The organism is Aquimarina sp. 433 (assembly GCF_054054605.1).
The window spans coordinates 230,687-346,029 of sequence record NZ_JBSWZK010000006.1 but is presented as its reverse complement, the minus strand read 5'-3'; the positions used below and the strand labels follow the sequence as shown (position 1 = coordinate 346,029).

At 33.0% G+C, this 115,343-nt stretch carries 105 protein-coding genes and 1 tRNA gene (2 of these 106 running past the window's edge); 41 read left to right on the top strand and 65 right to left on the bottom strand.

The window, feature by feature from the left end; all coding sequences use genetic code 11:
- A protein-coding gene (locus tag ACWNT5_RS14725) for a M56 family metallopeptidase (protein WP_456517768.1) crosses the window boundary here: on the top strand, positions 1–1,028 show its final stretch. The gene continues 1,387 nt to the left of window position 1, outside the view; only the last 1,028 of its 2,415 coding nucleotides appear in the window; its start codon lies off the left edge, out of view; its stop codon occupies positions 1,026–1,028.
- Positions 1,029–1,154: 126 nt separating this feature from the next.
- On the top strand, positions 1,155–2,255 hold the full coding sequence (locus ACWNT5_RS14720; protein WP_456517767.1) for a DUF4407 domain-containing protein: 1,101 nt from the start codon (positions 1,155–1,157) through the stop codon (positions 2,253–2,255).
- A gap of 89 nt (positions 2,256–2,344) precedes the next feature.
- Here the strand turns inward: ACWNT5_RS14720 and ACWNT5_RS14715 are convergent, their stop codons facing one another.
- From ACWNT5_RS14715 to ACWNT5_RS14670, 10 genes are all read right to left on the bottom strand, one after another.
- Positions 2,345–2,746 (bottom strand): hypothetical protein, encoded by a 402-nt coding sequence (locus tag ACWNT5_RS14715; protein WP_456517766.1) that lies wholly within the window; start codon positions 2,744–2,746, stop codon positions 2,345–2,347.
- Positions 2,747–2,826: 80 nt separating this feature from the next.
- Positions 2,827–3,393, bottom strand: a complete 567-nt coding sequence (locus ACWNT5_RS14710) for a leucine-rich repeat domain-containing protein (protein WP_456517765.1) — start codon at positions 3,391–3,393, stop codon at positions 2,827–2,829.
- A 90-nt stretch (positions 3,394–3,483) separates the two neighbouring features.
- A complete protein-coding gene (locus ACWNT5_RS14705; RefSeq protein WP_456517764.1) occupies positions 3,484–4,023 on the bottom strand; it encodes a YegJ family protein in 540 nt (179 codons plus the stop codon).
- A gap of 80 nt (positions 4,024–4,103) precedes the next feature.
- Positions 4,104–4,583, bottom strand: a complete 480-nt coding sequence (locus ACWNT5_RS14700; protein ID WP_456517763.1) for a hypothetical protein — start codon at positions 4,581–4,583, stop codon at positions 4,104–4,106.
- Between the two features lie 39 nt (positions 4,584–4,622).
- The gene (locus ACWNT5_RS14695) at positions 4,623–5,798 is read right to left on the bottom strand and encodes an extracellular catalytic domain type 1 short-chain-length polyhydroxyalkanoate depolymerase (protein ID WP_456517762.1); all 1,176 of its coding nucleotides are present in this window, start codon (positions 5,796–5,798) and stop codon (positions 4,623–4,625) included.
- A 36-nt stretch (positions 5,799–5,834) separates the two neighbouring features.
- Entirely contained in the window at positions 5,835–7,079 is a 1,245-nt protein-coding gene (locus ACWNT5_RS14690) for an NAD(P)/FAD-dependent oxidoreductase (protein ID WP_456517761.1), read from the bottom strand.
- A 49-nt stretch (positions 7,080–7,128) separates the two neighbouring features.
- Positions 7,129–7,491 (bottom strand): four helix bundle protein, encoded by a 363-nt coding sequence (locus tag ACWNT5_RS14685; RefSeq protein WP_299605472.1) that lies wholly within the window; start codon positions 7,489–7,491, stop codon positions 7,129–7,131.
- Between the two features lie 88 nt (positions 7,492–7,579).
- Entirely contained in the window at positions 7,580–8,590 is a 1,011-nt protein-coding gene (locus tag ACWNT5_RS14680; protein ID WP_456517760.1) for a 4-hydroxyproline epimerase, read from the bottom strand.
- A 2-nt stretch (positions 8,591–8,592) separates the two neighbouring features.
- Positions 8,593–10,176, bottom strand: coding sequence for an aldehyde dehydrogenase (NADP(+)) (locus tag ACWNT5_RS14675; protein WP_456517759.1), 1,584 nt, complete (start codon positions 10,174–10,176; stop codon positions 8,593–8,595).
- 50 nt (positions 10,177–10,226) lie between these two features.
- A complete protein-coding gene (locus tag ACWNT5_RS14670) occupies positions 10,227–11,156 on the bottom strand; it encodes a dihydrodipicolinate synthase family protein (RefSeq protein WP_456517758.1) in 930 nt (309 codons plus the stop codon).
- A 136-nt stretch (positions 11,157–11,292) separates the two neighbouring features.
- Here ACWNT5_RS14670 and ACWNT5_RS14665 point away from each other — a divergent pair, with 136 nt between their 5' ends.
- Positions 11,293–12,156 (top strand): AraC family transcriptional regulator, encoded by an 864-nt coding sequence (locus ACWNT5_RS14665; protein ID WP_456517757.1) that lies wholly within the window; start codon positions 11,293–11,295, stop codon positions 12,154–12,156.
- Here the strand turns inward: ACWNT5_RS14665 and ACWNT5_RS14660 are convergent.
- The 15 genes from ACWNT5_RS14660 to ACWNT5_RS14590 all read right to left on the bottom strand — a co-directional run bounded on the left by ACWNT5_RS14660 (position 12,130) and on the right by ACWNT5_RS14590 (position 25,964).
- Complete coding sequence (locus tag ACWNT5_RS14660; RefSeq protein ID WP_456517756.1) at positions 12,130–13,899, bottom strand: MutS-related protein; 1,770 nt, start codon at positions 13,897–13,899, stop codon at positions 12,130–12,132. The two genes, ACWNT5_RS14665 and ACWNT5_RS14660, sit on opposite strands and share 27 nt — an antisense overlap.
- 64 nt (positions 13,900–13,963) lie before the next feature.
- Positions 13,964–14,320, bottom strand: coding sequence for an MmcQ/YjbR family DNA-binding protein (locus ACWNT5_RS14655; protein WP_299898121.1), 357 nt, complete (start codon positions 14,318–14,320; stop codon positions 13,964–13,966).
- On the bottom strand, positions 14,311–14,712 hold the full coding sequence (locus ACWNT5_RS14650; RefSeq protein WP_299898122.1) for a GNAT family N-acetyltransferase: 402 nt from the start codon (positions 14,710–14,712) through the stop codon (positions 14,311–14,313). The genes ACWNT5_RS14655 and ACWNT5_RS14650 overlap by 10 nt, the downstream gene beginning before the upstream one ends.
- 6 nt (positions 14,713–14,718) lie before the next feature.
- The gene (locus ACWNT5_RS14645; RefSeq protein ID WP_456517755.1) at positions 14,719–15,333 is read right to left on the bottom strand and encodes a DUF4230 domain-containing protein; all 615 of its coding nucleotides are present in this window, start codon (positions 15,331–15,333) and stop codon (positions 14,719–14,721) included.
- A gap of 1 nt (position 15,334) precedes the next feature.
- Positions 15,335–15,691 (bottom strand): DUF4260 domain-containing protein, encoded by a 357-nt coding sequence (locus tag ACWNT5_RS14640; RefSeq protein ID WP_456517771.1) that lies wholly within the window; start codon positions 15,689–15,691, stop codon positions 15,335–15,337.
- A complete protein-coding gene (locus ACWNT5_RS14635) occupies positions 15,691–16,440 on the bottom strand; it encodes a cyclase family protein (RefSeq protein WP_456517754.1) in 750 nt (249 codons plus the stop codon). Before ACWNT5_RS14635 ends, ACWNT5_RS14640 begins: the two co-directional genes overlap by 1 nt.
- Positions 16,441–16,466: 26 nt before the next feature.
- The gene (gene hemW, locus ACWNT5_RS14630; protein WP_456517753.1) at positions 16,467–17,603 is read right to left on the bottom strand and encodes a radical SAM family heme chaperone HemW; all 1,137 of its coding nucleotides are present in this window, start codon (positions 17,601–17,603) and stop codon (positions 16,467–16,469) included.
- Between the two features lie 5 nt (positions 17,604–17,608).
- Entirely contained in the window at positions 17,609–18,496 is an 888-nt protein-coding gene (locus tag ACWNT5_RS14625; protein ID WP_456517752.1) for a hypothetical protein, read from the bottom strand.
- 80 nt (positions 18,497–18,576) lie between these two features.
- Positions 18,577–19,134 (bottom strand): crossover junction endodeoxyribonuclease RuvC, encoded by a 558-nt coding sequence (gene ruvC / locus ACWNT5_RS14620; RefSeq protein ID WP_299605495.1) that lies wholly within the window; start codon positions 19,132–19,134, stop codon positions 18,577–18,579.
- Between the two features lie 36 nt (positions 19,135–19,170).
- Positions 19,171–19,647, bottom strand: a complete 477-nt coding sequence (locus tag ACWNT5_RS14615; protein ID WP_456517751.1) for a hypothetical protein — start codon at positions 19,645–19,647, stop codon at positions 19,171–19,173.
- A 127-nt stretch (positions 19,648–19,774) separates the two neighbouring features.
- Entirely contained in the window at positions 19,775–20,959 is a 1,185-nt protein-coding gene (locus tag ACWNT5_RS14610) for a tetratricopeptide repeat protein (RefSeq protein ID WP_456517750.1), read from the bottom strand.
- Positions 20,946–21,317: a BlaI/MecI/CopY family transcriptional regulator gene (locus ACWNT5_RS14605; RefSeq protein ID WP_299605503.1), complete on the bottom strand. Its 372-nt coding sequence runs from the start codon at positions 21,315–21,317 to the stop codon at positions 20,946–20,948. The genes ACWNT5_RS14610 and ACWNT5_RS14605 overlap by 14 nt, the downstream gene beginning before the upstream one ends.
- 36 nt (positions 21,318–21,353) lie before the next feature.
- A complete protein-coding gene (locus ACWNT5_RS14600) occupies positions 21,354–23,480 on the bottom strand; it encodes a peptidylprolyl isomerase (protein ID WP_456517749.1) in 2,127 nt (708 codons plus the stop codon).
- Between the two features lie 39 nt (positions 23,481–23,519).
- Entirely contained in the window at positions 23,520–25,400 is a 1,881-nt protein-coding gene (locus tag ACWNT5_RS14595) for a M56 family metallopeptidase (RefSeq protein ID WP_456517748.1), read from the bottom strand.
- 288 nt (positions 25,401–25,688) lie between these two features.
- Entirely contained in the window at positions 25,689–25,964 is a 276-nt protein-coding gene (locus ACWNT5_RS14590; RefSeq protein WP_299605511.1) for a hypothetical protein, read from the bottom strand.
- A 297-nt stretch (positions 25,965–26,261) separates the two neighbouring features.
- Between ACWNT5_RS14590 and ACWNT5_RS14585 the strand changes: the two genes are divergently transcribed.
- Entirely contained in the window at positions 26,262–26,762 is a 501-nt protein-coding gene (locus ACWNT5_RS14585) for a DUF456 domain-containing protein (protein ID WP_299605513.1), read from the top strand.
- A gap of 526 nt (positions 26,763–27,288) precedes the next feature.
- On the opposite strand, the gene ACWNT5_RS14580 is transcribed toward ACWNT5_RS14585, so the two are convergent.
- The 4 genes from ACWNT5_RS14580 to ACWNT5_RS14565 form a co-directional block, all read right to left on the bottom strand.
- Positions 27,289–27,362: transfer RNA gene (locus tag ACWNT5_RS14580), tRNA-Asp, on the bottom strand.
- Positions 27,363–27,448: 86 nt separating this feature from the next.
- Positions 27,449–28,378, bottom strand: a complete 930-nt coding sequence (locus tag ACWNT5_RS14575; RefSeq protein WP_299605515.1) for a DUF58 domain-containing protein — start codon at positions 28,376–28,378, stop codon at positions 27,449–27,451.
- Positions 28,379–28,500: 122 nt separating this feature from the next.
- A complete protein-coding gene (gene trxA, locus ACWNT5_RS14570; protein ID WP_299605517.1) occupies positions 28,501–28,818 on the bottom strand; it encodes a thioredoxin in 318 nt (105 codons plus the stop codon).
- 283 nt (positions 28,819–29,101) lie between these two features.
- Positions 29,102–30,997, bottom strand: coding sequence for a tetratricopeptide repeat protein (locus ACWNT5_RS14565; RefSeq protein WP_456517747.1), 1,896 nt, complete (start codon positions 30,995–30,997; stop codon positions 29,102–29,104).
- Between the two features lie 309 nt (positions 30,998–31,306).
- Here ACWNT5_RS14565 and ACWNT5_RS14560 point away from each other — a divergent pair, with 309 nt between their 5' ends.
- Positions 31,307–32,854, top strand: coding sequence for a thiol-activated cytolysin family protein (locus ACWNT5_RS14560; RefSeq protein WP_456517746.1), 1,548 nt, complete (start codon positions 31,307–31,309; stop codon positions 32,852–32,854).
- Positions 32,855–32,999: 145 nt separating this feature from the next.
- Here ACWNT5_RS14560 and ACWNT5_RS14555 read toward each other — a convergent pair whose 3' ends face one another.
- From ACWNT5_RS14555 to ACWNT5_RS14545, 3 genes are all read right to left on the bottom strand, one after another.
- Positions 33,000–34,382, bottom strand: a complete 1,383-nt coding sequence (locus ACWNT5_RS14555; protein WP_299605524.1) for a hypothetical protein — start codon at positions 34,380–34,382, stop codon at positions 33,000–33,002.
- Between the two features lie 416 nt (positions 34,383–34,798).
- Positions 34,799–39,184, bottom strand: a complete 4,386-nt coding sequence (gene dnaE / locus ACWNT5_RS14550) for a DNA polymerase III subunit alpha (RefSeq protein ID WP_456517745.1) — start codon at positions 39,182–39,184, stop codon at positions 34,799–34,801.
- 239 nt (positions 39,185–39,423) lie between these two features.
- Positions 39,424–40,305 (bottom strand): DUF6252 family protein, encoded by an 882-nt coding sequence (locus ACWNT5_RS14545; protein WP_299605528.1) that lies wholly within the window; start codon positions 40,303–40,305, stop codon positions 39,424–39,426.
- A gap of 367 nt (positions 40,306–40,672) precedes the next feature.
- Here ACWNT5_RS14545 and ACWNT5_RS14540 point away from each other — a divergent pair, with 367 nt between their 5' ends.
- The 3 genes from ACWNT5_RS14540 to ACWNT5_RS14530 are packed head-to-tail and all read left to right on the top strand — an operon-like array spanning position 40,673 to position 42,463.
- The gene (locus ACWNT5_RS14540; RefSeq protein WP_299605531.1) at positions 40,673–41,206 is read left to right on the top strand and encodes a 30S ribosomal protein S16; all 534 of its coding nucleotides are present in this window, start codon (positions 40,673–40,675) and stop codon (positions 41,204–41,206) included.
- 14 nt (positions 41,207–41,220) lie between these two features.
- Positions 41,221–41,745, top strand: a complete 525-nt coding sequence (rimM, locus tag ACWNT5_RS14535; protein ID WP_299605534.1) for a ribosome maturation factor RimM — start codon at positions 41,221–41,223, stop codon at positions 41,743–41,745.
- Between the two features lie 4 nt (positions 41,746–41,749).
- Positions 41,750–42,463 carry a tRNA1(Val) (adenine(37)-N6)-methyltransferase gene (locus ACWNT5_RS14530; RefSeq protein ID WP_299605537.1) on the top strand — a complete coding sequence of 238 codons (714 nt, stop codon included), beginning with the start codon at positions 41,750–41,752 and terminating at the stop codon, positions 42,461–42,463.
- Between the two features lie 104 nt (positions 42,464–42,567).
- Here the strand turns inward: ACWNT5_RS14530 and ACWNT5_RS14525 are convergent, their stop codons facing one another.
- On the bottom strand, positions 42,568–42,879 hold the full coding sequence (locus ACWNT5_RS14525; RefSeq protein ID WP_299605540.1) for a hypothetical protein: 312 nt from the start codon (positions 42,877–42,879) through the stop codon (positions 42,568–42,570).
- Positions 42,880–43,318: 439 nt separating this feature from the next.
- Between ACWNT5_RS14525 and ACWNT5_RS14520 the strand changes: the two genes are divergently transcribed.
- Entirely contained in the window at positions 43,319–44,497 is a 1,179-nt protein-coding gene (locus tag ACWNT5_RS14520; RefSeq protein WP_299605543.1) for an acyl-CoA dehydrogenase family protein, read from the top strand.
- A gap of 126 nt (positions 44,498–44,623) precedes the next feature.
- Here ACWNT5_RS14520 and ACWNT5_RS14515 read toward each other — a convergent pair whose 3' ends face one another.
- The gene (locus ACWNT5_RS14515) at positions 44,624–46,012 is read right to left on the bottom strand and encodes a pyridoxal phosphate-dependent decarboxylase family protein (RefSeq protein WP_299605546.1); all 1,389 of its coding nucleotides are present in this window, start codon (positions 46,010–46,012) and stop codon (positions 44,624–44,626) included.
- 16 nt (positions 46,013–46,028) lie between these two features.
- Positions 46,029–46,664, bottom strand: coding sequence for a LysE family translocator (locus ACWNT5_RS14510; RefSeq protein WP_299605550.1), 636 nt, complete (start codon positions 46,662–46,664; stop codon positions 46,029–46,031).
- Positions 46,665–46,821: 157 nt separating this feature from the next.
- Here ACWNT5_RS14510 and ACWNT5_RS14505 point away from each other — a divergent pair, with 157 nt between their 5' ends.
- The 5 genes from ACWNT5_RS14505 (at position 46,822) to ACWNT5_RS14485 (ending at position 50,616) form a co-directional block, all read left to right on the top strand.
- Complete coding sequence (locus tag ACWNT5_RS14505; protein WP_299605552.1) at positions 46,822–47,241, top strand: Lrp/AsnC family transcriptional regulator; 420 nt, start codon at positions 46,822–46,824, stop codon at positions 47,239–47,241.
- Between the two features lie 60 nt (positions 47,242–47,301).
- Positions 47,302–47,979, top strand: coding sequence for a glycerophosphodiester phosphodiesterase (locus ACWNT5_RS14500; RefSeq protein WP_456517744.1), 678 nt, complete (start codon positions 47,302–47,304; stop codon positions 47,977–47,979).
- The gene (locus ACWNT5_RS14495) at positions 47,979–49,193 is read left to right on the top strand and encodes an NAD(P)/FAD-dependent oxidoreductase (RefSeq protein ID WP_456517743.1); all 1,215 of its coding nucleotides are present in this window, start codon (positions 47,979–47,981) and stop codon (positions 49,191–49,193) included. Before ACWNT5_RS14500 ends, ACWNT5_RS14495 begins: the two co-directional genes overlap by 1 nt.
- An 11-nt stretch (positions 49,194–49,204) precedes the next feature.
- Positions 49,205–49,762, top strand: a complete 558-nt coding sequence (locus ACWNT5_RS14490; RefSeq protein ID WP_456517742.1) for a DUF1697 domain-containing protein — start codon at positions 49,205–49,207, stop codon at positions 49,760–49,762.
- A gap of 74 nt (positions 49,763–49,836) precedes the next feature.
- A complete protein-coding gene (locus tag ACWNT5_RS14485) occupies positions 49,837–50,616 on the top strand; it encodes a hypothetical protein (protein ID WP_299605564.1) in 780 nt (259 codons plus the stop codon).
- A gap of 80 nt (positions 50,617–50,696) precedes the next feature.
- Here the strand turns inward: ACWNT5_RS14485 and ACWNT5_RS14480 are convergent, their stop codons facing one another.
- Together ACWNT5_RS14480 and ACWNT5_RS14475 are read right to left on the bottom strand one after the other, a co-directional pair.
- On the bottom strand, positions 50,697–51,254 hold the full coding sequence (locus tag ACWNT5_RS14480; RefSeq protein WP_456517741.1) for a TetR/AcrR family transcriptional regulator: 558 nt from the start codon (positions 51,252–51,254) through the stop codon (positions 50,697–50,699).
- Between the two features lie 26 nt (positions 51,255–51,280).
- Positions 51,281–51,754, bottom strand: coding sequence for a TspO/MBR family protein (locus ACWNT5_RS14475; protein WP_299605570.1), 474 nt, complete (start codon positions 51,752–51,754; stop codon positions 51,281–51,283).
- Positions 51,755–51,855: 101 nt separating this feature from the next.
- Here ACWNT5_RS14475 and ACWNT5_RS14470 point away from each other — a divergent pair, with 101 nt between their 5' ends.
- Genes ACWNT5_RS14470 through ACWNT5_RS14460 form a run of 3 tightly spaced genes read left to right on the top strand, consistent with a single transcriptional unit; the run spans position 51,856 to position 54,848 of the window.
- A complete protein-coding gene (locus ACWNT5_RS14470; protein WP_456517740.1) occupies positions 51,856–52,941 on the top strand; it encodes a diphosphomevalonate/mevalonate 3,5-bisphosphate decarboxylase family protein in 1,086 nt (361 codons plus the stop codon).
- Between the two features lie 47 nt (positions 52,942–52,988).
- Positions 52,989–53,924, top strand: a complete 936-nt coding sequence (locus tag ACWNT5_RS14465; protein WP_456517739.1) for a mevalonate kinase family protein — start codon at positions 52,989–52,991, stop codon at positions 53,922–53,924.
- Positions 53,925–53,939: 15 nt separating this feature from the next.
- Positions 53,940–54,848: a geranylgeranylglycerol-phosphate geranylgeranyltransferase gene (locus ACWNT5_RS14460; RefSeq protein WP_456517738.1), complete on the top strand. Its 909-nt coding sequence runs from the start codon at positions 53,940–53,942 to the stop codon at positions 54,846–54,848.
- Positions 54,849–54,931: 83 nt separating this feature from the next.
- On the opposite strand, the gene ACWNT5_RS14455 is transcribed toward ACWNT5_RS14460, so the two are convergent.
- On the bottom strand, positions 54,932–55,276 hold the full coding sequence (locus ACWNT5_RS14455) for a hypothetical protein (RefSeq protein WP_299605580.1): 345 nt from the start codon (positions 55,274–55,276) through the stop codon (positions 54,932–54,934).
- Positions 55,277–55,728: 452 nt separating this feature from the next.
- Here ACWNT5_RS14455 and ACWNT5_RS14450 point away from each other — a divergent pair, with 452 nt between their 5' ends.
- From ACWNT5_RS14450 to ACWNT5_RS14440, 3 genes are read left to right on the top strand one after another with little or no spacing between them, the layout of a single operon-like run.
- On the top strand, positions 55,729–56,685 hold the full coding sequence (locus ACWNT5_RS14450; protein ID WP_456517737.1) for a carbon-nitrogen hydrolase family protein: 957 nt from the start codon (positions 55,729–55,731) through the stop codon (positions 56,683–56,685).
- A gap of 51 nt (positions 56,686–56,736) precedes the next feature.
- Positions 56,737–57,576 carry a pseudouridine synthase gene (locus ACWNT5_RS14445; protein WP_299605586.1) on the top strand — a complete coding sequence of 280 codons (840 nt, stop codon included), beginning with the start codon at positions 56,737–56,739 and terminating at the stop codon, positions 57,574–57,576.
- Positions 57,577–57,606: 30 nt separating this feature from the next.
- A complete protein-coding gene (locus tag ACWNT5_RS14440) occupies positions 57,607–58,344 on the top strand; it encodes a protein phosphatase 2C domain-containing protein (RefSeq protein WP_456517736.1) in 738 nt (245 codons plus the stop codon).
- 4 nt (positions 58,345–58,348) lie between these two features.
- Here ACWNT5_RS14440 and ACWNT5_RS14435 read toward each other — a convergent pair whose 3' ends face one another.
- Genes ACWNT5_RS14435 through ACWNT5_RS14410 form a run of 6 tightly spaced genes read right to left on the bottom strand, consistent with a single transcriptional unit; the run spans position 58,349 to position 63,640 of the window.
- Positions 58,349–59,173, bottom strand: coding sequence for an alpha/beta hydrolase (locus tag ACWNT5_RS14435; RefSeq protein ID WP_299605592.1), 825 nt, complete (start codon positions 59,171–59,173; stop codon positions 58,349–58,351).
- 9 nt (positions 59,174–59,182) lie between these two features.
- Positions 59,183–59,554, bottom strand: a complete 372-nt coding sequence (locus ACWNT5_RS14430; protein ID WP_456517735.1) for a hypothetical protein — start codon at positions 59,552–59,554, stop codon at positions 59,183–59,185.
- A gap of 41 nt (positions 59,555–59,595) precedes the next feature.
- Positions 59,596–60,978 (bottom strand): mannosyltransferase, encoded by a 1,383-nt coding sequence (locus ACWNT5_RS14425; protein WP_456517734.1) that lies wholly within the window; start codon positions 60,976–60,978, stop codon positions 59,596–59,598.
- The gene (locus ACWNT5_RS14420) at positions 60,978–62,450 is read right to left on the bottom strand and encodes a cellulose synthase family protein (protein WP_456517733.1); all 1,473 of its coding nucleotides are present in this window, start codon (positions 62,448–62,450) and stop codon (positions 60,978–60,980) included. Before ACWNT5_RS14420 ends, ACWNT5_RS14425 begins: the two co-directional genes overlap by 1 nt.
- Positions 62,450–63,142, bottom strand: coding sequence for a glycosyltransferase family 2 protein (locus ACWNT5_RS14415; RefSeq protein WP_456517732.1), 693 nt, complete (start codon positions 63,140–63,142; stop codon positions 62,450–62,452). Before ACWNT5_RS14415 ends, ACWNT5_RS14420 begins: the two co-directional genes overlap by 1 nt.
- The gene (locus ACWNT5_RS14410; protein WP_299605604.1) at positions 63,143–63,640 is read right to left on the bottom strand and encodes a toxin-antitoxin system YwqK family antitoxin; all 498 of its coding nucleotides are present in this window, start codon (positions 63,638–63,640) and stop codon (positions 63,143–63,145) included. It abuts the gene before it with no gap.
- A gap of 214 nt (positions 63,641–63,854) precedes the next feature.
- On the opposite strand from ACWNT5_RS14410, the gene ACWNT5_RS14405 reads away from it, so the two are divergent.
- A complete protein-coding gene (locus ACWNT5_RS14405) occupies positions 63,855–65,129 on the top strand; it encodes a sensor histidine kinase (protein WP_456517731.1) in 1,275 nt (424 codons plus the stop codon).
- A 439-nt stretch (positions 65,130–65,568) separates the two neighbouring features.
- Entirely contained in the window at positions 65,569–66,846 is a 1,278-nt protein-coding gene (locus ACWNT5_RS14400) for a sensor histidine kinase (RefSeq protein WP_456517730.1), read from the top strand.
- 79 nt (positions 66,847–66,925) lie between these two features.
- Here the strand turns inward: ACWNT5_RS14400 and ACWNT5_RS14395 are convergent, their stop codons facing one another.
- The gene (locus tag ACWNT5_RS14395; protein ID WP_299605613.1) at positions 66,926–68,563 is read right to left on the bottom strand and encodes a 4Fe-4S binding protein; all 1,638 of its coding nucleotides are present in this window, start codon (positions 68,561–68,563) and stop codon (positions 66,926–66,928) included.
- 3 nt (positions 68,564–68,566) lie between these two features.
- Positions 68,567–69,868, bottom strand: coding sequence for an NAD(P)/FAD-dependent oxidoreductase (locus ACWNT5_RS14390; RefSeq protein ID WP_299605615.1), 1,302 nt, complete (start codon positions 69,866–69,868; stop codon positions 68,567–68,569).
- Between the two features lie 310 nt (positions 69,869–70,178).
- On the opposite strand from ACWNT5_RS14390, the gene ACWNT5_RS14385 reads away from it, so the two are divergent.
- From ACWNT5_RS14385 to ACWNT5_RS14345, 9 genes are all read left to right on the top strand, one after another.
- A complete protein-coding gene (locus ACWNT5_RS14385) occupies positions 70,179–70,889 on the top strand; it encodes a DUF547 domain-containing protein (RefSeq protein ID WP_456517729.1) in 711 nt (236 codons plus the stop codon).
- Positions 70,890–70,955: 66 nt separating this feature from the next.
- Positions 70,956–71,843, top strand: a complete 888-nt coding sequence (locus ACWNT5_RS14380) for a hypothetical protein (RefSeq protein ID WP_299605620.1) — start codon at positions 70,956–70,958, stop codon at positions 71,841–71,843.
- Between the two features lie 36 nt (positions 71,844–71,879).
- A complete protein-coding gene (locus tag ACWNT5_RS14375) occupies positions 71,880–72,878 on the top strand; it encodes a glycoside hydrolase family 113 (protein WP_456517728.1) in 999 nt (332 codons plus the stop codon).
- Positions 72,871–73,608, top strand: coding sequence for a hypothetical protein (locus ACWNT5_RS14370; protein WP_456517727.1), 738 nt, complete (start codon positions 72,871–72,873; stop codon positions 73,606–73,608). Before ACWNT5_RS14375 ends, ACWNT5_RS14370 begins: the two co-directional genes overlap by 8 nt.
- A 62-nt stretch (positions 73,609–73,670) precedes the next feature.
- Positions 73,671–74,933 (top strand): POTRA domain-containing protein, encoded by a 1,263-nt coding sequence (locus ACWNT5_RS14365; protein WP_456517726.1) that lies wholly within the window; start codon positions 73,671–73,673, stop codon positions 74,931–74,933.
- 58 nt (positions 74,934–74,991) lie between these two features.
- Complete coding sequence (locus ACWNT5_RS14360; protein ID WP_456517725.1) at positions 74,992–76,254, top strand: POTRA domain-containing protein; 1,263 nt, start codon at positions 74,992–74,994, stop codon at positions 76,252–76,254.
- An 86-nt stretch (positions 76,255–76,340) separates the two neighbouring features.
- Entirely contained in the window at positions 76,341–76,901 is a 561-nt protein-coding gene (locus tag ACWNT5_RS14355; RefSeq protein WP_456517724.1) for a TetR/AcrR family transcriptional regulator, read from the top strand.
- 54 nt (positions 76,902–76,955) lie between these two features.
- A complete protein-coding gene (locus ACWNT5_RS14350) occupies positions 76,956–77,366 on the top strand; it encodes a DUF1348 family protein (protein WP_456517723.1) in 411 nt (136 codons plus the stop codon).
- Between the two features lie 23 nt (positions 77,367–77,389).
- Positions 77,390–78,361: an alpha/beta fold hydrolase gene (locus ACWNT5_RS14345; protein WP_456517722.1), complete on the top strand. Its 972-nt coding sequence runs from the start codon at positions 77,390–77,392 to the stop codon at positions 78,359–78,361.
- Between the two features lie 60 nt (positions 78,362–78,421).
- Here ACWNT5_RS14345 and ACWNT5_RS14340 read toward each other — a convergent pair whose 3' ends face one another.
- The 10 genes from ACWNT5_RS14340 to ACWNT5_RS14295 form a co-directional block, all read right to left on the bottom strand.
- Positions 78,422–78,625, bottom strand: coding sequence for a hypothetical protein (locus tag ACWNT5_RS14340; protein ID WP_299605641.1), 204 nt, complete (start codon positions 78,623–78,625; stop codon positions 78,422–78,424).
- Positions 78,626–78,725: 100 nt separating this feature from the next.
- Positions 78,726–79,331: an FMN-dependent NADH-azoreductase gene (locus tag ACWNT5_RS14335; RefSeq protein WP_456517721.1), complete on the bottom strand. Its 606-nt coding sequence runs from the start codon at positions 79,329–79,331 to the stop codon at positions 78,726–78,728.
- Positions 79,332–79,335: 4 nt separating this feature from the next.
- On the bottom strand, positions 79,336–80,205 hold the full coding sequence (locus ACWNT5_RS14330; protein WP_456517720.1) for an NAD(P)-dependent oxidoreductase: 870 nt from the start codon (positions 80,203–80,205) through the stop codon (positions 79,336–79,338).
- An 89-nt stretch (positions 80,206–80,294) separates the two neighbouring features.
- Entirely contained in the window at positions 80,295–81,161 is an 867-nt protein-coding gene (locus ACWNT5_RS14325) for a helix-turn-helix transcriptional regulator (protein WP_299898204.1), read from the bottom strand.
- A 74-nt stretch (positions 81,162–81,235) separates the two neighbouring features.
- Positions 81,236–81,811 carry a YceI family protein gene (locus tag ACWNT5_RS14320; protein ID WP_456517719.1) on the bottom strand — a complete coding sequence of 192 codons (576 nt, stop codon included), beginning with the start codon at positions 81,809–81,811 and terminating at the stop codon, positions 81,236–81,238.
- A gap of 7 nt (positions 81,812–81,818) precedes the next feature.
- Positions 81,819–82,307 carry a hypothetical protein gene (locus ACWNT5_RS14315; RefSeq protein WP_456517718.1) on the bottom strand — a complete coding sequence of 163 codons (489 nt, stop codon included), beginning with the start codon at positions 82,305–82,307 and terminating at the stop codon, positions 81,819–81,821.
- A gap of 2 nt (positions 82,308–82,309) precedes the next feature.
- Entirely contained in the window at positions 82,310–82,699 is a 390-nt protein-coding gene (locus ACWNT5_RS14310; RefSeq protein WP_299605654.1) for a hypothetical protein, read from the bottom strand.
- Positions 82,700–82,823: 124 nt separating this feature from the next.
- A complete protein-coding gene (locus ACWNT5_RS14305) occupies positions 82,824–83,939 on the bottom strand; it encodes a helix-turn-helix domain-containing protein (protein ID WP_456517717.1) in 1,116 nt (371 codons plus the stop codon).
- 24 nt (positions 83,940–83,963) lie between these two features.
- Positions 83,964–84,674 carry a TIGR04283 family arsenosugar biosynthesis glycosyltransferase gene (locus ACWNT5_RS14300; protein WP_456517716.1) on the bottom strand — a complete coding sequence of 237 codons (711 nt, stop codon included), beginning with the start codon at positions 84,672–84,674 and terminating at the stop codon, positions 83,964–83,966.
- Between the two features lie 28 nt (positions 84,675–84,702).
- Complete coding sequence (locus tag ACWNT5_RS14295; protein ID WP_456517715.1) at positions 84,703–85,416, bottom strand: DUF547 domain-containing protein; 714 nt, start codon at positions 85,414–85,416, stop codon at positions 84,703–84,705.
- Positions 85,417–85,627: 211 nt separating this feature from the next.
- On the opposite strand from ACWNT5_RS14295, the gene ACWNT5_RS14290 reads away from it, so the two are divergent.
- Positions 85,628–86,845 carry an NADH:flavin oxidoreductase/NADH oxidase family protein gene (locus ACWNT5_RS14290; RefSeq protein ID WP_456517714.1) on the top strand — a complete coding sequence of 406 codons (1,218 nt, stop codon included), beginning with the start codon at positions 85,628–85,630 and terminating at the stop codon, positions 86,843–86,845.
- Between the two features lie 62 nt (positions 86,846–86,907).
- Here ACWNT5_RS14290 and arsM read toward each other — a convergent pair whose 3' ends face one another.
- From arsM to ACWNT5_RS14255, 7 genes are all read right to left on the bottom strand, one after another.
- Positions 86,908–87,876 carry an arsenosugar biosynthesis arsenite methyltransferase ArsM gene (arsM, locus tag ACWNT5_RS14285; RefSeq protein WP_456517713.1) on the bottom strand — a complete coding sequence of 323 codons (969 nt, stop codon included), beginning with the start codon at positions 87,874–87,876 and terminating at the stop codon, positions 86,908–86,910.
- Positions 87,877–87,921: 45 nt separating this feature from the next.
- Positions 87,922–88,734 carry a purine-nucleoside phosphorylase gene (locus ACWNT5_RS14280; protein ID WP_456517712.1) on the bottom strand — a complete coding sequence of 271 codons (813 nt, stop codon included), beginning with the start codon at positions 88,732–88,734 and terminating at the stop codon, positions 87,922–87,924.
- Entirely contained in the window at positions 88,727–89,344 is a 618-nt protein-coding gene (locus tag ACWNT5_RS14275) for a TIGR04282 family arsenosugar biosynthesis glycosyltransferase (RefSeq protein ID WP_299605670.1), read from the bottom strand. Before ACWNT5_RS14275 ends, ACWNT5_RS14280 begins: the two co-directional genes overlap by 8 nt.
- The gene (locus tag ACWNT5_RS14270; RefSeq protein WP_456517711.1) at positions 89,341–89,841 is read right to left on the bottom strand and encodes a rhodanese-like domain-containing protein; all 501 of its coding nucleotides are present in this window, start codon (positions 89,839–89,841) and stop codon (positions 89,341–89,343) included. The genes ACWNT5_RS14275 and ACWNT5_RS14270 overlap by 4 nt, the downstream gene beginning before the upstream one ends.
- A gap of 145 nt (positions 89,842–89,986) precedes the next feature.
- Positions 89,987–90,664 carry a TIGR04282 family arsenosugar biosynthesis glycosyltransferase gene (locus tag ACWNT5_RS14265; protein ID WP_456517710.1) on the bottom strand — a complete coding sequence of 226 codons (678 nt, stop codon included), beginning with the start codon at positions 90,662–90,664 and terminating at the stop codon, positions 89,987–89,989.
- Between the two features lie 2 nt (positions 90,665–90,666).
- Positions 90,667–91,722 (bottom strand): arsenosugar biosynthesis radical SAM (seleno)protein ArsS, encoded by a 1,056-nt coding sequence (arsS, locus tag ACWNT5_RS14260; RefSeq protein WP_456517709.1) that lies wholly within the window; start codon positions 91,720–91,722, stop codon positions 90,667–90,669.
- Positions 91,723–91,767: 45 nt separating this feature from the next.
- Positions 91,768–92,103, bottom strand: coding sequence for an arsenosugar biosynthesis-associated peroxidase-like protein (locus ACWNT5_RS14255; protein ID WP_299605680.1), 336 nt, complete (start codon positions 92,101–92,103; stop codon positions 91,768–91,770).
- Between the two features lie 643 nt (positions 92,104–92,746).
- On the opposite strand from ACWNT5_RS14255, the gene bglX reads away from it, so the two are divergent.
- The 4 genes from bglX (at position 92,747) to ACWNT5_RS14235 (ending at position 101,325) form a co-directional block, all read left to right on the top strand.
- On the top strand, positions 92,747–95,038 hold the full coding sequence (bglX, locus tag ACWNT5_RS14250) for a beta-glucosidase BglX (protein ID WP_456517708.1): 2,292 nt from the start codon (positions 92,747–92,749) through the stop codon (positions 95,036–95,038).
- 7 nt (positions 95,039–95,045) lie between these two features.
- The gene (locus ACWNT5_RS14245) at positions 95,046–97,367 is read left to right on the top strand and encodes a glycoside hydrolase family 3 N-terminal domain-containing protein (RefSeq protein ID WP_456517707.1); all 2,322 of its coding nucleotides are present in this window, start codon (positions 95,046–95,048) and stop codon (positions 97,365–97,367) included.
- 136 nt (positions 97,368–97,503) lie between these two features.
- Positions 97,504–100,290 carry a LuxR C-terminal-related transcriptional regulator gene (locus tag ACWNT5_RS14240; RefSeq protein WP_456517706.1) on the top strand — a complete coding sequence of 929 codons (2,787 nt, stop codon included), beginning with the start codon at positions 97,504–97,506 and terminating at the stop codon, positions 100,288–100,290.
- Between the two features lie 21 nt (positions 100,291–100,311).
- Entirely contained in the window at positions 100,312–101,325 is a 1,014-nt protein-coding gene (locus ACWNT5_RS14235) for a LacI family DNA-binding transcriptional regulator (RefSeq protein WP_299605691.1), read from the top strand.
- A gap of 2 nt (positions 101,326–101,327) precedes the next feature.
- Here the strand turns inward: ACWNT5_RS14235 and ACWNT5_RS14230 are convergent, their stop codons facing one another.
- Complete coding sequence (locus tag ACWNT5_RS14230) at positions 101,328–103,376, bottom strand: glycosyl hydrolase family 95 catalytic domain-containing protein (protein WP_456517705.1); 2,049 nt, start codon at positions 103,374–103,376, stop codon at positions 101,328–101,330.
- A 185-nt stretch (positions 103,377–103,561) separates the two neighbouring features.
- Positions 103,562–104,593 carry a LacI family DNA-binding transcriptional regulator gene (locus tag ACWNT5_RS14225; protein ID WP_456517704.1) on the bottom strand — a complete coding sequence of 344 codons (1,032 nt, stop codon included), beginning with the start codon at positions 104,591–104,593 and terminating at the stop codon, positions 103,562–103,564.
- Between the two features lie 692 nt (positions 104,594–105,285).
- Between ACWNT5_RS14225 and ACWNT5_RS14220 the strand changes: the two genes are divergently transcribed.
- The 5 genes from ACWNT5_RS14220 to ACWNT5_RS14200 all read left to right on the top strand — a co-directional run.
- Positions 105,286–106,956: an alpha-glucosidase gene (locus tag ACWNT5_RS14220; RefSeq protein WP_456517703.1), complete on the top strand. Its 1,671-nt coding sequence runs from the start codon at positions 105,286–105,288 to the stop codon at positions 106,954–106,956.
- 281 nt (positions 106,957–107,237) lie between these two features.
- Complete coding sequence (locus ACWNT5_RS14215) at positions 107,238–110,330, top strand: SusC/RagA family TonB-linked outer membrane protein (protein WP_456517702.1); 3,093 nt, start codon at positions 107,238–107,240, stop codon at positions 110,328–110,330.
- 12 nt (positions 110,331–110,342) lie between these two features.
- Positions 110,343–111,881: a RagB/SusD family nutrient uptake outer membrane protein gene (locus tag ACWNT5_RS14210; RefSeq protein ID WP_456517701.1), complete on the top strand. Its 1,539-nt coding sequence runs from the start codon at positions 110,343–110,345 to the stop codon at positions 111,879–111,881.
- A gap of 131 nt (positions 111,882–112,012) precedes the next feature.
- On the top strand, positions 112,013–115,285 hold the full coding sequence (locus ACWNT5_RS14205; RefSeq protein WP_456517700.1) for a VCBS repeat-containing protein: 3,273 nt from the start codon (positions 112,013–112,015) through the stop codon (positions 115,283–115,285).
- Between the two features lies 1 nt (position 115,286).
- Positions 115,287–115,343: the beginning of a VCBS repeat-containing protein gene (locus tag ACWNT5_RS14200; protein ID WP_456517699.1), read on the top strand. 3,252 nt of this gene lie beyond the right edge of the window; only the first 57 of its 3,309 coding nucleotides appear in the window; the start codon lies at positions 115,287–115,289; its stop codon lies off the right edge, out of view.

Here is a 115,343-nt window from a genome sequence, read left to right as displayed (position 1 = left end):
ATCAACGCAAAAGGTCGGAGCAGTTTCCTGATATACCGCCTCCACCACCAGCACCAGAAGCTCCGAAAGTAAAGAAAGGTGAGAAAAGTGATATTCCTCCACCTCCTCCGCCACCAGCTCCAGAAGCTCCTTCAAAAGTGAATGGAAATTATGTGGAGGTAATGTTTGCAGAAGATTCTGACTTGACTCAAGAAGAAAAAGAAGCTTATGTCAAAAGAGTGGAAGCTCAGATTGCGAAACAAAAAGCGGAACAAGAAAGAGCATTAGAGGAGATAAAAGCAGAAGAAATGGAAGTGTTAGCTGAATCTCAGCGATTAATTGCAGAAGCAGAAAGAGTAGAGCAGGAAAATAGAAGAGATGCAATTGCTGGAATTGAAGAAGCTGAAGTAAAACGAGCTATCGCAATGGAGCAAATGCAGAAGTTAATAGGAGCTGCAGAACGAGCCAGAGCTGAAGCAGCTGAACAAGCAGAGAAACAAAGAGCAGAGGTATTAGAACAACGACAAAGATTGAGAGAATTGTCGGCAAAAGATATGAGAAAAGCTAAAATAGAAGCTCGAAAGGCTGAGAAGGCAATGCGAAAAGAAGAAACGAAAGCCAGAAATTTAGCTCTAGAGGCTGAAAGAAAAGCCCAAAAAGAGCAAGTAAAAGCTGAATTTGAAGCCTATAAAGCAGAACTGGATGCGAAAAAAGCAATACGTGAAGCGGAAATGCAAGCTCGAAAAGCAGAACAACAAGCAAGACAAGAAATGCGCAAGGCAGAAATGAATGCTAGAGCACAAATGTTGGCAAGTGAAAGTGCTATGCGCGCTGCAGAAATGAATGCTAGAAAAGCAGAACAACGAGCTAAACGCCAGACTCCTGCTAAATTAATAGAAAACATGGCAAAAAACGACGCGGAATTCTATTATAACGGAAAGAAAATCTCCGCTAAAAAAGCACTCAAATTAGTAGAGGATTCGGGTAATCCGTTATCCATTGATGCTTCTACTAATAACGGTAAATCTAAAGTGATTATCAAAGATTAATTATTTAGATATCATTCATCAATACATAAAAACGCATTAAAACCTCACTTTGGTGGGGTTTTTGTGCAACATTTGATTAGTAATCAGCGTTATAAGTCTATTGTCAATCAAAATTACCCTTAGATTATGTTAAAACGATTTTTTATTCTGTGCTCTGGCACAGATGCCGATATTTTGGCTAATTGCTCCAACGGAGAACAAAATAAGTATGCAGGTATTGGAGCAACCGTATTTTTTACAGCATTAATGGCTTTTTTAGCCGCTAGTTATGCGTTATACACAGTTTTTGATAATTATTTTACAGCAGTGTTTTTCGGAATTGTCTGGGGGCTATTAATTTTTAATCTGGATAGATTTATCGTTTCTACTATTAAGAAAAAGGATAGTTTTTTGGATGAACTGTTACAGGCTTCTCCTCGAATTATCTTGGCAGTCATCATAGCAGTAGTGATATCTAAACCTCTAGAATTAAAGATTTTTGAAAAGGAAATAGATCAAGTGCTTTTAGAGCAAAAAAATGATCTTACCTTGGCAAATCAGGAACAGATAGCTACGCAATATACACCTGTTGTAGAAGGGATTGACACTGAAATTGAAGCGCTAAAAAAAGAAGTGACTACCAAAGAAGCGGAAGTCAATGAATTGTATGAAACATATATTGCCGAAGCAGAAGGGCGAAAGGGAACAGAGCTCGTGGGTAAAGGTCCTGTTTACAAAGAAAAAAGAGAAAAGCATGATGCGCAATTGGCAGATTTAGTGGAGTTAAAGAAAACGAATGCTGAAAAAATTGCAAATCTAGAAACACAAAAAGGTGAACTTGCACAAGCATATGAAAAACAGGTAGAAGACTCCCAACCAATTATTGATAATTTTGATGGATTAATGGCAAGGGTAAATGCATTGGGCAAATTACCTTGGTTACCATCTTTCTTTATCTTTTTGTTGTTTTTAGCGATCGAAACCTCTCCAATTTTTGCTAAATTATTATCTCCCAAAGGGGAATATGATTTTAAAATTGAAGATCTAGAAGGTGAGGTCAAAACATGGACGGCTCAGAAAGCAGATCAGCGTAAAGCATTACTAGAAACTGATCATACGGTAAATGATAGAGTTTACAATGATATCGCTGAAGAAGATGAGTTGTACCAATACAAAAAGAAAATCGCTAGAGAATTAATGCAAAAACAACAAGATGCCTTTTATAAAAGACAAACAGACATTCTGTAAAGGTGTGTTTTGTGTTTAATGTATAGTTGCTGTCTGTAAATATTCGTAAACTTTAGTAACCTAAAGTGAACCAATGGTTATATACTGCATTAGGTATTTTCTTTTTCAGGAAGATTTGTAGTAAGATCAATATCATATTTTTCTCTTATTTTGAAATTAAGAACCGCATCCTTTTGGAAGGAATCTAATCTTTTTAATTTTTCAATTGGAGAATCTTCTGTCATTCTCATTATTTGATGTCCATGCTTTTCTATGCGCTCATTATAAAATACTAAACAATTATAGAGCGTTTCAGGTTTTGAATTCTTGAAAAGAAGGAACTTCCGTTTCGGATCTTTTCTAGATAAATTTACTGTTAAATCATACATAAATCGTTCTATAAAACTAATTTCTAAAACAAGAGTACCTTCCACACAGTCTCTTTCGGCTTTTAAATAATAGGAGCCGTCGGCGTATTCTCTTTGTATTTCTTTTATTATCCTCCAATTCATGATATTATTAACGTTGCGTGTATGAATAGTTGTAACAAAGTCACTGTGATTTATGGACCTTATTATATGCTTTTTTTTTACTAATAAATCTCCAATTTCGGTCTACTATCACTGACCATCTCTTTTTGTTTTGATGACAAATTTGAAGGTGAAACTATTAATTTCTTCAAGTTTTTGGGAAGATTATAACTATTTATGGTTTCTAGATTGAAGTTATCTGCAAGGGATAAATGAATTAGTTTATTCATATTAAACATTGATTCGGGTAGCTTCTTTATACGGCAGTTCTCAAGTCGAAAATATTTTAATTTTTTCAATTCATAAATTGACTCTGGTAAATTTTCAATGTCATTGCCCCTAAAAGTCAAATACTCTAATTTAGAAAGTTTTAAGATCCATTCGGGAAATTCTTTATAATTAAAATTTAGAATTTCCAATTTTTTCACTGTTTTAAGTTCTCCAACATCATTCGGTATTAAACTCACATTGTTAACATCAGATTGCAAGAAAAGTTTTTTTAGTTTTTCGAAATGCAAAAAGTTCTGACCGTGTTTTTCTAAGTCATGTTCTGGAAACCTTATTGATAGTTCAGTAATACCTTTTGCCGTATTTACCTTTTCAAATAAGTTATCAGATTTGTATTTCAAAAAGTTTAACATTTTGTTAATCATTTACAAGGATTAATATAAAATGAGTTTTAATCCGTTTTTGTAGAGTGTTATGAAGATTTTTCAATTTTAAATTCCAATTTTAGAGTCAATTTGATATCCCAATTGTTTCAAGATTTCATTTTTTTGTTCTTTTTTGTACTTCTCGAACATAACTCTTAGGGTGTAACCTCCTATTAAGTAATTATCTTCAATATAAGACCAATCCACAACTTTTTCAAAATCAATTGTAATAGTATCGCCTATGTTTATGTTATTTATATAATAAGGATCATTTTGTAATACGCCTTTTAACGTTTTTTCTTCTTTAAAGGTTAATTCTGAAATCCAGAGATATTCGGTGTTTGATAAATCATTTATTTTTACTTTAACCGAAAAAAGCTTTTGATTTTCCTTTTTATTATTAAACGCTTCAATAAACTTATCAAAAGTCTTTTTTCCTTTAAGCATAGCTTGATTCATCGTTGAATTTTGTGGATCAAAAATAACAACATCTCTATCATCTTTTCCGACTTTTATATCTTGACTGGATGTGTTTTTTACCCTTTCTTCTTTACAAGAAAAAGTGAAAAATAAAATAACTAATATTAGAAACGAGGTATTTTTCATAAATTTTGCATAATGTCTCAGCTATGATTTCGGTGTGGAATTTGCTGTAAGAAATATTCCGTTTTTGAAATTAGCCAAATTTATTGATTAAAAATTCTTTTTATTCGTTGCCACAATGAATTATTGCCTTTGTTAGCAATTGTGTTTTTACTTTTCAATTTTCCATTGGAGTCAAATAATTTAGAGTATTTGTCAAAAAATAGTTTGTCTCCATAATCTATTTTATGGTATACGAGGACTTCATTTTCAAGTTTTATGTAAACATCGTGGTACTCGTCAATTATTAGGTCAGAAATTTCTAAATCATGGAACTTTGTATTTTTTTTGATTTCCCAATTTTGGTGAGTAACTTCCATTAATTTTTCTGATTCGTCCCACTCGTCAATCCAGTCATTACCAAATCGATATTTTTCTCCATTTTCGAGTTCTAAAACTGTTGAGAAGTAATATGCGTTTCCAAGTCCGTTTAAATGTTCTATTCCTTCTCCTTGGTCGGAATGAAGAACTTTAATTAGCTTTTTGCCAATCAATTTAGATTTATATTTTTCCAGTTCTTTCATTCGGTTTAGCTATAGTTGCAAACTAAAATATACACCTAATTACTCCGTTTTTAATATTTTATAGGAACTATTTTTTATGGTTATAAAATAGATACCCGAAGCTAGATTTGTTAGGTTAATTTTTTGATCAACAGCACCTATTTCTCCAGTAGATACTACGTTTCCTGATACAGAATACATCGTATACGGTATAGGTTCAGAAGAAATTGTGTTTATGGTAAGATAATTACTGGTTGGATTTGGATAAATGTTCACAGTTAAGTCAACTTCATTAAATTCGTCTACGGAGAGTTGCTCCGCACCGTCAATATCGTATTTAGAAAAGAACTTCCAAATTTCCTCAGACGCGTCTATATCTTTATTGGTAACAGGACCAATTTCAAAAGCACTTCCAGGCCATGTATGACCTCCATTGATTATTTTGAAGTGTTCTATTTGTACTCCGTTATCACCATTAGGATATACATAATATTCTACCGTAGAGTTATCGTTGGGATTAATATCATCAATATTTGTGATCGTAGGCGTAGAATCCGTATTTACAGCATTTACCCAAAAATTAAGTGCGTTTTCAACAGATTCAAAACCACCATTTCCGTTGTAGGGAACTGTTGAGTCATTCGTTCCGTGTATTTCCATGATAGGTACTGGGTGTGAAGTTGTACAATTATTCTGTTGGCCCACAGTCATGGTTCCTGTAACAGAAGCAACAGCAGCAATTTTTTCACTGAGTTCGCAAGCTAATCTATAGCTCATAAATCCGCCGTTAGACATGCCAGTACTGTAAATTCGTTTTTGATTAACACTATAGTTTGATGATATTTCATCGATTAGCGCTGCAGTAAATCCTACATCGTCAACGGTACTAGTTCCCCAGCCTACATTAAAATGAGTATTTCCATTATTATCAACGGTTCCTAACGGATGTACTATTAAAAAACCTTCCCTATTTGCAATAGATCTAAAATCCCCATAGTTCATTTGTTGGGTGTGGTTTGAACCATATCCATGAAAATTAAAAACCAATGGAACCTCTACATTACCAGAATAACTGGCAGGGATATATAAAATATATTCTCTTTGTATTCCATCATGCATTAGCGTATTGGTTAATGTTTGCTGAGCATTTAATGAAAATGAAAAGAAGTTAGATATTAAAACAATTAAAGTTGTTTTTTGGATAAGCGAAAGTAGGTTGTAATTAGATACAGTCATGAGATTTGAGTTTGTGTAAAGTGATCCTAAAGATACTCAAAACCTTCGATCTGGATGGTACACTTCTATCTCTAATGATGTTTTTTTATCCGAAACAATTTCTGAAACGAGTTTTCCCGTAGATGTTCCCATACTCCAACCAAGCATTGCGTGTCCTGTAGCTATTGTTAGGTTTTTGCATTTTCCAGATTTTCCAATATAAGGCATTCCATCTGGTGTTACGGGTCTTAAGCCACAAGCAGCATCATTCTTTTCGGAGTTGGATATAGTGATGTCTGGATAATACTTGTTAGCTGCTTTGGCAATAGCATCTACTCTAACTGTATTAATATGATGATTAATTCCAGCTATTTCCATAGTTCCAGCAAATCGGGTAAAACCATCCATTGGAGTTACTGCTACTTTTGCTTCGGCTAATATAGCGGGCATAGTAATACCAAGGTCTCTAGTACAGTTAATTCGATATCCTTTGCCTGCTTCTAAAAGAAGTTTGATGCCTAGTTTTTTACAAAGTAATTTTGACCAGGATCCTGCGGCTACTACAAATTCATCTGCTGTATAGGTGCTGGAATCACTCGTTATCGAAATTACTTTTTCTCCATCATTTTGTACACTTCGTATCTTTTCGTTTTTAAGAATAGTAACGCCAGCTTTACTTAGATACGCTTTCATTTCTTCCATAAAAGTAGTTGGAGTAGTATGAGCATCACACTCAAATAAAACAGCACCTTTAGCGTCAATTTGTACATTTGGTTCTATTTGCTGTAATTCTTTTAAGGATAATTCTCTTGCTGCAAGTCCTTCTTTTTTTGCTAAATCCACGACCTTTAATTCCTCGTCTAGCATTTTGTGAGTTTGACAAATCATTAAAAGTCCCTTTTTTTCTAGTTGGAAATTGAAATTCTCTTCTTTTTTTATTTCCGAATATAATTGCTGACCTAGTAGGGTAATATCTTTAATAGGCTGTATACTTCTAGTTACATTTTTGACAGAACAAGAAGTGTTAAATGCCCATGCCCATTGCAAAAAATCTGATTTTAGACGTGGCTTAATAAATAATGGACTTCCAGGATTAAACATCCATTTTAATCCTTTTTTCATCACTCCAGGAGCTGCTAACGGAATAATATGGCTTGGGCTTAGGTATCCCGCATTCACATAAGAAGCTCCAAAGTCCATAGAGGATTGATCAATAATAGTAACCTTATGTCCAGCTTTCTGTAAGTAATATGCGGATGATAATCCGATAATACCTCCTCCAATAATGATACAATTTTTCAATGTATGAATGGTTTAGTGAAACAATGATCTAATTAATGGTATAAATAATTTAATTAAATGTGGTGTTTTTTCTAGCTTTTGATACTACTTTTAGAATTTCTTCTGCTTCGTTTAAGAGTGGATTAATTAATTTTTCAGATGCTAATCCCGAATCTTTTAAAACTTCTAACCAAAATACGGTTTCATCTGCCTCTTCAGTTGTAATTGAAATTTTAGAATAAAATTCTTTTTTGGATCTAGCAATACACGAAGCTCGATAGTTCGCTGCTGTCGAGGTTGCACTTTTTATAATTTGATAACCAATAACCTTAGTGGCTTCTGATTTATTCAAATTATTATACATCAGAATTATGTCTACAGATAATTTTTTAGTTCGATCCTTAAATTTTTCAATGAATTCTACCTTTTCCATATGTTAGTTTAACCTCTTTTTGATTATTTTCTAAAATCATAAATTACTTCATTATATCATTTTTTCATTGATTTATTAATACATCTTATCAAATTACCTGAAACCCATGCGCATAAGGATCATCTTCCTCGTCAATAATAATGGTATTGTATCCGTATATTTTCGCCCATCCTTGTATGCTTGGAATAATGGCCTTTTTACCATTTAATGTTGTTTCTTCTTCAATTCTTCCAATAAATTTAGAACCTATATAACTTTCATGAATAAATTCTTCTCCTTTTTTTAGTTTTCCCTTTGCGTATAATTGAGCCATTCTTGCTGAGGTTCCTGTTCCGCAAGGAGAGCGATCAATTGCTTTATCACCATAAAAAACAGCATTTCTACCCGAAGATTTAACGTCTAAGGGAGTTCCTGTCCACAACACGTGGCTTACATCTCTAATAGTTGGATTTTCTGGATGTATAAATTGATTAGGATATTTCTTATTAATACTCTCTCTTAGTATTTGCGAAAACTGGATCAATTTAGAGGCAGTAAAATCTTGTATACCACTAAAATTCTTTTGCGGATCAATGATGGCATAATAATTACCACCATAGGCGACATCAAAAGTAATTTCTCCTAGCTCTGGACATTGGATCTTGAGGCCTTCGCTAGCTAGATATGATTTCACATTTTTCAACTTTACCCAATCCACCTTATTTGAGGTTTGTTGATAACTGATTTCTACCAAACCTGCTGGCGCTTCCATTTTTATGATTCCTGGATTTTTTGGTTGTACGAGTCCTTCTTCAATAGCAATGGTAATAGTACCAATAGTTCCATGACCACACATAGGCAAACAACCAGAGGTTTCGATAAATAAGATGGCAAAATCATTTTCAGGATTTTGAGGTTCGAATAAAAAACTTCCACTCATCATATCATGACCACGAGGCTCGAACATCAATCCTTTTCTGATCCAATCATATGCTTGAAGGAAATGTTGTCTTTTTTCACTCATAGAACTCCCTTTTAGATTTGGATGACCTGTAGTGACCACTCTCACAGGATTTCCGCAGGTATGTGCGTCGATACATTTAAAAACAGTTCTAGACATGATTAGATGGGATCACTAGTTGAAGAACCATTTACTAGACGAGACAAACCTAAAGGATTTTCATTTTTTAATTCATCTGGTAAAAGATGATTGGGCCAACTTTGATAACTAAATGGTCGAACCCATCTTTTTATCGAGTGAATTCCTACTGCGGTAAATCTGCTGTCGGTAGAAGCAGGGTAAGGTCCACCATGAAGCATAGAAGGGCAAACCTCTACGCCTGTAGGTACTCCGTTAAAAATAATTCTACCTACTCGGTTTTGCAAGGCATTGACGATAAAAGGATATGTATCTAACTCATCATTCTCTGCTAAAATAGTTCCTGTTAATTGCCCTTCTAGATTAGAGATTACGGCAGTTAATTCTTCGATGTCTTTACATTGTACTACCATAGAAAATGGTCCAAAAACCTCTTGATGTAATGTAGTGTTTTCTAAAAAGGTTTTACCTTCTACTGTAGTTATGGTTTGTCTTGCATGATTAACTGCGACATCATCATGATAATCGGCTGTCGTTATCAATCCATTCTGTTCTAATGCGCGGTTTTTATTTCTTTCGTAATTGTCTACGATGTTAGGATGTAGCATACAAGAAGGATCTATTGTTAAGATTTCATTGGATAAGGATTCGATGAATTTATCTAATGAAGATCCTTTAATGCCTATTATTAATCCTGGATTTGTACAAAATTGTCCTGTTCCTAGAGTTATGGATTGTGCATAGGTTTTGGCAAGTTCTTTACCTCTAGATTCTGTGGCTTTTGGTAATAAAATGACAGGATTAATACTTCCCATTTCTGCAAAAACAGGAATAGGCTCTGGTCTTTGTGACGCTAAATCAAACAGCGCTCTTCCTCCTTTAATACTTCCTGTAAAACCAACGGCTTTAACTTTTGGATGTTGTACCAATTGCGTGCCGACTTCAATTCCCGAACTATTAAGGTTTGAAAAAACTCCATTTGGCATTCCCGTTTTTTCAATTGCTTTTGCAATTGCACTAGCAACCAATTCTCCAGTTCCTGCATGCATAGGATGTGATTTTACAATAACTGGACATCCTGCTGCAAATGCAGCGGCGGTATCTCCACCAGCTGTAGAATAAGCCAAAGGAAAGTTACTAGCACCAAAAACTACAACAGGTCCTAATGGTACAAGCATTTTTCGAATGTCTTGTTTTGGTATTGGATTTCTATCTGGATCCGCTGTATCGATAGTAGCCTCTACCCAAGATCCATTTAATACCAATTCAGCGAACATTCGTAATTGCCCAATAGTTCTTCCACGTTCCCCTTTTGCTCTTCCTTCCGGCAGGCCTGTTTCAGACATATACGTCTCGATAAGAGCTTGGTCTAATGCCAAAATTTCATCAGCAATAGCATTCAGAAATTCAGCTTTTTTTGCTCCTGAAATCTTTTTAAAGATTTCAAAGGCGTTTGAAGCTAAAGAAACCGCCTTTTCTATTTCTTCTGATGAAGCTTCATGAAAAAGAGGGGTGTTCTCAATATTTAACTTGGGGTTAAAGGTCTTATATGTTTTTGATCCTTCAGATGAAAGTTGATTTCCTATATAGTTTTTGCCCGTTATCATAAATGATACATTAATGAGTGTAATAATTTTATTGTTTGTTTGCAGTAGCTTTAAAACCGGTTACTTGCTAATGATTTGTAATCTGGTAAAACAGGCCTTGTTTTGATTCCATTTTCTATAATCTGCAAAACCATTTTTCGTTCATCTCCAATTAACGGAAGTCTAGGAGCGCGAACATTTTCAGTTCCAATACCAGTAGCAACTTCTGCCAGTTTGATATTCTGTACTAATTTAGGATTTATATCTAATTCTAACAATGGTAAAAACCAGCGATATATTGCTAAGGTTTCCTTAATTCTGCCTGCTTTTTGTAGTTCATAAATAGCAACGGTTTCTTTAGGAAATGCACATACCAATCCAGCTACCCAACCTTGAGCACCCATAAGTAAACTTTCTAAGGCAAGTGTGTCCACACCGCATAGAATCTTTAGTCGATCATTAAACCTATTTTTGATGCGAGTAATATTGGAAATATCTCTTGTTGATTCTTTCACCGCCTGAATGTTATCCATTTCCAAAAGTTCTTCAAACATGTCCAGTGTCACCTCGATTTTGTAATCTACAGGATTGTTGTAAATCATAATGGGTAAGTCAGTATTTTTAGCTACTTCTTTGAAGTATACTACCGTTTCTCGATCTCCTGCTTTGTATCGCATTGGAGGTAACATCATTAGTCCATTCGCGCCATCTTCCTTAGCTTTCTTAGCAGCTTTTATAGCACCTTTTGTACTTTGCTCAGCGATATTGATAATCACTGGAACTTTATTATCAACGATATCTACAGTAGTTTTTACCAAAGTGCTTTTTTCCGCGTCAGTAAGTGTACTGGCTTCTCCTAAAGTGCCACCCAATATAATACCATGGACACCAGCTTCTAACTGAGCTTCTATATTGGTTGTAAACATCTGTAAGTCTAAAGTGTCCTGATCAGTAAATTTTGTAGTTACTGCAGGCATCACACCTTCCCATTTTATATTCATTGTTGTTTTTTTATTCAAAGATATTGTCAAATTACAGCTTAGGATATGGTGAAATTATCTAAAACTAATACTATATTATCTTATATTATTGAAATTTACATTAATATGATTAATATTGGAATATATTTGTCTGTAAATGAAAGCCCTACCTTTTAAAATACCAAAATCTTCTACAGATACGTTGCTTATTCAGGAAGATAGGGGAATTGTGCTATATGATAAGCTGCATCAGCATGAAGAGATACAAATATCTATTATCATATCAGGGGAAGGTAGCTTAATTGTAGGAGATGCTATTACAGATTATAAGCCAAATGATATTTTGGTTTTTGGTAGTAATGTACCACATGTGCTAAAAAGCGCTTCTTCGGATGAAGAATCGTATATGATTTCACTTTTTTTTACTAGAGAATCTTTTGGTAAATCCTTTTTTGAACTCCCAGAGTTTGAAGATCTTTCGGATTTTTTTAGAAGTTCGGCATACGGAATTAGAGTACTTTCTAAAAAGCAGAAGCTTAAAAAACAGTTTCTGAGAATTTTGGAAAAAGAGAATCGTTTTGATCGTTTTACAGTGTTTTTAAAGATATTACAGTTGTTAAAAACGGCTCATACTCAAACGATATCCTCATTTATTTCTAAAAGGGTATATACTGATAATGAAGGGAAACGAATGGCAAAAGTTTTTAAAGCTGTGATGGATGAGTTTAGTAAAGACTTTTCCTTGAAAGAAGCAGCGGATCTTGCTAATATGACTCCCAATGCATTTTGTAGATATTTTAAAACCAGAACGAACAAAACGTTCTTTCAATTCTTGATAGAAGTTAGAATTGAAAATGTTTGTAAATTATTATCCAAAGAAAAAGAGATTACCATATCCCAAGCCTCTTATAGCAGTGGCTTTAAAAACTTATCCAATTTTAATAGAAAGTTTAAAGAAATAAAAGGTATTACTCCTTCTGCCTACAAAAGAAGACTAAACGATCCCCATTTTGTTCAATAGAAAGGAAGCATTCATATTTTGACAAATCCCATCTTTGAATTTATAGTCGAAAAATAGTTCATCATTTATAATTTGCGCATCGAAAAACCTGTTTTTTACAGAGTTCAATTCGGAAGCTATCTCACATAAACTTAAATCATGAGTAGCTATGATACCCGTGGCATTTGCTTTTACCAATCGTTCTACAAATTTTCTGGATCCCGCAGCTTTATCTTTGCTGTTAGTACCTTTTAGGATTTCGTCTAAAATGATAAAATATTCGTCTTTGTGTAAGGCATCTACAATTCTTTTAAGTTGCGTTAATTCTGAAAAGAAATATGAAGCATCATCACTTAACGAATCAGAAGTTCGCATACTTGTGATCAATTTAATTGGTCTATAGGAACAAGATTTTGCACATATGGGAAGTCCTATGTTAGACATCACAATCTGTAGCGCTACAGTTCTTAAAAAAGTACTTTTACCAGCCATATTAGCACCAGTGATAATGAAAAACTCTTCTTTATTAATAGTAATGTCATTATCAACTCGTTTAGAGGTTTTTAGCATTGGATGTCCTAATGCTTTAGCTTCAATGATGTTTCCCTCTTTTGTCAGTTTTGGATATACATAATCAGGATTATTAAAAGCAAAATTCCCTAAGGAGTTATAAGCGTCAAAAAATGCGATGACTTCAAACCATTGGTCTACCTTATGATGATGAGCAGCTATCCATTTTTCAATTCGATAGCATTGTATGATGTCCCAAAGAAAAAGACCATTTGCAAAAATTCCGAACATCATATTATTTCGTTGGTCAAAGGCATTTAGTATACTGGCAAACTGTTTTAGAATTAATGAAGCTTTTTCTTTTTCATTGATGACATTTTGCTGTTTTATTTGCAATAATTTCGATTCGAATTTACTTTTTTCTATAAGATCAACTAGTTTGTAATACTGTTCGAAGGTATCTTTTGCTTTGTTGGCATCATTATACAAATTGTTTATTTTTTTTAGTTGAGATCCTGTGATTCCTAGGCCAATAAAAAACCAAATGAGAAACATTTGAAACGTAATAACCTCTATGAAAAGTAACACCAGTAATATAACAGAGATTGTAGAAACAATAGCAGGAAGTACTTTCATTATTTTTGGAACAAAGGGTGTGTATTTTTGTAACCAAGACTGAATTTTGGATATGGATATAGAGACTTCAACCAAAGAGGCAATAGCTGTAAACTCTTGTCGCCAGGAAGCTAATTTAGAGAGGTTTTTAATAGCATCTTGCTTGTCTTTTATTTCTTTTATATTATTACTTTTTAGTAGCTCAGCAAGCATGTTTTTACCAGCTATGGTAGCAGTTCTATTAGTGTATTGAAAGAAAGACCGTTCTCCAAATAGATCAATGTCATGACTATACTCATGGGTAGCATCGATAAATTCTTTTCCTGCAGGAAGTTTGCTATAGTCGTTATTAAAAACGTCTAACTCTAGTTGATTCAGATCGATTAATTTTTGGAGTTTATTTTTGGTATAGGATAGGTTAGTATGACGATTTACCATAACAATAAAAATCACAATACCTACAATAATACTTCCCAGAATGATCTGCGTATTAGGATATCCAAAGTAGATTCCGGCTATAATCCCTAGAAAAACAAGAAGTCTAATGGTACTAGAAATAGCTAATTGTTTTTTTATCTTACTTAAAGAGTTGCTATGACTTTTTATTTGCGAGTCATAAAATTCGTGCGGTTTGTTCATTGTATGTGTAAAAAGAAAATGTTATAAGCCGAAAAGACTATGATATGGATTTTCTTTTTTTGTTTTAAAGGTTTTCTAATTCTTGTTTTGCTTTTTTGGTCAGTCCACTAACAACTAAGTCATAAGAGTGATCAATTAATTCGCATAACATATGAGTAGCTAAACTGCCAGAAAAGTTAACAGTATTCCAATGTTTTTTACTCATATGATATCCAGGTTCGATTTCTGGATGATATTCTCGGAGTTCTAAAGATTTATCGGGATCGCATTTTAGGTTTACGCTAAAGGGAAGTCTTTCCAATCCCGTTAAGGCAAACATTTTGCCCATTACCTTAAAAACCAGTGTATTTTCGTCAAAAGGAAATTCTTCTGTAACACCTTTTTTTGATAAGCAATATGCTCTAAAAGCTTCTATGTCCATTTTGTCATCATCAAATTAGGATCTGGTAATTCTTCAAATCCAAATTGTTTATATAATCCGTGCGCATCTTTAGTAGCAAGCATCCACCGATGTACTTTTTGGAGTTCAGAATGTTCTACGATCGTTTTGATCAGTTGTTTGGAATATCCATTACCTCTATAATTTTCAATAATAAATACATCCATAAGGTATGCAAAAACTGTATAATCTGTTAACAATCTAGCAAAACCAATCTGCTCACCATTTAGATAAACGCCAAAATTAAGACAATGTTCTATACTGTTTTGAACTTCTTCTTTGGTTCTTCCTTTTGACCAATAGGCATTCGTTAAAAATTGATGAATAAAATCAATATTTAGTTTTGAGTTATCCGTAGAGATTGTAATGCTCATTATTTTCTAGTTAAGAAGCTTTTGGTCTAACTCATGATTGAGTTCTAAAGCAGAATAATCTAATTTCCAACCTATAGACTCCGCAACGGTTTCCATAAGAGATATTACAGTTAATAATTCTTTTCCGGCAGCTTCTATCAATCCACTTTGAGGAATTTTATCTATAATAAATTGTTTTGCTTCCTGGTTAATATCGGTAAGATCATTAGAAGTCATAGGATTTAACCAACCTTCTTTCTTATCATAATATTTAAAATCCGTTTCAATAGTAAGTAATTTGGCTTGTGGAAATTGGGTTAAAATAATTTTTTTGTTTTTGGTATCGCTTTCTAATTTTATCTTGGAAAGATCGAATCCTACATGTGCTTTTGCATCAATTAGGATTAATGCCTTTTTCTTGCCTCTTATGATATTAAAGAATTTCTCTTTTACACTTTCGTAGTGGTATATTTCTGCAAAATCGCCTTCTACCGTAACAAGTTTGCAAACACTTCTTATCTTTTCCATAAGAATAGTGGATTGTGTTTGTACACTAGCTCTTTTTTTAACAGCACTAAATCTGGCAAAAATAAAATACGCCAAAATAGCACCTATTAATAATCCAATAAATAATAATTCCATATTAATTCTTTTTCCCAATCTCACCTAGATGGGTAAATTTAAATCCTTTTTCATATTTAAGACCATATCCTAGAATTCTGTCAAAGGCGGAATGAGAGAATAGGATAATTCCGCATAACAATAGGTATTCGTTGGATAGGTATACGCCAATCAGATAGATTACAATAGCTATGCCTTTATGATGGAATATATTGTATGAAAAAGTTCCCATTTTAGTATTGATAATATATCCTAACATTCCAATGTCAGGTACCAAAAATAAAGCCAAAAATAACCACCAAGAAAATGAGAGTAAACTAAAAAGGTATATGCCTAAAACAAGCATAGCCAGCTCTTCTAACTGCAAAGTGGTTTTCATCATGATTGTATTATTTTATATAAAACAGGTTTACTAGGAGAAGCATCATTTTCGAAAGATGCTATCTGAAGGTTAAGCATGTATGCTCCATCTTTTATTTGATCTTTTACAAAAACCATTTCTGTAATAGTTGCGTCTAATCGGGTGTCTTGAGGATAATTCCAAAAAGCTTTGTGCGCCAATAATTTCCCGTCATCTTTTTCCTTATCTACAGATGGTAGATCAATCAAAAGATGTTTGATTCCTTGTTCTCTTATAAATTGTGCTGCTTCTTCTAATAAATACGCCCAATTGGTGTAAGAATACTGTTTGTTGCATTTACTTGCATGATTAGGGGTTGTTCGTATAATAAGTGCTTCTGGTTTTGAAAGCAATGCTTTTTTGATTTGTTCTTTTGTTATTACAAAATCATCGTCGTTAATTTCTGGGTCAATCGTAATAAGTTCAGCCGTAAAAAAGAATTGTTTTAAAGTTTGATTAATGCTATGGAATTCAGGAGTGATATGTCCAACACATTCTGTATGTGTTCCATGTCCATGAGGATTAAAGTATATATTATTAAAGTTAGTAGAAGCTCCTTCAGAAACTTTTCCAACCCAATCACCATCTTTTACAGGTTCTATTTTTGGAGCAGGGATATACCAGGCATTTACGTTATCTTCCGTAGCTCTCAATGAGATGGAGATATCCAATGGTTTAGATAAATCAATTTGATAAGAAGTCTTCTGGTATTGAATGGTTGTGATCATGAAAATGTGTTCCTCTATCTTCTGAGTTAGCCTAAATTTAATAAGAAAAGATCACTTGCAATCCCATCGCTTAAAAACTTTCCTTTTTTAGTAACTGATAGCGTGTCATTATCCAAAAACAATAAATGTTCTTCTATATGTTTTTTAGCTTGTTTTAGTAAGTATTCTTTAAAGGTAATTCCAAAAGTATTTTCCACTTTTTCAAGAGAAACACCCCAAATTGTTCGTAATCCTGTCATTACGTATTCATTGTACTTGTCGGTAGTGGTTAGCTTTTCTACTTCTCTAGGAAGCTCATTTTCTTGCAGCGCTTTGATATATTTTGTGTTGTTATTAATATTCCAACTTCGTTCATTACCATTATACGAATGCGCTGATGGACCGATACCTAAATAATGCTTTCCTTGCCAATATGCGGTATTATTTTTACTAAAATATCCTGGTTTTCCAAAATTAGAAAATTCATAATATTCAAATCCTGCTTGCTCCATCGTATCTACTAAGATGTCAAAGTGCTCTTGAGCAAGTTCATCTTCTACGGGTGCAATAATGCCTTTTTCTACGAATGAAGCCAAAGCTGTCTTGGGTTCTACTGTTAGTGCATAGCTAGAAATATGAGGTGCATCGGTGTCTAATGCTATTTTTAGGTTTTCTTTCCATCTATCGGCTGACATTCCTGGTATTCCATAAATTAAATCAATAGAAAAGTTATCAAAATATTCCTTAGCTAGAGATATACTCTTACTAGCTTCATTGGCATTGTGCGCTCGATTCATAAGTTTCAAATCTTCATCAAAAAAAGATTGGATACCGATACTTAGTCGATTTACTTCTGTACTGGCAATGGCTTTTACGTAGGATTCTGTAAGATCATCTGGATTTGCTTCTACGGTTATTTCTACATCATCTGATACTAGATAATTTTCGTAGATAGTATCTATGATAAATTTCAAAGCAGGAACAGTAAGAATACTTGGTGTTCCTCCTCCAAAATATATCGTTTCAATAACTTGGTGATCGTCAATTTCTGATCTTCTTAGTTTAATCTCGTTGCACAAAGCAAACACCATTTGATCCTTCTTTTTAGTAGAAGTTGAGAAATGGAAATCGCAATAATGGCAAGCTTGTTTGCAAAAAGGAATATGGATGTATATACCAGACAATTGTTTTAGAAAAATGTAAAATTAAACCTTCCTTCTGTAATATTTACGGTTTGACCATTAGCTGTTGCGGTACATTCAAATGAACCCTTAAGAAGCCCCAAAGAAGTTGGTGTGCTTGGAGTGTACACTTCAATAATTAATGTTCCAGATGTTTCATAATCGATAAACTCTCCAAACTCTTCTGTAAAAGGATCAAATGTACTATAACTTACACTTGTAGCTTGATCATTAGAAGTGAAATTATATGTTCCTGCTGTTGTAGTTACTTTGTTAAAATTAATATTTATAGATGCTATACCATCACTATCACCGCTATATGAGATTAAGTTACTATCAATACCAGTAGATGTAGCATGTTTCATACTTTGAAATAGTTCTCCGTTAATTTTTGCATCGATAAATGTATCTTGATCTGGCGATATGGCCGTTGGGTTTTCAACAAACTTAATATTAATTGATGATTGAGTAATCTCGACAGTAGAAGAAGGAGAAAACACATCTAAATCATTTTCGTATAGAGTGCCTTCAAAAGAGATATTTATAATTTTATTATTTTCATCTATAGATATGTTCTGAACGATAAATGTCTCTGAAGGATTGTAATAGGAAGAAGAAAAATCTAAACCATTATCGAAGTCATCATAATCTACTCTATCTAGAACTCCATTTTCATTAATTCGCATGTAAAAACTTTTTCCGTCATCTGCATCTCCTAAGATTTCGATATTGTCGAAAGTTCTTAAAGCTTGCCAAGTCGTTATAGGTATAGTTTCTGAATCTACAGTTAAATTAAATGATTCTGTTAAAGATAAAGTAGCGTCGGAATCATCAGATCCACAACTCATAAAAGATAATAAGACTATTATCAATGTTACATGTAAAATTCTTTTCATAATTAGATTTAGGTTTTTAAAATTTTGATTTACAAATATATATAGTAGTGCAGGATATTTTGTAATGAAAAAGGGGAAAATTACTTTTTAACTCGCTTTTCGTTCTGTTTCACAAAAGCAGCCCAACCGCTATAGCTTTTCCCTACGATATCTGCTCTTCCCATATTATAAAAATGACAAACGGCAGCTGCCAATCCATCGGTAGAGTCTAAATTTTTAGGAAGTGTTTTGATTTTTAGAAGGTTTTGAAGCATCTTAGCTACTTGTTCCTTACTGGCATTACCATTACCAGTAATTGCCATTTTTATTTTTTTTGGGGAGTATTCGGTTATAGGTACCTCTCTACTTAATCCAGCTGCCATAGCAACTCCTTGTGCACGTCCTAGTTTTAACATGGATTGTACATTTTTTCCAAAAAATGGCGCTTCGATGGCTATTTCGTCGGGATGATATGTATCAATAAGCTCTACTGTTCTTTCAAAAATAAGTTTCAACTTTAAATAATGGTCATCATATTTACCAAGCTGTAGCTCATTTAATTGTAAAAAGGACATTTTTTTATTGATAATTTTTATCAATCCAAATCCCATAATGGTAGTTCCAGGATCAATACCTAGTATGATTTTTTCGTTTTCCAAGAAATTCTCGTTTCTACAAAACTAAGCAATAGCTTATTAATTCATATGAATAACTAGTGGTAATTTGTATCTAGAGGTAACTGGAGTACTTCGTACAATAGCGGGGTCTGCTTTTGGCAACGTTTTGATGCTTTTTATAAGAATTTCTTTAAAGTTTGGGATTTGTTCTGTGATTAATTCTGGTATCGTAAATTCTTCTAAATTGATTTTGCCTCTTTTATCGACTAGTAATGGTATCCATATGGTATCATTTATGGATGTTGTTACTGAAATTTTAGTATCAGCTATTTCGGACTTTATATGATTGATAATAGTTTGATGAAAACAATCATCTATTTCTTCGGGTTCATTGATACAAGTTTCAAAAAGAGGAGGTTTATCTACTTGGTTTTTGTCAATTTCACCCCATTTTTCTCTAAAAACGTCCTCTTGATTTTCTTTTTTTACCAATAATTTATCACAGGAAAATGATAAGAAGATGAAAACATATATGTAGTATACCCTTTTAATCATTCATTAATTTTATGAGGTGTAAAAATACAAGATGTGTATATAAAGCTCCTAAAATTAAAGTTTTTTATTAAAAGATCGTTGCTTAAGCATTTCTATTGCCTGAAAATGAATAGTCCAGATGGAATGGTTAGTTTTCCACTACAGCTTTTTCAGAAGCTTGAATTTCTTTTTCGAGTTGGGTAATTCTTTTATTGACCACAAATCCATAGAAGTTTCTGGCGTCTTTAGTTTCCCCAAATTTTTTCATAAATACATTATAGTATTCTAATTTTACTTTTGGGTCTTTGTAATAAGCATCTGCAAAGGTGGCTAGCTGATATTGGGCTTTTATGAATTCTGGATTTTCTTTAAGGGCTAGTTTTACATATTTAATCGCTTCTTCCCAATTTTCTAAATGGCGATGACTCATCGCAACATTAAAAAATTCTTGTTCTACAGGAAGATTTTTTAATAGTAGTGCTTTTGTATTATTAGCTAATGCTTCATTATACATATTTAATCTGGTGTAGGCTTCAGCCATTCTGGTATATCTAAGAGGCACTTGATCATTATATTTCAGAGCTTCCTGATATTGGATTATCGCTAACTTATAATCATAATTTTTATGATAGCATAGCGCTAAAGAAGCATGTACATACTCATTACCATGATTTAATGAGATTAGTTTCTTAAAATATGGGATTGCTTCATAATAATGCTTCCTCAAAAGATAATTTTGTCCTAAAATATTGATCAATTCAGGATTTTCTGAATAAGAGGATAATCCTTTATTGGCGATATCTTCGACTTTATTATAATTTCTCTTTTTAAGAAAGTGTTTTGCTACTTCGAAACAGCTTTTTTGGTGTGTACTATCTAGTTTAAAAGCTTCTTTAAAATAAACAATCGCGGTACTATCTTTTTGTTTTTTCTTTACAGAACCTAATTGATAATAAAAATTTGGGTTATCAGGATATTGGGTAACTAAACCGGCATATACACTATCAGCTTTTTTATACTTTCTGGTAGTGGTTAATAGTTTAGCATATTCCAGTTTTGCTGATAATAATTCCGTATCTATTTGAAGTACTTTTTCATAATAAGTTAAAGCATCATTATAGGTTCCTTTTGCTTTATGTGCTTTGGCAATTTTTAGTAAGATGTAGTCATCTTTTGGTTCGATATTCTGATATGCTTTTATAGCTTCGGTATAATTACCAATTGTATATAGACTATCCGCTGCCTTTAATGAACTCTTTTGAGCTTTAGCAATGGTAAAAGCAAGTAGCGTAACAATAAAGATGTAATATTTAATATCTCTACGAAGCGTCATGATCTTCTTTGTTGATTTCTTTTAGAATGGTTTCTAAATCTTTGATATTCATATCATTCTTTTTAACAAAAAATGAGACCATATTTCTAAAAGAACCATTGAAGTAATTATTCATCAACTTGTTTAATGATTGATTACTGTATTCTTCTTTTTTAACCAAAGGGAAATAGATATATCCTTTTCCTTCTTTTCGATGAGATACAAATTCTTTGTTTTCTAAAATTCTAATAATTGTAGAAATAGTATTATATGCAGGTTTAGGCTCTGGCATGCATTCGATAATGGCCGCTACATTTCCTTCTCCAAGTTGCCATAAAAGCTGCATTACTTCTTCCTCTGCTTTTGTTAATTGTTTCATCTGTCTTTTATAAGGGTATTGTGTTTTGTTAATTTATTATTGAATTTTTAGGATATATAAATCGCCTTCGTATTTTCCGTCATAATCGGAATGTAACATTACTTTGGCTTCATCGAGCGTATCATATCTATCTAGATATACATATAGATAAGTATCCTTAGGGTTTTTAAACCATTTTGGGTCAAGCCCCATCTTTTTAAGTTTTGCCATTCCCTTTTCAAAGTAAGGTTTACGTTTAAAAATTCCCGTTACTAAATAATATCCTTTTTCTACTTCATTGTTTTCGTCATTAGAAAGATTTTCGGTTAGGACAGTATCTTCGTTGATATTGTTTTTAATTATTGCTTTTTTTTTATCCTTTTGATCAACTTCGGTTCCAATTTGAAATACGATAGGTAATGAGTATAACACATTTACTTTTTCACCTTTATGTTCTCCAGGAATCATTTTAGGTAAAGAGCTAATAACTCTATTCGCTTCTTCTTCTACTTCGATAGCTGGACCTCTAGATTCTACTTCTACAACATTTCCTGAAGTATCTATTTTAAATCTAACATAAACGCGGTTTATACCCTTTAAACCAAGGTTTTCTGGGATGTTCATATCGAAATGTTTATTTACATATTTTTTGATTTCGTCAGACACACATTTCTTTACCTCTTCATTACTGGCCAAGTCCTTGCAATTTTGAGTAGCTGGTACTTTTTCTACTACGGCAAAAGGAATGTTTTGTTCTCTGATAATTAAAATATGTCTAACATCTACACCATCAGTTTTAATTTTTTCTACGGTAAGGAGATGCCAACCAAAAGGAGTTCTAAACGGCTCGGAGATTTCGCCTTCTTGTAGGCTAAATGCTACTTGTTTAAAGCTTTCATGAAATGGAGTGTCTTTTTGTACAAAATAGAACCCGCCATTTCCTTTGGATCCTGGATCCTGTGAGTATAATACTGCTCTACTAGCGAAACTTTTGTTATGAATCGTTATATCTTCTTTTATTTCTAAAAGTCGGTTCACAATTTTTTGATCTACCTCCGACAAAGAATCCTTAGCGATAGTTGTAGTAGCTTTTTTTGCTTTTGTTTCTTCTCTATTAATTACAGGAAGTGTTTTAGATTCTTCCTCTATTTTAGAGTCTTCGGTTTCAGAAGGCACAATAATTTCTTTTACAGGAACTTCATTGGCGATTTGGACTTCGTCTGTAGTATCTGTATTAGAAAATGAGTTAGTGATTTCCTGAATTTCATCGGTAATTTTTTCTGAAGAAATATTTGCTAAGGCAACCGCTTTTTGTGAAAAAGCAGTAAAAGTAAGCATTACCACTAGTAATGGTACTATAGCCAAATACTTGAATTTAGCTTTTGATTTTGATTTCGTTTTTTGAAGCATGATGATTCTTTTTTTAAGTAATGTATGATTGAAGAAATTATTTGCAAATTGTACGTTTTTCGTTTCAAAGTTTGCATTGAGCAACTGCTCATAATATTGTCTTTTTCCTAGTAATTTAATCGCAGAAGCATCAGAGATATACTCGTGTAAAGTGATAATTCGAGAATGATAGATGTATAATAAAGGATTAAACCAGAAAATGATTTTAATTATCTCAAACCAAAGAAGGTCTAAGGTGTGTTTTTGTTTTAGATGAACAATTTCATGAATTAAGATCTGATCTTTTTCATTTTTCGATAATTCGCTACCGATATAGATAGTATTCCAGAATGTAAATGCATCTTTGCTATTGGGCAATATCCTAATAGGAAAGGTATTAAATGTTCCCTTGGTTGATTTTTTATTTAAAGAATATATAATGAAATTTTTTCTGATAAATAAAAACAAGGTGATCGCAATTCCTATAATGTAAATAACCAACCACCAGTTGATATTCAGCGGAGCAGTAGCAACGGTATTTGTTGTTTCTACAACTGTATTTTTAATAGGTTGCGCTCCACCAATAAACACAGTCGGTAAATTCACCACATAATCATCGGGTATGGTTTCCTGAATACTTTTTACCTTAATAAAAGGAAGCATTAAGGAAAGAAGTGAAGACACTAAAAGATATACTCGATTAACTGTAAAAAAGGTGTCTTTTTTATGAAATAAATCATACGCTATTAAAAATATTAGCTGAAATAATATAGTTTGAATAATGTATTGTAACATATCTTTTAAGTTTAATTCTTTCCAGTTATTCTAAGATATTTATTTTATTTGGTCTAAGACATCTAATGTAATAGCATAAGACGGAACATTAATACCACTTGGTGATTTAACAATGTTGAAATCTAATTTTTCTTTCCCACTTTCTTCTACTATTTTATTATCAAAAGAAAGTTTACAATTTCCGTCTGTATTCGTTTTTTTAAGATCAGTACCATAAACAATTTCCAAATTATAGGTAGCCTCTGGAATATTGCGAACATAATGCTGAGCATCTTTAGGTAGATGTATTGTTCTTACACTTTCTAAAGTTTCTAGATTAACAATATCTACAATGACCTCAGAATTTTTTCCATTTGTTATTTTTAAATAATTATCTAGTTTCATGTTAAATTTAGAGGCATCACTATTAGCACAGTTAGGCTCTGCCTTTTCTTTCGAAATTCGGGTAGGAATAGCAATGTCATTTTTTTCTGCAGTTTTTTCCTTCGCCATTTTTTGAGCTATATCCATTGCTTTTTTTTGTGCAGCTTCTTGCTTAGCACTAGCGATTTCGTCAGATGTACTGTGATCATGGTTTTCTCTTAATTCTTCTGGGAGTAAATCCAAGGATAATGAATATGATGGTACATTTTTGCCTTGGTCTGTTATAATGGTGGCGAAATCTAATATATCTTCTCCAGTTTCAAATAAGATCTCTTTTTGAAAACTACCATTGCAGATTCCATCGGTTTGTTTTTCTATGTAATTTTCTCCATAAGTAACATCTAATCTATATATACCTTCAGGAATGTTTCTTACATAGTGTGTTTGATTTTTGTAGATTACAGCAGTCCTAACAATCTCATTTGTTTCTAATAAGATAAGTTTAGTAATAATATCCGCATTTTTACCATTTTCAATTTTTAAGTAATTATCTAATTTATAGTCATATTTAGATCCTTTATTAAGGCAAGCAGGTTGATTGCTAACAGCTTTTTTATCATTATTAAAGGAAACCTCTGTTACTGGAATAGTCTTCGGTTCGTTTGACTCATTAATAGAAGAGCCATCCTTACAAGAGGTGTAGGTAAGTATCCCTGTTAGTACAGGGATTAAAAGCAGGTACTTAAATTTGGCAATAGATTTTGATTGGGACTTTTGTAACATAAATATTCGTTTTTTGATTAATGATTGATTGAAAAACTGATTAATGAATGTGATTTTCTCTGTTTGAAAAGCAGAATTTAATAATTGTTCTATATAGTTTTTTTGGTTTACTTTATGAATGGTAATGGCATCTGCAATGTATTCATGTAACAGTGTAATTCTTGCCTGATAGATATATACCAAAGGATTCCACCATAATAAGATTTTTAGGAGCTCGATTCCTATTTGATCAATAGTATGTTTGTGATTTACATGAACAAGTTCATGTGATATAATATGTTGTTTTTCTTCCTCGGTTAGAGAATCTCCAATGAAAATTGTATTCCAAAAAGAAAACGCGTGCATACTATTTGGAAGAATTACTATTTTCTGATTAAATGATTTGGATATGTGTGATACGTTTCTAAGGATATGAAGCTTGTGAAACTTCAATAGCAGATTTATAAAGCTTAGCAAAACTCCTGCTAAATATGTCACTATCCACCAATTTATTTGTATTCCATTTGTACCAGCATCTGTTCTGGTTACATTGGTATTAAAGATTATTTTTTCGGTAGGAACAATGATGGAAAGCTCGATATTAGTAACAACAATTTCCGTAGAACTAGAAGTCAAAAAGTCTAGTTCTATAAATGGAAGTATTAATGATAAAAATGGAGTGACAATTAGGTATAAACGATTCCAATTAAAAAAGGTGTCCTTTTTATGAAAAACGTCATAAACCAAAAGGAATAATGATTGAAAAATAAGGATTTGAAGTAGGTAGTGGAGCATATTTTTTCTTTTACATAAACATTGTTATCGTGTCAATCCAGAGCCTACTACATTGTATTCCAAAAATAGTAGACTCAGGTCGACGTCCCCCAGTTGTTCTATAGATATCTATATCTATTCAACTAATCTATTAGTTGAATGACAAATATATACATTTTTTCTTTTTAACTAAATATTTAGTTTAAAAATTTAAAAAAATAGCCCTTTTACTGCTTCTTTACTTGTAAAAACAGCTCGTTTTGGAATGGAAACTATTATAAATGTATCAATAATAGGGTGTTAGTGTTACTAAAGATTTGTGATGGTATTTTTGATTTCGAACTGAATCATTATGGTATAAGAGTCATTTACATTAGTATTAGCTTCGGATATGGTATTTGCAGGAATAATATCCGGGAAGGATAGAAGTGTTCTTATAGCTTCTTTTTCGATTTCAGGAGAGAATCCTTTTACTTCAATATTTTCAATTTTCCCTTTATTAGAAATATTAAACCTTGTATAGATGCGATTAATTCCTGATTTAGCATATGAAGAAACAGCGAGGATGTCGTAATTTTTTTTCACGTATTGCTCAATATCCTTACAAATACAATGTTTTCGGACGCGTTCTATGGATTTGTTTTTACACTTAAGTGTTGTGGGCTTATTTTGTGAATAAGAATAGAAGCTGGATAAAGTAACCAATAAGGTTATATAGATATACTTTTTCATTTCGGGGATAGAATAGGTTTCTAAGGGTACTTCGTTTCCTACAAAATTATGATTTATTAGCTAATTTGATGTTACTACAGTTTTAAGTATTTTAGAAAAAAAATAATATTAGAGTAACAATATTCATTTTTGATAGTCTAATAATTTACTATGGATATAGCGTTAGTAATCATTGGTTTTATATTATGTTTGGTTGGTATCATTGGTAGTTTTCTTCCAGTGTTGCCGGGTCCTTTTACTTCATGGATTGGTTTGTTGATACTTCATTTTACAGATGTGATCCCACAGAACTGGACTTTTCTCGGAATTACTCTGGGAATTGCTATTGTCGTTTGGATATTAGATTATATCGTTCCTGCATGGGGAACAAAGCGTTTTGGCGGCACAAAATACGGAATGATAGGAAGTTCTATTGGATTGGTAATAGGATTACTTTTTTTAGGTGCATTTGGGATAATTATAGGACCTTTTGCTGGAGCTTTTATTGGAGAGCTTATAAAGGATAGCAAAGATTCATCAAAAGCGTTAAAAGCTGCATTTGGATCGTTTCTAGGTTTTCTTGCAGGTACTTTTGTGAAGTTCATCGTGTCTATCGCCTTTATCATTTTATATGTTAATAAAGTGTGGGAACATTGGGAAGCGATATTTTGATCGCTGTTGTCTTCTAATAAAATATATTAAAACAAAAAAAGAGTGCGTTTAACGCACTCTTTTTCTTCACACAAATCATCTTAATTTAGGGGCTTATTCTAAAATTAAAACTCACTTTTATAAAAACTTTCATCTTGGGGGGAACGAAAGCACTAACTCATTTTCACTTTGTAAAGATAGTGATTTTTTGGTTAGCTCCAAATTTTTTGTGTATTTTATCGTAAAAAAATGCAATTTTAACACAGTTAATTTAAAAATTAAATATTTTAACAAGAAAAAACTTACATTTTTAAATTATATTATAGATTGTTCAAGTGGTTAAAAAGATATGACCTACTAATGAAAAGAATGATTGATCTAACTGTAAGTGGAAGTGGATACAAAAGAAATTAAAAAAAGCCTCTCCTTTTTCAGGAAAAGCTTCTCATTGGTTTACTAAACCACCCATGCAACTGGCATGGGACAACACAACATTGTACATTGCAAAAAAAAGCTTCAACCGTAATTGAAGCTTTTGCAATTGTTGCGGTCTGGACGGGACTCGAACCCGCGACCCCCTGCGTGACAGGCAGGTATTCTAACCAACTGAACTACCAGACCATTGCCTTATTGCGGATGCAAATATACACCTCATTTTAATACCCGCAAATGTTTTTTGAACTTTTTTTAAGTATTTTTTTGTGATTCTACGCAAATTTCTGCCTTTCAACAAGATAGGTGGTAAGAATTTTGTCGAAATTTTTTGTGATATCTGCTTCTACATACTTGATTTTATATTGAGAGCATTTTAATTTTAGTTCATAGAAATAAGAACTCACAGCTTTTTGATAATTTTCTTTGATATTGTCTGCATATAAATTTACAAATTCACCAGTTTCTACATCCACGAATCGAGTAGGTCTATTGCTAAAATCAAAATTTAATTCTTTAGTACTATCGAAGGTATGAAATAACACAACTTCGTGTTTATTATATTTTAGATGTCTTAAAGCCTCAAATAGTTTTTCTGGATTTGAAGTAGCCTGAAACATATCCGTAAATAAAAATATGAGAGATCTGCGATGAATTTTTTCTGCTATTTGATGTAAAAAAGTATAAGTGTCTGTGTTTTTAGTATCCTTTGGAGTAGTAATTATCTGACTTAACTTACTTAAAAGCATCTGATGATGTCGCTCACTACCTTTTTCTTGCGTATAGTAATCATAGGTATCACTATATATGCTTAGACCTACGGCATCACGCTGTTTTTTAAGAATGTTCATAAGACAAGCTGTTGCTAATACTGAAAAACTTATCTTATTTAGGGATTCTAAATGATGTTGTTTGATTTGGGGGTAATGCATAGAAGAAGAATTGTCAATAATGATATGACATCTTAGATTTGTTTCTTCTTCATACCTTTTAGTAAATAATTTATCAGTTTTAGCATACAATTTCCAATCTATATGCTTAGTACTCTCTCCGTTATTATATACTTTATGCTCGGCAAATTCAGCAGAAAATCCATGAAAAGGGCTCTTATGCATACCGGAAATAAAACCTTCTACCACTTGTTTGGCTAAAAGCTCTAAATTGGTAAAACCACTGGTGCTATTAATTTCATTTTGGATATTCATATTGCTTTGCGAGTTATGAGATTAACGAATACTTTCGTGCTAACAATATACGGATACTAATCTGTTTTCAATAAAAAAGGGTTGACAATCCGTCAACCCTTTTTTATCTCTAATATTATTCTCTAGATTAAAGAATCTAGTGCTTCAGCATATACATTTTTTGGAGAAACACCAACTTGGCGTCCAACTACCTCTCCGTTTTGGAAAACTAATACTGTAGGGATATTACGTACACCATATTTTGCAGCAAATTCTTGATTTGCATCAACATCTACTTTACCTACAACAGCTTTACCTTCATATTCTTCACTGATCTGTTCAATTATTGGACCTACCATTCTACATGGACCACACCACGCTGCCCAAAAATCTACTAATACTGGTTTATCACTTTTAAGTACTACTTCATCAAAAGTAGCATCTGTTATTTCTAATGCCATAGTTTTATTTATTGTTTATTAATTCTTGTTATTTATTAATTTCACAAAATTAGTCAATATTTATCCCAAAGCTTACAATCAAAATATTTGTTTTGACTATAGTGCTATTGATTTTGTTGATACCAAATATACTATTAAATTGTTCTGTAGGAAGATATTTCTGAATCTTTTGCTTGCTCAATTAAAGAATAATAGTTGGGTTATTTTTTAAGAACGATAATAAGTTCGAATTAATGCAAAGAAGTTTAAGTTTTAATTATTATTAAACGCAATATTGTTCTTATCATAGAGTATTTAAGAATTCATAGAGGTCTTCTTCTTTTCCGAGCTGAAGTTTCTTTTTTAATCTATATTTTGATTTTAGTACACTATCTGGTAGTACATTTAGCATGGTAGCAATTTCTTTAGTAGTAAGATTCATTCGTAGAAAGGAGGCTAATCGTATTTCTTTTTCAGTGATTTCATTATGAATTGCTTTTAATTTGTTATCGAAATTATTGTGTACATCTGCAAAGTATGACTTGAATACTTCCCAATCTTTGTCTTCAGCACTTTCTTTTTTTAATAACATTACCAATCTTCTAAACTCTACTTTAAAAAGTTCAGGAGAGTTTTTAATACGTTCTAGATTTTCTTTGAGTTCTTGGATAAAGCTACTTTTTTGAACCAAATGCAACGTTTGGGAGGTAAGTTCTTTTCTTTTAAATTCAATTTCTTGCCGGTATATTTCTTCTTGTTTTTCTCGTTCTATTTGATTCTTTTTAATTCGTTGTCTGAATCCAAAAAATAGCAATCCTGATACCACAATAAAAGATATCATTCCTCCTGCATAGAGCGTTTTTCGAAGATTACTAATCTCTACTTGTTGATTTAGATTTTTTATTTCTTCCTTTTGTAACGTAATGGCAGCTTCTTTTTTTTCTGTTTCGTAAATAGTTCGTAATTCTTCTATTTGTTGCGATTTTTTCACTGAAAATAAACTGTCTCTTATTTTTTGAGATGCATGTAGGTCTGAAAGTGCTTCTTTATTTTTATTCTGTAATCGAAAAAGGTTAGAGCGTTTTTCATATAATTCCTGAAGATTCGACATGGTACCAATTTTTTCGGCTATGTTGATCGCTTGATTAATGTTTTTAATAGCTTCAGGAATATTGTTTTCATTTTTAAAGGTATTGCTTAATCCTTTATATGCATTTATAATCCCAATTTTTATGTCTTCTCCCTCTGTAATCTCTTTGGATTCTATAAAAGATGCTTTTGCTTTTTCGTATTTTTTTTCAATGTTGAATAATTCACCAAGATTATAAAGTGCATTGGCTAATGGGGATTTTGCCTCATGCTTTCTTGCTAGTTTTATAGCTTCTTCATAGTGTGTTTGAGCTTCGTTTATGCGATTTAATTTTTTTAAGGCATTCCCAGCTGAGTTTTTTGCATAGGATAGATAAATCTCATCATTTTGAGCTAAATAAATTGCCATTGCTTCTTTAAAATAGGTAAGTGCTTTTTTGTGGTTTTCCGTTGCGTATTCCAAATCACCTAAAAGTTTTAGAATATCAGCTTTTCTCATGACGTCATTGATTTCTGTAAAAAGTTCCAATGCTTTTAAAGCTTCAATTAAAGCAAGTTTGTAATTACCTTTTTCCATATAAATAGTAGCAAGGCTATTATATTGTGCACCCTTAAATTTTGCTTTGGCCTTATCCACTTTTTCATTTTCTTCTATAAGTTCAAGGTTTTCCAGAATTATATGAATAGCGCTTTCAAAATCACCTTTGCTCCGCAAGATGTCCGCAATGGAATAGTTAACAAATAAAGTACCTCTGTAAGAATTGCGATTGCTAAATTCTTGTTTTGCTTGTTTGTAATAATAAAGAGCAGAATCTAGATTGCTTCGATTGGTATAAAAATCACCTAAGTGCAATAAACCTTTGCCTATCCCCATTTTGTAATTAATTTTTTTTGAAATCTTTAGTTCTTCTTCTGCGTATTTTTTAGCTTTTAAAGGTGCAGAGAACATTAATTTCTCATGGAGCTCGGTTAAAATATCCACCCTAACACTATCTTCTTCGCTGTGATTGTCTAAAGCATTTTTTAAACTGTCAATCAATTTTAGATTTTGAGAAATCACTAGTTGGGTAAAAAAGATGAATACTGTGATGAGAAGAGATTGGAATTTCATAAAAGCGAGTCATTTAGTTGACAACTAAGGTAATTAATAAATATTATGATTGTAGAATACTGCATATTCTGAAAGAAAGTGTAAAACTGAGTTTGCAAGACTTTTAAGTTGCTTTTTCCCTTAGGTCTCCTCTTTCAATGTCTTAAATACATGGAGAACTCTTTAGTTTAGTCTTCATAAAAGAAACCGTTTTTTTTAAGTTAATTCATTGGTTTTCAATAGATGTCCATGCTTTGTCCATACCTAAAATTAGGACTAAAAACGCTTTGCCAGTAGTTTTGAATCGTTGAATCATTAAAAAGAAAACTCATGAAAACTTCAATTTTAAAAATGCCCCAAGCATTTATATTAATCACTTTAGTTTATGCCTGCATTGCATGTAGCTCTTGTAGTAAAGATGAAGATAGTTTGCCTTCCGAACCTGTAAATCCAGAAGCAAATACAATCAATGAATTCATTAATAATTTGGAATATAATCCAAGTGAATTGTTAGGGGTTGAAGAAACTGGAGGGGGAGCATTGCTCAAAACACCTGGTGGGACCAATACAGATGAGTCATTTGATTCTGGAATAGAAACTACTTGTGTGAGCGTGGATTACAACCTAAAAGCCAATTTTGAAGATGTGGCAATCCTTCGTCCAACAAATGGTGTTGTTTGGCCAGGAGCATTGGTAGTTGGAAATCAAACTATGCGAGATGGTCTTCCAGAGGCTTTTACTCTAGGCAGAGCACCGATGACTATACGATTAGATTTACCAGGTATTGGGGAAGCAGGAAATATTAGAGTAGAGGATCCCAGGAATTCTAATGTGCAATCCAAGATCGATGAGGCTTTAGAATATTGGAATACAAATGCATATCAAGAAGGGTATGTAAACCCTTCTAACTCCTCTTACTCAGCCAGTACTTCTTATAGTTCTAAGCAGATGAGTTTAGAAGTTGGAATGAATACGGAATGGGCAACGGGAGATGTTTCTGCACAATTTAATTATGAAACTACAAGTACCAATAGAGTAGCTGTTATGGTGTTTAAACAAGTTTTTTACACAATTACTATGGATACTCCTGAAAATCCTTCGGATGTATTTAGAGCTGACGTGCCATTATCACGAATCGAAAATGCATTTAATTCTGCAACACCACCCGCGTACGTGCACTCTGTAAATTATGGTAGAATCATCATGTTTAGAATGGAGACTACAGCAGAAGCTACGGAATCAGAACTCACAGGAGCTTTTAATTATGCAAGTGGCGTAACTAATGCATCTGGTGATGTGGAGGCTAAGTATAAAGAAATTTTAAATGAATCTACTATCACTACAGTAACAATAGGAGGGAACGCTTCTGTGGCTTCTGAGGCTGTTTCTGCACAAAACTTTGGTGATTTACAGTCTATTATAAAAGGAGAAAATGCTGTGTATAGTAGAAATAATCCAGGGCTTCCAATTGCTTATACCATTAGATTTTTAAAGGATAATAGTCTAGCAAAAATGGGATATAGTACAGATTATGTTGCATTAAATTGTACTACAGCAAAACGTGTGCATAATCGAATAGTATTTAAAAATACAGTGGTAGATAATTTTAGAATAGGAATTGAATATAAACTAAAGGAAGGTGCAAGTGTACCATACGATGAAATTGTTTGGAAGGAAAATAAAGTAGATGGAGAACAGACTATAATTACTCCACCAGATGGTGCTTACGATATCTTCTATTATATAGATAGAGCAAAAGCAGGTACCGGTTATGAGAATAAATGGACGGATAACATAGGAGGGTATGTTCACGCACATGAAGATTGTTTTGAATCTTACCGAGATTTCCTAGAAGTGAAAGTAAGGACTTGCCAATAAAAAAACTATTTTTTTCGAGAGTCGGCATCCTAGGTTGTGATTCAACAACCTGATGTCGGCTTTTTTGTATATTTCTATATAAAATAAGAAAAAGCTCAGCGCTTACTGGTTGCTGAGCTTTTCCATAAGGTTTTAAGAGTTGATATTAGTTATTTGTAGGTATTCCTATTTGAGTACCAATAACACTATCATCTGGTTGCGTAATAACAGGACAGTTGATAATAGCTCCTGTAGCTGTTAATAAATCTGATAAAGAATTAGCTAATGGGCTTGGATTAGCATTTCCTCTAAATGGGATCAAAGTTCCATCTGCTAATAAGTCATTAATTTGATCAAAACTCTGTAGGATTGGACGTTCAGATTCTGGAACGGTAAATTCTGTTACGTGAGCATCCCACATCGGAGCATATCTTGTATCACTTGGATCTATAGGGAATGTATTGGTTGGATCTTGTACTTGTCTGTTACTTAAAGAAGCAGTATTTAATCCTTGTACTCCAAGTCCATCAGTATCTGTTGTTCTTCCATTAGCTGTTGGACTAAAAGGTAGCATAGATCCTCCTGGGAATAATCCAAATGTTGGTAGATTTGCTAATCTTGGTGCAAATACTCCTAACTCGATAGTTGCAGGTCCTGGATCTGAAGTATCAGTTACGATATGGAAGTAATATGGTCTATTAGCATGCCATCCATCAAGTAATTGCATAACAACTGAAGCTTGATCAGGTGCAAAATTTGGATTGTTTAAATCATCTTCTTGCTCTTGCTCATTTCCAAGAGGGTTTGGTACTCTGTCATGAAGACCTGTACTGTTGGCTACTGGCTGCGCATTAATTACTACTCCACTAGGTAAAACAACATATGAGGACCATTTACCATCTGCAATTGCTCCTGGGTTTGCTTCTGCTGGAGGAAATCCGAATAGTAAACCGTCTGCTGGTCCAGTAACTAAAGATCTTTTTGGTGAAAAATCTACAGATCCTTCAAAAACAAGTCGCCCTGTTCTTGTAAAATATCCTTTTTGTTCCCCTCCGGATCCTATAGAAGCTGCCATTCTTGGTGCGAAAATAACACCTAGTTTTTTAGCCATCAGTCTGTCAGATACTTCTGTGATTACGTAGTAAAGCTCTCTCTTTTGTCCATTTGGTAAAGTTTCCCAACCTTTAAACATAGGCAGTCTAACTGTGGGACCTGCAGGAACCACATCTCTATCAATTCTAAAATCAATACCTAAAACACTTGGTACAAAAACATTTTGAGCGTCTGTGAATCGTAAAGCAGGATTAAAAAAGTTATAAGGAATTCCACCATCTTTACGGATACTTGCTAGTAATATTTTAGCTTCTTTTAAAGCTCTAAATGATTGTAATAAGCCTTTTGATTGAGCTTCTTCTTCTAATGCATCTTCTGCAATTTCATCAGTGATCGTTTGATTCGTTTCAACTTCTAAAAGATTGTCATCATTGTTACAAGCCATAAATAATGAGGCGGCGAAAATACTTAAAAGTAAGGTTTTAAAATTTTTCATTTTTTGTGTTTTTAATAGTTATATTCTGAAAAAATCATTAAGAAAACAATTGGCCAATCGTTTAAAGTAATTAGGGTTTTAAGATCTTACATATTTTGAGACGGTATAAATATTTAATCTTACATCAAGGGGAATTTTGAATTTTAAAAAGCATTGTTGATTTTATGAGTTGTAGGCATTGAAACCCTTTGGATTAAAGGGTTTTATATAAAAAAAGGCTATGAATACAAAATGTAAAAAAACAATATTTTTTAGGAAATAATTAACTAGATCGCTTTAGTTTTTAAGAATCCTTAACAACTTGTAAGTGTTAGCTATCTAACACATTATGAGGTTTTTATTGACTTTTTTATAGGAGGTATTTTCCCTTCTTCTTAAAAGTGTGGGATTAAAAACTTCAGAATTAAGGATCGTTTCTAGTTTAATTTGTAATACACAGAATCGCTCTCCAGTGCGGTTAACAATTCTGGAGAGATGTTTACCTTTTGTTTTCTACTTGGCATATGTAACTTAAGTTTCTCTGCCATTTCGAAAATCACAAAATTTAACGTGTGATTTCCAGCATGTTCAGTGAGCAATTCTTTTAGCTTATCAATCCTAGTATCAGAAAGTTCATTAATATCTAGTTGAATTGTCAGCTTTCTGGCATAGGTTTCCATTACGTCGTGTAGTAGCTGAAAACTATTGAATTGTATTCTAGGATCTCCCTTTTTTCCGGTATCGCGATTAACCCAACCTTCTTTTATAAAAGCTTTTGCATACACGAAGGTGCTTTGTACTAAGAAGGGTCTGTGTTTTAAGTAATCTTCGCCAAAAATTCTAAACTCATGAGCAGTGTTATAGTCTTCTATGGTAAACGTGGCCCATCCTTTTCCATTTTTTGATGTTCGATGTTCCACACCTGTGATTACTCCGCCAAATGAGATTTCACGATTTAGATTGTTTTCTAGATCGGCAAAATTCAAAAGTGTTCCATTACAGAAATACTTCATTTCATATTTAAAATCATCGAGCGGGTGACCAGATAAATAAATACCAACTACTTCTTTTTCTCTGGCAAGTTTTTCCATAGTCCCCCATTCTTCGCAAGGAGGAACGACAGGTTCTGGGATTTGAACATCACTAGATTCGCCAAATAGACTTACCTGAGATGAGTTTTCGTTTTCTTGATACTTAGATCCATATTTCATGGCTTTTTCTAAGAAAGTAATTCCATCTCCATCCTGATGAAAATATTGACCTCTATGTGTCTCTGTAAAAGAATCAAATCCACCAGCAAGTGCTAAACTTTCAAAAGCTTTTTTATTAGCCGCACGTAGGTCAATGCGTTTTGCCATATCAAAAATAGATCTGTATGGTCCATCTTCTTTTCTGTTTTCTACAATAGTAGCCACGGCTCCGGTACCTACACCCTTAATGGCTCCCATTCCAAATCGTACTGCACCATCTTTGTTTACAGAGAATTTTCTGTAAGATTCATTCACATCGGGTCCTAATACATCTAATTTCATACGCTTACATTCTTCCATGAAGAAAGTAACCTGCTTAATGTCGTTCATGTTATTGGATAGTACAGCTGCCATATATTCTGCAGGATAATGAGCCTTTAGATAAGCGGTCTGATACGCAATCCAAGCATAACAAGTGGAGTGAGATTTGTTAAAAGCGTAGGCTGCAAATGCTTCCCAGTCTTTCCATATTTTTTCTAATTTATCTTCAGCATGTCCTTTGGCAGCAGCTTGTTCAATGAACTTGGGTTTCATTTTATCCAGTACTGCTTTTTGTTTTTTACCCATTGCTTTACGGAGTACATCCGCTTCACCTTTGGTAAAATCAGCAAGTTTTTGAGAAAGTAGCATCACTTGCTCCTGGTATACTGTGATTCCGTAGGTTTCTTTTAGGTATTCTTCACAAGCTTCTAAGTCATATATGATCTCTTCGGTACCGTGTTTTCTATTAATAAAACTTGGGATATATTCTAAAGGTCCTGGTCGGTACAAAGCATTCATCGCAATTAGATCAGCAAAAACTGTAGGTTTTAGTTCCTTCATATATTTTTGCATCCCAGGAGATTCATATTGGAATACTCCAACCGTTTCTCCTCTTTGGAATAATGCGTACGTTTCTTCATCGTCAAGAGGGAAATTCTCAGGATCTAATTCTACGCCATGTTTTGCTTTTACAATTTTTACGGTATCCTTAATTAGGGTTAATGTTTTTAATCCTAAAAAATCCATTTTTAGCAGACCAGCACTTTCTACTACAGAGTTATCAAACTGTGTACAGTACATGTCAGAATCTTTGGCAAGCGCAACTGGGACAAACTTGGTAATATCATCGGGTGTGATAATCACTCCACAAGCATGAATACCTGTATTTCTAACTGAACCCTCTAAAACTCTAGCTTGATTTAAGGTTTCGGCTTCGAGATCGCTACCTTCTGCGATGTTTAGTAGTTCATTTACTTTTTCTAATTCATCACTTCTAAACTTCTTTTTTAATACCGCTTCATCTACACCAAATATTTTTCCAAGTTTAGACATATTTGGAATAAGCTTTGCAATTCGATCTGCATCACTAAGAGGTAAATCAAGTACACGAGCAGTATCTCGAATAGAAGATTTTGCTGCCATAGTACCGTATGTAATTATCTGAGCTACCTGATTGGCTCCATATTTTTCGATTACATAGTCCATTACACGTCCTCGTCCTTCATCATCAAAATCAATATCAATATCGGGCATACTTACACGATCCGGATTTAGGAATCTCTCAAAAAGTAAATCATACTTTATCGGATCTAAATTGGTAATCCATAGGCAATAGGCTACCGCAGATCCAGCAGCAGATCCACGTCCAGGACCTACAGAAACCCCCATTTCTCTTGCGGCTCTTATAAAATCTTCCACAATCAGGAAGTATCCTGGGTATCCTGTATTTTCAATAACTTTTAATTCGAAATCAAGGCGCTCATCAATTTCTGGAGTAATTTCTCCATATCTAATCTTTGCTCCTTTGTAGGTGATATGCCTTAAATAAGCATTTTCTCCTCTTTTCCCTCCGTCTATTTTGTCTTCTTCAGATTGGAACTCTTCTGGGATGTCAAATGCAGGTAATAATACGTCTCTTGCTAGTACAAAAGGTTCTATCTTATCCACGATCTCCTGAATATTCATGATGGCTTCAGGGAGATCTTTGAATAAGTTTTTCATTTCTTCAGAAGACTTAAAATAGTATTCCTGATTTGGTAATCCATATCGATATCCTCTTCCTCTTCCAATTGGAGTCGCTTGTTTTTCTCCGTCTTTTACACATAGTAGAATGTCATGGGCATTGGCATCCTTCTTTTCGCAATAATAAGTATTGTTTGTAGCTACTGTTTTGATGTTATGCTTTTTGGAAAAGTTGATCAAAACCTGATTTACTCGATTTTCATCCTCTTGATTATGGCGCATGATCTCGATATAGAGGTCATCTCCAAACTCCTCGTGCCACCATAATAAAGCTTCTTCAGCTTGCTTTTCTCCTATGTTTAGTACTTTACTAGGAACCTCTCCATACAGATTTCCAGTTAGGACAATGATGTCTTCTTTGTATTGTTTAATAACTTCTTTGTCAATTCTAGGCAGGTAATAGAAACCGTCTACAAATCCAATAGAAGACATTTTGGCTAGATTGTGATATCCGTTTTTGTTTTTAGCTAACAAAACTATTTGATATCCATTATCCTTTCGGGATTTGTCTTTATGATTTTCGCAAACAAAAAACTCACATCCAACAATTGGTTTTATTTCAACTCCTGTTGGTTCTTCTCCATTTTCGATAGCTTCTGCATTCGCTGCTTTTACACTTTTATTGTGATTGGTAACTGCTTGTACAAAATGAAAAGCTCCCATCATATTTGCATGATCTGTCATGGCTACAGCTGTCATCTTGTGTTTGGCTGTTTCTTTTACCAGATCAGGAATACTGGTAGTAGATTGTAGGACAGAAAATTGCGTATGGTTATGTAGGTGAACAAAATTTACAGCATCCAAAGCTGCAATATTGTCCTTGATTTCTTGTTGAGAAATGTCAGAGCTTCCCTGTTTATCCAGTGTTTCTTGGATTTTTTGAGAAGCTCTTTTTAGATTAATATGTTGTAAACCTATTAATTCTATTGGTTCTGGATTAACACGTTTGAAGTTTTCAAAGTAATCTGAAGGAGCATCTAGCTCTTCTTTTGTGAAAACTTGCTTCCTGATTAATTCTAGAAAACATCGAGTGGTAGCTTCTACATCGGCTGTTGCGTTATGGGCTTCTCCAAATGAGGTTCCGAATAAAAACTCGTGTAACTCTGTAAGTGTAGGTAATTTGAATTTTCCTCCACGACCTCCAGGAATTTGACATAAACTTGCAGTAGTTTCGGTACAAGTATCAAGCACGGGCAACTCTTGTAATTGATTGCTAATACCAAGTCTATAAAACTCAGCACCCATGATATTAACATCAAACCCTACATTTTGACCGACAACAAACTTCGTTTTTGATAACGCAATATTGAATTTTTCCAGAACTTCTGCTAGGCTAATACCATCCTGCTCGGCAAGGGCAGTTGAAATTCCATGAACTTTTTCTGCATCATATGGAATATTAAATCCTTCTGGTTTTACTAAATAATCTTGATGCTCGATACAATTACCCATTTCATCGTGTAATTGCCAAGCGATCTGAATACATCTTGGCCAATTATCAGTATCACTGATGGGAGCATCCCAACGCTTAGGTAAACCTGTTGTTTCGGTATCAAAAATTAAATACATAAAAATATGTTTCGAGAAAGTTTTGTCTTATGGTCAAAGTGATCATCAAAAATAATTAAAATGATGTGTTCGGTAATTGAAAAGTTATCCAGAATTATTAACCACTTAAGATTTCCTTTATGAGGAATCAATGAAAAGATTGTTTCAAGAAATAAGAAATAATGTAATATGCTAAAAATTAAAAAGCGTTCACTAAAATAAATTAGTGAACGCCTTTTTTCGCTATAGTTGAGTTTTGATTAATATCCGTATTCAAATTGTCCTTCTGTCACTGCAACACCTGTTGTTGTAACGAATTCAAAAGTTCCGCTGATACATTTTGTTTCGGTATCATGAGATGTTATGGTAAGTCTACCAGAAACAGCTGATGCTTTATCATTGTATAAGCTATATGTCGCACTATACTCTCCTGATCCTGTTAAAGAGTGCTGTCCAACCTCCACACTGATTGGAAAAACGATTGTTATCTCCTCGTCTTCATTACTCGCTTTTATTAGTATTGAAGGGTTGTTCACTCCAAAAGGAATTGCATCGTGATCATCAGTAATCATCTCGTTTCCATTAATCATGGCTGTTAAAGAAGCGTTTAAAAGACAAGGGTTGATTTCTTCTTGCTCTTCTTCTTCAGAGGTAATTATGATTTCCTCCTCTTCTTCCTCTTCTTCAGGTTCTGGTACAAAATTTTCTATAGGTAATCTATAAAACCATCCGTTTTGGAAACTCATTGATTTTCCATTGCTTCCTTTTAAATCTGTAAAATAGAAATTCCCAGAAACTAAATTGTCCTGAATTTCTGTAATTACTATTTGTCCATTATTAGCACCTTCTTCAGAAACGAACTTAGCATCGTTGTTTTCGAATGTTACTTGATTAATGGCTTGTTCTAATCTATAAGTTCCTCTTTCTGTAGAAGAAGTAGTGAAGCTAATTGATTCTGTTCCTGTGTTTCCGATGATTACTAATGTACCATCCTCATGAATGATTGCTTTTCTAATATCGGGTCTAAATAACTTTCCGTCTATAGTAGCTTGTAATCCTGGTGAATTTACTTCTATATCGGTACTACAAGAGCTGAAAATAAGGCATATAAATGCCAGGAGTAGGGTAATTTTTTTAATCATACGCTTGGGGCTTTAAAAAATTTAGAGATAGATAACCAACTATCAGTAAATAATTTAATACAAACATATCACGAAATTCTGAAGAAAACAATTTTTTTGAAGATAAAATCATAATTTTTTACGATTAATGACATTTTAATATCGATGAAATACACAAAATTATATTTTATACCTAATAAAAGTAGGTATTTACGTTTCTCATGAAACGTCTATAAGTCCTGTTAGAAAGAACAGTAAAACGTGTTAATTCTTCGATAGCTCTAAATTATTTAATGAAAGAAGAATAAGTTCGATGCTAATTTGCTAAAAATGATTACATTTGCGCACTTAATTATAAACAGGGTCGTGTACCCAAAAATTAATTTTTATGCCTGTTAAAATAAGATTACAGAGACATGGTAAAAAAGGAAAGCCTTTTTACTGGATCGTAGCAGCAGATGCTAGAGCAAAGAGAGATGGTAGATTTTTAGAAAAAATCGGTACTTACAATCCAAACACTAACCCAGCAACTATAGACTTAAATGTTGATGGAGCTGTAAAATGGTTACAAAATGGAGCGCAGCCAACCGATACTGCTAAAGCTATTCTTTCTTACAAAGGAGCATTGCTGAAAAATCACCTTGCAGGAGGTGTTAAAAAAGGAGCTTTAACTGAAGAACAAGCTGAAGAGAAATTTAACGCTTGGGTGCAGGAAAAAGAAGGATCTGTAAATGCTAAGAAAGATTCTTTAGCAAAGGCAGAGGCTGATGCAAAAGCAAAAGCACTTGCTGCAGAAAAAGAAGTAAATGCTAAGCGTGAAGCTGAAGCTGCAGAAGCTGAAGCTGCCGCTAAAGCAGAAGAAGTAGCTGCTGAAGCTGCTGAAGCAGAAGTAACTGAAGAAGCTAGCAACGAGGAAGAGTAGTTGCATTATTGACGATGAAGAAAGAAGATTGCTTCTATCTAGGCAAAATCGTAAGTAAATTTAGTTTTAAAGGGGAGGTGTTGATAAAACTTGACACCGATGAACCTGAAAGTTATCTAAAAATGGAATCAGTTTTTGTGAACTATAACAAAAATTTGGTTCCATTTTTTATAGAAAAAAGTAAACTTCATAAAAGCGATTTGCTTAGAGTAAAGTTTGAAGATATAGACTCCGAAGAGGATGCTGATGATCTAATGAAGGCAGAAATATATTTGCCACTTGACTTGTTGCCTAAGTTGGAAGGAAATAAATTTTATTTTCACGAAGTTATTGGTTTTAGTATTGTAGATCGAGCTTTTGGAAAAGTAGGAGTTATTACTCATATCAATGATAGTACTGCACAAGCACTTTTCGAAATAGACAGGGACGGTGTTGAAATTTTAATACCTATGAATGACGAATTCATTGATAAGGTGGATAGAGAACAGCGTACTGTTTTTGTAAATACTCCAGAAGGATTGATCGATCTTTATTTATAAAATAATGTCTAAACCATTTCATTTTAAACAATTTATGGTTCACCAGGATCGATGTGCCATGAAGATTGGTACTGATGGAGTGCTTTTAGGATCTTGGGTTCCGATTTCAGAAACTGTAAATACTATACTAGATATAGGTACTGGAACAGGAATCATTGCTCTAATGATGGCACAGCGTTCTCATGCAGGAACTATTGATGCACTAGAAATAGATGAGCTTGCTTATGAACAAGCAGTAGAAAATTTTGAAGCTTCTGACTGGGGAGATCGGCTATTTTGTTATCATGCTTCTTTTCAGGAATTCTTTCAGGAAATTGATGATGAGTATGATCTTCTCATTAGTAACCCACCTTTTTATAAAGATACCTATAAAACAGAAGATTCTAGTAGGGATTTAGCCAGATTTGAAGATGCATTGCCATTTGAGCATTTATTTATAGGAGCAACTCATTTGCTTTCCGAGAATGGTAGGTTTGGAGTAATTTTACCTTATAAAGAAGAGGAAGTAGTAATTGAAATTGCCCATAAAGTAGGCTTGTATCCTCAAAAAATTACAAGAGTAAAGGGAAACCCATCTTCAGAAATTAAAAGAACTCTTTTGTTATTTGGTTTTGAAGAGGTGGAAGTAAAATTGGATGAGCTTATTATAGAGAATGAAAGGCACCAATATACTCCAGAATATGTAGACCTTACTCGAGATTTTTATTTAAAAATGTAAAAAAGGAGAGTCTAGTAGACTCCCCTTTCTCCAAATTCAATCACTCTACGTAGTTCAACTTATATTTCTATAAGTGTAAACAATCTTAAAGATTTTTAATGCTATTAGTTTTTACCGATCCAGTTTCCTTCTGCATCACATAATACTTCTACAGTCTCTCCGTCTTCTTTCGTAAGTTCTAGCTTAAACTCTGAAGCGTCTTCCTTAGCAGCAGCTTTATTGATGGTCGCACCTTTAAAATCTTTCGCAACAGCATCTAAAACAGGTTGGGGTAAATTTTCAACAGCTAATTCAATATATTTTTCTTGAGCAGTAATTTCTATAGCTTCATCTGAAGAAGTCACTTGAGCAGTGATATTACTAGTTCCGAATAAAAGTCCTAAAGCTACTACTGGTAATACAAATAAATTTTTCATTTTAATTTCAGGTTTTAATTATTTTTTATTTCGATACTTAAATAAGAGGAAGAATTATGCCAGAGGATTGATAATGCTTTAATGTTGATTAAATAGCTGTAATACAGTGTTTTAAAACAAACGCTAATAATGTTAATAGTATCTAAAATGTGTAGAAATCAGATTGAGAATGCGGAAATTAACCACAAATTTATGTTCAAAATAGATATGCAAAACGTATGATAAACGCTTCTCACAATTTGTTTTGTTTGAAGTAAGTTTGATCATAACAGGATTAGAAGAATGATTGGGGAAAATCAAAAACAGCTTTATTACAAGGGTTATTAACAGATTTGACATTTTTTAATGCAAAAAGGAATAATCTGAGATCTTTCTTGATTATTTTTTAATTAATCTCACTATTTTTGAATATATCATAAAAAAATAATCCATTTACGCTATGAAACCTGATCTTTTTGAAGCACCAGATTACTACAATTTAGACGAACTTTTGACTGATGAGCATAAGTTAGTACGCGATGCTGCGCGCAGTTGGGTAAAACGAGATGTGTCTCCAATCATAGAAGAATATGCTCAACGTGCTGAATTTCCTAACCAAATTATTAAAGGATTAGCAGAAATTGGAGCTTTTGGTCCATATATACCTGAACAATATGGAGGAGCGGGATTAGACCAGATAAGCTATGGGTTAATCATGCAAGAGATCGAACGAGGCGATTCAGGTGTTCGTTCTACAGCTTCAGTGCAATCATCATTGGTGATGTATCCTATTTGGAAATACGGAACAGAAGAACAACGAAATAAATATCTTCCTAAGCTAGCATCTGGAGAATTTATGGGATGTTTTGGTCTGACCGAGCCAGATCATGGATCTAATCCAGGTGGTATGACTACCAATTTCAAAGATAAAGGAGATCATTATTTATTAAATGGAGCAAAATTATGGATATCCAATGCACCTTTTGCTGATATTGCTGTGGTTTGGGCAAAAAATGAAGAAGGAAGAATCCACGGTTTAGTGGTAGAAAGAGGTATGGAAGGTTTTTCTACGCCAGAGACACATAACAAATGGTCCTTACGAGCATCTGCAACAGGTGAATTAATATTTGATAATGTAAAGGTTCCTAAAGAGAACTTATTACCTGGAAAAAGTGGTTTAGGAGCACCGTTAAGTTGTTTGGATTCTGCTCGTTTTGGTATAGCTTGGGGAGCAATAGGAGCAGCAATGGATTGTTATGACACAGCACTTCGTTATTCTAAAGAAAGAATTCAGTTCGATAAGCCCATAGGTGGAACTCAGTTACAACAAAAAAAGTTAGCTGAAATGATTACCGAAATCACGAAAGCGCAATTGTTAGCTTGGAGATTAGGGGTGCTAAGAGAAGAAGGTAAAGCGACGACTGCTCAGATATCTATGGCAAAACGTAATAATGTGGAAATGGCAATAAATATTGCGAGAGAGGCAAGACAAATTCTGGGAGGAATGGGTATCACAGGAGAGTATAGTATTATGAGACATATGATGAATTTGGAAAGTGTAATCACTTATGAAGGTACTCATGATATTCATTTATTAATTACAGGGATGGATATTACAGGTATTCCAGCTTTTAAGTAAAAATCAAAATAAATTTTCGTAATAATTACGCCTTAGTTTTCCTAAGGCGTTTTTTTATGACATAGTTTTTATCACTCTCTAAACCTAAAATATTTATTTATGCAGGAGTATACTTTTATAATTGGTTCAGTTTTTAATTAGGTTTTTAGCATCAGTAAATATGCTGATTGTCTTTTCAATATCTTCTTTTGTAGTCATCCATGAGCAGATACTAATACGTATTACATCTCTTCCTTTCCAACGAGATCCACCGCACCAGCATTGTGAAGAATTTTGAACTGTATGTAAAACCAATTTTGTTTGCTGATCATTTTCACAGGCTATCAATACTTGGTTAAATACAACTTCATTCAGAATGATAAAACCATTTGCAGATAATCCTTCTGCTAGCTGTTTTGCTCTGTTATGAAATGTTGTAATCATAGTATCCATGCCTTCTTTTCCAAGATATTTCATGGTAGCCCATAATTCTATAGTTCTGGAGCGTTTTGATAATTCAGGTGTATATAAAAGTGGATCTCTTTGATCGCTATAGGTAATGTATTCTCCAGAGGCTTGTAATGCAGATATTAACGCTTCAGAATCTTTACACATTATAATTCCAGAGTCATATGGAGTGTTTAAAGTTTTATGACCATCTACAGCCCAAGATGATGCTTTTTCGATTCCTTTCGTAAGATAAGAAAGAGATTTTGAGGCTGCCGCCCATAGTCCAAATGCTCCGTCGATATGCACCCAAGCACCAGCTTTATTGGCTTGATCACATATAGTGTCAAAATCATCAAAACTACCAGTATTTACGTTGCCAGCTTGTAAAATCAAAAGAGAATGATTGTCTAACTCAGGAAGTTTATCGATTAATAATCTTCCTTGATCATCTGATGGTATCCAGCTGATATTTTCGTTACCAAAGCCAAGCATAGCAAGGGTTTTCTTTATACTAGCATGTACCTGTTCATGGGCGAAAATTTTAATTTCCGGAGCACCATTTATTCCTTTTATGTTGATATCCCATCCTAGATTTTTAAGTAATCTAAAACGTGCAGCTGCTAATCCAGAAAGGTTCGCCATCGATGTTCCGCTAACAAAACCGGCAACCGTTTCATTTGGTAAATTAAAAATAGTTTTAAGCCATTGTTCACAAATTTGTTCTAACTTGGAGTTTATAGGAGATGTAAGAAATAATCCTCCACATTGATCCCAAACATCTGACAACCATTTTACTCCCAATGCTATGGGAACAGCGCCTCCATTTACAAAACCAAAATATCGTCCTCCTAGTTGTGCAATTGTAGCTTTAGAACCAACATCGTGTAATAGATGCATAATTTCCTCAGTAGAACCTGATTTTTCACTAAGAGGTTCATCGAACACGTTTAATTGTTTAATATTTTCGGGAGATGGAAATACATCCATCTTTTCAATCCCATCTATATAGTCATAAGCAAAGGAACGAGCTTTATCGAATAGCTTTTTCTCCAATAATTCTGTTCGCATTTGTTGTAAAATATCCATACTTTAATGTGATAAATTATTGTTTAGAGAAGGCTAATTTGATTCCAAGTAGTATAAAGGTAATTCCTGTGAATTTATCTAACCACGTTTTTATTTTATAGTTTTTACGTATTCGATCAGATAGTTTGGCTGCAAAAAAGGCAAGAAAAAGACACCATATTGTTCCTGTAGTCACAAAGGTTAAACCTAAAATCATAAATGGAATATGGTTTTCTACCGCTTCAGGACTAATAAACTGAGGCAAGAAAGCAAGAAAAAATAAAGCTACTTTAGGATTCAGAATATTGGTTAATATGCCTGAAACGTAAATTTTAGAGTAGTTTATGTGATTTTCAATATTTTCATTTACTTCAAAATTTTGTACCGTTTTAGATCGTAATAATTGAACACCTAAGTAAATAAGATAGATAGCTCCAGCATATTTTATGAGCTGAAAAGCTAAGGCAGACTTCGCTAGTAATACTGATAGGCCTAAAGCGGCTGCCAAGCAATGGATCAAAGCACCAGTTGTTATTCCTAAAGCAGATAAAATACCGGATTTTTTTCCTTGTGATATGCTTCTTCCAAGGATGTACATAGTATCCGCGCCTGGTGTTAAGTTTAAAAGAATTCCCGCAAGTATAAAAGCTTCAAAGTTGATAATTCCAAACATGTATTATGGTTTTATGAAAATGATGTAAAGTAATAGTACTTTATTCTTACAGTGTAAATTTAGTTTTATCTTAGCAAGATGATATGTTGATTCGTGGGATATAACGTGCAATTTCCTTCGAAAACGTATTTTTAATATACAAAAACAATGGATTGTGGTGAAAGACGAATTAGATCGTAAGATCCTATGTTATTTAAAAGAAAATTCTAGAGCTTCTTATGCGCAGATAGGGAGACAAATTGGGTTGTCGGCATCGGCAGTTGGTGAACGAATTCAGCGTTTGGAAGAAACGGAAGTTATTAAAGGATATAGGACATTAATAGATCCGAAAAAGATGGGACTTTCTGTGTCGGCTTATATTCTGATGAGTTTAGAAAGTAAAAATTTCCATTCTTTTGTGGAGATCATGAAAGATTATCCTGAAATCGAGCATTGTAGTAGGGTTACTGGAGAGAATTGTTTGATTATGAAAATAAATGTAAAAGATAGTGGTCATTTGCAGAAATTTATCGATCGTTTAGCAAAACATGGAAATCCATCAACACAAGTAATTCTTTCGGATCTTATTACAAATTAAGTAGGATGTATTAGTGATAGTTTGACATTTTCAAATCGTATAATTTTAAAATAAAAATAAATGAAAATATTTGGGCATCGCGGAGCCGCTGGATTGGTTGCAGAAAATACAATAGAGTCTATTAAAGAAGCCTTAAATCATAAGGTCGATGGAATTGAAATAGATGTTCATAAATGTAAGTCTGGCGAGCTTATTGTAATTCATGATGAAACATTACAAAGAACAACTAACGGTAAGGGAAAAGTATCTGACTTTACACTGCAGGAATTACATAAATACACAACGATCGAAGGATACAAGATTCCTACGTTAAATCAAGTATTAAATATGGTCAATACAACATGTGATATAAACATAGAATTAAAAGGAATAGGAACGGCGATGCCTGTAATAGAGCTTTTAGAAGATTATATTAAAAACACTAACTGGGAGCGTAATAATTTTGTGTTATCTAGTTTTGATCATTCTCAACTATTTCAGATAAAAAGATCAAGTTCCGAATTTAATTTAGGAGTGTTAACAGAGAAAAATATATCCTCAGTTTTATCAGTAGCCGAAAGTTTAGAAGCCTATTCTGTTCATCCACCAATTGCCTCATTAACGGAAGAAGAGGTGAAGCTGGCAAAAGATAAGGGCTATAAAGTGTATGTCTGGACGGTAAATGATCCTGAGGATATTAAATCATCAAAAAAGCTAAAAGTAGATACTATCATAACTGATTTTCCTAATTTTGCTTAATGCAATATGATCTCCTAATTATTGGCGGCGGAGCGGCCGGTTTTTTTACTGCAATCAACGTAGCTGAAAATGATCCACATCTTACGATAGCCATTTTAGAAAGAGGAAAAGAAGTGCTTTCTAAAGTTAGAATATCTGGAGGAGGAAGATGTAATGTTACACATGCGGAGTTTGTTCCAGATCCTTTAAGTAAAAACTATCCAAGAGGCGAAAAAGAGCTATTAGGTCCTTTTCATACTTTTATGACAGGTGATACTATGGAATGGTTCGATAAACGTGGTGTTGAATTAAAAATAGAAGATGATGGTCGTATTTTTCCAATTTCTGACTCATCGGAAACTATTATAAATTGTTTTTTGTCTGAGGCCAGAAGGTTAGGAATAGAAATTCTTAAAAATCATGTGGTAAAAGATTTTTACTATGAAGATAAGGTTTGGAAAATAAGTACAAATCAAGGCGATTTTGAAAGTAAAAAAATGATGATAGCTACAGGAAGTAATTCCAAAATCTGGGCAAAACTTAAATCCCTTGGACTTCAAACGGTAAATGCAGTACCTTCTTTATTTACATTTAATATAAAGGACAAAAGGATTAAAGGTCTACTAGGTATTTCAACAAATGCTTCCGTAAAGGTCAAAGACTCTAAATTATTCAGCGAAGGTCCTCTTTTGATTACGCATTGGGGAATGAGTGGTCCTGCAATTCTGAAGCTTTCGGCATGGGGAGCAATAGAGTTGTATAATTTTAATTATAACTTTGAAATCATTGTCAATTGGTTACAAGATTATTCGTTAGAAGAAACCCTTCATATGTTAAAGGCTTTAAAAAACGAGCACCCCAAGCAACAAGTTTCTAAATATGCTCAATTTAATTTACCCAAAAGACTATGGCAAAGTTTAGTGTTAGCCGCAGATATTGGTGATACAACCAAGTGGGCAGATGTAAATAAAACACAACTAACTAGACTTTCTGAAGAATTGATTAAAGGAGTTTATAAAGTAGTAGGTAAAAGCACATTTAAGGATGAATTCGTAACAGCAGGCGGTATAGATTTAAGAGAGGTTAATTTCAAAACCTTTGAAAGCAAAAAACACAAGAACTTATATTTTGCTGGAGAAGTCTTAAATATAGATGCGATAACGGGAGGATTTAATTTTCAGAATGCTTGGACAGGAGCTTATATAGCGGCTCAGGCAATTACATCGAAAGAATAAAAGAACAACACATGAAAACTTATGTCGCTTTATTGAGAGGTGTTAATGTCGGAGGTCATAACAAGATTAAAATGACTGATCTTAAAGTGGCACTTCTTTCTGCCAGTTTTGAATCGGTAACTACCTATATACAAAGTGGAAATATTGTTTTTAAAGCTGGATCTGAAAACATTAATGAATTACAAGAAAAAATAAAGAAAGTAATCCAAAAGAACTTTGATTTAGAGATATCGGTAGTAGTGCTCATGCAAGAAACTTTACAGAAAATTCTAACAAAAAATCCTTTCAAAGAGAGATTTAGTAATGACGAAGCTGAACTCAAAAAAATATATTTCATGGTTTTTTGTGATGCCCCAAATGAAAATGCTATCATAGAACTTAATAAGCTTTCGGTAGCTCCTGAAGAATTTATAATCACGCCTGATATCATCTATTTATATGCTGCAAATGGTTACGGAAAAACAAAACTTCACAATAATTTTTTTGAAAAGAAATTAGGAAATAAATCTACTGCTAGAAACCTGAAAACGTTAAGTAAGTTATTGGAAATTTGCTCCTTAGTTGGTTGATTTGTAGATAAACGCCCAATAGATTTGTGTAAAATTTCGTATATTAAAAAGGTTAAACTATTACCTTATATACTATGAAAAAAATTACACTACTACTTATTATTTTTATTTGTCAAAGTTCGTTTACAGCCAGAGCAGGAGATGATGAGCCTATTAAAAAGCTATTAATGGACTATATAGCTAAAATGAATAATTTAGAAAAAGGAGCTAAGAAAAATAGCGTCTTACTTCTATTTGATGAAAAATATAGTGGCAATACGGTCTACGTAAATTTATCAGGAGCTTTAGTGCGAAAAGAGTACGATAAAAAACATATTTCCTCCCAGTTAGATGATATTATAAATGATGACAATTATAGTTTCAAACTTAAGTTAGAGAATATTGTTTTTCAAAGCCAGAAAGAAAATGCCGGAATTATATCGGCAGTAGTTAATTTCGAATCTTTTATAGATAAAAAATTAGCCGAAAAAGGCACTATGTTAATGGATATGGTTGCTGTTAAAGTAAATGAAAGATGGAAGATTGTGCAGAATAATATGGTGAGAGTGTCTGAAGCAAAAGATATTGGTGAATGTGTTTGCTATATGTACGGAAACGGAGACACAAAATTTGTTACCGAAGTATATTTTCCTGCAGGATTAGAATATGATCAGAAATTAGAGTCTTTTCAGATAACTAAGAAAGATGGAGTAAGAGTTATTAAAACGCATAGCGAAGAATTTGCATGGAAAGGAAATGGAGGCGTTTATTATAATGGAAAATCCATCGGAAAAACGAAAGAACCCAAAAAAGCGATACAAGCAGCAGTGAAAAAACTGTATAAAGATTCTTGTGTCAATGTCATATTTAACTAATACATCAAAGAAGTTTTATAATAAATCCTACTCTATATTTCAGAGTAGGGTTTATTATAAAAAAACTAATAATGTAATTTTTAATCTCTTAAAAAGCCTTTCCAAGATATTTCTATAGCCTGATTGATATGTTTGTCAAGTAGTTTTACCTTCTCATTTTCATGAATTTTTACTAGTGATACTACATTCCCAAAAAATAATTCTTCCATTACTAATGTGTTATAAGACTTAAATATTTTTTGTCGAATACCAGTTTTAAAGTAATTCTCAATATCTCCATAATATTGTCTCGCTTTATCTTTTAAAGATTGCGGGATCTCTGGAGATCTTGCTATTTGTTCAGAAAATATAAAAGCAAGAGGGTTATTAACGAAATAGTGGAATAAGTTGAGCCACATGATCGAAAATTGTTTTTTAATATCATCTTCCGGAACATTTCTCATAACTACTGTTCCGAAATCCTGTGTGAGCATTAAATATAGCTCAGTGATAATCTCCTCTTTATTTTTAAAATGATGATATACTGTTCCATTAGCAACACCTGATTCTTTAATGATTTGTGAGAGAGAAGTTGCCCGTATTCCTTGTTTTGTGATTAATTCTAAAGTTGTCTGTAAGACGATCGACTTTTTGTTCATAAAAAAATTATTCCTTCATTCTTGGTTTAGTTAAGTTGCCATATACTAAAATTTAATGCAGTCGCAAAAGCAACCCAAATCAAGTATGGGATAAGTAGGTAAGCGGCTGTTGAGTTTACAACTTTAAACCATTTGATGGTAAACAAAAGTAGGATAAAAAGGGCAATTATATCCACAAGTGCAATCAATGGATTGCGCATTCCAAAGAAAAAAATGGACCACGCAGCATTGAGTAAAAGTTGAAACCCAAAATGATATAACGCAGTTTTTACCCATTTATGATAAAAACCTCTACTCCAAACAATACCTGCAGCAATTCCCATTAAAATGTACAAAACTGTCCATACAGGAGCAAAAAGCCAATTCGGAGGAGTAAAAGATGGTTTTTGCAATCCTACATACCAGGTGCTAATCGATGTTTGAGTAGCAATGCTGCTTAAAAATCCAATTAAAAGACACAATAAGACAGCAACGCCTATACGTAGTAATTTTTTCTTCATTTAGAATTAGTTAGTTAATCACTAAAATAATAATTTATTTTTACTAGCTTACTCTTAAAACAGCTTATCCACGTATCTTTGCCAAAATTATTTTTTAGATTATGGCCGATTATAGTCAGTTTATTGCAAAAAAAAGTGTAAATATCCCTAACAAAGGATTCTTTTCCTGCTCATCACCAAGTAACATTGCACTAGTGAAATATTGGGGAAAACGGCCGATACAATTACCAGAAAATCCTTCCATTAGTTTTACTTTGGATGTTTGTAAAACCGAAACAATTTTGCAATACGAAAAGTTGGAGAATCCATCAGAAGATTTTCAATTCGAGTTGCTTTTTGAAGGAAAGCCAAAACCTGACTTTAAACCAAAAATTCAAAGTTTCTTCCAAAGAATTGAAGCTTATGTGCCTTTTTTAAAAGACTTTAAGTTTGTAATAGAAACTAAAAATACTTTTCCGCACAGTAGTGGAATTGCATCATCTGCGAGTGGAATGAGTGCATTAGCGTATTGTATAATGCATTTAGAAAAATCGATGGACACTTCAATAACAGATATGGAGTTTCTTAAGAAAGCTTCTTTTCTTTCACGATTAGGATCAGGAAGTGCTAGTAGAAGTATAGAAGGTCCTGTAACCGTTTGGGGTAATCATAATGAAATTGAAGGAAGTAGTGATGCTTACGCAGTGAAGTTTCCACATAACATTCATGAAAATTTTAATAATTATCAGGATACTATATTGCTCGTGGATAAGGGAGAAAAACAAGTAAGTAGTTCTGTAGGTCATGATTTAATGCATGGTCATCCTTTTGCGGAACAACGATTTTTTCAGGCAAATACCAACATCACAAAACTTAAAGATGTACTTGTTTCTGGTGATTTGGATAGGTTTATTGAAATAGTAGAAAGTGAAGCGCTAACCTTGCATGCTATGATGATGACTTCTCTTCCGTATTTTATTTTAATGAAGCCTAATACGTTATCTGTAATACATAAAATATGGAAGTATAGAAAAGATACAGGTTCTAAAATTTGTTTTACGCTAGATGCGGGAGCAAATGTACATGTGTTATATCCAAACTCAGAAAAAAATGAAGTGATGGATTTCATTAATAGTGAGTTAGTTGTGTATTGTGAGAAAGGGCAGTATATTTGCGATAAAATAGGATTAGGTGCTAAATTGTTGTAACTTTATCCTAAATAATTAGACAAATTAGTAAAAAGGAAAATAAACTGATGAAAGGACCATTATTTTACTCGAAAATACTTTTGTTTGGCGAATATGGAATCATTAAAGATTCCAAAGGTCTTTCTATACCTTATAATTTTTATAAAGGAGCTCTAAAAGTTTCCGATAATCCTGGTGAAGAAGCTGTAAAGTCTAATAAAAGTCTACAAGAGTTTACAAATTATCTCGAAGGAGTGCAGAGTAAAGGTGTAGTCAGTTTCAACTTAGAAAAGTTGAAGGAAGATGTTGACGCTGGAATGTATTTCGATAGCAGTATTCCACAAGGATACGGAGTCGGTAGTAGTGGAGCTTTAGTTGCTGCGATTTATGATAAATATGCTGAGGATAAAATTACGGTTTTAGAAAACCTTACTAGAGATAAACTACTTAAACTGAAAGAAATTTTTGGTTTGATGGAGTCCTTTTTCCATGGAAGTAGTTCTGGTTTAGATCCATTAAATAGTTATTTGAGCCTTCCAATTCTAATTAATTCTAAAGATAATATTGAGCCTGCTGGGATTCCTTCCCAAAGTGTAGATCATAAAAAAGGAGCTGTATTTTTATTAGATAGCGGTATCGTAGGAGAAACAGCACCTATGGTTAGTATTTTTATGGAAAACATGAAGCAAGAAGGTTTTAGAAAAATGCTCAAAAATCAGTTTGTGAAGCATACTGATGCCTGTGTAGATGATTTCCTGAAAGGGGATATAAAATCTTTATTCTCCAACATTAAGCAATTATCAAATGTAGTATTGGATAATTTTAAGCCAATGATTCCTCAGCAATTTCACGAATTGTGGAAAAAAGGTATAGAAACCAATGACTACTACCTTAAATTATGTGGTTCTGGAGGTGGCGGCTATATCTTAGGATTTACGCAAGATTTAGATAAAGCGCAATCTGCACTAAAAGACTATAAATTAGAAGTAGTATACAACTTCTAAAAGCATCCCATTAAGATGTTTTCTAGAAAAAATAAGCTCATCCTTCTTAAGTTATTGAGTTTGTTTTCTATTGTTAGAGGTTACAATATTCTTATTATTGTTTTTGCTCAATATCTTACCTCCATATTCATTTTAGCACCAGATATTCCTTTAAGAGAGGTGCTTTTTGATCCTAATTTATTTGTTATTGTACTAGCGTCTGCAGGTGTAATTGCGGCAGGATATATTATTAATAATTTCTATGATCGAGAAAAAGACCTGATCAATAGGCCACAGAAAACAATGTTAGATCGTTTGGTAAGTCAGCAAACTAAACTAACAGGATACTTTGTGCTCAATTTTCTTTCAGTAATTCTAGCCAGCTATGTTTCTTTTAAAGCTGTGTTGTTTTTTTCTTTATATGTATTCGGAATCTGGTTTTATTCACATAAACTCAAGAGAAAACCTTTTTTAGGTAATTTCGTAGCTTCCATATTATCCATTACACCATTTTTTGCTGTTTTTATTTATTACAAAAACTTCGATGAGGTAATTTTTGTGCATGCTACTTTTTTGTTTTTAATGTTGGTAATGAGAGAAATGGTAAAGGATCTTGGAAACCTTAGAGGAGACATGGCACAGAACTATAAGACAATTCCAATTATTTATGGAGAATCCACATCTAAAAAACTAATTAGTCTACTTGTCCTGGCTTCTTGCGTTCCTATTTATCTATTGCTAACCTCTTATGAAATTGGTTTAATGAATTTTTATTTCTACGCTTGTCTGGGATTGCTATTATCGTTTTTGATTGCACTATGGAAATCAAATAAAAGAACACATTACGTTTGGCTACATAATATTCTGAAGTTCATTATTGTTGCTGGAGTATTTAGTATCGTTCTGATTGATGTAAATATGATTTTAGACAGACTACTTTGGTAGTAAAAAAATAAAAGCAGCTATATGAAATTATATAGCTGCTTAACTTTTAGGTAAGGATGAATCCTTTATATATTCAAAATATCTTAAGCTTCAGGGTTTAATACCTTTACTCTTAATTTAAATATTTTATTACCAGTTTTGTTAATTTCGTTACCTATTTTTTTGTAGTTCAATCTAGATTTTACGTAGTATTCGATAGCTTCTTTTTCTGAATCAATAGATAGGATTACGATTTCTCCTTTTCCGTTTACTATAAACTCAATATTAGCTTTGATTTCATCAGTATCCAACTGGATCTGAGGCTTCTCTAATAGAAGTGCGATTTCACTTCTTAATTTTTGTTCGTTCGTTTCTTCAGTGTTTTTGTCGTTTGCAAAGATCTGAGTAGATGCTAAAATTGCGACTGCTAATACAACTAATTTTTTCATTTTTTACGTGTTTTTGATTTGAGTTTTAAGATATTGTTTGTTTAAATTTTACATGACAAATGTAGATCTGAAAAACAGCTTTTTTTAAGTTTAAATTTTATTAGAATGTATTGTTAGCTTTACCATTATGTAAAAATTAGTGCGTTTTAACATAAATTCAACTTTGAATAAAAAGTACTTTTTATATGTTTACTTTAGAAGTATGAAAGAGGATAAGATTTTTTGATATCAAATTCTCAGTACTGTGAAGAACAAGTATGCGAATAGTTTAATTTTTGGATGCCTCCTAGTGTTAACTTAATGTTACGTGAAGGTTTAACCGTAAAGCTAGTTTTGTTGTTTAACTAATTGAAATTCAATTTTTTAAATGTTAATAATTTGTTAACTAGTTTGCAATACTTTTAGAATTATAGGAAAAACTTGACGTATACGAGATAAAATAAATATGCTACATGAATGATCAATTACTAACTGTTGCTTTAGCACAAATATCACCAGTTTGGCTGGATAAAAATGCTACCATAAAAAAAATAGAAAATTCAATTACCGAAGCAGCTGCTAAAAAAGCGGAGCTTATCGTATTTGGCGAAACATTATTACCAGGGTATCCATTCTGGGTTTCGCTTACAGATGGTGCGCAGTTTGATAACAAGATCCAAAAAGAAATTCATGCGCATTATGCACAGAATGCTATAGTTATAGAGAAAGGTGATTTAGATTCTATCTGTGCATTAGCCAAAGAATATAGCTTAGCTGTTTATTTAGGGATTATTGAGCGACCTCTAGATCGTGGAGGGCATAGTTTGTATGCTTCTTTAGTTTATATTAATAGCAATGGAGAGATAAAATCCGTGCATCGTAAATTACAGCCAACTTACGAAGAACGTCTAACCTGGTCCCCTGGAGATGGGAATGGACTGCGAGTACATCCACTAAAAGCTTTTACCGTAGGAGGATTGAATTGCTGGGAAAATTGGATGCCTTTGCCTAGAGTGGCATTATATGGTCAAGGAGAAAATTTGCACGTAGCTGTTTGGCCTGGTAGCGATTATAATACCAAAGATATTACTAGGTTTATTGCACGCGAATCTAGATCTTATGTGATTTCTGTTTCTAGTTTAATGAGAAAGGAAGATTTCCCAGCGACTACACCACATTTAGACGAAATCCTTAAAAAGGCTCCAGATGTTCTTGGCAATGGAGGTTCTTGTATTGCGGGACCTGATGGAGAGTGGATTTTAGAACCAGTACTCCATAATGAAGGATTACTTATAGAAACCTTAGACTTTAATCGTGTCTTACAAGAACGTCAGAATTTTGATCCTGTAGGGCATTATTCCAGACCAGATGTTACACAATTAAGTGTAAATAGAGAACGCCAAAGTACCGTTTGGATAGATGAAGATTAATTTTCATTATTTCTAAATACGAAACAACTATCTTTGCAAAAAATGTAAGATATGAGTCGCGGAGACAATTCCAAAAAAGGAAGAGGAAGTGGGAAAAAAGGAGCAAAGCCTAAAAGAAATTCGTATACAAAAGGAAATGCCTCGGTAAGGAATAAAAGTAACGGGCCAAAAAAGATCTCTGATTCTGAAGAAATTAGATTAAACAAGTTTGTTGCTAATTCTGGTGTTTGTTCCAGAAGAGATGCTGATCTATATATTCAGACGGGTAGTGTTTGGGTAAATGGGAAGCCAGTTACAGAAATGGGATATAAGGTAAAGCTTACTGATGAGGTTAAGTTCGATGGTAGACTCATTACTCCTGAAAAAAAGGAATATGTCTTACTTAATAAGCCAAAAGGATTCGTAACCTCTACAAGTCCTGAAAAAACTAGAACCGTTATGGATTTGGTCGCAAATGCTTCCAAAGCCAGACTAAAACCTGTAGGACGATTAGAAAGAAATACTACTGGGTTGTTACTTTTTACGAATGATGTGGATCTAGAAAAAAAACTTACCCATCATAAAACAGGAGTTCGTAAAATCTTTCATGTAGAATTAGATCGTAATCTAAAATTTGAAGATTTTCAGAAAATAGAAAAAGGGATTAAACTACAGGAAGGTTTTATCCAGGTAGATGAAATCTCATATATCGAAGGAGCTTCTAAGAATGAAATAGGAATACAGTTAATGTCTTCTAAAAATGGCATTGTAACCAAAATATTTGAACATCTTAATTATGGTGTAGTCAAATTAGATCGAGTGATTTTTGCAGGATTGACCAAAAAAGACCTTCCTAGAGGTCATTGGAGAATACTTACCGAACAAGAAGTAATTAATTTAAGGATGATGTAATTAGTTTTTTATTTTTGTGGAATTGTTTTTATGAAAATATATTCCACCCTTAATATAGGAGACTTTCACACCAATTATTGCGAAGATTTTTTAATAGTCGAGAATATTAGTACGAACAGATTCATAATAGCTGTTATGGATGGTTGTACTATGGGTAAAGAATCTGTTTTTGCCTCTATGCTGATTGGTAAGATCCTTAGAAATATTGCTAAAGAAGAGTTTTACAAGGACTTTTTAAATAATAATACCAAGGAATTGCAATTATGCCTACAAGAAATTCTCAAAAAACTTTTTTTACAATTAAAAACTATAAAAAATAATTTAGGCCTAGAGACAGAAGAATTACTGTCGACTCTTATAATAGGTGTAATAGATCAGCATACATCAAATGCAGAGTTTTTATCAGTTGGTGATGGATTGATTCATTATGATGACATTTCAGTAGAATACGAACAAAATGATAAGCCTGATTATTTAGGGTATCATTTAGGTGAAGATTTTAATACTTGGTATCAATCCCAAGAACAAAGATTATCAATTACTGACTTTAGGGATTTATCGATTTCTACAGATGGAATTTATTCCTTTAAAAATTTTAAAAATCCTAATCAACAAAAGAAAGAAGAGGAGATTATTGCGTTTTTATCACGAGATAAGCAAGGAAAAAATTACGACAACTTTCTAGAAAAGAAAATCCGTGATTTAGAATTGGAGTACAATCAGATACTAACCGATGATATTGCTATTATCAGAATAATAAGAGAATAGTGGTTTAATATCTTGCCAACAGTTCTTTTAGTTCGTCGTAATATTGTTTTGTAAGATGTACACTATGTCCTGCGCCTTTAATCAATGTGCGTTCTATTTTATCTGGATATAGATCCTTTAATCGCTTAGAATGTTCTTCAGGTTTAATCAAAAAGTCTCTCGATCCATGAAACACCCGGATTGGGCATTGTACTTCTCCCAGAAATTTGTATGAAGGTATTTCGTAGTTAATTAAGGATTCTGGTACGGGTGCCATACTAGCGATAAATTCGTTCCAAGCGTAATAAGGTGCTTCTAGAATAAGTAGTTTAGGATTGTTTTTAGAGGCAGTGTACGAGGCAAATCCTGTTCCTAATGAGAACCCTAATACAATAATATCTTCCTCCTTATAACGAGTAAGCGCAAAATCATACACTTTTTGGGCATCATTGTACAATTCAGATTCTTCTTCATAAAAACTATCACTCTTTCCATAACCTCTATAGTCCACGAACAATACATCAAATTTATTTTCTGTATACAGATACGCCCTTTCTCCCCATTCATGGATGGCCCCAGCATTTCCGTGGAAATATAAAATTAATCCTTTACTTATAGAATCCGTTTTAAATAATAATGCATTCAGATTTACATCATCTTCTACAGCAATATTTATTTCTTCAAAAGGTTGGTCAAAAGAATAGGAGTAATCTTTTGCTAATACCTTTGGGTTAAAAAAGAAACGTTCTTGTTTCACATATAAGAATATATAAACACCAAGGATTAGTATGACGATAAAAGCCATGATTCGTAATAATCGTCTTCCTATTTTTTTGAAATTGATTCTCAAGTTGATAATTTATTTTTTTAAAATATATAAATCAGAAGTTTGTTCCACAAATAACGTGAAACCATCCTCTTGATTACGAAGTTGAACGCCTGATACTCCCAGAATATTTAAAATTTCACCTTGTTGTACAGAATCAAAATTAATGAAATATACTTCATCGTACTGATGATTTATCTCAAAAGTACCGGTGTCTATTTTTATGGAGTCTTTTAATAAGGTATACTTATTTTCGGAAAATGTAATTTGAAATTCACAATTCAGTCTACTCTCGTTGTTCTCGCAATAATGTTTGTTTGTTACATATTTGCAAAAATTCCAGTTATCCGCTAAAGATGCTCCTATAACTTTTGTATCTTGGGAAAAGAGAAAGCTAGTGAACATCAAGAATGACAATATTGTTACTTTTTTATATCTATTAAAAATCAACTATAGATAGATTTTAATGAAACTCGAGAAGTGTTTTTAAGTACTTCAAAAATAAAAATACCAAATACAGTAATATATTCTAAAGCAACAAACCATAAATTTTCTTTAAAATCAGGATTTATATAAGCAGTATAGCTAAATATGATGACAAACGACCACCAAATTGGGAATTTATATTTTGTGAATACGCATAAAACTAAAGGTACAGCAATATACCAGGGATGAACTGTGGTAGATAAAAAATAATAACTACAAATCGCTATCATCATTACAGCAATTAATTGATCTGTTTCTTTATTTTTTCTAAAAAAAGTAAGTAGTAAAAGAATTGCTACGGTAATTAATGGGAGGATTTTTCCAACGGTACCTATAATATTCCATCCAATGGTTTCATATCCTATCCATCTTATAATATAATAGATACTCGCATTGAATTCGAAATTTTGGAACCATAAACCAATCGTTTTACTAAAATTTGAAATAAATTCAGAAGATAAGAAAGGAGTAAAAAGGAGTATTGTTGTTATGATTACAATGCTATAGAAACCTACCAATTTCCAAAACCTTTGAAATATTGTAGATCCACCTTGTTCAACCATGAATTTTTGGAAAAATAATGGTAAAAACAGTAAAGGGATCAATTTTACCGATACAGAAAGTGCTAAAGCAATTGCAGCCCAATACCAATATCCTTTTTGTAATAGATATAAGGACCATACAATAAAGAAAATCATTACTGCCTCGAAATGGAGGTTTCCTGTAAGTTCAATAATGATGAATGGGTTTAATAAATACCAAAAGATATTTTTTTCTGGGATAGCTAATCTTTGTAGTAGTTTACGACCTACAAAAAAAGTTCCGATATCCGAAAGAATGATCAATAAGCGTAATACAACGGCCGAACCCCAAATATTACTAGAGCCAAATACTGCAGCGATTAGATAACAGAACTGACTAACTGGAGGGTAATTTGTAAAATGACTACCATTTAAAGTTCCCATACCATCATATAACTCTTGCGCCTGAGCTATTGGAGCATTACCCTGTGAAATCCAATTTTCAGGTAATGATAAGTAAGGATTAAACCCTTCTAATAGCATTCTTCCATCCCAAATGAATCGATAAAAATCTTGGGAAAGATTTGGGATGGCAAATAAAAAAAGGATTCTAAATACTAATGCTAAACCCGCTAAAAATTTGATATTATTTGGGTTAGTTTTAATAATTTGATAGGTGAACAAGAATAATCCCGCCCAAAGACCAAACATTTTTATAAAGTCTGTACGTGCTAATTGATAAGCAAAACTCCAGTAAAATAAGAAACAAACAGTTGCATATAAAATGGAAAACTTATGGTATTTCCATAGCTTCAAAATCATCACAGTTTAGAAGTAACAGATTTGAAGAATACAAATCCAAAACCAAGAAATAACATGATATGAAACAGGAATAATCCAAAGTCCTGTAGTTTGAATGCACTGTATAAGGCAAAAGCAAAATAGCACATTAATAAGGCTTCAATAATGGTGTTACCAGAGATATTCTTATTTATATATTTGTTTCCTTTCCAAGAATCTTTTAAAGAATTAATGTTGAATTTTGGAGTTCTAACAAATTCACTCTTCTTTCCGAAATGACCTTCTAGAACAGCCATAGAGTTATGAACGGAGAATCCCATAGCAATAGAGAAGAACGTAAAAAACATCTTTACATATTCTATGAAGTTCCAAAAACCTCCATTATGAATCTTTTTGAACGTATGCCAATAACAGAAGAAGAATATCACTGTACTCAATGCAAAGAAGGCGATTACATTAAAATACCAGCTAAACATAGGATTACTGTTTTTAATATACATTACAGGTACACTAAGTACTGCAACTAGTAATACTAATAAAAACATACTACTATTCAGTAAATGAAAGAAACTATGAAACTTAGTTTTAAAAGGTACTGTCTTGTCTTTTAATAATTTCCAATATAGTTTTTGGAAATTTTCTGCCGCTCCTTTATTCCATCTAAATTGCTGAGAACGTGCAGCACTTATAACTACAGGTAATTCTGCAGGAGTTTCAACATCTTCCAAATATTTAAACTTCCACTTTTTTAATTGGGCTCGATAACTTAAGTCGAGATCTTCGGTAAGTGTATCTCCTTGCCAGTTTCCTGAATCTTCGATACACGTTTTTCTCCAAACTCCAGCAGTTCCGTTAAAATTGATGAAATGGTCCTTAAAATTACGTCCTACCTGTTCCATAGTAAAATGAAAATCCAAAGCAAAAGCTTGTATTTTGGTAAGAATAGAATAATCTCTATTAATATGTCCCCATCGTGTCTGTACTACACCAATATTGTTGTCTTTGAAATAAGGAATCGTTTGAAGTAACCATTTACTTCCTGGAAGGAAATCAGCATCAAAAATGGCAACGAACTCCCCTTTGGCGATCTTGAGTCCTTCTTTTAGAGCACCAGCTTTAAAACCAGTTCTGTCTTCTCTACGAATATGTTGAATGTCTAATCCAGTTTTTTGTAATTTTTCGATATGAGCAGCGGTCGTATGAACCGACTCGTCTGTAGAATCGTCCAATACCTGTATTTCTAATTTGTCCTTTGGATATTCTAATAAAGAGATATTATCCAACAAACGCTCCATTACATATAATTCGTTGTAAACAGGAAGTTGAACCGTAACGTAAGGCGTTTCATCTTTTTTAGAAAGATCAAAAGTAGGTGACTTATCATCTAATTTACGGGATTTGAGATAGTTGAAAAGTAAGTTCAACTGAGCCAAACTGTATAAGAAAATGATAAGTAGTGCTAACGTGTAAATAACGATGATTGCAATATCCATTACGCAAAGCTATATTTAAAAATCCAACTTAAAATCTTAACGCCTGCAAAGATAGCACCTTTTATGGTTCCTGAAACTTTTGAGACACCTATTCTCTTTTTGTATCTTACTGGAACTTCTGTATAAGAAAACTGTTTTTTTATTGCTTTTAACTGCATTTCCACAGTCCATCCATAGGTTTTGTCTTGCATATTTAATTCTAGAAGTTTGTCGTATTTGATAGCTCTAAAAGGCCCTAGATCTGTAAATTTTGCTCCAAAAAATAATCTCATCAAGCTGGTTGCTAGCCAATTTCCAAAAATCTGAGGAATGGTCATGGATCCAGACTCTCTTAATTTTTTATCTCTAGCACCTATCACCATGTCTATATCTCGATGTATTATAGGATCGATAATTTTTAATAATTCTTCCGGATAATCGCTATAATCTCCATCTAAGAATACGATAATTTCGGGAGCAATTTCTTGAGAGGCAATATGTGATAAACCTTTAAGACAAGCATAACCATATCCCATTCTTTCTTCTCTTAAGACCGTTGCCCCAGCTTTCTTAGCCACAGCTTCTGTGTTATCTGTGGAGTTATTACTTACAACTATAATTTCAGAAACAACTTCGGGAATTTCACTAATTACGTGGCCTATAGAACCTTCTTCGTTGAAGGCAGGTATGATTACTTTAATTAAAGGATTCATTTATAAAGAAACATTGGGATTGTCTTTTCTAAAGCTAGAAACGTCTGTCCATTCTCCAATCTTTTGATTTTCAATATATTTTTCAGCTTTAAAGAGCTTGTTATTCTTGTATAAGAGACAATACCCATTTTTTTTGTTATTTCGATATTGGTACTTTCTTGTAACCTTATCTTTTTTATTATTCGTGGCAATATCGTAAATAATCCACCATTTTTCGGCTTTATTGTTTATAAAGTGTCCTTCTTTTATTAGTTTCTTGTCAGAAGAATAGAAATACCAGTATCCTTCTTTTTGATTATTTCTGAAATGCCCCTTCTCGGAAATATTTCCGTTAGGATAATAATTATACCAATAAGCAGTTTTTTGATCTTGTACTTTCCAGCCTTCTGCTTTAAGAGCACCGCTTTCATAAAATTCTCTATGATATTCTTTTTTAGCAGGTATTTGAAACGAAAAAAGAAATATCGTAACAATTAAGTATGTCAGGTGTTTCATCATTATAAGCATTGGTTAGGGGCTTAGACGAAAACCTTTAGCTATACCTACAAAATATTTTTAAAAAATAAGAGAGGTTTGGTTTTTGTAAGTAAAAAACTTACCTATTTTTAGATTTTTTTAAGAAATAAATACTTTTTGTCGATGTTTTAGGTATATTTGTCGACAAATTAAAATACACATTTGCATTGTGTTAATGAAGTTTTAGCGGAAATTTATGAAGTGGAATTTATTAAGGTTTATAAATACAAAGAAATATGACAGGATATTAGCTCCTTTCTTTTTTGTTATATTACCTGGTACTGCACTTCATGGATATATGGAATATCTAAATACTGGGTTAAGCCAGTATTTTTTTAGAGATGTCATTAATGTGCTCATCTTGATCATGGGAATTGTAGTATTGAAGTTCTCTTTGATTAGTAAAAAACAGTTAATAGTTATCTCGCTTTATACAATAAGATTCGCTATCGATTACACATTTATAATAGCCTATTTTGATCCTAATTTTGCATTTGAATATAATTTTATTCACGTACAGATGATTTTTGCTACGGTAATATTTGCTGCAGGAACGCTGATTCACTCCAAACATCTTTTCGTATTAAATACAATCAACATTATATTCATAGTCATGTGCGCGCTAACCTATGGTAGCGATTATTCAATTTGGAGATTTGTCTTTTGTGCAGTGCTGGTATCCGGAGGTGGTTTTATTGCTTATGCTGGTAAGAAATTCGTTCAATCACTTTTCAAAAAAATAAAAGCAGCTAATATTTTGATAGAACGGCAAAATGCCGAATTAAAAAAAATGAATGCTTCAAAAGATCAGTTGTTTAGAATTATTGGACATGATCTCAAAACACCTTTTCATCAATTAAATCTATTGGTAGAATTGATTACAGAAAGTAAAGATGAAAATGAACGCCAGCAATATGCTAATTTAATTAAAGAATCCGCTACCAAAGGAAGTGAGCTTTTAGAAGACTTATTAGACTGGGGAAAACAGAATATGGATACTACTCAAGTTAGTTTAGAAGAAACTTCTATTGCTAAGGTAGTAGATAAAACTTTTGAGTTTTTTAAAGTTAAAAGTGGTGTCAAGGAAATTAAGCTGATCAATGAATTACCAGAAAATATAAAGCTTAAAATTAGTCCATCTATGATGGAAACAGTTTTTAGAAATTTAATAGGTAATGCTATAAAGTTTTCTCATCCGAAATCTAAGATTATCGTTAAATGCAGTATTAAAAATAACTATGTTGATATTTCTGTAGAGGATAGAGGAGTGGGAATTAGCTCTGATCAATTAAAAATATTACTCTCAGAAGATCAAGTGATATCGACATCAGGTACGGCGAACGAGCAAGGTACGGGATATGGACTTGGAATTGTAAAAAAGCTTGTTGAAAAACAAATGGGGTCTTTATCCATTAATAGCGAATTAGAAAAAGGTACAAAAGTAATTCTCACTTTCCCTATGGTTGCCTAATTTCTATTTCTTCATATAAGTAATCATAGTTTAGTATCTAAAAAACGCTTATTAATTTTCATGTTATTGATTTCAATAGATTTTGCCTAATCAAAACTAGTAATACTGAGTTATATTTTAAAATAGTGTATTTTACTTTCATATTTTTTTATTTGGATGTTGTTGTAAAAAAGAGATTCTCGATTATAGATGAAACTGTATGAAAAATTAAGACACATCTTTAATTGTATGTATTTTTTAGTGTAAACGTTTGTTTGTTAGTGTTTTGAGTTTGATTTTAAGAGTAAATTTCTTACATTTTTATTTTTGTTTAATCGATGAAATACATATTTATTAGGATGAAATACACAATTTATTTGGTTTTCTAATATAAACACATTATATTAGTGTCGTAATATTATCACAATCATCAAGGCTTTCTAATAAAATTTAGAAGATTATGAGTGTTTCGCCCCAAAAAACCAAAAGTCTTTTCAAATTTGATAAAGTTTTATTTACGACCCTCTTTATCGTAATGCCAGGAGTAATTCTTGACGCATTAGCAGAGTATTATAACGGAGGAGTGAGTTTATATTTTTATCGTGGTGTGGTAAATCTTATTATTGTGTCCATTGCCTTGATATTATATATTACATCTCATATCAAAAAATCAACTTTATTAGGTACATCGGTATATTCAGTAGTGTTATTGATGATGTCAACCATGTTCTGGGCAGTTAATGATCCAGCGTTTGCTATCGAATCTTTTTTTCTTAAAGTTGAAGTTATAGTATCATTATTACTTTTTGCGGTAGGTATGCTAGTACATTTTAGACATATCATTTCATTACTGGTTTTTAATTTCATATTTATAGGTTTTTGTGCATTCCGATATCCAGAACTTCCATTGGTTCAGCTTGCTTTTTATGCAGTTATCGTAAGTGGTGGCGGATTAATGGCCTTTTTCTGTCAACGAATTTTGGTAAAACTATCTCGAGAGTTGAAAGAAGCAAACAGACTAATTAGTATAAAGAATGATAAACTTAGAGAAATGAACCAATCTAAGGATGATCTATTTAGAATTATTGGACACGATTTAAGAACACCATTTTATCAATTAGAAGGGTTAATTGATATGGTAGATCAAGCTGAAAATGAACTCGAGAAGACAAAGATCAAAGCAATGATCAAAGAATCTGCAAGTAAAGGAAACCAATTGTTAGAGGATCTATTAGAATGGGGACATATGTACAAAGAACAATCTCAGGTATTGCTAGAAGATAAAGAAGTGTCAACGATTGTAGATAAAGTATTTAAGTTTTCGGATATGAAACGAAAACGTAAACAAATCAGCCTTATTAATAAGCTTCCAGAAGATTTAAAAATTACCATAAACCCAGCTATGATGGAAACTGTAATGAGAAATTTAATAGCCAATGCGATCAAATTTTCACATAGAGGTTCCTATATCATTGTAAAGTCAGAAAAAATGGAAGGTAAAATACGAATAGCGATAGAAGATAAAGGTATAGGTATGGATACTGATAGTCTATTTCGCCTATTCACAACAGATAAAAATAATTCTACAGCAGGAACAGAAAATGAAAAAGGAACTGGATTTGGTTTGAGTATAGCTAAAAAACTTGTAGAAAAGCAGAATGGAGTTTTAGAGATCGAAAGTGAGTATAATAAAGGAACTACAATTAATCTCTATTTTCCACATACAATGAGCGCTTAATAACTAAACCAAAAAAATACTATAACGAAAAAACAGCCTATCTTTTAGGCTGTTTTTTTATGACTACTAGTAATAATTACTATTTATTATTTACGTAATTCATGAGATCAACATCATTTCCTAATAAAACATCGTTAGAGTTAATTCTTCCTTCTAAGCTGTCATTTTCTAATTTCAAAACTCCTCTCGGACATACTGCAGAACAAATTCCACATCCGACGCAGCTAGATCGTACAATGTTTTCACCTTTCTGGGCATACGCACGAACATCTATTCCTTGTTCACAATAGGTAGAACAGTTTCCGCAAGAAATACATTGACCACCATTGGTTGTGATTCTGAATTTAGAGAAAAGACGTTGTTGAATTCCCAGAATTCCTGCCATAGGACATCCCATGCGACACCATATTCTATTACCGAGTATTGGATAAAATCCAGTTCCAATAACACCAGAGAAAATAGATCCAATACCAAAGCCATAGAAACTACGTAAGCCATCAGCAAGTCCATATTCTTTTGTGTTTAACCCAAAAGACAAATAACTTGCGTTAATTTTTATGTTATTAATATCTACAAAAGCTAATAACACAAAGAACCCTAAGGTGATAACTAAAGATACTGTAGCTCCTATAAAAGCATCTTTTTTTAATTGGTCACGTTTCCAATACACAACTGCCGCAAATACAATAACTAAGAACGCTCCAGAGGATATAAGAAAACTATTTTTCGTAAACCAATATTTAGTACTATCATATCCAAGATAGGTAGAGATTACAGCTGTTGTAAAAATTACAGCAAATACAAGTACTGCATTAATCAACCAGCGTTCAATTTTCCATGCTTTAACACTTTTGTCAGATAACTGACGGAAGGCATCACCTGCAGTTTCTGCTAATCCACCACAACCACATACCCAAGAACAATACCATCTTTTTCCGTATTTATAAGTAAGCCAAGGAGAGATTACAAAAACCATTAGTACAGCAAGTATTAAAAAGAACAGTCCAATCGTTTGTGCGTTAATAAACTGATCCACTCTCCATTGATCAAAGGCATAATAATTTAATGGCCACATTAATTTTATATCATTATAAGGCAAAGAAAAATCATCTGAATTTAAACGTGCCATTAATTCTGGGATCACAAATGCAAATGCAGTTTGAAAAAACATTACACTAACTGTACGTAATTGCTCGTAGCGATTATGTTTGTATTTCATCATAAATTTGACCCCAAACGCAATGATTGCAACGGTATATAAAGTTCCATATACAAACCATTCGCTCGCTTTTTCATTCTTTAAGGCATAACTTAAGGGATCAAATAATCCAATCAATCCCGTATTAGCTCCATCGGCACCTTGCCCAAGACCTAAAAGCTCTGCATAAAAATATAAAACGATATAAAAACCTGTTAAGAATACTCCTGCAATCCAAGCCAGAACTCCACGAGAAGACATGGATTTAAACCATACTCCATCATTCTTTATTCCTTCCAATTTTTTATCGTAAGCTCCTTTTGAAAAAACAATAATACCAGTGGTTAGTGCCACTAACGATACCGTTAACCATAATGCTTGATTCGGTAGATTAACATTAAAAGTTGCTAATAATAGGATTAAAAGTCCAGACATTCCGATAAGAACACCGATCTTTTGTATTGTATTTAGACTTTTAGGCGGTTGTCCTGTTAAAGCCATATTTCTTTCTACTGCCATGATTTATGCGTTTACGGTTTGTTGCTTCTGAAAAGCGTTTAAAATATCTTTTTCGAAATGTTTGTAAAATTCAGGGTCAAAATTCGCCACAGGAAGATGCTCTATTACGTAATCTACATCTCGTTTTTCTGTTAGCCATCGATCGAATACTTCATGGCGCATGCGAATTCCAAAAGTGTTAATTCCTAAAAACTCTCTCGTTTCTTTATGATAAGACACAGTTACACATTTGGTATCACTTTCATGTATCCAATGAAATTGTGCTTCATATTCTTTGGGTCTACCAAATACCCATCCATAAGTTTGGTATTCGATATCTAAAAATTTTGCGCTATTAAACCAATGTCCTGGTTTGTATTCTAACTTGTTTCCACATATGGTTTGCGCCACGGTTTCACCCATCATTCTACCGGTATACCATACAGCTTCGATAGGCCTTCTATTTCCAATAGCTTCATGCTGTTCTGCACAATCACCTATAGCGTATATGTTTGGAATGCTAGTTTCCAAAAAACGATTCACTTTTACACCTCTTCCTAGTTCTATACCAGAATCTTTCAAAAAATCTACGTTTGGAGATACTCCAGCCGTTAAACCAACAACATTGCACTCAATTTCCTCACCAGTTTCTTGTATTACAATAGATTTTACTTTTCCATGATCATCAGCCTTTATTTCTTTCAGATTTACACCTAAACGAAGATCAATATGATGATTCTTGATATGTCTATTAATCATTCCACTCTCTCCTGCGGGAAGCACACCATTCCAAAAGCTATCTTCTCTAACTAAGAACGTTACTGGAATACCTCTGGAATTTAGCATTTCGGCTAATTCAATTCCAATAAGTCCACCACCAACAATGACGGCTCTTTTACAAACTGTTTTATTAGGAGCATATTTTTCCAGATTTTCTAAGTCTTGTTTATGATACATTCCCATTACTCCATCCAGATCTTGACCAGGCCATCCAAATTTATTTGGTTTGGATCCCGTAGCTATGATGAGCTTATCATATTGCAGATTCTCTCCGTTTTCGAAGATTAATTGACTATTTTCATGATCTACTTTAGAAACAAATCCTTTCTTTAGTTCTATTCTATTTTTCTCCCAAAACCAGTTTTCATAGGGTTGTGTATGTTCAAATTTCATATGTCCCATGTATATATACATAAGAGCTGTACGGGAGAAAAAATAATCCGTCTCACCAGAGATCAGGGTAATCTTTTTATCAGACATTTTCCGGATGTGTCTTGCAGCTGTCACACCAGAAATTCCGTTGCCGATTATTGCAATATGTTCCATAGAGTTTTATGTTAGTTGATTTTAATTCTAGTTCTTAAAATGAAGCTTCTGTGCGTAAGTCGTATATAAATATAAGAACTTAAACAGCTTCAATAATTTAGAATTAATCTAAAAAGCTGAGGTTTTGTAAGTTTTCTTTTTGAATTCGAACGGCATTTACTTCATAAAACACAAGTGCACTTTCCGAATGGTTTTTTGAAAATAATTTGTAAGTAGCTCAGAAAGGCTTCGACTCAATGCCCGTTACCAAGGTAAATTATAAACTTAAATGTAAACACAACTTCATATGTAAGAAGTAAAAAAATCAGTCATGAAAAAAATACTTTATATACTAACATTATTAACTATAACAAATAGTTTTTCTCAAAGTACAAAGGAATTCTTTACTAAATCTGATGCCTTTTTTAAAAAGCATGTTACAGATGGTAGAGTAGATTATAAAACAATAAAAAGTAACCCAGAAACTCTTAATGCGCTATTAGATATGGCAGCGACTATAAGTGTTTCTAAAAGTGATCCAAAAACCTTTCAGGCATTTTACATTAATGGGTATAATTTATCTGTTATTAAAGGAATAGTAAATAATTTTCCAACAAAATCTCCACTAAAGATTAAAGGATTTTTTGATAAAACTAAATATACGTTAGCAGGTAAGGAAACTACACTAAATGATTTGGAGAATAAGATACTACGTAAAAATTTCCCAAAAGAACCACGTTTCCATTTTGCATTAGTTTGTGCAGGGTTAGGATGTCCTCCAATAATATCAGAAGCGTATACACCAGCTTTATTAGATAAACAATTACAACGCCAGACCACGATAGCATTAAACAATCCAAACTTTATAAAAGTAAAAGGTAAGAAAGTACAGCTTTCTCAAATTTTCGAGTGGTATAAAGGTGATTTTACTCAGAACGGATCCGAAATTGATTACGTAAATCAGTTTAGAAAAGAAAAGATCCCTTCAAATGCGAGAATCTCTTACTATCCATATAACTGGTCTCTAAATATCATTAAATAACAAATCATAATATAAGGTTAACATCAAATAATAACCTAAACTAATTTTTAATAACCTATTGTAATCATGAAATTTACTAAAAACATTATAACCGCTTTCTGCCTCTTATTAACCGTTTCTTTTGCTTTTGCACAGGATGATGATGATCAGGGTTCGGTAATTCAAACATTAACACCCTCTAAATTAATCGGGAAAGGTCAGTATGATATTAAGTGGTTTAATAACCTATATACGGAAACTAAAGATCTTTTCGGACCTAACGGAGAAGAAAGAGACATTCCTAGAAATACTTTCTTTACAAGTACTTTAGAAGCTTACACAGGAATTGGAAATAATAAAAGATGGAATATTGGTGCTATTTTAGAATTTAGATCAAATGCTGTTGGAGGAAGAGATGCTTTGGATGTCTTTAAATTTGATGGAGAAAGAGGTTCTGCAAGATCAGGATTAACATCTATTGCACCATCGGTAAAATTTGTACCTCTTAAGAATGTAAATAACTTTTCTATTCAAAGTTCATTTTTTATTCCGCTAGTGGATAATGAAACTGAAGATGGTGTTTTCCTTGATCAAAATGGATTTATTTGGCAAAACCGTTTCTTTTACGACTATACATTTCCTGGAAACAAATTTCAGATTTTTGGAGAATTGAATTCTGAGTTAAATTTTGGAGATGAAGAAGATAGTTTTGCTAATGATAGTTTACGTTTAACGCCTGGAGTATTTTTTAGTTATTTTCCAAGTTCTAAATTTACAGTATTAGCATTAGCACAGCATTCAGAATTGATTGATTTAGGGAATGATTTTGATCAGAATTTCACTGCACTAGGCGGAGGTGCTAAGTATCAATTGACAAAAGAACTGAATATAGAAGCCTTATATACTAATTTTGTTAGAGGAGATAGAACAGGTTTAGGAGAAACTTTTAACATTGGGTTAAGAGCGGTTTTCTAAGATAATATTGTATTTTCAGCGGTATAAAAAATTGATATGAGACATCTTTTTATGCCGCTGATTTTCGCTTTTTTTTGTAGCTGTTCTGGACAGGAACCAAAAATGAACGGGATAAGTTTTGTAGCCTCACCAAATCAGATTGATGAAACACATATAGAACCTGTAGTTAGTGTAAATGCAAATTGGGCTGCAGTAATGCCCTTTGGGTTTGTGAAAAACCTGAAAGAACCAACAGTAGTTTTTAATATAGAAAGACAATGGTGGGGAGAAAGAGCGGATGGAGCAAAGCGTACGATTGAATTACTAAATCAGCGAGGAATCAAAGTAATGCTAAAACCACAGATTTGGGTATGGAGAGGAGAGTTTACAGGTAATATTTCTATGGATTCCGAAGAAGACTGGAAAACCTTGCAGAACTCATATGAAGCATTTATTATGTTGTATGCTCAATTAGCAGAGGAACTTAAAGTTCCTGTGTTATGTATAGGTACCGAATTACACAGTTTTGTGCAAAAAAGACCAAAATATTGGAATCAATTGATTCAAAAAATCAAAGAAGTCTACAAAGGGAAGCTGACCTATGCAGAGAATTGGGATCAGTTTGCTAAAGTACCTTTTTGGGATCAGTTGGATTATATAGGGATTGATGCGTATTTTCCAGTTTCAGAAAGTAAAACACCAACTGTAGAAGAATTAAGAAAAGGTTGGCAAGTGCATAAAAGGAAGATAGAAAATGTACAAGTTGAGGTGAAAAAGCCTGTACTGTTTACAGAATATGGATACCGAAGTGTACATTTTACAGGAAAAGAACCTTGGGATTCAAACAGAGTACAAGGAAATATAGATCTGCAAGGTCAGAATAATGCATTAACAGCATTGTATGAAGAGTTTTGGAAAGAACCTTGGTTTGCTGGTGGTTTTTTGTGGAAATGGTATCATAATCATGAAAAGGTAGGAGGTGAAGAGAATAATAGGTTTACCGTACAAAACAAACCATCAGAAAAGCTAATTCAGGAGTTGTATAAAGATGAGTAAAAACAATTATATCGTATGTCTTCTATGTTGCATTTTATATGCTTGCAACAGTGATGAAAATACGATAGCATTGAATGCTACTTTAGCGACATTAGTAAGTTCTAATGATATAGAAGTAGATAATGTTATTGCATGTGCTTCTGGATCTGAATCTGATGAAAATAGTATCATTGCTTACGTTTATCCGAGACCCGAAGCAACTGATATTAGATATTATGAAACCTCTAATATCGATGTAGATAAAAACGATTACAGTAATTACCAAAGAATCCTGATAGAATCGACGGATTTTTTTAATGGCTATCTTCGAAAGTTTACTAGAAATACAGATGAAGAGAAATGGGTAATTATTACTTTTTTTGAAGAAGAAAAACTACACTTATCTAATCCAATTCGATTAAAGCATAAGACGAAACCAACTGAATTTACAAGTCAGGTAAATATCGATTTAGCAACAGACAATATGCCAGTATTTTCTTGGCAAGATGAGGTGTTTGATGATAATGCTATCTACTTTCAGGTAGTTTCCGATAGTGATAACGAACTACTTTCGGGAACTTATACTTTCGAGAAACAATTTCAGTATTATAAAACTGAAAATGTAGTGCTTAATATCACCATGGGAACACCACCACCGTTAGAAGCTATGAGCTCTTATAATTTCACACTAATGGGGGTTAGTGAAGACAATTGGGTAAACCTTTTGATACAAAAAGAATTTCAACCTTAATTTATTTTAGATTTTCCTGTAAGATCATAACATATTTTGCGTCTACGATGATAAAAAATGTTATGAAGAACATCTTAATAGCACTGATTTTCTTTGCGTATTGTGGAAGTTTTTCTCAAGAAACTGTTGTCTCAGAATTACAAATTACCGGTTTAAAAAGAACCAAGAAATCCTTTATTAGAAAATTGGTAAAGGTAAAACCAGGATCTACCTACGATTCTTTAAGAGTAGCAACAGATATTGAGAGATTGAAAAGACTTCCTGGTGTAGCAAATGCCGAAGTTGTAGTGCAGAAAAATCAAGATTCCGGATATCAAATCACATATGCTATCGAAGAGAATTTTACCATTATTCCTGGTTTAAGTATTGCGACGGATAATAATGGAGAATTTGCGTATAGAGTTTCACTTTTCGAATTCAACCTATTTGGAAGAAATCAAATTTTTGGAGGTTTCTATCAGCGAGATGTTTTTGATTCCTATGGAGGTTATTGGGAAGCACCATACCTTTTCACCAATAAATTTGGGATAGGTATTAATTATAAAAATCTTGTTTCGCAAGAACCCATTTTTCTAGAAAATAATAATACCATCAATTACAAGTTTGATACAAGAGCGTTTGAATTGAACTTTTTGTATGAGTTTGATTTTCATAACCGAGCTGAGGTTGGTGTTAATATTTCTAAAGAAGAATATGATTTTATAGAAGGAGATTTGCCTTCCGAAATTCCAACCCGTCTTTCTGCTAATAAAATTGTGTATAGAGGAGAATATGAATATAACGATATTGATATCGATTATCAGTATGTTTCTGGTTTTAGAAGTCTATTGGATTTCCGTTTTGTAACTGGTGGAGAAGGCTTGTTGGATGATTTTTTTATTGGAAGAAATGATTTTGAATATTTTAGAAGAATCGGAAAACGCGGAAACTGGGCGAATCGTCTAAGATTGGCATATGCGTCGAATGATGATACCCCTTTTGCTCCTTTTGCAGTAGATAATCAATTAAACATACGAGGGGCTGGAAATACGATTGATAGAGGTACTGCTGCAATTGTATTAAATACAGAATATAGACATACCTTATACGAAAAAGGATGGTTTGTAGTGCAAAGTAATGTTTTTATAGATACCGGAACATGGAGAAACCCTGGAGGAGATTTAGTAGAACTGGTAGATGGTAGTACCTTACGGTTTTATCCGGGAGCAGGAATACGACTCATACATAAACGAATTTTTAATGCAGTTTTTAGATTAGATTACGGTTACGGAATTGGAAATGATGCAACCAACGGAATTACCTTTGGAATTGGCCAATATTTTTGATTTGCAGTGTAATAAGACGTACCTTTGTTAGGAAATTGCTTCAAATATTTACAACTAAATGCGAATAAGACTTACCCTTGTCTTCATAACCTTTTGTTTTTGTTGTTTAGGCTACGCTCAGGAAAATGTAATTTCCGAAATCGTTATTCAGGGAAATAAAAAAACAAAAACAAGAGCCATTGTAAAATTGAACTCTATTCGAGAAGGTGATGTGCTGGATTCTGTTCAAATAGAAGAAGATATCAAACGATTAAAACGATTGCCAAGCATTGCGCATGCCTATTATCAGGTACATAAAAAGGAAAACGGTTATAAGGTGGTGTATGGAGTAGAAGAAAATTTTACGATCATTCCTAGCGCTAATGTATATACCACTAACAACGATGAATTTGCCTTTAGAGTGGGATTGTATGAATTTAATTTGTTTGGGCAAAATGTGGCTTTGGGAGGTTTCTATCAAGATGATATTTATAGTTCGTTTGGGGTGAATATAAGAGCCCCTTTTTTATTTAGTAAAAAGTTTGGTTTAGCATTTAATTATCAGAGTCTTACTACGCAAGAACCTGTTTTTTTGGATAACGGTACGGCAGATTATAAATATAACAACACTTCCTATGAACTGTTAGGATTATACCAGTTTAATTTTCAAAATAGGATTGAATTAGGTGTTAACTATTTTAATGAAGATTATACATATAGAACCGGAGCAACAGCACCAGATGTTCCCTTAGATTTTGACGTAAATAAATTACTTTTCAAAGGAATTTACGAATACAATAACTTAGATTTTTATTTCCAATATGTTTCTGGATTTAGAAGCGTTGCGAATTTTCAATATGTAATCAGTACAGAAGAGGTGCTCCCTGACTTTTTAATAGGATGGAACGATTTTATGTATTATCACAGAATTGGTAAAAAAGGAAACTGGGCATCGAGATTACGTGTAGGATTGGCTAGTAATGATGAATCTCCTTTTGCGCCATTTGCGGTGGATAACAATTTGAATATTAGAGGAGTTGGTAATACCATTGATAGAGGTACTGGAGTCATAGTTCTCAATACAGAGTATAGACATACGTTGATGGATAAAGACTGGTTTGTATTACAAAGTAATGTTTTTGTCGATGGTGGAAGTTGGCGAAATCCTGGAGGAGATTTTGGAGATTTTGGAGATACTCAAAACTTTAGAGTCTATCCAGGTGTAGGGTTACGTTTTATGCATAAGCGAATTTTTAATGCGATTTTTAGAATCGATTATGGATATGGAGTTACGGAAGATGCTACTAACGGTTTTGTATTCGGAATAGGTCAATATTTTTAGAAGAATAATATACTTGATGTTAAATGTAAGTTAATTAAAAACCGAACGTTTGGTAAAAAACTAAAAAGATTTACTTTTGTACTATTATGAGACCAGTAAAAGTAGATGATCAACAGTTAATAGAAGGCCTGAATCAAGTATTTAGGACTAAAGGGTATGAAGGTGCTAGTTTAAATGAATTAGCGGAAGGAGCTGGTCTTAAGAAAGCGAGTTTGTATCATCGATTTCCCGAAGGTAAAAAACAAATAGGTTTGGCTGTGTTGTCTTATTCTTCGGATTGGCTACAAACAAATCTTTATAAAGTACTTTTGGATACAACTAAAGAACCAAAAGAAAGATTAGAATTAGTATTGCAAAAAATTAGTGAGTTATACGATCAAGGAAAAGAAACTTGTGTATTAAGATCACTATCTATGGAATCCGGAATGGAGATTTTTGGAGAAAAAATAAAATCCGAAATGGAATCCTGGATTCAACATTTTTCTGATTTCGGATTTGAGTTTGGCTTAGATAAGGAGGTATCTTCTAAGATCGCTAGAAAAAGTCTTATTGGTATACAAGGAAGTTTGGTGGTATCTAATGCAATGTCTGATAATTCGTTGTTTTTAGAAACTTTAGAAGAAATAAGAAAATACTATATAGGCTAACATATTTTTTTAAATAGTAATTATACCGAACGTTCGGTAATAAATAAAATCATCATGGAAAAAAAGTATCCGTTACCTCCGTTTACAGAGGAGACAGCAAAACAGAAAGTACAAATGGCAGAAGATGCCTGGAACTCAAAAGACCCAATTAAAGTGTCTAAAGCATATAGCGAAGATACCGAGTGGAGAAATCGGAATCAATTTATTAATGGAAGAGAAGAAGTACAAGATTTTTTAATCGATAAATGGAAGAATGAACAGGAATATAAATTGAAAAAAGAGCTGTGGGCTTTTACGGAAAATAGGATTGCAGTTCGATTTGAATATGAATATAAAAATGATAAGGAACAATGGTTTCGAGCTTATGGTAATGAGAATTGGGAATTTGATGAAAATGGTCTTATGAAAAAGAGATACGCAAGTATCAATGATCTAGAAATATCAGCATCTGACAGAAAATTATAATCTAATTTAAATACATACACAAAATGAAAATTCAAACAACAAAACATCTGGTTTTAATCCTAATATTAACTATTACAAGTAGCATGTTGGGGTCTGACCTAAGCTTTATTAGTAATGATAATGTAGTTACTGAAGCGTATAGTGTGAAATATAAAAAAATCAATGTAGATGGAGTACAACTAGCCTATCGCGAAGCGGGTAATCCAAAAAATCCAGCAGTGGTATTATTACATGGTTTTCCTGCTTCTTCACACCAGTATCGAAAGGTATTAAATCAATTATCTGATGAATTCTATTTGATAGCACCTGATTATCCAGGTTTTGGTAATAGCGACTTCCCTAGTGAAACTGATTATGAATATACATTTGATAATCTTGCAAATACGATTAATACTTTTTTAGAAAAGTTGGAACTAACTTCGTATGCATTAATGATTCAGGATTATGGGGCTCCTGTTGGATTTAGAATAGCTACCAAACATCCAGAAAGAGTAACGGCAATTATCAATCAGAATGGGAATGCATATCAAGAAGGATTAGGACCTGCTTGGAAAGATCTTAGAGTATTTTGGGCTAATCGGAATTCAGCAACTGAAGAGGCTTTATTACCAGTATTTTCATTAGAAGGATTGGAATGGCAATATACTCATGGAACCAGAAACCCAGAGAATGTAAACCCCGATACTTGGCATTTGGATTACTTACGATTGTCTAGACCGAATGCTCACAAGGTAAATTTAGATCTGTTTTATGATTATCAAAATAATATTAAGTTATATCCAAAATGGCAAAAATATCTTAGAGATAATCAACCACCATTATTAATTGTTTGGGGTAAGAACGACGCTTTTTTTCCCGAGAGCGGAGCTAAAGCTTATAAAAGAGATGTAAAGAATATTGATTATAATATTTATAATACTGGACACTTTGCTTTAGAAGAAGAGAGCGAATCTATTATTAAGAAAATGAGAGCATTTTTACATAAGGTTTTATAAATAATAGTTATTTTAAAAGAACAAGGATCTAGTAATTAAAACTAGATCCTTGTTTGTTTATTATTCAAATATACCTGTTAGACACATATGCGTTTCTCTAGTTCCTAAACAACAACCATTAGGCAGTGGATATCCACCACAAGCCTGACATTCTTGAGGTGAATATGTAGGGCAAGTTGCTCTTACAGCTCCACCATTTACAGATCTTTGCGCTTCTTTACTAAGGGTCTGAGTGTCTTTTAAATTTAAAATGCTTTTTAACATAATTAAGGTTTTTAAGAATAATATTTCCCCAAACATTTAGAGACACTTGAGGTTTATGTCTATAAAATTGAGAACGAAAAAATGGGGAATTTGTTGCTTTTTATAAATGGTTTATTATCTCTTCAGCACTTTCCTTTGTTTTTACAAAAATTTCTTCATTCATAGTAGTTCCTTCTAACGGTAGAAAGGTTATATCGGTAATTCCAATAAGTCCTAAAACAGTTTGTAAATATGGCTGAAGAAAATCTAAGGCTTTCATTTCCTGAGAATCATACACAGCTCCAGCAGAGGTGATGATATAGGCTTTCAGCCCTTCAATTTTTCCATAAAAACCACCTTCTTCATTGACTCCAAAAGTACTATTGATTCTAACGATATGATCAATCCAGGCTTTTAGAGCAGAAGGAATGCTAAAATTATACATTGGTGTACTGATCAACAAGATGTCTGCTTCTTTTAATTCAGCAATTAGGGTGTTAGATAATCTAATAGCTTTACTTAAATCATCACTAAGTTGATCAGTTGGAGTGTAAAACCCTTCAATGGTTTTTTGTTGGATATGAGGTATTGGAGTATTGATAATATCTCTTGCAACTAAAGTGCTATTTGGGTTTTTTTGTTGCCATTGTTTTTGAAATAAATCTGCCATTTTTCTGCTATCTGAATTCTCAATTCTAGAACTAGCATCGATTCGTAATAATTTCATTTTTTTATTTTTTAGAGTTTAAAAATTCATATACTGCACTAAAATCCAAGTTTCCATATCCTTGTTGTTTTGCTTGTGCAAAAATTTCTTTTGTACTATTTAGATTAGGTGCAGCTACATTGTTTTCATACGCTGATATACTAGATAGGTGAAGATCTTTTTGTATCCATTTTAAAGGGAAATTAGCTTCATAATCCGAATTTTCGAGTTTTTGACGCAGATTCGAAATAAAAGGAGCTACTACTGGAGTGTTTAGAAGCACATTAAAGAGTGTTTCTTTTTCTAATTCCAATGCCTCTCCCATCACCATTGCTTCTGCAAAAGCAACTATCGATTGCCCTAATAATTGATTGATTAACATTTTCATGGCTGCACCTTTTCCAACTTTTCCTAGGTGCAATGTCTTTTTGCCCATGATGGTTAATAATGGTGATACTTCATTTACCGAAGCAGTATCTCCTCCAACTAAAAAAAGCAATTCTCCATTTTCTGCAGGTGCTTTTGTTCCTGCTACAGGAGCATCCAAATAGCCAACTCTGAATTCTTTTGATATGATATCCATTTCCTTAGTGAAGGAAGGGTTTACCGTGCTGCAATTCAACCAAATACTGTTGTCCTTAAGTGAAGAGAGAAAACCTTGATTTCCTATAGCTACTTCTCTTACTACTTCAGGAGTAGAAAGCATTGTAATAATCACATCAGTTTCTTTAGCAACTTCTTTGGGTGAAGTGGCCCAAGTTGCACCGTTTTGCAATAGATGTTTTGCTTTTTCTTTGGTCCGGTTATATACAACCAGATCATACCCTTTTTTTTGGAGATTGGCCGCCATTCTACTACCCATAATACCAAGTCCTATAAATCCTATTTTTTTCATCTGTATATATTTATTTTGTACAAATGTCTAGGAAAATAAATGTGCTAACTTTTCAAAAAAACAAAAAATAGTGTTTTTCGGTCAAAACTTTATAAAAGGATATCTTTTCGATATTTGATTTGAAATTGTTTAGGCGAAAGGCTAAACTTATTTTGAAATATTTTTATGAAGTGTGATGTGTTTTCATAACCAACTTGTTGTGCAATAGCTGTTACCGAACTAGGAGTATCTTTTAATAAGAGCGCTGCCTTTTCCATTCGTCTCTGAACTAGCCATTTCTTAGGGGAAACTCCAAATTTGGATTTAAAATCTCTACGGAAAGTCGAAATACTTCTACCTGTTAGATATGCGTAATCTTCTATATCCAAAGGTTTATCATAATTATCACCCATAAAAGCTTTAATGTCTTTTTTAGCTCTTCTCTTGTGATGTTGTAATCTATTTACAAAAGCTTCACCTGCATCAGAAAGGCTAATCAAATGCAATAATTCGAGTAATTTCGGTTTGGTAAATTGATGTTGATTTTTATTTCTATATAAGGTAATGAGCGTGTCCGTGAATAATCTAATATTTTGATCATATGCTAAAATAATGCTATTGTTAGAATTTGTAATATCTGAGACTTCGAAGTTTCGTAAGAACTCATCCGTGATTTCTTCATCAAAAAAGAATACAATAGCCTCAAAAGATTCATTTTTTGGAACGATATCGGATATCATATATAGCCCTCTTGGGAGAAGTATCATTTGATTCTTATTTACAATCGAAAGATCTCCTTCTTTGGTTTCAATTCGTAATCCACCGTTTAACACTAATGTTAATGCATGCGATGCTAAATAACGCTCATTCTGAAGATCTGCATGCTGTACGCTTTTAAGAATGACACAGGATAATCCATCTACTAAGACTTTTTCAATCTTTGGATGCTGGTAGAATGCTTGTGGAACTACTTTCATAACAAACAAAAATCTTAAAAAATCGTTGGGTAAAATACTGTTGTTTTATAAAAATAACGATTTTCGGTCAGAACTTATTTAGATTTAAATAATAATTTCCCCTCTAAAATAAATTCATCGGCGATCGCATTTTCTTTCATTCTTTTAAAAATACTGGGAGAATTATGATTCACTCCATATTTAGTTCTATCTATCAAATATTTAAATGTAATCAAGATATCAGTACCTTTGCTTTCAATAGTAACAGGAATATTTTCTGTATTTGTTTTGCCCTTTATCGTAAGGCTTCCTGTTAAAACAGTTTCTGTGTTCTCTAATGTAACTGAGTTATTAACGATGAAGGTAGCTGTTGGATATTTCTTTACTTCAAAGAAGTCTTCGTTTTTAAGGTGATTTTTTAGGTCATTATTTTCGTGATCAATACTTTTCATATTAATGATTAATTGTAAGGAAGAAATTGTCTTGTCCAAGGCTGTTACCGTTCCACTTTTAGGTGTAATAGTTCCAGTAAGAGAATAAGAATTAAAGGCGGCTTTTCCAGTCCATGATAGTTCAGAACTTTTTACATCTAAAGTGTAATTCTGCGCTTGTATCTTTTGTAATCCAATTATGATTAGACTTATGATTACTATATTTTTAAATGTTCGCATAATTGATTTAGTTTAAAAGTTTATCTGTTGTTTCAATCTTCTCATAACCACATACAGTTTCTCCATCTTCGGTTATACCAATGAAATACCACATGGCCCATCCACCAAACAGCGTATCATCTGTTCGCCAATTGTTTGCCCAGGTATAAGGTTGAGATTGTTTCATTACCTGTTTTTTGGTTTTGAAATTTTTGTTTAGTTCTTTGAGTGGATATGATTTTCTTAAATTCCAAGTATCATTATAGAATAGATATGCACCGTATTCAATAATTGTTATTTCACTTTCTTTACATAGAATAGCGGTATTATGTTTCCAGTAATATCGATCATCAATTTTTATTGCATCAATTGATTTAGGAAAATTTTTTACGGAGATAGCTCTGCGTAAACTGCTTAATTTCTCAGGTAATTTATCATTTATGGGTGTTCCATATTTAGTTTGCGCAGGTAGTAAGACTGTATACAGAACCGCGCATAGTAAGATTACTTTTTTCATGATTATTTTATTTTTTCTGCTGTCCAAACAGCTAAAAAGTCCTTCTTTATAGCATGCGTTGATCCATAAAGTTTTCCATTTTTATAGTAAAATGTGGTATTATAGTCACCACTATTGTCACCGGAGATAAGTGCTACATAAATCACATCTAATTGGGTGTTTACTCTTCCCTCTCTCATTTTTACACCTTCTCTGTAAAATGTTCCTTCTACGGATTTGGAAGTAATCTTATCGATGCGCATCATGGCAAAATTGGAATCTGTCGTATCCTGCGGACTCATATCCAGTTTCCATTCACCAACTAATTGTTGTAGATCTTTTGTGTCTTCTTGAGAAAAGCTATAGAAAGATGTTATTAATACGAATACTGTAAATGTCATTAATTGTCTCATGTTGTTATGATTTTAGAATTGTTCGAGACAAATATTGATCATTTAATAAACAAAATCGTTTCAATTCGCTAAATGAGACGAATTTTGAAGAAAGTTAAGGACTCAATTTTTTAATTGAGACTATTTAACTATTTGATTTTAAAGCGCTAGGAGGTTTACCGGTTATTTTTTTAACTGCTCGGTTAAAAGAAGCTTTAGAGTTAAAACCTGCTTCATAAGCTAATGCTAAAAGGGTGAAATTGTTATTTTTTGAGTCATTTACTAACCTTTTTACTTCTTCAATACGAAGTTCATTGATGTAGTCATTAAACTTTTTCTCGTAGATGGTATTAAGGCACTTGGTTACCAAGTATGGTTTTACAGATAGTTGTTCGGATAGAGAAGCTAAGGTAAGTTCAGGATCTTTAAATAATTGGTCTTCTTGCATTTTAAGATTCAATGCATTACTGATAGTCACAAGTTGCTCTTTTTCTTTATCTGAGACAGTTGTTGTTGGTTTAAATGCACTTTCTTTTCTGCGAGAAAATCCTTCGAGCCCTAACCAATAAGTAATAATCGCCATGCCTATAAATACAGGATGACCGTAGAAAAAATTACTGGCAAAATTGAAAAAGAAAAAGTCTATTAAAATTCCAAGAACATAAATAATAGAGAATATTTTCATCACCAAAATTACTCTTTTGATCCAGTCGAGTTTTCCTGGAATGATCTTATATCCTTCGACACTCGTCATATTACTTAGTATTTTTTCAGCTTTGCTACTATAAAAAATGATGAGTGCTCCAGAAATGACAAACATCGTTGGATAATGCATCCATATTACATATCCCCAATATCCTAACCAAGTAAGGCTTTCTCTGGTTCCATCCCAGTAAAAGTTTTGAGCTTTGATAAAAAAGCTCCAGGCAAATTCAATGAATACTGGTAGAAAATGAATCCAATCCTTCTGTTTAAATTCAAATTTGGGATTCACATAACTTTTTACAAAAAAGAAAATTAGTGTTCCGTAAATCCAATTATATTCTAGCAAAATATGATACCAAACATCATAACGACCTAAACCAAATATATTTAGTGTCTCTACAATAAGTCGGTAAGAAAAGAAGAATAAAATGGTAGCCAGAAACCTATTAGCTATATAGTGCAATCCATTTTTCTGCCATAATATGATTCCGAAAATGATTCCCTGAATAGCTCCAATTAGGAGTAAAACAACTAAAAGTATTGGTATTGTTTCCACTTCCCTAAAGATAAAGAAGTAGATTTAAGAAACAACTTTTTTCTTATAATACCTATATAAATCTTCTGAGGAGGCACCCAGCCATCGTCGCATATGAATATTTAAAAAGTGGTATTGCAATCGCCAAACTCCGACTTCTCTGTAACGTCTTGCAGAAGTAATGACGTATTTAGGAATGATAACAAATTTGTTAATCGCAAAAAGACGATCTACTAGATCATTATCTTCATAAACGATATAATTTTCGTCGTAACCTTCTATTTCTTTAAATAATGATGCGGTTATAAACTGACTTTGATCGCCACCACGACAGCGTTTACTTTCAAATTTTGTAAGCCACCCTAGAAATCGCAACCACCAATGATTTGAATCAAACTTCATACGAAAACATCCAGCTTCATTACCTTTTTTTATTTCTGCTATGATATCCTTATCATAATGCTTTGGAGGAAAGGAATCAGCATGCAAAAAATACAGAATTTCACCCGCAGCAACCGATGCTCCTGTATTCATCTGCTTAGCGCGACCTTTTTCGGAATCTACTAATTTAATCTTTACAGCTTGGCTTTCTGCAAACTGTTGTACCACGGTTTTTGAATTATCAGTGCTTCCACCATCGACAATGATAATATCACTAATGGTATCTTTAGCATAAGAAACCTGTATCAAATGCGAAAGCAGCTTACATATAGAAGCCGCTTCATTAAGAATAGGAATGACGATAGAAATTTTCAAAAGGTCAGCTGTTATTTATGGTATAAAGTTACTCATTTAAACTCCAATCATATTTCTTATATCCTTTCTTTTTTTGCTTATCAATTTTAACTTTAGCGTATTTATTGATAAAAGATTTTGCATCTTCACCATCTACCTTAAAATCTTTTTTAAACCAACTGAATATTTTTGAAACCTCTACTACTTCTTCAGTAATGGTATTTCTTTTAGGGTCGTTGATAAAATTTCCAGTAAGTGTTTCCAAAGCATTATCAACATTAGTTGCAGTAAAAGCTCTATTCCATACTATTGGGCAAGAAAAAGAAGCACAATTGATAGCAAAATGAATTCTAGGCTCTCCTAGTTTTCTAAGAATTTTGTGTTCTAGTTCATTTAAACTGTGTAGTGCGCCATTAATTTTAAAGAACTGTCTATCCCACGGATTTTTAATGTCTTTAATACTTTTTAAAGGGTAGTTATCAATGATAAGCTTGATCGTGTAGGCATTGTAAGCATTGATCCAGTATGCTAACTTTTCTTCTTTGCTCCAATTTTCTGCAGGTGGATTATCAGAAAGATAGTTGAAGTACTTATATAGCTCTGCACTGTCTCTCATAAATCCTTTATAATCTACTTTTCCGTCATCGGATACATTGATCAATAATATCTGATCCCAGATGGCATGATCTAATTTTTGTTGTGCTTTCGTTTGCAGTGATATGAATGCAATAATTGCGAATACAAATAGTTTTGGGGTCTTCATTTTTTATGTTTTTTATTCCAAATGGTTAGGTTTGACACTTAATTTATTTTTTGTTTTTCCAAATAACGAAATGTTTATATAAATATTCGTTAAATACTCGAGGTTAGTCCAAAGTCTGTGCCATTCCTTACAGATGTTATTCGTAATTCATAGTTCCTTATATTGGAACTTACTTATTGAATGTGTATTATTGTAATCGAACTATTTCCATATGATTAGTACAGTTTTGACACTTCCTTGCGGAGCGGTATTGAAAAACAGATTGGTAAAATCCGCTATGACCGAGCGGATCAGCAATCGGAATTATGAACCTGTTAAAGGTCATAATCGGTTGTATGAAGATTGGTCTGCTACCAGAGCTGGCTTGCTAATAACTGGAAATGTAGTTATCGATAGAAAACATTTAGAATCTGCGGGTAATGTATGTTTTGATGATGAAAATATGCTCCCAAAATTAAAGTTATGGGCAGAAGCCGGAAAAAGATATGGTAATCATGTTTGGGTTCAAATTTCACATTCTGGTCGACAAACAAATCGTTTTGGAACTAGTAGACCCTTAGCACCTTCTGAAGTTCAGTTAAAAAAGTTAGGGCTTTTTGGTAAACCTAAAGCTATGACAGAAGAGGATATTCTAAAAGTAATTCAAGGTTTTGCTAAGGCTGCACAATTAACCAAAGAAGCTGGTTTTACTGGTGTTCAAATCCATGCTGCTCATGGATATTTGTTGAGCCAGTTTTTATCACCTAATACCAATTTGCGATCTGATCAATGGGGAGGTAGTATTGAAAATAGAAGTCGTTTATTACTAACTATTATCAAAGAAGTTCGCAAAGTAGTAGGAGCTGATTTTCCTATAGCCGTAAAATTGAATTCTGCTGATTTTCAGAGAGGAGGTTTTACAGAGGAAGAATCCTTAGAGGTAGTTCGAATGTTGGATAATGAAAAGATAGATTTACTGGAGATATCTGGAGGAACCTATGAAAAGCTTGCTTTTTTTACTATGAATGAAGAAGATGGAAAACTAAAAGAGAGTACAAAACGCAGAGAGGCGTATTTTATAGATTTTGCTAAGAAAATAAGAGCAATCAGTCAGTTGCCACTAATGATTACTGGAGGTTTTAGGTCATATGATTTTTGTAACGAAGTATTATCTAACGGCGAAGTAGATCTAATTGGTATGGCTCGTCCTTTTATTACGAATAGGGATGAGATATCGGATTTTCTAAAAGGGAAGTTGCCTAGATTAGAAAATTTGATTTTGCGTACGGGAATTAAACAATTTGAAGATGCAGCCGAAGGAGGATTTTATGCCAGACAAATTATAAGGTTTTCGAAAGGAAAAGGGTTGAAAACCAATATGAGTCCGCTTTGGTGCTCTATGTTTTTGATTATATATGAATTTAGAAAAGCAATGTCGAAGAAGTTCTAAAAAACATATCCCCAAAACCAAATAATGTTCTAGGGATATGAATGCTTACATATTTAATAAATTTAGCAACATCCGCCACCATCGTAATGGAAAGTAGATTCGCTTATGTAGATATCATCTCTTCCTAGATCTCCCAAAGCTGCTGCAGTTTTATCACATACAGCTAATGGTTGATTTTTTAGTAAAACATGTCCTTTTTTATCATCAAAATAGTCTTCATCGCCATAATAAATAGCCGCTTTCCCAGTAAATATGCAAGGTCCATCCTCTGGCATTGGATCTTTAATAGCAGCTACCTCAATAGATTCTATATAGATCAATTCATCCGTTTCGTAGTTTTTAGGGTCTAATATACGATAAGGCTTACGTGCTCTAATTTCTATTGTTCCAAAACCAACATCAGTAAGTGCTTTTACATATTCTGCAATCGGAAGACTACCACTTAAACATAAAGCTCTTAATCGTTCGTCGTTTCTTAACGTTTCATTCATTGGCTGCTCACAAGTAGGATCACTCATCACCAATCTGCCGTGAGGTTTTAAAACACGATACATTTCTTCGATAGCTTTTTTTAGATCTTCTTCTTTAAAGATATTAAACAAGCAATTTTGAGCAGCTACATCAATACTATTGTCTTCTACTGGAAGATTTAGAGCATCACCAAATCTAAGATCTACAAATTCACTTTTGAACCAATCATTTTGTTCTTCAGCTTCTTTAAAATTCTTACGAGAAGCTTCCAACATTTCTTGTACTACATCTACACCGATAACACCATGTTTTTGGCGTGAGAAATAAGAGAATTGTAATAATTCCATTCCTCCACCAACACCAACGTATAGAATTTTAGGATTGTTGGTAAGGTCTCGGGCATTTACAGTACTTCCACATCCATAATTCATTTCTTGCATGATCTTTGGGATTTTTAATCCTGGTAGTTCCCAAATTGGATTTGTGGTACAACATAGTCCAACATCTGGAGTTAATGCTGCTTCTTTATAAACATCATGTGTGGTTTCTAAATAACTCATATTTTATACTTTCTTTTTACTATTAATGGGGTTTGTCTTCTGCTTCTACAAGGATTTTATTAGTTCTTTAAATAAAAGAATCATTTCTGGTTCTGCTTTTCCTGCCATAGCAATAATTTCTTCAATATCTACAGGTTGTAAATTATCAGGATCACATTCATCGGTAAGCACAGAAACTGCAGCTACTTTTAGATTTAAGTGATTGGCCACAATAATTTCTGGAACAGTACTCATTCCTACTGCATCTGCTCCGATTATCTTCAAGTATCTATATTCTGCTCTTGTTTCTAGTTGTGGCCCTACCACAGAGGCATATACGCCTTTGTGCAAAGTGATGTTATTTTCTTTAGCAATGGTTTCCAATTGATGATTAAGATTGGCATCATATGGAGCACTCATATCCGTAAAACGAGTTCCTAATTGTTCTACTCCTTTAAATGCAAGTGGCGACCCTCCCTGGAGATTAATATGATCATCAATTAACATTAACTCTCCTTTTTTAAAATTTAGATTAATAGCTCCAGAAGCATTTGAAACTAGCAATGTTTTAATTCCTAACTGCTGCATGATACGAACAGGATAAGTAACATCCTGAAGAGAATATCCTTCGTATAGGTGGAAACGACCTTGCATTACGACAACCTTTTTTCCTTCTAGGTTTCCATAAATTAATTTCCCTTTATGAAACTCTACCGTTGCAGTGGGGAAATTAGGAATATGATTATAGCTTACTTCTTTTAGAACTTCAATTTCATTAAGTAGTTGTCCTAGTCCTGTTCCTAAGATGATTCCTATCTCTGGGTTTTCAAATCCTTTTTCCTGTAGATACTCTGTTGTTTCTTTAATGTATTTAATCATTTTGATAACTTAATAGGTGTTGAAAGGCCGAGATGTCTTTAATATCTTCATAATAGTCGATATCATTTCGTTCTTCCAGTAATTTTATATTGGTTTGTTGTAAATCGTTTAATGTATTTTGAAGGACTGTCTCAGTACCCCAAGCTTTGTTTTCAAAAACTTCAGAGTTCATTCTTTTCATCCCTAACAAATAATATCCTCCATCCATTGCAGGACCAATTACATATTCATGATCTTGGAGAGCTCTAAATGCGTTTTCGATGTCTTCCTGATTTAGGTCATACATATCACTTCCAATGATGATGATATTGGTATATCCATTAGTAAAACCATTCTGAAATGCATTTTTCATTCGTTGTCCGAGGTCTTCACCATCTTGCTGTTTTTTGTGATAGATATGGTTATCCCAAATATCATTTTCTCTAACTTTTACAGAATAATGTACCTCTTTGGTGATATCCAGATCTTTTGTGATACTCACCGTATGATTTAATAAAGTTTGATATACCTCTAAAGCAGCATGATCGCCTATGGTAGCTGCTAGTCTTGTTTTACATTTACCCAATTCGGGGTTTCGGGTAAAAATTAATAATAGATTCTTTTCTTTCACCTTTTGTATACTTTTTTTCCTTTATACAACCATTTTCCCCACTCTTTTGAAAATGCGTGTACTTTGTTAGTTTCTTTTTCGTTCATATCCACTACTTCATTACCGTCATTTTTCCATTCAAATATGCCGCCGTATAAATTATATATGTTGGTATAACCAAATTCTTTTAACTTTTCTGAAATGTCTTCTGATCGTATTCCTAAACTACAATACACTACAATTTTTGAGTCTTTAGGGATGTTTTGATTCGCTATTTTCTTTATTTCAAAAAAATCGTACCCAACATGAATAGCACCTTTTAAGTGACTTGTTTGGTACTCTACAAGCTCTCTTGCATCAAAAAGGATAACATCGTTTTTAGAAGATTTCAGTTCTTTAACAGTAATGTAAGGGATACTCTTACTATTGTGTAGCATTAATAACTCCTTTAAGGAATCTTGACTTGCTACAAGTAAGGGTAATAGTATACAGAAAAATATAAGAGTTACTTTCTTCATACAGATGATGTTCGTAATGTTGTAATCTCAAAGAGATTGATTGGTCAATACTAAAATGTTGATATGCTTTTGATCGCTGTAGTTTTATAACAGCAATAATTCCTAATAAGGTATAGGAATCATCTAAATTGACTTTATAAATGTCTTAAGATAAGAGTGGAGATCCTTTGTTGTAAAAGGAATATTGTTGGTAGGTATCTGTACTTGTTATTACACCACGAAATATTTGAACAAAAGGGCGTAATATTTCATTGATAATGGTCTTCATCATCTTAGATAGACCAAAACTAATTTTAGAAATAGTTTTTAAATCTTCAAACGTATCTATATCATAAAGAACTTCGAGTTGAGTAACTTCGATTTTTGAAGTTTTTATTAAAAGAGAGACGCTCTTAGCCAGGTTTTTAGACTGCCAAGGGAGTTTTAAAAAGGTGTTTTTATTAAACTGAGATTTGTGCAACCCCATTAAATAAAATCCACCATCGACAGAAGGTCCTAGTACAAAATTATTATTTTTAAGTTGCTTAACACTTTCAACTAAGTGATGTTTTTGTAGATGAGGTGTGTCATTCCCGATAGTAATTACACTTTCATATCCTCTATCATAAATGTTCTGAATCGCATTTACAAAACGTTCTCCAAAACTATTTCCAATCTGATCTCTCTCTGTACATACAAAAAATGGAATTCCTGTGCTTCGAACTATTTTTAGAGTAGACCTGTTTAGCGCTGAGAATAGTTTATCACCTCCAAATATTGGTTTATTAAGCATCTCCTGTTTAGAGGAGTTTGCAAAAACTAATATGGCGGTTTTTACATTCATAATTAAGCTACTGTTCCTTGGCAACTACTTCCTGCACCAGCGGTACAACCATAACAATGCTGGGAAATGATAATATTTCTGTTTTGAAGTATTTCTTCGTTGTATTCGCTAATATGTTTTACTTTACTTGCTACTTTTAGATCTAACATTTGATTAAAATCACAATCATAAAGCCATCCATCCCAACTTATAGAAATTGTGTTTGTACACATAACATTCGCTACAGCTGTAGGATTGTAAGCTTCAACCAAAGCATACATATAGTCTTCATAATTCTCAGATGCAATTAAGTAATCCAAAAATCTACTGATCGGTAAATTAGTGATTGCAAACAAATTATGAAAGTGAATTCCAAAATCTTCTAGCAAAGCCTTTTTAAAATCTTTTTCCATAGAAGCTTGATCACCTGGTAAAAAAGCACCAGAAGGATTGTATACTAAATCAAGGCGAAGATCACTGTCGGGCATTCCATATCCGCGCTCATTTAGTTCTTGAAGCGCTTTAATGGATTTGTCAAAAACACCATCTCCACGTTGCTTATCGGTTTTACCTCTCGTCCAATGTGGCATTGAGGAAACTACATGAACATTATGTTTTTTGAAAAAATCAGGCAAGTCATAATATTTTTTGTTTGCCCTTATGATTGTCAGGTTACTACGTACTATGAAATCCTTAATTCCAGCCTTACTGGCTTCTTCTACAAACCATCTAAAATTAGGATTCATTTCTGGTGCTCCACCAGTTAAGTCCAGTGTGTGCGCTCCTGTTTTTCTAATAACATCCAAACATTGTTGCATAGTTTCTTTGGTCATAATCTCCTTACGATCAGGACCTGCATCTACATGACAGTGTTCGCATACTTGATTACACATGTATCCAACATTGATCTGTAATATTTCAAGTTTATTAGGACGTAAAGGGTTTTTGCCAATTTCAGCAATTTTATCAGCAAATTTTGGTAGTTCACCGTTAGCAAAAATACCATTGTTTAGTATTTCTAATTGCCTATTAGAATCTGCTAATTCGTTATTTCTTTTTTTCAGTGACTTAGTAGCCATACATCATTTTTATTAAAATTGTCTTTTAAGATATCAGCCTCAATCTTACATAGACAACTTTTCGTATTTATTCATCATTTGTACACCATGTACTAGTGTAGCCCCACTTTCTATAGCAGCTCCTGCATGAACAGCTTCCATCATTTCTTCTTTAGTAATTCCTTTTTGTAAACCATCTTTTGTGTAGGCATCAATACAATAAGGACATTTTACCACATGGGAAACTGCTAAGGCGATTAAAGATTTTTCTCTCGCCGTTAATGCACCATCTTCGAAAACCTTTCCATAATAATCAAAGAATTTAGTTCCTAGCTCTTCGCTCCATTCAGTAATTTTTCCAAATTTTCTAAGATCCGAAGGATCGTAATATGTTTTAGACATATAATCGTTGTTTTAAAACAGATAGTTATTGTATGTCGTAAGATATAGATTAAAACTTACAATAAATTTATCTTTTATTCATAATGTCTAAAATCAACATTATGGAGATAAAAAAAAAGGGAATGTTAAATATTTAAGTTTTTTTGTCAAAAATATACCGATCATACACGTTAAAATAACCAATTGACACCCATTATTAGGAATTGTGAATTATATTGATCTATAATTATTTTGCTCTTCAATTGTTAAGATAAAAAGCATGTTTTTTTACTAAAAGATTTGTTGCATTTTAGATGTTAATCCCTAAGCTCATTTGTTATAATATATTTATTTAATCTTTATTAGGTTTTGTTTTTAACTCCTGATAACTTTCTATTATTTTAACAATTAAATCTCTCAATTCGTTGATTAACAGTGATTTTTTTAGACATATATAAATGTCAATGGGATAATTGAATTAAAATGTAATGATAATGTTAAGATTATCTAGTTAGCGCAAATTAGAATGTAATGTTGTAGCTTTATCAATATTTCGAGATAAAAATCTAAAGTGTTTATTTACTGATTTTTAAAAAACGAATCAGATTTATATTAAGAAAGTAAGTAAGATAAATTTAATTGACGTAACTAAAAAATAAGATAGGTGAGAATTATTAAAGAATATGCTAAAAATAATATTTGTGGTATTGTCCTGTTGGGGTTATTTGTAGGTGCTCCTTTACAGGGTTTTTCTCAGAATAAAAATATTGAGCAGAAAGTGGATTCTGTTATTGCTTTAATGACATTAAAGGAAAAAATAGGACAGCTTGTTTTATATAACGGTAGTTGGGATGTAACCGGACCACCTTCGGATGTTGGGAATAAAGAAAAATACGAGAAACTTCGCAACGGAGAAGTAGGGGCTATGCTTAACGCTACATCAGTAGCAGGTACTAAAGAATTACAAAAAACGGTAATGGAAAATTCGCGATTAAAAATTCCATTGTTGTTTGGATATGATGTGATTCATGGTTTTAAAACAATTTTTCCTATACCACTTGGTGAAAGTGCAAGTTGGGACTTAGAGGCTATTAAAAAGTCTTCAGAAATTGCAGCAAAGGAGGCGACTGCGTCTGGTATTAATTGGGCATTTGGTCCTATGATGGATATTTCTAGAGATGCTCGATGGGGAAGAGTTATGGAAGGAGCAGGAGAAGATCCATTTTTAGCATCGAAAATAGCAGTTTCTAGAATTCAGGGATTTCAAGGAAATGATTTAGCAAAAGAGAATACACTTGCTGCATGTGCTAAGCATTTTGCTGCTTATGGTTTTGCAGAAGGAGGAAGGGATTATAACACAGTAAGTATAGGAGAATATGAATTACACAATACCGTATTACCTCCTTTTAAAGCGGCAGTTGATGCTGGTGTAGCATCAATGATGAGTTCGTTTAATGAGATAGATGGAATTCCAGCAACAGGTCATAAAGGTTTGCAAAGAGATATTTTGAAGAATACTTGGAACTGGGATGGTTTTATCGTTTCGGATTGGGCTTCTATTGCTGAAATGATTTTTCATGGATATGCAAAAGATAGAACACACGCGGCTGATATAGCGATACATGCGGGTAATGATATGGACATGGAAGGTAGAGCTTATGAAGTTGGTTTGGAAAAGTTGGTCAAAGATGGAAAAGTAGATGAAAAACTTATAGAAGATGCAGCTAGACGTATTTTACGAGTTAAGTTCGAATTAGGGTTGTTTGATGATCCTTTTAGATATAGTAATGAAGAACGTGAAAAAACAGAGATATATACAAAGGAGCATTTAGGGATAGCTAGAGATGTTGCCAAGAAATCAATTGTTTTGTTAAAAAATGATGGTAATATGTTACCACTCAAGAAAGATGCAAAAAGTATTGCGGTTATTGGATCTCTTGCGGATGATAAAGATACTCCTATTGGAAGTTGGAGAGGAATGGCAACACCGAATTCGGCAGTATCATTACTAGAAGGTATAAAGGCTGCTGTATCTAGTTCTGCAAAAATTTCACACGCAAAAGGAGTTGAGATAGGTGTGGGTGAAAGAAGTTTCGTTAGAAGTTTGAAAGTTAATAGAGATAATTTTGAGGGAATTGAAAATGCAGTAAGTGTTGCTAAGGGAGCAGAAGTGGTTGTCTTAGCATTAGGGGAAGAAGCTTTTCAATCTGGAGAAGCAAGAAGTCAGGTGAGTATAGAATTAACTCCGCCACAACAAAAGTTGTTTGATGCTGTTTACGCCGTAAATAAAAATATTGTAGTTGTACTTATGAATGGTCGTCCAATGGCTCTTCTTAATATTGCTGAAAAAGCATCCGCAATACTAGAAACTTGGCATCTTGGATCGACTTCTGGAAATGCAATAGCAGATGTATTATTTGGTGATTATAACCCTTCAGGGAAATTGCCAGTATCTTTTCCTAGGCATGGAGGTCAAGCACCTTTTTATTATAATGTTAAAAATACAGGAAGACCAGTAAATCAGGATGGTATGGTGTTTTGGTCACATTATACTGATGAAAAGAATGATGCTTTGTTTCCTTTTGGTCACGGATTAAGTTATACCAATTTTGAGTATAAGGATTTAAAAGTGAGTGCTCCAACATTTAGTGCAGGAGGAAAATTATCGGTCTCTGTTACAGTTAAAAACACGGGGAAAGTAAAAGGTAAGGAAGTGGTACAGCTGTATCTTAGAGATTTAATAGGTAGCTTAACACGACCAGTAAAAGAATTGAAAGGGTTTCAACTGATAGAACTTGGCCCTCAAGAGAGTAAAACAGTCACTTTTACGATAGATGAAAAAACGATTCAGTTTTACACTGCTAATAAAAAATGGGAAGCAGAACCAGGAGATTTCAAAGTGTTTATAGGAGGTAGCTCAAAAACAGAACTAGAAAGTAATTTTTCTTTTAAATAATTAAATGATGCACAAATTATATATTATCGTATTCAGTCTTTTGGTATTAAGTTGTAACTCAAAATCAACCGAAGACAATGATAAAACAATAAAGGAAAAACCTTCTATGAATACAGAGATTGATAAAAAAGTTGCTTCACTGCTTTCCGAAATGACATTAGAGGAAAAAGTAGGGCAAATGACTCAAATTACTTTAGATGTAGTTACCAAAGGAGATAATCAGTATAGTTCTACTCAGCCTTATGAGTTGGATTCTGCCTTAGTGCGCAAGGCAATTCATACTTATAAAGTTGGTTCTATATTAAATACTCCAGGAGTTCCTTTATCCAGACAAGATTGGTATAAAACTATAAAGATATTTCAAGATGAGGCTGCGAAAACACCTAGGCAAATTCCTATTATATATGGTATAGATGCTATTCATGGTGTTAATTACACTACAGAAGCAACGTTATTTCCACAGCAGATCGCATTGGCTGCAACTTTTAATCGAGATTTGGTAAAAGAAGTTGCTAAGATTTCTGCTTATGAGACAAGAGCTTCGTCGATTCCTTGGAATTTTTCACCTGTTTTGGGATTAGGAAGAAATCCTTTATGGCCAAGGTTATGGGAAACTTTTGGTGAAGACATCTATTTAGGAAAGACCATGGGGGTGGCAATGGTAGAAGGTTATCAGGGAACACTTGGAGACCCTTATACTGTAGCTTCTTGTATGAAGCATTATTTAGGATATAGCGTTCCTTTGTCTGGTAAAGATAGAACACCTGCTTGGATTCCAGAAAGAGAATTAAGACAATATTTTTTACCAGCTTTTAAAGCAGCTGTAGATGCAGGGTCTGTAACCTTAATGATTAATTCGGGAGAAATAAATGGAGTTCCAGTACATGCTAGCAAATTCTTGTTAACGGATGTATTGAGAGGCGAACTTGGCTTCGAGGGTATTGCAGTAACGGATTGGGCAGATATTAATTATCTACATACAAGACATAAAGTTGCGGAAACAATTAAAGATGCAATCAAAATGTCTATAAACGCAGGTGTAGATATGAGTATGGTGCCTCATGATTTTGAGTTTGCTGAACTGTTGGTAGAGTTGGTGAAAGAGGGAAGTGTAGCAGAGGAAAGAATTAACAGTGCAGTCTCTAGAATATTAAAAGTAAAAATGCAATTGGGCTTATTTGAAAGCCCAGTCACGGATCCTAAAGATTATCCTGATTTTGGATCAGAAAAATTTGCTGCAGTAAGCAAAAAAGCAGCTTTAGAATCTTTTACATTGCTAAAAAATAAAGATGATGTACTGCCACTAGAAAAAGGAACAAAAATCTTAGTAACAGGTCCCACTGCCAATACCATGAGATCTCTAAATGGAGGATGGTCGTATAATTGGCAAGGAAGTGAAGCAGATAACTATGCTAAAGATAAAAATACAATTGCTGAAGCTATTGTAGGTTTAGGTAATGCTACATTTGTTCAGGGAGTTTCTTTTAAAGAAGACAATGGTATTGATAGTACTGTATTAAAAGAGGTTTCTTTCGAGGATCAAAAGAATATTGATGCCGCTGTAAAGGCTGCTCAACAAACTGATGTTATTTTATTATGTTTAGGTGAAAACTCCTATACAGAAACTCCAGGAAATATTAATTCTATTTTATTGCCAAAGGATCAAGTAGAACTAACAAAAGCATTGGCAAAAACAGGTAAGAAAATAGTGCTTGTGTTACTAGAAGGAAGACCAATCATCTTTAACGAGATAGAGCCTTTAGTAGATGCTGTATTTATGGGATATTTGCCAGGTAACCACGGAGCAGATGCTCTGGGAGATTTATTGTATGGGTTAGAAAGCCCTTCTGGAAGGTTGCCAATAAATTATCCAAAACATCCACATGCATTTGTAAACTATAATCACAAACACTCTGATAACATTTCCATTCCAAACTATTATGATTCGGACTATGATCAGCAATATGAGTTTGGTGATGGATTATCGTATACAACTTTTGAATATAGTAATCTATCCGTAAGTGCAGAAGAAATGAATGAAGATGGTTCTATTGACGTTTCAGTAACCGTTACAAACACTGGTAGTAGAGATGGAAAAGAAGCGGTGTTGCTTTTTATTAGTGATTTGTATGCCAGTATTACTCCTGAAGTGAGAGCTTTGAAAGGATATGAGAAAATTGCTTTAAGCAAAGGAGAGTCTAAAGAAGTTTCGTTTACAATCACTAAGGATGAGCTTTCTTTTGTAAATCAGGAGTTAAAGACTATTGCCGAGCCTGGAGATTTTGAGATTAGTATTGGAGATTTAAAGAAGAAAATTAAGCTTAAATAATATAAAAATTAATACCCATATTTTAAAATTAAAAAGTATAGGGTGCTTATTGATATCTTATAAACAAAGTGTAAATAAGGTATGTTAAGATTTTAATGGTATATTTGATAAGCCTACTTATGTAAAAACTCATCTCATGTATCGTCTTTTTATTACATTTTATTTTTTATCATTTTCGATTTTTTCACAATCCATAAAAAATAAAACACTTCCTAAGATAACCCATTATGACACCAAAAACATGGGGTTTAATGCGCAATCTTGGGATATTAAACAAGATGAAAATGGTTTAGTATATATTGCTAATGGGAATGAGATTTTAATTTTTGACGGCACTGATTGGACTTCAGTAGACACCAATCCAGAAATGGTAAATAGAAGTCTTTTTGTTAAGAATAAAGACACTATATATTTTGGGGCTGATGAGCATCATGGGATGTTGATTAAAAATGGATATGAGGATTATACAATTCAGCCATTAAGAAATAACAAAAAAGATGTAGCTGCGGACATTGAAGAGTATTGGAGAACACATTTTGTTAATAATGAGATCATTTTTCAAACCTTTAGAAATTTATATGTTAATCAAGGAAATATAATTACCAAAATTCCCGCTCCATATCGTTTTAAGTGGAGTTATAGTATCGACAATCAGATCTATGTAAATGATTTAAAGTATGGGGTTTTTAGGCTACAGGAAACCAATTTAATACCTGTAGTAAGCGATCCAGCTTTAAATGAAAACATAGTTGGTGTTACAAAAATTGATGATAATTTAATTATTATAACTGATACTAAAGGATTATATAAAGTAATAAATGATGAACTCATACCTATTACTTTTTCTGTGTCAGAAGAAGTTCAAAAAGCTCAGATCTTTTCTTTTCTTAAACTTAATGATGATAGAATAGCTCTTGGTACAGTTTCTAATGGATTATATTTATTAGATGTAGCCACTGGAGAATCTCATAATATTAATAAGAGAAATGGGCTCCAAAACAATACGATCCTATCCATTTATCAAGATTATGAGGAAAATCTTTGGTTGGCTTTGGATTATGGAGTAGATCATATAAAATTAAACTCTCCTCTTACCTATTATTATGATTATTTTGGAGAGTTGGGAACTACTTATGCGGTTGTAAATGATCAAAATCTTTCTTACTTAGGCACTAATCAAGGACTTTATGCAGGTAACACCACTTCTTCGGATTTTAATAAAGATTTTGAATTATTATTAAATGGTCAGGTTTGGAATATCGAAAAAGTTGATGATGATGTTTATGTTGGTCATGATAAAGGGGCTTATGCCGCAGAGGGTAAAGTCTTGACCAGAATGGGAGAAGATTTAGGGGCTTGGAATTTCAGGAAATATAAACTTTCAGAAGAAGAGGATGTTATTGTTTCTGGAAATTATAATGGTATATCGCTATATCAAAAGAGAGAAGGAGAATGGGAAGGATATAAATTAAGTGGTTTTGAAAAATCCGGTAGGTATTTAGAGGTAGATAAGGAAAATTACCTTTGGGTAGCACTGTATAGTGATGGTGTGTTCAAATTTGAGCTAGACTATGATGAAAAACAATTAAAGGATGTGGCTTTCTATCCTGTAAGTGATTTTGAAGGTGATAGAATAGCGCTTTCCATGGTAGATGACAAAATAGTAATAACTTCTAACTACCATACATACACATACTCTCATCAGAACAAAGATTTTATTAAAACGGAAATACAAGCAAATCTAGGATCTGCTCCCAGAATTTTTAAAAATGGAGGAGAAACTTGGTATGTAAGTAATGATAAGGTTGCAGTAAAAAATTCTGAAAATGCAATAGTGCTTCACGAATTAAAAGATCAATTGGTACCTGATGTTTTGAATGTTTTTCCTGTTGATTATTCAAATACTGTAATTCCTGTTTTTAATGGTTTTGCGATGTATTCCAAAAAGAATAATACGATTTCGGAAACTATTAAAAGTGATATCCTAATTAGAAATTTTGTTTCCGTAAATAGTGGAAATTCATACGTTGTTGGGGATAAAATTGCATTTTCTGATAATGATCTTAAGATTAACTACGCATTACCAATTTATGGACAAGCAATAGAGTACCAGACGAGCTTAAATGATAATGATTGGAGCCCTAAAACCACGAGTACAGAGCGAACGCTTTATAACCTGAAAGAAGGAAATTACACTTTTAAAGTAAGAGCAGAATACAATGGAGAATATCGATTAGGAACATTTAGTTTCAGTATAAAACCTCCAATATATAGAACACATTGGGCATATATGCTCTATTTGATTTTGTTTTTGATATTGATTATTTCAGTAAGAGGGATCAATAGGTATAAAATGAAAAAACAGGAAAGAATTTTATTGGAAGAAAAAGCAATGAAATTAAAAAAGCAGGAGGAAGAACATAGAGCGCAAAAATTAGAACAAGAACATAAAATCATCGAGCTTAATAATTCTAAATTACAGGATGAAATAAAAGCAAAAAGTAGAGAGCTGACTCAGATTGCCTACGTGAATTTGAATAAAAATAAAATTCTTAAAAAAATTAAGGATAAGATTGTAAAGGTTCAGGATGCTTCTGATCAAAAGTTGCCAACCAATAGTTACAATGAATTAGTGCGATTAGTGGACTATTATATTACAGATAAAGAAAGCAAGTTGTTCGAAATTAATTTTGATAAATCACATCAAGAATTTTACGAAAAGCTTTCGAATAATTATCCTAACCTAACTTCCAAGGATTTACGACTGTGTGCGTATCTGAAAATGAACCTTTCTTCTAAAGAAATAGCTCCTCTATTAGGAATAAGTTCACAAAGTGTAGATGTTAGCAGGCATAGATTAAGAAAAAAGCTTAATTTAGACTCCAAAGACAATTTGACTAATATTCTTATCAGTCTTAAATAAGGAATTTCTAATAGCACAGTCATGAGGAAAAAGGTTACCCTAAAACAGCTTGCAAAAGAGTTAAATCTATCTATTTCTACCGTTTCTAAGTCATTAAAGAATGATTCTGAGATAAGTCAGAAAACTATCAATAGAGTTCATGAGTTAGCTAACTTTTACAACTATAAACCTAATGCACTAGCCGTTAGTTTAAAAAGTAATAAAACTAATACCATAGGAGTGTTGTTACCCGAGATTCTTAATCATTTTTATGCTAAAGTACTTTATGGGATTGAGCAAGAAGCTTCTAAAGAAGGGTATAAAATTGTAACCTGTATTACTAACGAGTCGTATGAGAAAGAAGTAGAATATGTAGAAATGCTTAATTATAGTAGTGTAGATGGTTTTATTTTAGCTTTGAGTAAGGAAACTCAGATGCTTAATAAACTAGATCATCTTAAAGATTTGAAGCGTGATAATGTGCCACTTATGATGTTTGATCGCGTAAGTGCAGAAGTGGATTGTGATAAGGTTATTGTGGATGATAAGCATGCTTCCAAAACGGCTGTACAACACTTGATTAAAACAGGTTGTCGAAAAATTGCTATAATCTCTACCATTTTTGATCTAAGCGTTGGTAGATTAAGATTAGAAGGGGCTCATGAAGAAGTAGCTGATAATGAAGGGGTAACACTTGTTGAATTGCCTATAAATAATATTGAGTTAGAAGAGAAGGAGATTGAATCTTTTCTTAAAAATAATGAAATTGATGCTGTGCTCGGTTTGGATGAGACCGCAGCAGCAGTTGCAATAAATATGGCTAATAAGTTAGGATATAAAATTCCAGATGATATCTCTGTAATTGGATTTACCGATGGGATATTATCCAAGCACTCCTATCCTAAATTGACAACAGTCTCTCAGCATGCTGAAGATTTAGGAGCTAGGGCAGCAAGAATACTATTGGATAGGTTATTAAATACTTCCGAGGACAATTATAAAACAAGTACAGAAATCGTTAAAACCTCATTGATTCTTAGAGATTCAACGAATTAATTTTATTCCACTACATAAGTTTTTTTATCTATTCCCACTCCCGTTATCGTAAGTTTTTTCCAAGTTTTAGGTAATATTGGATTTTTTTGAATTATTCCATTGTCAGTAAGATATAAGCCGCCAAAACCGAAAATAACTGTTTGTAGCATTCCTCCTGCACCTGTGGCAAAATAGGGATTGTTACTTGTGGCAGCTTCTGCTAATGCTCCGAATGGAGGTCTTTTATTGGGTTCATAGCTTCGTTTGAAAAGCCTAAAAGCATTCTCTGCATCACCTAATCTGGCATAGATAACGGCAAACACACTCTGAGCCATAGCTGGGCCTTCTTCTGCGAGTTTAGGTTCGTAATATGTTAGGTCTTTTAAAATGGTTTCTTTATCAGTTATGATATCTAGAGGGTAAGATAACAGGTTAACATCTGCTTGCTTTATTCTATCTCCTGAGTATTTACTGTGTTCTTTTGTTGTTCCGTCTTTAAACTTATGAATGATTATTTTATCTGCAACATCATTCCATGTCTTGTTCGGTGTGATTCCAATTTCGGTTGCAGCTAAAGAAGCGTATCTTAGACAAGTGATGGCAGATCCATTAGTAAAAGCATTGTCATCTACATTAGGCGCAAACTCATTTGCTCCTACAACATTTTTGATGGAATAGGATCCGTCCGAATTTTTTGTGGATCTACTAACCCAATAATTTGCAACTTCCTTTAGAAGAGGATACCCTCTTTCTTGAAGCCATTTTTTATCTTTTGTAACTCGATAATAGTTCCAAAAAGCGATACCTATATCAGCTGTAATGTGATGTTCGAAAGTTCCTGTTAGCGCCCAAGCGGGAGTAGCTTCCTCTCCGGTGTCATCGCTTTCCCATGGAAACATAGCTCCTTTATATCCAAAATTGATTGCTTTCCTTTTTGCTACCTCGAGACGGTCTGATCGATAATTCACTAATGAACGAGCGATATCTTGATTAAGTACCAATAAAGGAGGATACATCCATAACTCCGTATCCCAAAAAATATGACCATTATAATTTTGAGAGCTTAATCCCATTGGAGCAATACTAAGATCCGAGTCTCCTCGAGAAAAAGCGTATAAATGATATAGGGCTAAGCGAACATCTAATTGAGATTGTAGATCGCCTTCTATAATGATATCACCTTTCCAAAGATCTGTCCATAAATTTGTGTGTTGATATAGAAGGTCTTTTCTAGGTGTTAATAAATTGAAAATTACGAAACGCTCGCTTTCACTTTGAGGATCAAAAAAGTCTTGTGTGGAACATTGGGCTGCGGTCCACGCAAACTTATAATTTTTTCCTTTAGACACTTTTTTTTCGAATGACAGTTGATTGTCGTATTCAGAAAGTTTGGTGTGTACTAATTCTGGACGTTGATTTTCTCTTGTAGAATTAATATCATGCCATATGAACGTAGCAGAAGTACCTACTGTATGTTTTCCTAGTCTGCTTTTTGCAACGGTTTGTAAGATGGGCATTGTGGTTTCTAAATCTCTAAGAACTCTAAAAGTGCTTAAAGGTTGCAGGTATTCTTCTGGTGTTTGTATTTTTCCAATAACTTTTAGATCAATATCCTTAGTTGCTGATACTTCAAAATCGATATAACCAGAATAGGGTACATTTCTAAGAGCGTATACGGTATAAGAAATTTCTGCAATAGAATTATAGGTAAAGGTTGTAGTAAAGCTAGCGTCTTTCATATTGAGCGTCTGTTTCCAGTTGCTAATATTTTCATTGGTTAACTTTATGTTGTCTATATAGAGGTCAAGATTTCCAAAATTCATTCCCAGAAGAATTCTGCTAACACCAAGTGGTGACTCCTTGTCATATACATTATTCAGAATTATTTTGTCTGTTTCAAATATTTTAGAAGACGGTAGTATTCCGATTCTTCCGTTTGCGGATACAATTCCTGTGTAATTTTTATTATCAGTAGTGGAAATTGTCCATCCATCATTTTGCGCTGCGATAGATATAGTCATAAAAAAGCACACGAATTGAGTAAGAAAAGCCTTTGAATTCTTTAGTGTCATAATTAAGATATTTTGTGAAATAAGAATCTAGTGATCTTAAAATAAATAGAATACACAATTTACTAAACAAATTTTGAAAAGTGAAATTGAACTAATTAGCATGGCAATACAAGCGTTTGTATTATCATTTTTTAGTCAGAATCGTGAATTTGATTAAAATTATGTAATTTTCTAATGAATGTGCTTTAAGTACTTTCTCGCTGCGTAAGTTTAGTTTCCAGTTTAACAACTGTTTTTTTATGAAGGATGTCCTCAGGTTCATTTAATTGCTTGATAAGGAGTTCAGCAGCCTTTTGGCCCATTTCGAAACTTGGTTGTGATACGCAGGTTAGGGTTGGAACAAAGACTTCTCCAAGTCCCAAATCTCCAAAGCCGATTACTGCGACTTCCTCAGGTATTTTTTTTTCAGTCTTTAATAGTGTTTTCATTGCTAACAATCCATAATTGTCAGTGCACGTAAAAACTGCATCTGGAGAGGTGGTAAGATGTTTAAAAAAATCTAGTATTTCTCTATCCTCAAACTCTCTGTCCAAGGAGTTACAATGTAAGACTAATTCTTCATGGAAAGGGATCTTGTATTTGTTAAGAGCCGACTTGTATCCTGTAAACCGATCTTGAAATACTTTTTTTTGTTTTATTCCTCCTATAAATGCTATTTTTTTTCTTCCTTTTTTGATAAGAAACTCTACAGCATCAAAAGACGATTTTATATCATCAATCATTACATGGTCCGCTCCAGAGACTTCTTCTCTAATATTGTCAAATAATACCATGGGCATACCTTTACTTGTAAGATCGTTTAAATGGGCAACATTTTCTGTCTCATGTGTAGGGGATAAAATGATTCCATCAACCAAACCTCTTTCGAATGAGATAAGGTTTTCTTTTTCGAATTGATACGAGTTTCTCGAGGAACTGATTAGAATTTTATAATTATGATTTCTAGCATATTGATCTATTCCTCTACATACTTCGATAAAAAAAGGTTCGTCATATCTAGGTATAAGTACTCCTATGATGTTGGTTTTTCCAGAGCTCAAACTTTTAGCAATCTGATTGGGCATATATCCCATTTCTTCGGCAGTTTTAAATACTTTCTCTTGAGTACTCTTTTTAACTCTGGGGTTTTTATCCAACGCTCTTGATACTGTCGCAATAGAAATATTTAGTTTTCTTGCGATATCTTCAAGTTTAACCCTTCTTTTTTTAAAAACCATCAAATTAAGTATTAAAAAATTATCAATAAAATTTTAATTTTGCTAAAAATATAATAATACAAACGTTTGTATTATTATTTGTTCTTGATTTACTTTCTAAGGAGATTATTTGTTATGTATTTTGTGTAAACGTAAAAAAAGCGCGCTAAACTAACGTAAAGTAAAGTATTATAAAACGCTCATTTTACACAACCTTCCCCAAAATAAATAGTCAAATTTTGTATTTGTACTACCTACGCTAATTTATGATAAATAAAATTAAAGCATATGTTTCTTAGAGAAATTGAAAATGGGTTTGATAAGAAGTTTATTGTTTGTTTTTTCTTAATTGTATAGAAATTTATGAAGTACTTGTCTATATAAAATCTATACTTAATCGATTGAATTCTTTATTTATTATTGAATTCTTTATTTTAAAATTATTGATTAAGTAACTGATAAATAGATTGTTGTGATAATTTTAAGGTTGTTATATCGACATTGTATAGGTAATGTAAAGATTTGTGTTTTTGAAATTCTATATAAATAATATTGTAGTTTTGGTAATCAAACGATGTAATAAATAGTAATACCAGATTTTTTTAACTATTTTTTTGTTAAATCGATTATTAGGTGTGTTTTTGAAGGATTTCAATGCCAAAACGAACAAGACTAGTAAAATGAAATTATTTAAAAACATAATACAGATTTAAGTGAAACTAACTTGGTTTAAAAAAGGTACGATCTATCAGATATACCCTCGTAGTTTTAATGATAGTAATAATGATGGAGTTGGTGATCTAAGGGGTATCATAGAGAAACTAGATTATATTCAAAGTTTGAATGTTGATATTGTTTGGTTAAGTCCAATTTTTTGTTCACCAAATGATGATAATGGATATGATATTAGTGATTATCGTGGGGTTATGCCTGAATTTGGAACCATGGAAGACTTCGATGAGTTATTAAAAGGAATTCATGATAGAGGTATGAGATTAATATTGGACTTGGTTGCGAATCATTGTTCTGATGAACATATGTGGTTTGAGGAAGCTAAAAAGTCTAAGGATAATCCATACAGAGATTATTTTCATTGGCATAAGTCTTCAGATGATGGAGGTCCTCCGAATAACTGGAAGTCATTCTTTGGAGGAAGTGCATGGGAATTGGACGATGCTTCTGGAGAATATTATCTCCACTTATTTACAAAGAAGCAACCTGATTTAAATTGGGAAAATCCTAAGGTAAGAGAGGAGATTTACGATGCCATGAGGTTTTGGTTGGATAAAGGAGTGGATGGCTTTAGAATGGACGTGATTCCATTAATATCTAAACCAGAAGGGTATCCAGATGCTCCAGAAGTCGGTTTTAGGAAAATTATAGAAGATGTATATGCCAATGGACCAACCGTTCATAAATATCTGAATGAAATGAATGAGAAGGTGATTAGTAAGTACGATGCGTTTTCATTAGCCGAAGGAGTTGGTATTAATGAAACTAAAGCTGGTTTGTATGTAAACACAGACAGAAAGGAATTGGACATGTTGTATCATTTTGATATTCTTGAATGTACAATTGTAAACGGGAAATTTGAAGAAGTTTCTCCTTTTGATCTAGTGCAAATAAAAAGAATTTTTAAAAAATGGAGAGATGCAGTGCATAACACTGGGTGGATTGCAAACGCTATGGGAAATCACGATTTCGCTAGAATGGTATCAAGATTTGGAAATGATAAAGAATATCATTCGGAGTCTGCTAAAATGTTAATTACAATGTTAGCTACCCAAAATGGAACTTTAAATATTTATCAAGGAGATGAAATAGGTATGACTAATATAACCTTAGAAACCATAGAAGAAGTCAAAGATGTTCAGTCATTGAATTTTTATGAAGAAAGTTTAGTTAATTCTAAATTTTCTAAGGAAGTGGCTTTGGAAATGATCAATAAAGAAGGTAGAGATAATGCTAGAACTCCTGTGCAATGGAATGATGAGATTAATGGAGGGTTTTCAATAGTTGATCCGTGGTTAAAAGCTAATCCAAATAGTGATGTTATTAATGTTAAGCATCAAGAAAATGACCCTAATTCTATTCTGAATTTTTATAGATCCTTGCTCAAAATAAGAAAACAGCATGATGTATTTGTTTTTGGAGAATTCGAGGAAATAGAATTTAATAGCCCTAATCTATATATCTACAAAAAGACCTTGGAAAATAGGTCAATTATTGTTGCTCTCAATTTTACTGAATCAGATCAAGTTTTTAAAACTTCTGGTGTAGTGAATGAGTACAAAGTTTTGATAAATAATTATGCAGATCTGCATAGTAAAGAAAATGACTTAATCCTTAGACCTTATCAAGGATTAGTTTTAGATATAGATTAATATAATTTTAAAACAAATATGAATAAAGTAGAAAGTGAAATTAGTTTTTGTTTGTTAGCGAAGGAGTTTATCTGATAGCAACTTCTTCATAAGAGGTAACATTAGGGGCGTTTTAAAATTGTAACTTTTATTTAAATATTAATTTCTAGTTACTATGTCGATTGTTCTAGTAAGACTAAGACGCCCCTGTTACTTAAAATATTGAATAAAACTAATTTTTTTAACGATAAAAGTAGTAATAATTAACAACTAAATATTTAAATTTAATCAAACTCTAAATTATGAAAAGTATGATACTTAAAAAACTCATGTTTCTTTTAGTATTTATCTCAGGGAATATGATGTTTGCACAAATCACGGTTACGGGGGTGATTTCGGATGCAAATGGTCCAGTTCCAGGGGTAAATGTCCTTGTTAGGGGGACTTCAAATGGGGCAGTTTCTGATTTTGATGGGAACTATACCTTAAGTAATGTGGCAGAAGACGCTACATTAATTTTTAGTTACGTAGGATTTCAAACTAAAGCGGTGGAAGTTAGTGGTCGTACAACCATTAATGTAACCATGGAGGAAAATGCTGCAGAACTAGAAGCGGTTGTGGTTATTGGTTATGGAACACAGTCTATAAAAGATGCCACGGGTTCCGTTGCAGTAGTAACTTCTGAAGATTTTAACTCAGGTTCTATTGCATCACCAGAGCAGCTTATTCAAGGTAAAACAGCAGGGGTTCAAATTACACAAGCGAGTGGGGAGCCAGGAGCAGGCGTAGCATTAAGAATTAGAGGTACAACTTCTGTTCGATCTAACAATAACCCTTTATTTGTAGTTGATGGAGTTCCATTGGCTGGAGACGATACTGCCGCTGGAGGTAGTGATTTAGGGATTGGAACTAGTTCTGCAAGAAACCCGCTTAATTTCTTAAACCCTAATGATATAGAAAGTGTAAGTATTCTTAAGGATGCATCCGCAACTGCAATATATGGATCAAGAGGTGCGAATGGAGTTGTAATCATAACCACTAAGGCAGGTAGAGGGGCGCCAAAAGGTGTTTTTGAATATACTTCTACTCTAAGTATCGCTAGACCTGCTCAAGAATTTGATTTGCTGAATAGAGAACAATATTTAGATGCTATTGATCAGTTCGGTGGAGATCGTGCTGCACAGGATTTTGGAGCTAACACGGATTGGCAAGATGTAATTACTAGACAAGCTGAATCTACTAATAATACATTGTCGTATTCACGTAATTATCAAACTGGTAATGTAAGAGCTTCTTTTGGATATGGAAAGCAGTTTGGTGTTGTTAAGAAAAGTTCTTTAGAAAGGATTACTGGAAGAATTAATGCTTCCCATAGATTTTTTAACAATAAATTAAAATTAAATCTTCAAGGGACACTATCAAGAGTAAATGATGAAGCGCCACCAATTACAAATAATGCAGGTTTCCAAGGAGATTTGTTAGGAGCTGCGTACTCTGCAAATCCAACATGGCCTGCTTCAGCAGGGTTTGAGCCAGGTGGTTCTAATATTAACCCTTTAGCATTATTGACTTTTAGTCAGAATGAAACAAAAACAAATAGATATTTAGTTAACCTTTCTGCAGAGTATGCGATTACTTCTGAGTTAAGTGCTAAGGTAAGTGTAGGATATGATAATTCAGAGTCTACTGCTATAAATGTTTTATCAGGAAATATAACTGGTTTTAATAATGGAGCTCCTGAAAATGGTAGAGGAACTTTAAATGATATCGAAGTAGAGAATAGACTTTTAGATATAACTTTGAATTATGAGAAAGAATTTGGAAATTCTAAATTATCCGCTTTAGCAGGTTTTTCTTATCAAGATTTTGGAAGAAAAGGAAGAAGTGTACAAGGTTTTGGCTTTGGAACAACAGATTTGGATCAAATGGGAGAAAATCTTGAAATCTCTGCAGATCTGATCGAAAGTGTTATTGAAGGTTCTTTCCAGCAGTATGGTGTGGCACCTAATGGTTCATTCGTAAATAGACTTTTCCCTGATATCGTTCAAGGTGAGGCTTTGGTTGCACCAACAACACCAGTTTCTTCAGTATTAGGTGATACATTCGATTTTACAGATGAGTTACAATCCTTTTTTGTAAGAGGTATCTATTCGATAGCAGATAAGTATATTTTAACTGCAACAGTTAGAGCTGATGGGTCTTCAAGATTTGGACCTAACAATCAATATGGATATTTTCCATCTGCAGCATTCGCTTGGAAGTTAGATCAGGAAGATTTTATTGGTGATTCATTCTCTACACTGAAATTAAGACTTGGATACGGTATTACTGGAAATCAAGATGGACTTGGTTTCGGTAACTTTACAATCAGACGTAGATTTAGCCCAGGTGGAATCGCTCAAGATGGTGTGATAAATGCACCGGGAACTAGTCAGGTATCTTTTGTTAATGATGATCTTAAATGGGAGGAAACAAGTCAAGCCAATGTAGGTGTTGATTTTGGATTCTTTGGAGATCGTTTAACAGGTACTATAGATTTTTATCATAAGGATACCAAAGACTTATTATTAAGTGCAGCAAATGCTCAACCAACACCACAACCTTTTAACTTTACTAATATAGATGGTAATGTAATCAACCAAGGGGTAGAATTTGCAATCAATTATGATATTATCCAGCAAGAAGACGTAAATTGGAATTTTGGATTTAATATCGCTTATAATAAAAATGAGCTTCAGAACTTTGACGGTCAGATCCAATCTGGTCAGATCAGTGGACAAGGATTAACAGGTGCGTTTGCGCAATTATTAGCTGAAGATCAGCCACTATTTTCTTATTTCTTAAGAGAATTTGCTGGGTTTGATGCAGATGGTCAATCAATTTATCCTAACGGGGATGTTCAAGAGTTTGTTGGTAAAAGCGCCTTGCCTGATTTCAATGTTGGTATTACCACAAGTTTCAACTATAAAAACTGGGATGCTTCTATGAACTTTGCAGGTCAATTTGGTCATTACATATATAATAACACCGCAAATGCATTTTTCACTGCAGGAAGTATTAACGGTGGAAGAAACGTTACTGTAGATGTTTTAACAAATGGAGAAGCTTCTTCCAACGCTCCTGATGTATCTACTCGTTTCTTAGAAAAAGGAGATTTCTTAAGATTACAAAATGCTTCTATTGGATATAATTTCCCATTATCAGGAGAAGGACTTTTCAAAAGCCTTAGACTTTTTGCAAACGGGCAGAACTTATTTGTAATAACTGATTATAGTGGTTTAGATCCAGAAGTAAATGTAAGTGCTCCGTTAAATGGTATACCAACTGCGGGAATTGATTATACAGCCTTTCCAAGACCGAGAACCTATACATTTGGTTTAAATGCAACTTTTTAAAAAATTAAGATTATGAAAGAAAAGAAATTTAAAATTGGATTATCGGCATTATTCTCAATAATGCTATTAGTCTCCTGTACTGATTTGGAGATAGAGCCCACTGATTCGGTGATCGAAAATCTAACCGGTGAATTTTCTGGAGTTGGAGATGTAGATGCCGCGATTACTAATGTTTACAATTCTATATATGGACAATTAGGAAATCAAGCAGATTTATACGCATTGAATGAGGTTACTTCAGATGAGTTATTAGTACCTACAAGAGGAACTGACTGGGGTGATAATGGATTGTGGAGAAATTTACACGAGCATACATGGAGTGCGATCCACCCATTTGTATTGAATAATTGGAATAACATGAATACCAACGTTTTCAATACAACTGAAATTATTGATTCAAGAAGTGGTGCTGATGCGGCGCAGCTTGCACAAGCCAAGTTTTTAAGAGCATTCAGTATGTTCTGGATTATGGATATGTATGGTCAAGTACCATTTAGAGAGCCAGATGAAGGTCCAGAAGTTGATCCTAGAGTGTTTACAAGAGCAGAAGCATTAGATTTTGTACTTACGGATTTAAATGAAGCTATTCCTGATTTACCAGTGATAGGGCCAAGTGCTTCCACAAATAGAGCTTCTAGAGCAGCAGGGAATTATTTATTAGCAAAGGTGTTATTAAATAAACATATTTATAATGGATCAGGTACACCCGATGCAGCAGATATGACCGCTGTGGTGAATGCGGTAGATGCTATCGCAGCTGATGGTTTTGCGTTACAAGCAGGTTATTTTGATATCTTTAAACAAGACGTAGATAACGAAACTATTTGGTTTGCAGAAACAGGTGTAGGTAATAGAATTTGGAATGGATTGCATTATAACCAAAACGCCGAAGGTAATGGTGGAGGTGGATGGAATGGTTTCTCTACGCTTGCTGAGTTTTATGATCTTTTTGAAGGAGATCCAAATATTAATATTCCAGGAAGTGGTCAAGAAGAAAGAAGAGGTTTCGTTCCAACAGATGGTTCTTTCCAAGGTATTGGTTTTGGTTTCTTAGTAGGACAGCAGTATGATGAGAATGGTGATCCATTAACAGATAGACCAGGACAACCGCTTAATTTTACTAGAGATTTTGCTGGTTTACTTGGGAATGATGAGAATAGAGGTATTAGAACGATTAAATATCACCCTGATAATGGTGCTTTTACGAACCATGAGATTGTATTTAGATATGCAGATGCTCACTTAATGAAAGCGGAAGCAATATTTAGAGGTGGTTCTTCTGGTGATGATGCGCTAGCAATGGTAAATGAACTAAGATCTATTCGAAATACTACTAATAGTTTAGGTTCATTAACAGAACAAGACATTCTAGACGAGAGAGGAAGAGAGTTGTATAAAGAATTCTGGAGACGTAATGACCAAATTCGTTTTGGTAAGTTTACCGAAGCTTGGGGATTAAAAAGTAATACTGAAGACTTTAGAGTATTATTCCCGATTCCTGCAGGTGCACTTATTTCTAATCCTAATTTAACACAAAATCCTGGTTACTAACATATTAAATTGCTAAGATTTGTTAGAGTAGAGCCCTTCATTCCTTGAAGGGCTCTACTAATTCATATTTTTCGCTTATCTAATAATAATTGATTCATTACACAAGAAATATAATACTTAGCCTGCTTTTTATGAATCTTTTGATTTCTTGTAAAAAGGATAAAAGAGAAACATATCTTTTTGAACTGATTTCAAAAGAAGAAACGGGTATTACTTTCCAAAATAAGTTAAAAAAATCACCAGACCTTAATATTCTTAGATACCTTTATTTTTATAATGGGGCTGGAGTAGCAGCAGGTGATTTTAACAATGATGGTTGGGAAGACCTATATTTTGTATCCAATCAAGAAGAAAATCACCTATATCTGAATCAAAAACATTTTCAATTCAAAAAAATTAACTCAGAAGTTTTAGCCGATAAAGAAGGTTGGTCCACAGGTGTTACTGTAGTAGATATCAATAATGATGGTTTACAGGATATTTATGTATGTAAAGTTGGTAATTACAGAGGTATATTTGGAAAAAACAGGTTGTTTATAAATCAAGGATTAGATAAAGATAGTGTTCCTTTTTTTAAAGATGAAGCGTCAAAATATAAGCTTGATATTTCAAGCTTTTCTACACAAGTTAGTTTTTTTGATTATGATCTAGATGGTGATTTAGATATGTATCTTTTAAATCATTCGGTACACCCTAATCGTGCTTACGGTAGAGGCTCTAAAAGAAAGCAAGTTGATTCTTTGTCGGGAGATAGGTTGTATAGAAATGATGATGGGACATATCATGATGTTTCTGCTGAAGCAGGAATTTTTCAGGGATCTATAGGATACGGTTTAGGTATAATTACAGATGATATTAATAATGATGGCTATCCTGATATTTATGTTGGTAATGATTTTTTTGAAAATGATTACTTATATATTAATCAAAAGAATGGGACATTTAAAGAAGTAATTAATTCGGAACACAATATCATTCAGCATACTTCACATTTTTCTATGGGAACGGATATTGCAGACGTTAACAATGATGGTTTGTTTGATATTTTATCTTTAGATATGTTGCCTGAAGATTTAGCCACCTATAAGTCATCTGGTACTGAATATGGCTTTACAGTCTATAATCAATATCTTAAAAACGGATATCAACCTCAGTATATGCAAAATGCATTACAACTTAATAGAGGAGAGAATACTTTTAGTGAGATAGCCTTTTTTTCTGGTATTGCTGCAACTGAATGGAGTTGGTCACCCTTAATGGTAGATTTAAATAATGATGGTTATAAAGACATTTTTATCTCTAATGGTATCAAAGGAGCGACTAATGATATGGATTTTATTAGTTTTATCGCTAATGAAAATATTCAAAGGCGCATTGAAGAAGGGATGACAAAGGAAGATTTAGCATTAATCGATGAGTTACCCAGTAAAAAAACAACTAATCATTTTTATAGTAATAATAGTGATTTAACTTTTAAAAACGTTTCCGCTGACTGGTCAGAAAATATACCCTCGTATAGTAACGGAGCTGTTTTTGCAGATTTAGATAATGATGGAGATCTGGATATTGTAACTAACAATATAGATGATGTTGCTTTCGTTTATGAAAACCATTCGGATGAATTGACAAAACACAATTATGTCAAACTAAAATTAAAAGGCATAGGGCAGAATTTACATGCCATCGGAGCCAAAGCTACACTGTTTATAAACAATGAATTACAAGTAGCGAGTATAAACCCAACAAGAGGTTATTTATCGTCTGTTTCTAGCATATTACATTTTGGAATAGAGAATCATACCAAGGTTGATTCCATTCAGATTAGATGGCCTAACGGGAATTTATCAGTACACAAGAATATAAAGATAAACGCTGTCAACTACTTGCTTCAAGATCAATCATTAGATTCTGTTGTACTTGATGATAGAGATTCCAAAATTTTCGCGAAAAGTGAATCCTTAATTAAGTTTAAACATCAGGATTATGAAACTAAAGATTTTAGCGTTGAGCCTCTGGCACCCTATGCTATATCTAATGAAGGTCCTCATGTATCAGTTGTAGATGTAAATAATGATCAGTTAGATGATATTTTTATTCCTGGAGGTAAGTTTAGATCCGGTTCACTATTTCTTCAGAATGCGTTAGGAGAATTTAATAAATCAAAGCAAGAAGATGTTGAGTTATATAAAAAGTATGAAGATGTAAGTCAACACTTTTTTGATGCAGATGCAGATGGAGATTTAGACCTTATTACAGTATACGCAGGAAATGAAAATTACGAAGGATATGAGTCGGGTCCTATATTGTTTTTAAACGATAAAGGGAAATTTAAGGTAAGTCAGAGCTCTTTTCAAAATATAAAAATAAACGCCTCTGTTGTTATAACTGCTGATATTGATAAAGATGGTGATAAAGATATTTTTATAGGAAGCAATAGTATTCCTGGACATTACGGTAAGATACCAAAGAACTACTTATTTTTAAATGATGGTAAAGGTAATTTTATAGATCATACATTAGAATTATCTAAGGATTTAGAGACCATCGGGCAAATTTATGATGCTAAATTTGTTGATATCAACCAGGATGATTATCAAGATTTGATTGTTGTAGGTCACTACATGCCAATTTCCATTTTCATGAATGATAAAGAAGGAAACTTAGTAAAGGATGAAAATCAGTCATTACAAAAAACAAATGGTTGGTGGAATTGTATTGCAATAGAAGATATGGATAATGATGGTGATATGGATATTATAGCTGGTAATTGGGGGTTAAATAGTAGATTAAAAGCATCAGAAAATGAACCTTTACAACTTTACTTAGCTGATTTCGATGATAATCAAAAAATAGATCCTATTGTTACTTATTTTTATCAAGGTAAGGAGACTCCAATTGCCACTAAAGATGAGCTTACGAAACAAATTCCTCAGTTAAACAAGAGGTTTTTGTCATATCATGCTTTTGCAGAAGCTAAGTTTGAAGATTATTTTTCGAAAGAGAAAATTGAAACTGCTCAAAAGAAACAAGTTTTTACATTGAAAACCACTTATTTTGAAAACAAAGGAAACCTTAACTTTTCGGCAAAAGAGCTTCCTTGGGAAACCCAAATTTCTTCAGTTCATGATATCTTAGTAAAAGACATCAATAATGACCAGTATCCAGATATATTTCTTGGAGGGAATAGCTATGAGATCAGTACACAATTGAGTAGATTAGATGGCTCTTATGGTACCATTTTAATCAATAATAAAAAAGGAGGTTTTGATAGCGTTAAAAATTCAGGTTTGAAGATTGATGGAGCTGTACGATCGATTAAATCAATCCAAATAAAAGGTGAGGAATATGTTTTATTTGGAATTAATAATGATAGTATTCAACTTGTAAAAAAGACATATAAGTAACATGAATAAACTTTTATATAGTACACTTCTTATAGTTCTTCTTTTTTCCTGTAAAGAA

What these genes read in the sequence shown, in the direction of transcription:
- ACWNT5_RS14720 (WP_456517767.1), top strand. Translation starts at nt 1,155, where the DNA reads ATGTTAAAACGATTTTTTATTCTGTGCTCTGGCACAGATGCCGATATT.
- ACWNT5_RS14715 (WP_456517766.1), bottom strand. Translation starts at nt 2,746, where the DNA reads ATGAATTGGAGGATAATAAAAGAAATACAAAGAGAATACGCCGACGGC.
- ACWNT5_RS14705 (WP_456517764.1), bottom strand. Translation starts at nt 4,023, where the DNA reads ATGAAAAATACCTCGTTTCTAATATTAGTTATTTTATTTTTCACTTTT.
- ACWNT5_RS14700 (WP_456517763.1), bottom strand. Translation starts at nt 4,583, where the DNA reads ATGAAAGAACTGGAAAAATATAAATCTAAATTGATTGGCAAAAAGCTA.
- ACWNT5_RS14695 (WP_456517762.1), bottom strand. Translation starts at nt 5,798, where the DNA reads ATGACTGTATCTAATTACAACCTACTTTCGCTTATCCAAAAAACAACT.
- ACWNT5_RS14685 (WP_299605472.1), bottom strand. Translation starts at nt 7,491, where the DNA reads ATGGAAAAGGTAGAATTCATTGAAAAATTTAAGGATCGAACTAAAAAA.
- ACWNT5_RS14680 (WP_456517760.1), bottom strand. Translation starts at nt 8,590, where the DNA reads ATGTCTAGAACTGTTTTTAAATGTATCGACGCACATACCTGCGGAAAT.
- ACWNT5_RS14675 (WP_456517759.1), bottom strand. Translation starts at nt 10,176, where the DNA reads ATGATAACGGGCAAAAACTATATAGGAAATCAACTTTCATCTGAAGGA.
- ACWNT5_RS14670 (WP_456517758.1), bottom strand. Translation starts at nt 11,156, where the DNA reads ATGAATATAAAATGGGAAGGTGTGATGCCTGCAGTAACTACAAAATTT.
- ACWNT5_RS14665 (WP_456517757.1), top strand. Translation starts at nt 11,293, where the DNA reads ATGAAAGCCCTACCTTTTAAAATACCAAAATCTTCTACAGATACGTTG.
- ACWNT5_RS14660 (WP_456517756.1), bottom strand. Translation starts at nt 13,899, where the DNA reads ATGAACAAACCGCACGAATTTTATGACTCGCAAATAAAAAGTCATAGC.
- ACWNT5_RS14655 (WP_299898121.1), bottom strand. Translation starts at nt 14,320, where the DNA reads ATGGACATAGAAGCTTTTAGAGCATATTGCTTATCAAAAAAAGGTGTT.
- ACWNT5_RS14650 (WP_299898122.1), bottom strand. Translation starts at nt 14,712, where the DNA reads ATGAGCATTACAATCTCTACGGATAACTCAAAACTAAATATTGATTTT.
- ACWNT5_RS14645 (WP_456517755.1), bottom strand. Translation starts at nt 15,333, where the DNA reads ATGGAATTATTATTTATTGGATTATTAATAGGTGCTATTTTGGCGTAT.
- ACWNT5_RS14640 (WP_456517771.1), bottom strand. Translation starts at nt 15,691, where the DNA reads ATGAAAACCACTTTGCAGTTAGAAGAGCTGGCTATGCTTGTTTTAGGC.
- ACWNT5_RS14635 (WP_456517754.1), bottom strand. Translation starts at nt 16,440, where the DNA reads ATGATCACAACCATTCAATACCAGAAGACTTCTTATCAAATTGATTTA.
- ACWNT5_RS14625 (WP_456517752.1), bottom strand. Translation starts at nt 18,496, where the DNA reads ATGAAAAGAATTTTACATGTAACATTGATAATAGTCTTATTATCTTTT.
- ACWNT5_RS14615 (WP_456517751.1), bottom strand. Translation starts at nt 19,647, where the DNA reads ATGATTAAAAGGGTATACTACATATATGTTTTCATCTTCTTATCATTT.
- ACWNT5_RS14610 (WP_456517750.1), bottom strand. Translation starts at nt 20,959, where the DNA reads ATGACGCTTCGTAGAGATATTAAATATTACATCTTTATTGTTACGCTA.
- ACWNT5_RS14605 (WP_299605503.1), bottom strand. Translation starts at nt 21,317, where the DNA reads ATGAAACAATTAACAAAAGCAGAGGAAGAAGTAATGCAGCTTTTATGG.
- ACWNT5_RS14600 (WP_456517749.1), bottom strand. Translation starts at nt 23,480, where the DNA reads ATGTTACAATACATTATTCAAACTATATTATTTCAGCTAATATTTTTA.
- ACWNT5_RS14595 (WP_456517748.1), bottom strand. Translation starts at nt 25,400, where the DNA reads ATGCTCCACTACCTACTTCAAATCCTTATTTTTCAATCATTATTCCTT.
- ACWNT5_RS14585 (WP_299605513.1), top strand. Translation starts at nt 26,262, where the DNA reads ATGGATATAGCGTTAGTAATCATTGGTTTTATATTATGTTTGGTTGGT.
- ACWNT5_RS14575 (WP_299605515.1), bottom strand. Translation starts at nt 28,378, where the DNA reads ATGAATATCCAAAATGAAATTAATAGCACCAGTGGTTTTACCAATTTA.
- trxA (WP_299605517.1), bottom strand. Translation starts at nt 28,818, where the DNA reads ATGGCATTAGAAATAACAGATGCTACTTTTGATGAAGTAGTACTTAAA.
- ACWNT5_RS14565 (WP_456517747.1), bottom strand. Translation starts at nt 30,997, where the DNA reads ATGAAATTCCAATCTCTTCTCATCACAGTATTCATCTTTTTTACCCAA.
- ACWNT5_RS14560 (WP_456517746.1), top strand. Translation starts at nt 31,307, where the DNA reads ATGAAAACTTCAATTTTAAAAATGCCCCAAGCATTTATATTAATCACT.
- ACWNT5_RS14555 (WP_299605524.1), bottom strand. Translation starts at nt 34,382, where the DNA reads ATGAAAAATTTTAAAACCTTACTTTTAAGTATTTTCGCCGCCTCATTA.
- dnaE (WP_456517745.1), bottom strand. Translation starts at nt 39,184, where the DNA reads ATGTATTTAATTTTTGATACCGAAACAACAGGTTTACCTAAGCGTTGG.
- ACWNT5_RS14545 (WP_299605528.1), bottom strand. Translation starts at nt 40,305, where the DNA reads ATGATTAAAAAAATTACCCTACTCCTGGCATTTATATGCCTTATTTTC.
- ACWNT5_RS14540 (WP_299605531.1), top strand. Translation starts at nt 40,673, where the DNA reads ATGCCTGTTAAAATAAGATTACAGAGACATGGTAAAAAAGGAAAGCCT.
- rimM (WP_299605534.1), top strand. Translation starts at nt 41,221, where the DNA reads ATGAAGAAAGAAGATTGCTTCTATCTAGGCAAAATCGTAAGTAAATTT.
- ACWNT5_RS14530 (WP_299605537.1), top strand. Translation starts at nt 41,750, where the DNA reads ATGTCTAAACCATTTCATTTTAAACAATTTATGGTTCACCAGGATCGA.
- ACWNT5_RS14525 (WP_299605540.1), bottom strand. Translation starts at nt 42,879, where the DNA reads ATGAAAAATTTATTTGTATTACCAGTAGTAGCTTTAGGACTTTTATTC.
- ACWNT5_RS14520 (WP_299605543.1), top strand. Translation starts at nt 43,319, where the DNA reads ATGAAACCTGATCTTTTTGAAGCACCAGATTACTACAATTTAGACGAA.
- ACWNT5_RS14515 (WP_299605546.1), bottom strand. Translation starts at nt 46,012, where the DNA reads ATGGATATTTTACAACAAATGCGAACAGAATTATTGGAGAAAAAGCTA.
- ACWNT5_RS14510 (WP_299605550.1), bottom strand. Translation starts at nt 46,664, where the DNA reads ATGTTTGGAATTATCAACTTTGAAGCTTTTATACTTGCGGGAATTCTT.
- ACWNT5_RS14500 (WP_456517744.1), top strand. Translation starts at nt 47,302, where the DNA reads ATGAAAATATTTGGGCATCGCGGAGCCGCTGGATTGGTTGCAGAAAAT.
- ACWNT5_RS14495 (WP_456517743.1), top strand. Translation starts at nt 47,979, where the DNA reads ATGCAATATGATCTCCTAATTATTGGCGGCGGAGCGGCCGGTTTTTTT.
- ACWNT5_RS14490 (WP_456517742.1), top strand. Translation starts at nt 49,205, where the DNA reads ATGAAAACTTATGTCGCTTTATTGAGAGGTGTTAATGTCGGAGGTCAT.
- ACWNT5_RS14485 (WP_299605564.1), top strand. Translation starts at nt 49,837, where the DNA reads ATGAAAAAAATTACACTACTACTTATTATTTTTATTTGTCAAAGTTCG.
- ACWNT5_RS14480 (WP_456517741.1), bottom strand. Translation starts at nt 51,254, where the DNA reads ATGAACAAAAAGTCGATCGTCTTACAGACAACTTTAGAATTAATCACA.
- ACWNT5_RS14475 (WP_299605570.1), bottom strand. Translation starts at nt 51,754, where the DNA reads ATGAAGAAAAAATTACTACGTATAGGCGTTGCTGTCTTATTGTGTCTT.
- ACWNT5_RS14470 (WP_456517740.1), top strand. Translation starts at nt 51,856, where the DNA reads ATGGCCGATTATAGTCAGTTTATTGCAAAAAAAAGTGTAAATATCCCT.
- ACWNT5_RS14465 (WP_456517739.1), top strand. Translation starts at nt 52,989, where the DNA reads ATGAAAGGACCATTATTTTACTCGAAAATACTTTTGTTTGGCGAATAT.
- ACWNT5_RS14460 (WP_456517738.1), top strand. Translation starts at nt 53,940, where the DNA reads ATGTTTTCTAGAAAAAATAAGCTCATCCTTCTTAAGTTATTGAGTTTG.
- ACWNT5_RS14455 (WP_299605580.1), bottom strand. Translation starts at nt 55,276, where the DNA reads ATGAAAAAATTAGTTGTATTAGCAGTCGCAATTTTAGCATCTACTCAG.
- ACWNT5_RS14450 (WP_456517737.1), top strand. Translation starts at nt 55,729, where the DNA reads ATGAATGATCAATTACTAACTGTTGCTTTAGCACAAATATCACCAGTT.
- ACWNT5_RS14445 (WP_299605586.1), top strand. Translation starts at nt 56,737, where the DNA reads ATGAGTCGCGGAGACAATTCCAAAAAAGGAAGAGGAAGTGGGAAAAAA.
- ACWNT5_RS14440 (WP_456517736.1), top strand. Translation starts at nt 57,607, where the DNA reads ATGAAAATATATTCCACCCTTAATATAGGAGACTTTCACACCAATTAT.
- ACWNT5_RS14430 (WP_456517735.1), bottom strand. Translation starts at nt 59,554, where the DNA reads ATGTTCACTAGCTTTCTCTTTTCCCAAGATACAAAAGTTATAGGAGCA.
- ACWNT5_RS14425 (WP_456517734.1), bottom strand. Translation starts at nt 60,978, where the DNA reads ATGATTTTGAAGCTATGGAAATACCATAAGTTTTCCATTTTATATGCA.
- ACWNT5_RS14420 (WP_456517733.1), bottom strand. Translation starts at nt 62,450, where the DNA reads ATGGATATTGCAATCATCGTTATTTACACGTTAGCACTACTTATCATT.
- ACWNT5_RS14415 (WP_456517732.1), bottom strand. Translation starts at nt 63,142, where the DNA reads ATGAATCCTTTAATTAAAGTAATCATACCTGCCTTCAACGAAGAAGGT.
- ACWNT5_RS14410 (WP_299605604.1), bottom strand. Translation starts at nt 63,640, where the DNA reads ATGATGAAACACCTGACATACTTAATTGTTACGATATTTCTTTTTTCG.
- ACWNT5_RS14405 (WP_456517731.1), top strand. Translation starts at nt 63,855, where the DNA reads ATGAAGTGGAATTTATTAAGGTTTATAAATACAAAGAAATATGACAGG.
- ACWNT5_RS14400 (WP_456517730.1), top strand. Translation starts at nt 65,569, where the DNA reads ATGAGTGTTTCGCCCCAAAAAACCAAAAGTCTTTTCAAATTTGATAAA.
- ACWNT5_RS14395 (WP_299605613.1), bottom strand. Translation starts at nt 68,563, where the DNA reads ATGGCAGTAGAAAGAAATATGGCTTTAACAGGACAACCGCCTAAAAGT.
- ACWNT5_RS14390 (WP_299605615.1), bottom strand. Translation starts at nt 69,868, where the DNA reads ATGGAACATATTGCAATAATCGGCAACGGAATTTCTGGTGTGACAGCT.
- ACWNT5_RS14385 (WP_456517729.1), top strand. Translation starts at nt 70,179, where the DNA reads ATGAAAAAAATACTTTATATACTAACATTATTAACTATAACAAATAGT.
- ACWNT5_RS14380 (WP_299605620.1), top strand. Translation starts at nt 70,956, where the DNA reads ATGAAATTTACTAAAAACATTATAACCGCTTTCTGCCTCTTATTAACC.
- ACWNT5_RS14375 (WP_456517728.1), top strand. Translation starts at nt 71,880, where the DNA reads ATGAGACATCTTTTTATGCCGCTGATTTTCGCTTTTTTTTGTAGCTGT.
- ACWNT5_RS14370 (WP_456517727.1), top strand. Translation starts at nt 72,871, where the DNA reads ATGAGTAAAAACAATTATATCGTATGTCTTCTATGTTGCATTTTATAT.
- ACWNT5_RS14365 (WP_456517726.1), top strand. Translation starts at nt 73,671, where the DNA reads ATGAAGAACATCTTAATAGCACTGATTTTCTTTGCGTATTGTGGAAGT.
- ACWNT5_RS14360 (WP_456517725.1), top strand. Translation starts at nt 74,992, where the DNA reads ATGCGAATAAGACTTACCCTTGTCTTCATAACCTTTTGTTTTTGTTGT.
- ACWNT5_RS14355 (WP_456517724.1), top strand. Translation starts at nt 76,341, where the DNA reads ATGAGACCAGTAAAAGTAGATGATCAACAGTTAATAGAAGGCCTGAAT.
- ACWNT5_RS14350 (WP_456517723.1), top strand. Translation starts at nt 76,956, where the DNA reads ATGGAAAAAAAGTATCCGTTACCTCCGTTTACAGAGGAGACAGCAAAA.
- ACWNT5_RS14345 (WP_456517722.1), top strand. Translation starts at nt 77,390, where the DNA reads ATGAAAATTCAAACAACAAAACATCTGGTTTTAATCCTAATATTAACT.
- ACWNT5_RS14340 (WP_299605641.1), bottom strand. Translation starts at nt 78,625, where the DNA reads ATGTTAAAAAGCATTTTAAATTTAAAAGACACTCAGACCCTTAGTAAA.
- ACWNT5_RS14335 (WP_456517721.1), bottom strand. Translation starts at nt 79,331, where the DNA reads ATGAAATTATTACGAATCGATGCTAGTTCTAGAATTGAGAATTCAGAT.
- ACWNT5_RS14330 (WP_456517720.1), bottom strand. Translation starts at nt 80,205, where the DNA reads ATGAAAAAAATAGGATTTATAGGACTTGGTATTATGGGTAGTAGAATG.
- ACWNT5_RS14325 (WP_299898204.1), bottom strand. Translation starts at nt 81,161, where the DNA reads ATGAAAGTAGTTCCACAAGCATTCTACCAGCATCCAAAGATTGAAAAA.
- ACWNT5_RS14320 (WP_456517719.1), bottom strand. Translation starts at nt 81,811, where the DNA reads ATGCGAACATTTAAAAATATAGTAATCATAAGTCTAATCATAATTGGA.
- ACWNT5_RS14315 (WP_456517718.1), bottom strand. Translation starts at nt 82,307, where the DNA reads ATGAAAAAAGTAATCTTACTATGCGCGGTTCTGTATACAGTCTTACTA.
- ACWNT5_RS14310 (WP_299605654.1), bottom strand. Translation starts at nt 82,699, where the DNA reads ATGAGACAATTAATGACATTTACAGTATTCGTATTAATAACATCTTTC.
- ACWNT5_RS14295 (WP_456517715.1), bottom strand. Translation starts at nt 85,416, where the DNA reads ATGAAGACCCCAAAACTATTTGTATTCGCAATTATTGCATTCATATCA.
- ACWNT5_RS14290 (WP_456517714.1), top strand. Translation starts at nt 85,628, where the DNA reads ATGATTAGTACAGTTTTGACACTTCCTTGCGGAGCGGTATTGAAAAAC.
- arsM (WP_456517713.1), bottom strand. Translation starts at nt 87,876, where the DNA reads ATGAGTTATTTAGAAACCACACATGATGTTTATAAAGAAGCAGCATTA.
- ACWNT5_RS14280 (WP_456517712.1), bottom strand. Translation starts at nt 88,734, where the DNA reads ATGATTAAATACATTAAAGAAACAACAGAGTATCTACAGGAAAAAGGA.
- ACWNT5_RS14270 (WP_456517711.1), bottom strand. Translation starts at nt 89,841, where the DNA reads ATGAAGAAAGTAACTCTTATATTTTTCTGTATACTATTACCCTTACTT.
- ACWNT5_RS14265 (WP_456517710.1), bottom strand. Translation starts at nt 90,664, where the DNA reads ATGAATGTAAAAACCGCCATATTAGTTTTTGCAAACTCCTCTAAACAG.
- arsS (WP_456517709.1), bottom strand. Translation starts at nt 91,722, where the DNA reads ATGGCTACTAAGTCACTGAAAAAAAGAAATAACGAATTAGCAGATTCT.
- ACWNT5_RS14255 (WP_299605680.1), bottom strand. Translation starts at nt 92,103, where the DNA reads ATGTCTAAAACATATTACGATCCTTCGGATCTTAGAAAATTTGGAAAA.
- ACWNT5_RS14245 (WP_456517707.1), top strand. Translation starts at nt 95,046, where the DNA reads ATGCACAAATTATATATTATCGTATTCAGTCTTTTGGTATTAAGTTGT.
- ACWNT5_RS14240 (WP_456517706.1), top strand. Translation starts at nt 97,504, where the DNA reads ATGTATCGTCTTTTTATTACATTTTATTTTTTATCATTTTCGATTTTT.
- ACWNT5_RS14235 (WP_299605691.1), top strand. Translation starts at nt 100,312, where the DNA reads ATGAGGAAAAAGGTTACCCTAAAACAGCTTGCAAAAGAGTTAAATCTA.
- ACWNT5_RS14230 (WP_456517705.1), bottom strand. Translation starts at nt 103,376, where the DNA reads ATGACACTAAAGAATTCAAAGGCTTTTCTTACTCAATTCGTGTGCTTT.
- ACWNT5_RS14225 (WP_456517704.1), bottom strand. Translation starts at nt 104,593, where the DNA reads ATGGTTTTTAAAAAAAGAAGGGTTAAACTTGAAGATATCGCAAGAAAA.
- ACWNT5_RS14215 (WP_456517702.1), top strand. Translation starts at nt 107,238, where the DNA reads ATGAAAAGTATGATACTTAAAAAACTCATGTTTCTTTTAGTATTTATC.
- ACWNT5_RS14210 (WP_456517701.1), top strand. Translation starts at nt 110,343, where the DNA reads ATGAAAGAAAAGAAATTTAAAATTGGATTATCGGCATTATTCTCAATA.
- ACWNT5_RS14205 (WP_456517700.1), top strand. Translation starts at nt 112,013, where the DNA reads ATGAATCTTTTGATTTCTTGTAAAAAGGATAAAAGAGAAACATATCTT.